The following is a 113903-nucleotide window of genomic DNA, read 5'->3' as shown; positions in this document are numbered from 1 at the left end:
GGCCTTCATCCCGGTCAGTGAAGACCTGAACATCGCCCAGGCCGCGGCCGAGGGCCACCTAACCCTGCCCAAGCTGGAGGCCCTGACCAGCGTCTGCTCCGTGGGCCTGGACATGGTCGCCCTGCCCGGCGACACCTCGGCCGAAACCCTGGCCGCGATCATCGCCGACGAGATGGCCATCGGCGTGATCAACCGCAAGACCACCGCGGCCCGGCTGATCCCGGTTCCCGGCAAAAAAGCCGGAGAAAAAGCCTTTTTCGGCGGCCTGCTGGGCGAGGCCGTGATCATCCCCGTCCCCGGCTCCGGTGGCTCGGACCGCTTCATCAACCTGGGAGGACGGGTCCCGGCTCCGTTGCAGAGCCTGGGGAACTGAGGGCGTTTTTGGGGAGGTGCTGATCCGGGCTGGAGACTGTCTCAGCTCTTTCCGCCGCAATCAGGCTTCATCCCGATCTTGTCAGGCTGTTCGCTGGAGAAGTCGTTCAGCCGCGTTGATCTCTGGAACTGCTCATAACGCTCCGAATGACTTCCATGACGAGGAATTTATCCACGGGCTTGACCAGATATCCGTCCGCGTGATGGCTCTTGCTATAGGCCGCCCGGACTGTTTCCGGGCTGTTCGAGGCCGTGACCATGATTATCCTGACCCGACTCATCGGGTTGATCCCCATGGCCTCCTCTTGTTTGCGGATTTCCTGCAATGCAGTCAGTCCATCCATGATCGGCATCATCACATCAAGAAGAATCAAGTCGTAGGGAGCGCCCTCGGCATGGGCGCGAAGAAAAGCCCGCAGTCCCTCCTCTCCGTTGGCCGCCACCTCGTTGTTCCCCAGATGCGCGATCATCTCCTGGAGCAGGAACCGCGCGGTACTGTCGTCAACGATCAAAGTTCGCATTTCCCGCCCCCCGCGCCAATCATTTTTTCAGATACTTGGTGATGGTCACGGTCGTGCCCTTGCCAGGCGTGGACCGAATGTCAAAGGCATCGCTCAGGGAGCGGGCCCCGCTCAGGCCCAAGCCCAGGGAATTGGTGGTGCTGACGCTCCGGCTCATGGCTTGGTCCACATCCTTGAAGCCCGGACCGTGGTCCGTGAATTCCAGGGTCAGGCCGCTGTTGTTGGGCGTCGGACTGAGGCGCATCCGGCCCTTGCCGGCATGGACGACGATGTTTCTGGCCAGCTCCGAAACCGCGGTGACGATCTTGGTCTGGTCGATCATCCCGAAGCCCATGCGCTGGGCCTCGGTTCGGGCGTGTTGTCGGGCGACCAGGATGTCTTCGTAGCTGCTGATGGATATTTCCAAAGTCGTGGTTGCGGCGGCCGTCATGGGTTCTCCTTGGTGTTCATCGGAGGCGGGCTGATGGTTGGTTGATGTTCCTGCTTGACTCGTCCAGGGACCCTGATCCCGGATCAGAAAAACGTCACGTCGTCCTCCGGCTCCGAAGCGGCCTGGACGGCCTTGGGCTTGGCCTTCACCTTCACCGACTTGCGCTCCGCCTTCTCCGGCTTCAAATCAAGGATGGAGTGGGCCAATGTGCGCTCCGTTTCCATGGTGTACATGGCGGACAGTCGGCCGAGAATCTCTTCGCGCAGGCCCAGATGGAGCAGTTCGGACTCCAAGACTTCTTTGCTCTGAACGCCGGCAAAGTCCTCGCTCATATCCTCCAGGGCCTTGATGACATGGCTGACCACCTGCTTGATGATGTCCTCGAACTGCAAACTGAAGATCATGGAGTTGATCCGGTCCCGGATGGACGAGGTTTCGCCGATGGTCTGGCCCATGATGCCTTCCATTTCCGTGGAAATGTCCAGCAGGGAGACGAACAGCCCCTCCATCAGGGCGCTGGTGGAGTGGACGTAGACGTTTTCCACGGAAATGGCCTCTCTCACGGCCTGGGTGGATTCCAGAATATGCGCGTGGGCCCGCTCCAGCCCTTCCCGAATGTTGTCGGCGGATCCGGCGGATTTGTGGGCCAGCTTGCGTACCTCGTCCGCAACCACGGAGAAGCCGCGTCCGGCGTCCCCGGCCCGAGCCGCCTCAATGGCCGCGTTCAAGGACAAGAGGTTGGTCTGGTCCGCGATAAAGGCGATGTCGTCGGAAAAAGGAAGCACTTCCTCCAGGATTTTTTGCATCTGATCCAGCATCCGGGCGTATTCGGCCTTGCCCTCCACGATCAGGCTCAGTTCGGACGCCACTTTCTTGATGGTTTCCAGGTAGCGGTCGCGGATAAAGGCGAAGTCTTTGTTCGTGCCGCGCTGATCCGCGGAAATGTGCTGGGCCAGCCGCTGCCTGATGTTGGTCATCAGTTGGTTGTTGGCGGTAATGCTCCGGTCCATGCTGCCCACCAACTCGTTGAGCTGCCCGAGGACCTGGACCGTGGCGGTTTCGATGCTGGAGGTGGAATGGTTGAGTTGGCCCACGGCCACGGCCAGAACCTGTTTGGCGATGTGAATCCGGCGTTGCAGGGACATCATGGTTTCGGCCAACGGTTCCATATGGGCTTGGGTCTCAGCCGCCTCAGCCTGACTGGCCTGGAGACGGACTTCCAGATCCCGACCCCGTTCCTGTTCCTGGGCCAAGCGCCGTTGCCAGCGGTCCTCCTGCTCGGCCAGCGCGGCGGCATGTTGGTCCTGGGCGCGTTGGCGGCTGGTGTTCGGCGCGAACCGCAATGACGCGGCGGCCAGGGGCAGGAGCAGGGCCGCCACAAGGCCGCCCACGGTCGCGGGGATGGTTGCAAACGGGCTTTGTCCGGCAAACCAGGTCGGGCCGTAAACCGTCAGCAGCACGGTCCAGATCGCGGCCAGGATCAGTCCCGCGGCAAGTCCGAGGAGCAACAGTCGGCGGTTGCCGGGTTCTTCAAGGCGGTCAAGTAAGGTCATACAGCAACTCGTCATGGTTATGGCGCAGGGCTTGGCCGAGAAGTTCCGGGTTGAGCACCAGCAGAACCCGGCCATCTCCAAGGATGGTCACTCCGCCCAGGAAGGAGAGTTCGGAAAACGCATCGGGAACGGGCTTCACGGCGATTTCACAGTTCCGCAGCAGCTTGTCGATGATCAATCCGTAACGGCCCCTGGCACCGTTCAGGGCCACCACCAGCAGGTCCTCGTCATCGGACCAGTTTCGTCGGCTGCCGGGGAACAGGTCGGCCAGGTGGGCCACGGGCAGCATCCCGCCCCGGTAGTGCATGCCCCGGCTTGCCCCAAGGTCATGAATCGCCGAGGCCGCGATCTTGACGGTCTCCAGGACGCCGTCCATGGGCAGGGCGTATTCCCCCGTTCCGGCGGCCACGTGCAAGGCCGTGGTCACGCCCATGCTCATGGGGATGGTCAGACTGAAGGTGGAGCCTTGCCCCAGGACGCTGTCGATGCGCACCGTTCCCCCCAGCTCGCGCAAGGTGGAGCGGACCACGTCCATGCCCACGCCCCGGCCGGAGATGTCCGACACCTCTTCCTTCATGGAAAAACCAGGCTCAAAAATGACGTCCAGAATGTCCGGATCATCGGGACCGTTCACGGGCAGGCCGTTGCGCGATGCTTTCGCGAAGACCCGCTGCCGGTCAATGCCCCGGCCGTCGTCGGTGATGGTCAGGGCCAGATTGCTGCCTTCGTGCGCGGCCTTGAGCATCAGCCCACCGCGTTCCGGCTTGCCCGCGGCGATCCGCTCCTGGGGAGGCTCCAGGCCGTGGTCGCAGGCGTTGCGGATCATGTGAATCAGCGGATCGGAAAGAATATCGGCGACCTTCTTATCGATTTCCGTATCCCCGCCTTCGATGGTCATGTCAATCAGCTTGCCCTGCTTGCTGGAGATGTCCCGGACCACCCGGCTGAATTTCTGAAAAATTCCACGGATCGGGGTCATGCGCAGGTTCATCACGCCGTACTGCAGTTCGTTGGTGATCCGGGCGAACAGGCGCAGGTTGTCCTTGAGGGCCTTGATGTCCGCGGACTCCAGACTCTGAGCCTGGTCCAGCCGGTCCACCAGAAAGTCATAGGCATTCCGGGCGATGATCAGTTCGCCCACGGTGTTGCCGAAGGCGTCGATCTTGGACTCCTCCACGCGCATCACCTTCAGCTCCCCTGGGGTGCTTGGGGCGGCGGCATCCGCGCCGCGCTCGCCGCGCTGCCTGGCCAGGGCCTGTTCCAGGTCTTCCTCGGTGATCTTGCGCTCTTCCAGCAGAATTTTGCCCAACGGCTTCCAGGTGGGCGATACCTCGGGCCGGGCTGTCCTGTCCGGACTCACGTCCGGTTCCAGTTCCGTGACGTGGATCAGCTCCGGGTCATAAGCCAGGTCACGGATTTCCGCCGCAGAGAGGTCCGTGATCACGATCAGGGCGGCCCGCAGATAGATATCCAGTGGTCGGTATTCCCGGATCCCCGGAATCAGACAGCGGCAATCCGCCAGATAAAAGGAGCAGTTTTCTTTGAGGTTGCGCAGAAAGACCAGAGGATCAAAGCCGTTGGCCAGATGCTCCGAGTCGAACATGGGCTCGATGTAATAAACATGGCGCTGGGGGTGGTCCGGATCATTGAAGGAACTCCAGAGCGCCCGGCCGTTCACCTCGTCCAGAGGCAGCCGCGGCGGGACCACCGCGGCCTCGCTGGTGGCGGCGTGTTGATCGTGCCGAGCGGTTTTGCCGCCGGCGGCCTGAATCAGCTCCGCGTAGCGCCGGACCAGTTCATCCGGCGGGATGACGGCTTCGCCGCGCAGTGTCGCGGCCATGATTTCCCGCAGGGTGTCCAGTCCCTGGAACAGCAGATCAACCAGCTCACCGGTCAGAACCATGCTTTTCCCACGCAGGCCGTTGAGCACCCCTTCCAGGTGGTGGGCGAAAGCGCCCAGTTCGTCCATGTCGAACATGGCCGAACTGCCCTTGATGGTGTGCACGCCGCGGAAGATGGAGTGCAACAACTCCAGGTTCGCGGGATCGGCTTCGGCCTTGAGCAGGCTTTCCGTGACCGTGTCCAGGATGTCGCCCACCTCGATGATGAACTGCTGGCGGTAATGGTCTTTCTTATTGTCCATGGCAGGGTCCGGGTGCGAGGGTTCGAGGGTGTTCGAGGGGGTGTCGGGGGCACGTCCCATTGATTCAGTTCGGTTTACGTTCAATTAAGGCGAAGCAGTGCATGCTCGGGGTCGCAATCGAAATCGCAATCGAAATCGAAAAAATAAATAGATCATGAAACTATTGCGATACCGATTGCGATTTCGATTGCGATTTCGATACTGACAACAACGCTAAGTTGACCCAATAGTATCTTTTTGAAAGCAAAGCTGATTCAGTTCGGTAGGACATGCTCAGCCAATAATTTTTTTGACAACGCCCAGCAGGGTGTCCGGCTTGAAGGGCTTGACGATCCAGGCCTTGGCCCCAGCTTGTTGGCCTTCCTGCTTCTTGCCGTCCTCGCTCTCCGTGGTCAGCATCACGATGGGCAAAAACTTATGCTTGGGCATGGCCTTGACGGCCTTGATCAGGCTGATGCCGTCCATGTTGGGCATGTTCAGGTCGGTCAGGATCATGTCGAACTTCTTGCCGCCGCCGAGAACATTCAGGGCCTCCTTGCCGTCCGAAGCCTCAGCGACCTCGTATCCGGCTCCGCGCAGGGTCATGGCTACCAGCCCGCGCATGGAAACCGCGTCATCAACGATCAAAACAGATTTCATGGGTGTTCTCCTTGCTCTTGAAGATTGGGGCCGTCGGCTTGGTCCTGGTCCACGGACAACCGCAGGCCGTACAACTCCTGAAGTTCCCGGAAGGCCGGGCCGACATTCTCCAGCAAACAGGGGACGTTCATGTCCCGGGCCGTCCGTTCGATGCACAGCACCAACTGATAATAAGCCGTGTCCATGGACTGAACCGCGCCCAGGTCCACGACCACCTGATTGATGCTCGCGGCGTCCCATTGGGCCTCGGCCAACAATTGGGCATGCGCTTCGACTTCGAAAATCAGGCAATCTTCCGGCAAAACAACACGCAAGGTTCCGGCGTCCGTATCTATTCGCATGGCTTCCTCGGGTTTATCGGGGGGCGGGCCGGTCTTCAGCGCTGATTTCCGGCACGCCATCCGCCGCTTTGTACTTCATTCATCCGTCTTCCGCGTCACCGCGTCCAGATCCAGAAGCAGGATCGGCTTGCCCTGATTCAAATGATCCGCGCGGTTCCGTTGATTCAACTTGGCCACGGCATGGACGAAGCCTTTGGCCGGATTGTCGCGACAGGCATCGGGCAAGGGCTCCAGGGCGGTCTGGTCCAGATCCACGGGATCGGCGATCCGATCGACGATCAGACCGTGCTTGCTCCGTCCTCCCACCACGAGAATCCGGCTTTCCTCCGTGACCTGGGCCTGGGGCAGGCCCAAGCGCAAACGCAGATCCAGGGCGGGCATGATCTCCCCGCGCAGGTTGATCAGACCGGCGTAATACGGGCGGGCCTGGGGCACGGGCGTAATCTGGCCGAGGCGGGTCACCTCGCGGACCCTGTTCATGGGTGCGGCGAACAGGGTGCCGGCCAGCTCGAAGCAGACATGACGGCGGTCATCGGACGGGTCTTCGGTCTTGGGGCCGCACTCCAATGCGTGGTCCGGGGAACACTCGCCGGATTGCGCGGGCTGGGCTGCTAAATCAGCGTGGTTCGTGGCATCGCTGCCCACAAGGCGGGAGAGGCGCAGCACGAAGACGATGCGCTTACCGTTATCCAGACGCAGCACGCCGGCGATTTCAGATTCTTCCGCGTCGTACTCGGACTGGCTGGGCGCGGCGGCTTCCGCGGCAAGGATGTCCCGGGGGGCGTGGATGGCCAGACCCAGGCGGGTCGCACCGTGCTCCAGAATCAGGATGTAGCGCCAGTCTTGAGGGTCGTCCGGGGAAGGCGCGGCGTCGGCTCCGGACCGGCCCAGCAGGCCGTTTAACTCGAATACCGCAAGGCTTTGGTCCTGGTGCGAGGTCAGGCCGAGCAGTCCAGGGACCGTGTCCGGCGGAGTGATCAAGGGTTTGCGGGAAATGATCCGCTGGACGTGCTCCATGGACACGGCATATTCCCGTCCCGCGGCGAGAAAACACAACAGCCGACCCTGGTTTTCGGGGTTCTGAGCGACGCAGCGGGACCGATCATCGGATTGTCGGGCAGTCGTGGTCATGGCCGTGGTCATGGCAGTACTCCTCGCGAGGCCGCCTGCATCAATTCCAAGGGGTCCAAGACCAACAAGGCGCGTCCATCCCCCAGGATCGAGGCTCCGGCCAGGCCGGGCAGATCGGCCAGATAACCGACCAGGGGCTTGATCACGATTTCTTCCTGACGCTGCAGCTTGTCCACGGCCACGCCGAGCAGCTCGTCGCCGTTCTGGAGGATCAGCACCGGAATGTCGTCGTCCTCGCCAGGCGTGGCGTCCACCATCCGGGGCAGCCCGTGGTCTCTGTTCATGCCCAGGATTTCAGCCAGGGTTTCCAGCCCGATCACCTCTCCACGCAAAGTCATGGCCCGCCGTTTCATCATCGGCTTGATCGCGGAGCGTTTCAACTTGACGGTTTCGCGGACCGCCTCAACCGGAATGGCGAAGGTCTCCCGACCCACCCCGACCAGCAAGGTTTCCACCACGGCCAGGGTCAGAGGCAGTTCCAGCCGGATCCGGGTTCCCTGACCCTGCTGGGAGTCGATCTTCACCGCTCCCTTGACCTTGCGGATGTTGGTCAGCACCACGTCCATGCCCACGCCCCGGCCGGAAATGGAGGACACCTCGCGGGCCGTGCTGAATCCCGGTGCAAAAATGAGCTGGACGATTTCCTCCCGGCTGATCCGGTCGGCCTGGTCCGGCTGAATCAGGCCCCGTTCCAGAGCCTTCTCCAGAACCAGGTCCGTGTCGATGCCCGCACCGTCGTCCAGAATTTCGATCACGAAGCTGTTGCCCTCTTGACCGGCCTTGATGGCCACGGTCCCGCGTTCGGGCTTGCCTCGTTCCCGACGCAGATCCGGAAGTTCAATCCCATGGTCAGCGGCGTTGCGAATGATGTGCACCAATGGATCGCTGATCTCCTCGGCAATGCCCTTGTCGATTTCCGTTTCCTCGCCGTGCAGAACCAGGTCGATCTTTTTGCCGTTCTTTTGGGTGACGTCCCGGATAATCCGGGGCAGCTTCTGGAACACGGTTTTGACCGGAACCATGCGCAAGGCCATGATGTTGCGCTGCATGGCGTCGGAAATCCGGGACACCAGTTGGCAGGCCCCCCGCAGTTCGCGCAGCCCGGGCAGGGAGGCATCGGCCTCGCGGTCCAGCCGCTTTTGGACGTGGCCCAGGACGTTGCGGGCCACGATCAGTTCGCCCACCAGATTCATGAACCCGTCCAACAGGTTCTGATCAATGCGCATGGTCCGGCCCGGAGTGGGCCCGCCCCCGTCCGGCATGGACGCACCTGCAACGGCAAAAGAGGACGTCGTCGAGTTCGGCGCGGCAAAATCCGAACCGGCGGGAGACATGACGGTGTTTTGTTTCGAGTTCTCCCCGGATTCGCGCACTACTTGTCCGAAATGCAGCGTCACCCCGGCCAGATGTTCGGCCAAGACGTTCAACAGCGGCTCGGAACAGACTATTTCGCCCTGGCGCACGGCGCACAGAACATTTTCAATCCGCTCGGCGTTCACCTCGATATCTTTAAACCCCATGTAGCAGGCGCTGCTTTTCAAGGAATGGGCGGCACGAAAAAACATATCCAAGGTGGTTTTGTCCTCGCCCTGCCCCGTGTTCATCCGTTCCAGACAGACCCGCATGCTCTCCACATGCTGACCGGCCGAATCGATAAAAATGGACGTCGGATCCACCGCGGCCAAAGGCGCGGGGGCGATGGCGCCCGATGTCAGGCCCAGAGCCGTCCGTTCCTCCTCCAGGCGACGCAGCACGCTTTGCGGCGGCTGATGATCCTCCGGCTGGTCGACCATCCGGCGCAGGGCGTCCACGGTCTCAAAGCAGGCGTCCAGCAGGGACCCCGGCATGCTGAACCCGGCCTGGTGCTTCGTGGTTTCCAGGATGGCTTCCAGGGCATGGGCCAGGTCGGAAATGGCGTGCAGTCCGACATAGGATGCCGTGCCCTTGATGGAGTGGATGCGTCGGCACAATTCCTCCAGAGCCTTCCGATCGCCGCTGTTCTGGTCGATGGCCAGCAGGGCCTGCTCGGCCTCGTCCAGGTTTTCCGACGCTTCCAGCTGGAAATCCCGCAGCAGGCGCAACTCCATATCGTCGCGTCCGGTCACGGTGTCGTGCGGCGAAGCGTTCAAAGGTTCCATCGTGCGTGAAGCGGCCACGTCTTTCTCCTGATTACGCCAGCAACATGTTGACCTTGGTCACCAGGGCCTCTGGCTGGGTCGGCTTGACCATGTAGACGTTGGCTCCGGCTTCCATGCCCCTGATCTTGTCCGCGGCCTCCCGTTCCGTGGAGATCATGATCACCGGAGTGTCCCGATACTGTTCGCTGGACCGGATACGGCGGGTCAGCTCGTAGCCGTCCATCTTGGGCATGTTCACGTCCGTGACGATGAGCTGGAATGGTTCCCGGAACAGCAGTTCCAGGGCGACATATCCGTTTTCAGCCATGGCGCAGCTGTATCCCGAGCCTTCCAGGATATAGGCGTGCATGTTCAGGACGATGTTTGAATCGTCGACGATCAGGATCTTGGGTTTCATGATGGGCTCCCTGGGCGCGGGAGGACTGCGCCCGGTTTTTTGTAGCACAGGAAGTCGCCGATCCGTTCCAGAGTGAACGACGCCGTAATCCGGCCCACGGATTCGGAATGGCCCAGAAAAACGTATCCTCCGGGCACCAGGGCGTCGTACAGGGCAGAAAGAACCTGTTTGCGGGAATCGTCGTTAAAGTAGATCAGGACGTTGCGGCAAAAAATGAAATCAAATGCCCGCTTGCGGCGCATGCCCGGGCGGTCCATCAGGTTGAGCTGTTCAAACGCCACGGGTTCCTGGATGTCCGGTTTGACCTGCCAGCCGTCCAGGGTCCGTCGAAAGTATTTCTGCTTGTAGGGAGTGGGCGTTTCCTTGATCGCCCGTTCGCCGTACAGGCCGATCCGGGCCTGGCGGAGCACCCTGCGATCGATGTCCGTGGCCAGGATATTGGTGTTCCAGCGGTCATAATCGTCGATCATTTCCCGCAGGATGATGGCCAGGGTATACGGCTCTTCGCCGGTGGAACAGGCCGCGGACCAGATGTTCAGGCTGTAGTTCCCTTTCTCGCGCTTGGCCTGGAGATAGGACGGCAGGACGTCCTCGGCAAAACCGCGCAGTTGGGGATAGTCACGAAACAGATACGTTTCATTGACGGTCACCTCTTCGATCAGAAAGGCCAGTTCCGCTTCCCGGTCCGTGAACAGCAGTTCGTTGTAGTAGTTCTGAAAGGTGGCGCAGCATTTGGCCTGCATACGTTGCTGCAATCGGCTCTTCAGAAAATAGTCCTTTTTGGCCTCGAAATAGATGCCCGTTTCCTTGTACAGCAGGGCGCGGATTCGCTCCAGATCGGCGTTGGAGATCAGTTCGGACATGAGCGCATCCTTATATTCTCGCAAGCTGTTGCAAGGCCTTGCGGTGATAAAACTGCACGTTCGGGACGAAGCCCTCGACATCCATGGCGTTCAGGGCCGCGAGGGTCTCTTCTCCGGGGATGCGGGCCATGGCGTCCAGGATGTTGCATTGCACCCAGGCCTCCCGATTCATGCGGGCCAGCAGCTCCGGCAGGATTGTCCGATCGCCCAGTCGGCCCAGGGCTTCGGCGGCCGCTCCGGCCACGTTGGCGTTGGGATCGTCCAGCAGACCGATCAGCAGGGGCGTGGCGTTGATCGTCGTAATCTCGCCGATTTTGCCCAAAATGTCCGCGGAGAACTTTCTAATGTCCGGGGAAGACGAGGCGCAGCACCCTTTCAAGACGGAAATGGCGTCCTGGCCCAGGGATTTGAGAATCTCCGGGGCCAGGTTGCGCAGGACCACGTCTTCCGAGGCCAACAGGCCCGCAACCTGTTCCGCGGTTTCCCCGCCGCCGATGGCGGCCAGGGCGTCCGCCGCGGCCTCGCGCACGGCGATGACCGGGTCGGCCAAGGTCGTGATCAGGGCCGGGACGGCACGCCGGTCGCCGAGCAGACCCAGGTCTTCGGCCGCGTAGCGCCGTTCGGTTTCGTCCTGGTCTTGCAATGCCGCGATGAGTTGGTCTTGTTGGTCCATGGCCGCCGCTTTGTGGGGTCAGAAGTGAGAAATCAGAGTCGGTAATCAGAAGTCAGATGCCGGAAGTCGGTTCATCCGCCCTTGACCAGCTTCACGATTATTTCCGCCACGCTGTACGAGGGCAGGATGAATTCCGCGCCGCCCAGCCGGGCGGCTTCCGCTGGCATGCCGTAGACCACCGCGGTTTCCTCGGATTCGGCGATGGTCCGGCCGCCGGCCTGGCGAATGGCGGCCATGGCCTTGGCCCCGTCCGCGCCCATCCCGGTCATCAACACGCCGATCACATTGGGCCCCCCGTAGCACTCCAGGATTGAAAACATGGTCACGTCCACGGACGGCTTGTGCAGGGTGTCCATGGGATAATCGGAAAGGCGGATGAGGTAGCCGGGCTTGCCGGCCCCCCGGGGGGCCAGGGTCATGTGCTTGTCTCCGGGTGCCAGATAGCCCCGCCCGGACTCGATCACGTCCGCATGGTCCGCTTCCTTGATGGACAAAAGGCAGTTGTCGTTCAGGCGTTGGGCAAAGGAGGGGGTGAAGTGGCCGGGCATGTGTTGGATGATCACCACCGGCACGCCCAGGTCCTCCGGCAGATAGGGCAGGATGTCCATGATCGTCTTGGGGCCGCCCGTTGACAGGCCGATGACCACGATTTTCTCTCCCGGCCTTGATCCGGTCGGGCCGGATTTGCGTCCCACCGTGGTCGCGGTTCGCTGGGTTGGAGTCTGGGCCGCTTTCTTGCGGCGGCGATCCAGGCCCAGCCTGGATCGGTTGGCCTTGGCCGCGGCTCGGATCGTGGCGATCAGGTCATCGCCCACCTGGCTGATGTTCCGGGAGATGGTTCCGCCGGGTTTGGCCACGAAATCCACGGCCCCCAGCTCCAGGGCTTCGTAGGTGGTCAGGGCCCCTTCCTGGGTCAGGGAACTGACCATGACCACGGGTCTGGGAGATTCCATCATGATGTACTGCAGGGCGGTCAGCCCGTCCATCACCGGCATGTTGATGTCCAGGGCCACCACGTCCGGGTCGGTTTCCTTGGTCTTATCCACGGCTTCCCGGCCGTCCCGGGCCGCGGCCACCACCTCGATGTCCCCGGCTCTTTCCAGGATTTTCTTGATTTCCCGGCGCATCAGGGCCGAGTCGTCGGCGATCAGCACGGTGATTTTTTTCATGGGCCGGTCCTCTGGAGCCTACAAGGCGACAACGTCGCCATTGGTCAGATTGATATTGATCAAGCCGCTGCGCACGTTGAAACTGACGCTGCGTCCGAACGCGCCGCCCACGGATTGGGCCGCGACGTGCAGCCCCAAAGCCTGAACCACCTGGGTCGCGCCGTGCAGCAGGTCGCGAGGGATGGCGTTCATGAAGTCGCCTTGGCCGTCGGCGAACATATTCCCTGCTCCGATGAGGCGGACGGAGAGGTTTGGCCGACACGCCCCCTCGCGTTCCATCAACCGGATCAACTCAGGCAGAGCCGTGTCCGCGAACAGTCCTGGTGCGCGAAGCGCTTCATCCGGGGTTCCCGCGACGGAACTGGGCATGGGAATATGGGCCATTCCACCCATGGTTCGGGCATGATCCCAGACGCAGACCACGACGCAGGAGCCCACGCCCCGGGTAAGCAATCGACTGTTGCCCCGGGCCACTCGAAATTCCCCTGTTTTGACCTCGACTTCTTTATACGTCGGCACTGGCGCTCCACTCTCTCCCACCGAGGCGGCCCATGCGCCGCCTCGGTGGGAGACCGCAACCCCCTGGGTCATGCTTTTTTCGGGGTCCGAACCTTCCTGGTTCGTGCCCCGTTCTGGGGCGACGTCGTCCGTGAGGGCTCCGCATCCTCTTCCTCAAGAGGCTCTTCTTCCATCGGATCTCCGGATTCTTCCGGCTCATCGTCATCAACGACCTCGATCCCGCGGTCCTCCAGGACTTCCGCTTCCCGAGACGTTTCCTCGCCGACCGCGATTCCCTGCTCTTCGGTCATGCCGCGCAGTTCGCGCTCCTCCCGGTCCGAGAGGATGGCGTCCACGTTGAGCAGGATGATGATCCGCTTGCCGTTGTCCAGCTTGCCAAGCCCTTCGATGAACCGCCGGTCCGTCTCAACGGACAGAACCATGGGCGGCGGTTCGATGTGCGTGCGGACCATACGCAGCACCTCGGATACGGAATCCACGATAATGCCGGTGGTCTTGCCCTGGATGTTGACCACCACGATCCGGTTCTGTTCCGTACGTTCATCACGGGCCAGGCCGAACCGGGTGCGCATGTCGATCACCGGTAGGACGTTGCCCCGCAGATTGACGATGCCCTCCACGAAGGTCGGGGCCTTGGGCACGCTGGTGATCTCCTCGATCCGGATGATCTCCTGAACGCGCATGATGTGGATGCCGTACTCTTCCTGGGCCACCTTGAAGCAGACCAGTTGGGTTTCATCCTCGCTCTCCTGGGTCGCGGCCTTGCGGGTTTCGCGAGCCGCGCATCCGGCCGCGGCGGCGACTTCCTTGCGCTCCTTGTCCGAAAGCAGGCGCTCCGCGTCCAGGAGCATCAGCAGCCGTTCGCCCTTGTTCAGCTTGCCCACGCCCTTCAATCGTGAAGCGTCTTCGGCTTCGATGATCGACGGCGGCTGCTCGATGCTGGACTTGGGCAGGCGCAGGACCTCGGAAACCGAGTCCACCTGCACGCCGGTCAGCACTCCTTGCAGATCCAGGACCACGATGCGCCGGGCGTCGATGTCGTCGTCATCCCCGGTTTCGACCGCGGTTTCCTGTTCCGCGGCCATGCCGAACCGGGCCCGCAGGTCCACGATGGGCAGCAGGCGGTTGCGCAGGGACATCACGCCCTTCACGAAGTGCGGCGCCTTGGGCACGCTGGTGATCTCCGTGATCCGGATGATCTCCTGAACCTGCATGATGTCGATGGCGAACTCCTCGTCGACCAGCTTGAAGGTGACGAGCAGTTCCTCTTCCTCCAGCGCCTTGGTTTCGAAGAGCGTGCTCCGGGTCCGTTCCGCGCCGGCCAGGGCCGCTTTGAGTCCCTTGGCGTGGGGAATGAGCATTTCCGCGTTCAGAATCATCACCAGCCGCTTGTCCTGTCCGATCTTTGCCACCCCCCGCAGATACTGCCCCTCGATCCCGGCCACGATGGACGGCGGCTGTTCAATGATCTCGTCGTCGATGTGCAGGACTTCGGAAACGGCGTCCACGATCACCCCCGTGGACGTGCCGCCGCAGTCCAGGACCACCACGCGGGTGGCGTCGTCGGCTTCCCGGAAGGCCAGCCCCAGGCGTTCCCGCAGATTGATCACGGGCAGGATGTTGCCCCGCAGGTTGGCGATGCCCTCCATGTAGGCCGGGGCGTTGGGCACCTTGGTCATCACCGGCGGGCGGACGATCTCCTGGACCAGGCTGATGGGAAAGGCCAACTCTTCACCTGATAAGGAAAAGGTCACCAATTGCCCGTCGCTGGATTCCATGTTTCTATTTTCCGTACTCATATGGCTCTCCCTGGTCCCCTGAGGGGTTAGGCCGTCTGCAGTTCGTCCGCGAGAGCCGAGATGTCCTCAATGGCCTGGCTGAGTTCCTGCATTCCCTTGGCCTGCTGGGTGGCGCTGGCCGAGGCCTGTTGGGCCGCGCTGGAAGACTGTTGGGCCGCGGAGGCGATCTGTTCCACGCCCTTCTGGGCCTGTTCCACGGCCACGGCGGATTCTTCGGCGCTGCGCTGGATGTTCTGGATCCCGGAATGAACCTCCGAGATATCCTTTTCAATGCGCTGCAGGTCCGCGTTGGATTTCTTGGCGTTGAGCATTTCCCGTTCGGCCAGGGCGCCCACGTCCAGGATGTCCCGGGACACCACCAGAACCTGATCCTGGATGCCGCGCACCAGATCCTTGATCTTTTCGGCGTTCTGTTCCGAATCATTGGCCAGGGTCCGGATGTCCGAGGCCACCACGGCGAAGCCCTTGCCGTATTCCCCGGCCCGGGCCGCCTCAATGGCCCCGTTCACGGCCAGCATGTTCGTCTGCATGGCCACGCTGGTAATGGCGTCCACGATTTTGTCGATCTGACGGACCCGTGTTTCCAGATTCTTCACGTTCTGGGCCGATGTGGCGCTGGCCTTGGCGCTTTCGCTGATTCCGACGATCAGTTTGTCCACGGCTTCCTTGTTGGCTTCCAGGAGCTGGACCATGCTGTTCACCTGTTCCAGGGCGTCGGCGGCCTTGGTCGCGATATCCTGGCTCTGCTTGTTGACCTGGTTGATGGCCGCGGCGGATTCCTCGGTGGCCGAACCCTGTTGTTCCGCGCCCTTGGCGATCTGGCGGATGGCGCTCATGATTTGCTGGGAAGCGGCGTTGGCCTGGGAAATGGTCGCGGAAAGCTGCTCGGCCGTCGACGCAAGCTGCTCGCTGGACTTCTCCGAATCCGTGTTCACCTTCAGGTCTTCGGCCATCTGGGCCAATTCCTCGGTGGCCATCTCGATGTCCTTCATGGCCTTCATCTGCTCGGCGGTGGAGGACGATGCCTGGGCCGCGGCGCTGGCCGACTCCTCGGCCGCGGCGGCGATGATCTCCACGCCCTTCAGAAACTGGACAATGGCCGCGGCGATGCTGGTGCTCAAATCGTTGATGCTCGAACAGCCCCCGCTCAGGGTCTGCATTTCTTTGTCGATCCGCAGCAACTGCTGGTTGATGGCCCGGCCCTTTTCCACCTCGTCCTTGCCCGTCACCCCGGCTTCTTGCACATCCTTGGCCACCACCTTCACTTCTTTCTGGATATCGGTGATCAGCTCCCGGATGGATCGGGCCGATTTTTCCGCGCCCTCGGCCAGATTGCGGACTTCGTCCGCGACCACGGCGAACCCTCGTCCGTGTTCTCCGGCTCGGGCCGCCTCAATGGCCGCGTTCAGGGCCAAAAGGTTGGTCTGGTCCGCAATCCCGGCCACGGTCCTGACCACCTGGCCGATTTCATCCGCCTGGCGCTCCAGTTCGGAGATCATCCTGGCCGACTCCATGTTCCGTTCCGCGGACAGGCCGACGTTGGTGATGATGGATTCGATGTCCGAGGAGGTCAGGCGGACCAGTTCCTGCAATGTATCGGTCTTTTCCATGGCCGACTGGGCCGTGTTGCTGGCCACTTGCGCGCCCTTGTTCAGTTGTTCGGCCGCGGCCTGGGATTCCTGCGCCGCCGCGCTGGCCTCGGTGGCCCCGGAGGAAATCTGCTCCATGGCCTTGTTCATCTGCTCGGCCGCGGCATTGGCCTGGGCGATCCCGCTGGCTAATTCCTCCGTGGCCGAAGCAATCCGCTCCGCGGCCTGCTGACGCTTGGCCACGGTGCGGCCGGTCGCGCGCTGGGCGGCCCGCTCCTTGGCGATGCGCCGTTTTTCGGCGAGTTCATTGGCCGTTCGGTCGGATTCCGTGGGGATGTACTCCCTTTGCCGGGACATGGTCGGGGGGGCTGCCAGTTTTGCCATGATCGTTCTCCAAAAAGAATGTGGTTGTGTTGATGATCCGCCAAGCCGGCGTGGATAGCCCGGATTGGACGTTTGCCGTATCAGCCGACGGCAACGGAAGCCGTGGACCGCATGGAAGCTCGCGGCGCGTTGCTCGAGCGCAAGGCTTGCTCGACCACCGTGGCCAGGGTGTCAGGGTGAAAGGGCTTGAGCAGGAAAAAGGTCGCTTTGGCCTCCCGAGCCTGCTGTTCCGTGTCTTTCGAATCGTCGCTGGTCACGATGATGGTTGGAATGCGTGACGCGCCGGAGGTCTCGGAAATGTTGGTCAATCCCAGGAGCAGATCCAGGCCGCTCATCTTGTCCATGAACACGTCCAGAATCAGCAGATCAAACGGCTCCCTGGTCAAAAGCCGCAAGGCCTCCCGACCGTCCCGGACGCTATACAATTCATGGCCCATGGACTGGATGCACCGAGAGATGATTTCCCGGTAAAAGAGATCGTCATCCGCGATCAAAACCTTTGCCATGCCTGTCTCCTTAGCGCTGGATATCGCGGAGAGAAGAGCAAACGGTGTGCCGCGGCGACTCTGTCAACGTTTCTTGTTTGATTGCAGTGTGTTGGTTGTTACTTGTCCAGCTGAAAATGGTCGTGGTGGGGGACCGATGGGAGGTGAAAATGCCTCCCGTCCCAGGCGGGCAGGCGGCCTGGAAAGGGCCTTTGGCCAGGAAGGCCGCCGCTTTCCCGGTGGAGCGAAGCCGGATGGCGGGTTTACCTCCCAGGTGGTGGGGCGACCTCCTGGCCAGGAGGATCGGAAGCGTTCCGCGAGGGGGCATGGCAGAAGAGCGCTGTTTATTAACCAATGCATATAAGCTGCCCACCCAACGGAATCGGGTTTTATCGGTTGAAATCGTTTGACTGGCACCTCGAATTCATGCATTTCGAGTTTTTATGATGGAGGAGGCCTAAATTTTAACGCACCCGAAGAGCTGAAGCGGGCGATCAGTGATTATGTGGACAGTCTGACCATGGGGTAAAGATTTCAACAAGGTCAGGATTGTGCTGGAATAGGAGCCTGGCATGGATGTCACCGAACAGCAGATAAGAGAACTGATCCGCAAGGGTGAAGGAATTGATCTTGAATTTAAAACCTGCCGAAACCAGCTCAACCGGGATGTCTACGAAACGGTTTGCGCCTTTTTGAACCGGCGTGGCGGCACCTTGCTTCTCGGTGTTCAGGATAACGGGGCTATTCAAGGCATCGAGTCGGATACGGCGGCGCAAATCCGGAAAGACTTTGTCACGGCCATCAACAATCCCCAGAAAATATCCCCGCCCACCTATCTGGCGGTCGATGAAGTCACGATTGACGGCAAACCACTGCTCCGCGTCTATGTGCCGGAAAGCTCGCAGGTGCATCGCTGCAATGGTCGCATTTACGACCGCAACGAAGACGGCGATCTGGATATCACCGATCACACCGCCCAGGTGGCACAGCTTTACCAGCGCAAGCAGGTCACCTACAGCGAGAACAAGGTGTTTCCCCATCTTGGTCTTGATGACCTGGATCGCGACCTGATAGCCAAATGCCGCAAGATCGCCACCCTGCGTTGGGAAGATCATCCATGGAAGGACCTGGACGATCTGGAACTGTTGCAAAGCGCCCAGCTATACCAGGCCGATCCCGAAAGCGGGAAGAGCGGCGTCACCCGCGCCGGTATCTTGCTTCTGGGAAAGCAGCTGCCGTTATTGCAGGCCGTGCCGCACCACCGCACCGACCTGATTCTGCGCAAGGTCAATCTCGACCGCTACGACGACCGGGATTTCGTGGATGTCAATCTGGTGGAGAGTTACGAGCGGATCATGGCCTTTATCCACAAGCACCTGTCTGATCCTTTTTATCTGGAAGGCACGACCAGCATCAGCATCAGAGATGCCATCTTCCGGGAGGTGGCATCAAACATCCTGATTCACCGGGAATACACCAACGCCTTCCCCGCCAAGCTGATCATCGAGTACGGCCAGGTCCGCACCGAAAACAGCAACCGCCCCCACGGCTTTGGCCGTCTGGACCCTGAAAACTTCACCCCTTTCCCGAAAAATCCGGTAATTGCCCGGTTTTTCCGCCAGATTGGCCGGGCTGATGAGCTGGGCTCCGGCATGCGCAAGATGATGAAGTACAGCAGGACTTACGGTGGTGCTGATCCCGAACTGGTGGAGGGAGATGTCTTCAGGATGATTATCAAGGTGCCAGAATTCAGCGAGAAGAAAGTACCAGGAGCCCAACAATCAACCCGGCAAGTCAAGGCCCATGATGAGGCCCATGATGAGGCCCATGATGAGGCCCATGACTTGTCAGAAACAGAATTGGCCATTCTGAATGCCTGCAGAAGCACACCCCAAGGCACTCCGGAATTGTTGAATACCCTGGGGTATACGAGCAGGACCGGCCATTTTAAAAAGGCGATGCTGCGCCTTGAGGAATCACTGAACTTTTTAGAAAAAACTCTGCCGGATGTACCCCGGAGTAAAAATCAGAAATACCGGCTGACGGCAAGAGGAACGAAATTGCTAGAGAAGCTTGCGAAATGAGCGCGTTCAGCGATTCGAGGAAATTGAAGCTTGGCGAAAGGCCCGAGAACGAATCAAGGAAATCTATGCATTGACCAATGACGGACCGTTTGCCCGTGACTTCGGTCTGCGCGACCAAATCCGACGGGCATCGGTTTCCATCATGTCCAACTTCGCTGAAGGATGCCTTGGACATCGGAACACACTATTCTCCGAAGGATCTGCTTGCCCCTCCGTGGAATTGGATCATACGAAGCAAGAGCGCCCCGGCTCAGGCCGCGACGCTTTTGCGATCCATGCCCAGTTCCTGGAGCTTGGTATAGAAGTTCTTCTTGTGCATCCCGGTGAGGCTCAGGGATTGATTGAGGCTGCCCTTGGACAGGGACAGGATCGAGGAGAAGTATTGCATGTCGAACTTGCGGAGAACCTGTTGTTTGGTCTCCTGGTACGTGGCGGGAGGAACGTCGTTGTCCGCGGCTTCCCAGACGCGGAGTTCCCGGGCCACGTCCGCGGCCTCGATGGGCCTTTTTTCGCACTTTTCCGACGTCAGATAAAGCAACTGGCGGAGTTGACGGGCGTTTCCGGGCCAATGGTATTGCCGCAGGCAGGACAAGGCCTGGGAGGAAATGCGTCGGGGGCGGTCCTTGCTCGGTCTCAACTCGCTCAGGAAGTGCTCGGCTAAAACCGGGATGTCCTCCGGGCGCTCGCGCAGCGGAGGTATGGTGATCACGGCCGCGGCCAGACGGAACAGCAGATCCTTGCGGAACGTTCCTTCCCGGCTCATGGCCCACAGGTCCTGGTTGGTGGAGGAGATGATCCGCGCATCGGCCTTGCGCAGGTCGGATTCGCCGACCTTGTTGTATTCGCCGGAATCCAGAAAACGCAGCAACTTGCTCTGCACCCGAACGTCCAGTTCGCCCACCTCATCGAGGAGCAGGGTTCCTCCGTCCGCCGCGCCGACAAACCCCTGGGTGCTGCGTACGGCATGGGTGAAGGCCCCGCGCGTATGACCGAACAGTTCGCTTTCGGCCAGGGAGCCCAGGGTGGCGCAGTTGACCGGCACGAAGCGGGCCTTGTGGCGCGTGCTTTGCCGGAAGAATTCCCGGGCCGCGGCTTCCTTGCCCACCCCGCTTTCCCCGGTGATGAACACCGAAATATCCGAATTGGCCAGGGTGGCAGCCTGATCTCGCAATTCGCGCATCGCGGATGAGACCCCGACGACGAGGCTCGGAGCGTTCTCTGCCTCGTCGCGGCGACACCCGGCCGCTCGTCCGGCGCTTTCCCGGAGAGCCGCCCGGACCGTACAGATCATCTGCCCGGACAGGGCCGGTTTGGTAATGAAATGACGAACGCCTCGCGTCATGGCCGCGTCCATCAGCTCGTCTGGAAAATCTTCAGCCACCATGACCACGCCGCGTTGAAAATTCACGGCGTCGAGAAAGGCCAGGGCCTTGTCGGCGTCCATGTTCGTGATGTCCAGGATGAATTGGTCGATCCCGCGAACGTCCGCGGGCTCGTCCAGGGCGTCCCTGCGCAAAAAGCGGCAATCCCACTGATAATCGCCCTGAATGGCTTCCAACAAATGTTCATCCCTGGAATAGACCACAACCGTGCTGCTCATCGCTCCCCCTTGATCCAGCCCCGCGACCGCGCTGTTCTCTTGTCCTCATGCCGGGCAGGCTTGCGCGCTACCTTTGGCTAGGGCAAAACCCATGCCGAAGGAGTGAGTTTTCTATTTCGCTGAAATCAAAGGAGTATTCGTGGAGAGGGGTAGTAGGCTTGGTGAGCGGGGGCCGCAACATTCATTGACACGGGCGCAAAAAGGGAAGGATCCAAAGTGGATAAATTCTTGTCAGCAAACGTTGACAAGTGCGACAATGTTCGTTGCGCTGTCCTTACGAAAACTATTCCGGGTCCGTGCTTTGATCGCGCATTCGTTGCAGGCGTTTGCTCAGGGCCTGGCGGGAGATGCCCAGCAGGCGGGCGGCCTTGGACTGGTTGCCGTGGGCACAACGCAGGGCTTCCTGAATCAGGTCATGCACGGCCTGTTCCAAGGTCGGCAGGGATGTTGGCGTCGTTCCCCATAGGGTCGCGATTGAGCGAGGAGGCGGGCACGGTTCGCCTGATAGCGGAGCGGAGGCTGTGGTGACCAGCTTTTCCAGGCGCTGGTGGAGAACATGCAGTCCGCCGCGGGCCACGGCATCGAAGAGCATGGCCCGCAGTTCCCGAATGTTTCCCGGGAATTCATAGGCCCGCAGGAGGTTGATCAGGCTGGGGGCAAGCGGCTCCACCGGACGGTTCAATTCCGCGCGGGCTTGTTCAAGGTAGTGCTCGGCCAGCAGCAGGACGTCGTCTCCGCGCTCGCGCAGCGGAGGCAGGTGGATATGGTAGGTGTTCAAGCGGAAAAACAGGTCGCGGCGGAATTGGCCGTCGGCTTGCCGCGCGTTGAGGTCCTGGTTGGTGGCCGCGACAAGGCGGGTCTGACTGCGGCGCGGCTGGTCCGCGCCCAGGGGATAGTAGGACCGGTCCTGGAGCACCTTGAGCAGCTTGATTTGGGAAGCCAGGGTCAAATCGCCGATCTCATCCAGGAACAGGGTGCCGTCCCTGGCCTGGCCCAGCAGCCCGCGGCGGGCTTCAGCGGCACCGGTGAAGGCCCCTTTGGCGTGACCGAACAAGGTGTCCGCGAAAATCATGTCGTCGAGTCCGGCCGCGTTCAGGCTGACGTATTCCCCCGTTCTCCGGCTGAGCTGGTGCACGGCATGGGCGATGAGGTCCTTGCCGGTCCCGGTCTCGCCGGTGATCAGCACCGGATCAGAGGCCGGGGCGATGACTTCCAGGTACTGGAACACCGCGGTCATTTTGGGGTCCATGGTCAGGATGTCCGCGAAGACCTCGGGATGATCCAGGACCCCGGAAAACAATTTCCGACGTAGGGCCAGGTTTTGGCGCAACAGCACGGCATGGTCGAGCGCCTTCTGAACCGTGGTGGCCAGACGTTCCGGCTCCACCGGTTTGAGCAGGTAGTCAAAGGCCCCGGCCCGCATGCAGCGGACCGCGGTTTCCGCGTCGTCCACGCCGGTGACGACCACCACCTGAACGTCGGGACGTTCGCTTTGCATCCATTCCAGAATTTCCAGGCCGGGCACGTCGGGCATGTTCAGATCCAGCAGGATCAAGGCGCAGTCCAGGTTCGGCAGGGCCTCCAGGGCCGCGCGTCCCCCAAGGATCTTGTGGATGTCGGTGTATCCGGCCAGGCGCAGCGAGATAAAAAAGCTCTCCAGCAATTGCTCTTCGTCGTCAATAAGGCAGATGGGCAAGGTTGGCGCGGCCATGGTCTTCAGCTCTCCGCGTTGAAGAGGACGGTTACGGTGGTGCCCGCACCGGGCAGGGAGTTCACGCTGATCCTGCCGTGGTGTTTGGTGATGATCGCGGCCACGATGGGCAAGCCCAGGCCGGTGCCGCCGTGCTTGGTCCGGGTGCTGAAGAACGGTTCCCAGATTCGTTCGACGTTTTCCGGTGCGATGCCTTCGCCATGGTCCGTGATCCGCAAGGCCACGGACCGCTGGTCCGCAAGATGGACCGTCTCCAGGCACAGGCTGCGCTGTTTGTCCGGCAAGGCCTGGCAGGCGTTGAGCAGCAGGTTGATCACCACCTGTTCCAGTTTCTGAAAGTCGCCTCGAATCATGGGCGGATCAGCGGCCAGGAACAGGCTGAGCCGGTCGGTATGCTGGGCGATGGTCCGCTGGAGGATGCCCAGGGCGGCCTGGACCACGGCATTGAGGTCCACCTTTGCGCTGATGTCCAGCGACTCCTTGCGGGAGAACCGCCCGAGTTCCTCCACGATCCGCTTGATCCGTCGGCTTCCGTCGCGAATCCCGGAAAGCATGCTCGTCACATGGGCGCGCATCTCCGGATAGGGCAGCCCGGCCAGCTCGAAGTCCGGGTCGTCCTGGGAATGGCGATCCAGGACGGACAGCGCGTCGTTCCAGGCCGTTTCCAGATGCGAGGCGTTGACCAGAATGAAGTTGTTCGGATTGTTCACCTCATGGGCCACGCTGGCCACGAGGACGCCCAACGTGGCCATCTTGTCCGTCTGCATGAGCTCTTCCTGGTGCAGCTCCCGCAGCTTTCGCTCCGTGATGTCTCTGACGAAGATAAGAGCGCCGTCGTAGCCTTCGAAGCGCAATGGAACGCCGGAGACTTCCACGTCGATGGCCGAACCGTCCAGGCGCAGGTGTTTTTGCTCAATCGGTGCCAGGGTACAGTGTTCCTCGGTCAGCAGCCGAATCCGCTCCCGGACCAGTGGATGAAAACCCGGGGAGACGATGGTCAGCACCGACTTGCCGAGCAGTTCGAAAGAGTGCCGTGCCCCGTACAGTTCCAGGCAGGCTTTGTTGACGTAGGCGAACAGCCCGTGGGCATGGATGAAAATGGCTTCCGGCGCGTTGTCCACCAGCAGGCGGAACTGCCGTTCGCTATTCTGGCGGGCCTCCTCGGCGCGTCTTCGTTCGGTGATGTCCCGGGTGATGTGCTGAAAGAACGGCTTGTCCTTGATCCGGATCAGGCGCACGCTGGATTCCACGGGAAACAATTCTCCGTCGCGTCGCCGGTTGACGGCTTCATAAATAAAACCGTTTTCCCGGTAAGCTCTTTCCTGGACCGCCTCGTAGGGCGGGCTTTGCTCCGCGACCCGAAGGGCCTGGATGTTCATGCGCAGCAGTTCCTCTCGTGAGTAGCCGTAGGCGATTTCCGCCCTCTCGTTGGCCTCGACGATCTCCCCGTTTTCGTTGATCAACAGGATGATGTCATTGGCGTGGCGGGTTAAATATTCGAAGCGCTCCAGCAAGGCCTTGCGTTCCTGTTCGTGTTCCAGTTGGCGGCGAAAAAACAGGACACGCTGGTGCCGGCGACACAGAACCAAAGCCAACAAAAAAAACAGGCTCAGCCCGATGATGACGATCCGGTCGCCGCGTTGATGCGCCGCGAGCACTTCCTGGGTTCGGACGGCGACCAGTTCCTCCAATCGCTTTTTGTAATCAAGGAGCTCCCGCTCCACCTGCCATTTGTCCGTAGCGTCATGGATGATGGACAACAGCAGGGTCCGCCGGCCGGAAGCCGCGAAGGGCGAGCTGTACACCTCCACGGTCCGGACTTCGCCCGTGGCCAGGCGATGCGGAAAAATGAAGTAATCGCGCTCTTCGGCCCGAGCCCGCCGATATTCGGCTTCCACTTCCTCGGGGACGAGCGCGTTGATCTCCTGTATGCGCATGCCGCGCAAACGCTGCAAGGGATACCCGTAAAAATCAGCGGCTGAATCGTTGGCGTCCACGATCCGCCCTGTCTCCGGGTCGATGAGCAGCACCACTGCGCCATGGGCGCGTAGTTCAGGAGTCAATTCGTACTCGGGAGGAGAGGCCTGCGGGATGCCGATTGCTGGAAAAAGCGGCACGACCAGCAGCGTCAGCAGGAGCAATGCAGGGAGACGATGCATGGTTTGCAATGGGGTGTACTCTGGAGCCGGGCGACGTGGCTCACTCCGGTAAGGCGGCCTTGGCCCGATCGGTGCCTGATCCGCCCCCCGCGCCGCGCCAAGCGTTCCAGACTTCCCGGGCCCGCTGGGCCCGGATGGCTTTGCGTTGGGCCTTTTTGCCGCGGGCTTTGAGTTCGGGCATCAGGCCGAAGTTGACGTTGGAGGGCTGGAAGTTTTTGGCCGGGGTGCGCAGGTGCCCCAGGAGCGCGCCCAGGGCGGTTTCCGGGGGTGGCGGGGGCAGAACGCGGCCCTGGAGTCTGGCGGCCAGGGCATGGCCCAGCCAGAGGCCGCAGGCCGCGGATTCCACGTAGCCTTCCACGCCGGTGATCTGGCCGGCCAGGAAGATTCCCGGGCGGGAGCGCAGCTCCAGGTCCGAGGTCAGGGCCGAGGGGGCTTCGACGTATGTGTTGCGGTGCATGCTGCCCAGGCGCAGGAATTCCGCCCGCTCCAGGCCGGGAATCAGGCGAAAGACGCGCTCCTGTTCCGGGTAGGCCAGCTTGGTCTGAAACCCGACCAGATTGAAGGCGGTCTTGTCCCGGTTTTCGGCCCGGAGCTGGACCACGGCGAAGGCCTGGGTTCCCGTGCGCGGGTCCACCAGCCCCACGGGCTTCAGCGGGCCGAAGGCCATGGTCATCTCCCCGCGCTCGGCCAGGGTCTCGATGGGCAGGCAGGCCTCGAAGTGCACGGCCTTTTCGAAGTCCCGGGCCGCGACCTTGCGCGCGGTCAGCAGTTCGGCGTGAAGCCTGCGGTACGTCTCCTCATCCATGGGGCAGTTCAAGTAGTCGTGCTCCTCGGGATTGTAGCGCGACCCCCAAAAAGCGACGTTCATATCGATGGAATCCGCCGCCACGATGGGGGCGATGGCGTCGTAGAAATAAAGATGCTCCGCCCCCACAATCCGGCGCAGGTCGTCCGCCAGTTCCTCCGCGGCCAAAGGACCGGCGGCGACGACCACGGCGTCCGCGTGCTTCAGCTTCGGATCATCCAGGGTCCGGACTTCCTCCCGAACCAGCGTGATCAACGGCTCGTCCCGGATGCGCCGGGTGATCCACTCCGCGAACAGCTCCCGGTCCACGGCCAGGGCCTTGCCCGCCGGAACCCGGGTGGCCCGGGCCGCGGCCATGACCAGGCTGTCCAGGTCGGTCATTTCCAGCTTGAGCAACCCCACCGCGGATTCCGGCTCATCGGAGCGCAGGGAGTTGGAACAGACCAGCTCGGCCAGGTCCGGGCTGGAGTGGGCCGGAGAAAAACGGTCCGGCTTCATCTCGAACAGGCGCACGGCAAAGCCCAAGCGGGCCAGTCGCCACGCGCATTCGCATCCGGCCAGCCCGCCGCCGATCACGGCCACGGTTCGCGGCTCGGCGATCACATCATTCACACCATTTGAGGTCATGAAGTACTCGTTTGTTTCGTTTCAGGGATGCTACTCATGGTGATAGCGTTCCAGTGCGCCGTCCGGGTTCACTTCCTTGCAGGTCCAGGAGCCGTGCTGGAGGCTGTAGCGCCGAATCATCCAGTTTTCGTGGTCAATGCAGTCCACATGCCCCTGGCCGCCATCCGCCAGGGCCGCGACAATCTCATCCAGGTCCGGTTCGATGTCCAGATACGGGCCTTCGTATTCCACTTCCAAACCGTCGCTTCCAGACGGAGAAAAGACGTCGGCGTTCAGCAGACCATGCAACTTAGGCAGTTTATCCGGGTCGATGCCGCGGATTTCGCCGAAAATGCGCAGGGGAAATTTCATGTTTTTTCCTCGCTTCCGTGACTTCGCGACACCGTGAAACCCTCCATTGCGTCCAACGCGCCCCGGCCTTTCCCAATGCAGGGCCACCACCGGCCCGATCGCGGAGGCGCGGTTTAAGCAGCGTCCAATAATACACCCAATTACGCCCAATGAGCCCCGATTTCAATGCCGCCTTGGACTCCGGCAAACGGGAAAAGACGTTGATTCCCGGAGTGGTCGACCGGGACACGGGTCGTCCTGCCGAGGCCGTTGACGACCCCTGGAGTGTACGGTATTTTTCCGTACAATGATCTTGCCACGGGAGGGAGAAATGACACTCGGAACCGTACGCAGCGAGCGGCTGGAGGCGCGGGTTACGCCGGAGCAAAAAAACATGTTTGTTTTGTGCGCCAGACTCCGGGGATGCTCGGTATCGGATTTTGTGGTGAGTTGCGCCCATGAGGTTGCCGCTCGGACGTTGCGGGAGCAGGAAGTCATGACCTTGGGCCAGCGGGACCGGCAGATTTTCGTGGAGGCCTTGCTTGGCGAGGCTGAGCCCGACAAAAGGCTTGAGCAGGCGGCCAAGCGGTATCTTGCCGACCGATAATCAGACATGACGCGGTGCATCGAGCCCCTGGCCAAGGGGCATGACCGATCCGGCTTTGATTGCGGCGTCGCGGAATTGAATATGTACCTGCGCACCCAGGCCGGACAGGATGCCAGGCGTTTCGTTGCCGCGACCTACGTGCTGTGCGAGCAGGGCATGAAAAGGGTCGTCGGCTTTTATACTCTGTCCTCGATGAGCATCGATATCGGCAAGTTGCCGGTTTCTCTATCGACTCGTCTTCCCAGGTATCCGGTCATCCCGGCCATCCTCATCGGGAGGCTGGCCCTGGACCGCTCCTTCCACGGGCAAGGACTGGGCGAACATCTTTTGCTGGATGCACTCCACAGATGTTCCATGCAGGCCCATATCATTGCCGCCGCTGCCGTGGTCGTCGAGGCAAAGAACCCCAAGGCGGCACACTTCTACGCCCATTACGGATTCACACCCTTCCCGGAATCTCCCCAACGGCTGTTCATGCCGATCCCATTGATCAAAAAACTCTTCCCGGAGAGTACTTGGGGCATCTGAACGCCACGACTCCATAAGTCCGGGAGGGCATTTCCAGCATTCCTCCGAGGGAACGCCCCAGAAACGCCTACCAACTCACCGGCAGCCGGACCAGTTTGCGGGCCTTGTTCTGGAACAGGACGTAGCCCTTGTCCCGTCCGTGCAGGTAAAGATCCCGGGTGATGGCTACGTCCTGGCGGCAATAGGTGATGATTTGGTCAATGCGGCCCTCTTTCCACCATTTCAGGGCATCCAGGCCGTTGCCGGATTTTTGGGCGTTCAGGGTGTGCCTGGTCAGGTGATCCAAACACAGGCGGTAGCCCAGGCGGTCGTGAACCACCTTGAGCATGTCCAGGGTGGGCAGGGAACGAAAGTCGAAGTCCAGGACACCGCGAAGCACCTTATAGTCGAAATTCAGGATATTGAAGCCCACCACCAGGTCGAATTCCCGCAGCTTTGCGGCCAGTCGGGGGATGTCCTCCTGGAGATAGTCCAGAAAGGCGTCCTCTCTGGAGTCATACAGCACGGCGCAGCTCACGCCCATCAGGTCCGTATGGCACCAGCCGCCCACCTCCTGGGCCGAATAGCGGGTCTCCACGTCCAGCACGGCGAAGTGAGGGACCGGAGCGGTTCGCGTTACTTGCTCCGGGTCGGAAAAGGGGACGTGGGTGCCTGCCCCATATTCCGCGGGCGGTTCAGCGGCCAGGGAGAGTTCTGGGCCGACGCCTAGACCTAGACCTGGGTCTGGAGCTCCGCCAGAAATTGTGATCGGCCCGGCTCCGGCCGAACCGGGTTCGCCAGTACGAGCGAGGGGTACGGATCGAGGTCCGCACGCCTCGGTCCCCCAGCCCTGCCCTGCCCGTCCGCCCAGGGCCTCCAGCACGGCCAAAGCGGCCTCTTTATCAATGGGCCGATTGCCGGAGCCGCATTTCGGGGAATGGACGCAGGCCGGGCAGCCGGTTTCGCAGGAACAGCCGTCCACGGCCTCCAGGGTGCGCTGGAGCATGGTTTCTGCTCGGGCGTAGGCCTGCCGGGTCAGGCCGATGCCGCCGGGAATCCCGTCGTAGACGAACACCGCGGCCCGTTCCAGGTCTTCGTGCAGGGGCGTGGAAATTCCGCCCAGGTCGTTGCGGTCCGTGAGAATCAACAGGGGCAAAATGCCGATGCAGGCGTGCTCCAGGGCGTGGATTCCGCCCATGAAGTGCATCTGGCGGTCTTCCAGGGAGCGGCGCACGGCCTCCGGGATGACCAGCCAGATGCCCTCGGTCTCGAAAATATTCTCCGGCAGGTCCAGGTCCACCACTTCAAGCAGTTTGTGGCCCCGCAGGGCGCGGCGCTCGAAGGCCGGGTAGCGCTGGGTGATTTCCAGTCGCCCCAGGTGGATGGTGGTGTTCCAGAGCGGCCTGGAGGCCTGGGTCTCCAGAATACGGGTGCGCTTCTCGCCCCGGACCCGGGTGAAGTAGTTCACCTTGGCCGGGAGCACGAACACCGCGCCGGTTTCCAGGTCCAGACGCTCCACCAGATAGGTCCGGCCCTGATGCAGGTAGACCGCGCCGGGGTGGGCGTCGGTGCAGACCCGGTGCCAATCCATCAGCCCGATCTGCTCGCCGGTCTCGCCGTGAAAGATCAGCAGACTCCGGCCGCTGCCGCGCAAACCGACCTCCCGGTGCGGATTTTCGTCCGGGCAGATCAGCCTGCGCCGGTCCGCTGTGCGCAGCAGTTTCCCCCGGTTGACCAGGGCGTCGACGCGCTTGCGGACGTGTTCCTCCCGCACCAGGGGTTCGTCCAAGTCCAAGGGCAGATCCGCCGCGGCGCAGAGCAGATGCTGTTCCATGATCGCCGGGTTGGCCGGGTTGAGCACCGCGGCTTCCGGCGCACTGGCGAAGAACACCTCCGGATGCCGGATGAAGAACTTGTCCAGGGGGTTTTCGTAGGCCAGCAGGGCCACCGCGGATTCCTGCCCCCCGCGCCCCACCCGCCCGGCCCGCTGCCAGGTGGCCATGATCGAGCCGGGGTAGCCCACCAACAGACACAGATCCAGATCCCCGATGTCGATGCCCAGCTCCAGGGCGCTGGTGGAGATCACCGCCAGAATCCGGCCCGAGGCCAGGTCCGCTTCGATCCGGCGGCGCTCCCTGGGCAGGAACCCGGCCCGGTACAAGCCGATCCGGTCCCGGAATTCCTTCAGCCGCTGGGCCGACCAGATGCCCAGCAGCTCGGTCATTTTCCGCGATCCGGTATAGACGATGGTTCGCAGGCCCTGAATCAAGGCCTGCTCCAGGAGCGTCAAGGCGGTTTGGGACGGCCCCTGGGCCGCGTCCAGGAAGAGCATGTGCTTGCGGCCCTGGGGCGCGGAACTGGCGGCGATCAACTCGGCATTCCGTCCGGTCAGTTCACGGGTCAGCTCCACGGGGTTGTGGATGGTGGCGGAGCAGCAGACATAGGTCGGCCTGGTCCCGTAGTGGGCGCAGATTCGTTCCAGGCGGCGAAACACCCAGGCCATGTGCGAGCCCATCACCCCCCGGTAGACGTGGACCTCGTCAATGACCACGAAACGCAGGTTCCGGAACAGATCCCGCCAGAGATGATGGTGGGCCAGCAGGCCCAGGTGGAGCATATCCGGGTTGGTAATCAGAATCCGAGGCGGCTTCCGGCGGATCCGGGCGCGGTCCTGGCTGTCCGTGTCCCCGTCGTACACGGCCAGGGTCGGCCGACGTTCCCGAGGCCAACCGCCGATCATCTCTCGTAGCCCGGCGTGTTGGTCCTGGGCCAGGGCCTTAAGCGGAAACAGGTACAAGGCCCGGGCCTCGGGGTCGCGGTACAGAGCCTCCAGCACCGGCAGGTTGTAGATCAGGCTCTTGCCGCTGGCCGTGGGCGTGGCCGCCACCACGTCCCGTCCGGCCCGTATCCGGCCCACGGCCTCGGCCTGATGGGCGTAAAGGCTGGTGATGCCCAGGGAAGCCAGGCAGTCCGAAAATCCCTCCGGCAGGTCCTCGGGCAACGGCGCGAACCGGCCCGCCCGCTCCGCCAGCACCTCATGGTGGACCAGGCAATTGGCGGGCAGCCGCTGGGCATGTTCAATGCCCTGGATGAACGTGGAAATGGGCGAGGAGGAGGTCACATCAAGGTCGGACGTTACTCGTCCGCACGACTCTCATCCAGCGGAATCGAATCGTCGTACAATGTTTCCGGAGCGATATCGATTTCACCTGGCCAGACGAGAGTGCCATAGTCGACGCGGACACGCCGGAAAACAGCCGGTGAAGCGATTCGATTCCAGGGCTTCATTGTCAGCAGCGGTCTCATGTCGAAACGGCGGCGTTCGCCGTTGCTGAACTGCAAATCGAGAATATACCCGGATCGGGGCATGACGGAGAGGACGTCAAAAAGCATGGCGAACCTCACTGCAATGGGGGGATGCGAAAAGGTTGCTCACCGCTCACGGCCAATTCCCAGTTGACCAGCAACGCTTCCTTGTGGATCTCGACCCACGCTTGAACCATTCGGAGCTGCTTGTTCGGCAAAGCGCCTTCGATAATCACGCCCTCTTCAATTGAGATAGCCGCCTCATCCCCTTGGTAGCGGACATGGACATGCGGAAGATGATGACGTCGATTGTCCCGATAGTACATCAATACCAGGATGCCGTAAAACATGCTGATCGTGGGCATAATCGCTCCTTCGTGCAAGCCGGTACACGTCACGGAATCGTGGACATCGCGGCAAACCTGGGTTCGTGCAGGGGTAGGAGGATGTCGGCCAGGCCCTTGACCCGGACCATCTGGTCATAGGCCAGGCACGGGTTGATGTTCGTGCCGGGAGGGATGACCTCCATTTCCATGGCCTTTACGGATTGGGGCGGGTTCAAGTTTTCGTCGATGACGCAAAATCCGGTGATGGCCGCCCGTCCGGATGGCGTGTCCACCAGTACGGTCAGTCCGCCCTCGGTGTGGGCCGGGGTGTGGATCACGGAAATGCCGGGCAGGATTTCCTGGTCTTCGGTGACGACCCGGAACCTGTCGGCATCCTCCATGTCCTCGATAAATTCCTCGTTGTAGCGAAAGTCCAAGGGATGCGGGTCATGGATGCGCTCCAATTCCTTGGCGTGGGCATAGAAAACGGCGTTGGCGCACTTGAAGTCGTTTTCACAGTGGTCGTTGTGCAGATGGGTGTGGATGACCACGTCCACGTCCTCCGGCTTCAGTCCGTACAGGGCCAGCCCTTCCTCAAAAGTGTGGATTTTCCCGCCGATGGCTTGTTCCCGATCCGCGGACTGGACCGGACTCATTTCCCCGGTATCCACCAGAACCCTGGGCTGGGACGAATCGTCCACGGGCTCCAGGTACCAGACGTAGATCGGGATGGTGTAGGGCTGGCCATGGGCGTGCTGATAGGTCATCATGCCTTGGTCAAAAACCTTGCTGCCCACGACGATGGGGTGAATGCGCCAGGATTGTTGGTTGCTCATACTTGCATCTCCCGTGATCTGGATAGGTTGAAAATCGCGGATTCAAAGGAAGTCGCCGCCGTCCGCGACGTTTTCAATACCCCGGAAGGCGGGGCGGGGCAAACAGGCGGAGTGCGGCAGATTCGACCTTGATCCTCGTCCGCATCTGGAATCTGAATCGGTATCGAAATCGAAATCGAAATCGAAATCGAAATCGTGATCGAAATCGAACCTCATGCCCAAGAAGATGAAGCAATCACGGAATGATGCACAGCATTTTTTAATACCGATTTCGATTTCGATCGCGATTTGGATTTTGATGAGAACAGATTATCCCTGACAGGCGGAGCATGGCCTTGCGGCGGTGGCCAAAGCGTTTATACTCTTCGGCATGCAAAAGAAAAACGCGATGCCCCCCGAACAAGAGAACGGACAGGACGCTTCGGATCGACTGTTTCGCCACGAGGAACTGGAGCGCTACGCCGACGTGCTGCTCTGGGCCGTGGAGCGCTCCCGAGGCAGGCCGCTGAAGAACTCGGAAACCGTGCTCATCGAATACGACGGCTTGGCCAGGGAGCTGGTCGAGGTGCTCTACACCCGTATTCTGGAGCGTGGCCTGGTCCCGGTGCAGCATCAGCGGGCCACCCCGGCCATGGAGCTCAGCTACCTGCGCTTCGCGAACAACAAGCGACTGAACATGGTTGCCCCCGGAGAACCGGAGCGCCAGGGCGGGGTGAACGGTTTGATCCGGATTCTGGCCCCGGAGAGCCTGACCCACCTGGAAGCCGTGACCCCGGAAATTCAGGTTCGACGGGATTCGGCCCGGGACCCGCTCCGGGAAGTACTCTATTTTCGAGAACTTGGCGGACAAATCGGGCGCACCGTGGCCATGTACCCCACCCAGGCCCTGGCCGACGCCGCGGGACTGACGCTTCAGGAGTACGCGGCCCGGGTGCGCACGGCCTGCATGCTGGGCAGCGACGACCCGGTGCGGGACTGGAAGCGGTTCGCGCGGAAGCAGGCGACGACCCTGGAGTGGTTGAATGGACTTTCCATCCGCCAGCTGCATGTCCAGTCGGCACGGGTGGATCTGCGGCTGCGCCTGGGGGAGCACCGGCTCTGGCTGGGATTGACCGGACGGAACATGCCCAGCTACGAAGTCTACACATCTCCGGATTGTCGGTTCACCGAGGGCGTGTTTCATTCCGACCAGGTGGTCCACGTGGGCGGGACTCCCGTGGAAGGCGTACGCCTGGCGTTTCAGGCGGGCAGGGTGATCAGCGTCAAGGCCCGAAGCGGCGCGGATCGGTTGCGGCGTTTTCTGGCCCTGGACGACGGGGCCTGGCGGGTCGGCGAATTTTCCCTGACCAGCCGGGAGCATTCTCGGATCCCGGAATATATGGCCAACACCCTGTTCGATGAGAACATCGGCGGCCCGGAAGGCAATTGCCATATCGCCCTGGGCTCCTGCCATCCGGACGCCTTTGCCGGAAACCCGGCGGACTTCGTGCATGCGCTGCGCCGGGAGTTGGGCTTCAACGAATCCAATCAGCACTGGGACCTGGTGAACACCGAGCAAAAACGGGTCACCGCCACCCTGGCCGACGGCGGCAGCCGCGTAATCTATGAAGACGGAGTGTTCACGGCCTGAGCCTTCTTCAACCGCTCCTCGCGAACCAGGGCCAGGGCGATGTCCAGGTCGTACAGGGCCAACGGGGACTCTCCCTTGCCCGAGTACTTGGCCGCGGCCTGCTCCACGACCTCGTAGGGCAGCCAGTCATGCTGCTCCCATACCTGGGGCCGCTCCTGGTTCCACAACCGGAACTCCACGTTTCCAGCCCGTTCGCGGACGTACATCCGCTCCTTCTTGTTGCCCGGCACCGGGTAATAGTAGAGTCCTCGCGCATCCTGCATGCTTATCGCTCCTTGGCGTTGTTCTCGTTGGTGATCTGAATGCAGCCTCGCGGCGACGGTCTTCGCCGCTCCCCGCACATTTTCCCGGTGAACCCGGCCATGCACCTATATTTGAGTGCCGTGCAATCATCAAGGCCATGTCGAAGGCGTTTTGGTTGACCGTTGATGCAAAAAGCCTGTGCTATGCCCATCGAAGGAGCCGGAAAGGCATGGATGTGACGACGTCCTTCGATGTGCCGCCATTGCAACGAGCCCGCAAATCGGGCAAAGAAAATTTGCCTGCCGTCATGACCGCCATGGTCACGGACGGGGGAACTTCTTTCCTTCCTCGCGCTGAATGAAGGTCACTTTTTTTGAACATGTTCCATCAAACCGCCATCGCCATTGATCGCTTCGGGGCCGTGTTGAACTGGGTTACGGAGCGGGTTTGCGCGCTTTTGGTGGCGGTGATGGTGGCGATCATCTGGTGGGGGGTGGTTACCCGGTACTTCATCGGCTCCGGCGGCATCTGGACCGAGGAGCTGTCCCGCTACGTGATGATCTGGGCCGCGCTGCTGGCCGTGCCCGTGGGGGCCTACCGCCGGGAGCACATCGGCCTGGACATCCTGTTCCGCTTTTTTCCGCGAAAAATGCAAAAGCCCTTCCGGGTCCTGCTGGACATGGTGGGCTTCAGCTTTTTTCTGTTCCTGACCGTCTACGGCATCGGCATGGCCCAGGCCGGGGCCTCCCAGTTCGCCACGATCTTCGGGATGACCATGTTTTTTCCCTTTGCCTCGGTCCCGGTCAGCGCGGGCTTGACCTGCGTCCAGATCGTGGTGGCCACGGTCAGGGAACTGGCTGATCTGCCGCCCCCGCTGTTTTCCATGTCCGCCCCGAACATAGCTGCGGAGGAAAAGCCATGATTCTCGTGGCCACGGTGTTTTTCGGTCTGCTCCTGCTGGGCCTGCCCATCGGCTTCACCCTCGGCATCGCCGGGGTGGTCGGGTTGCTCCAGATCGGCGGGGAGGCGTTTCTGACCATGGCGCCCAAGCGGTTCTTCGAGGGATTGGACCTGTTCACCTTCATGGCCATGCCTTTTTTCATCCTGGCCGGGGAGATCATGAACCGCTCCGGGATCACGGAGCGGCTGGCTCATTTCGCCGACGCCCTGGTGGGGTATCTGCGCGGCGGGCTGGCCCATTCCAATATGGTCGCGTCCGTGCTCTTCGCCGGGATGACCGGGGCCGCCGTTTCCGACACCGCCGCCTTCGGCAACACCCTGGTTCCGGCCATGGTCAAGAAAGGCTATACGCGGCCTTTCGCCTGCGCCGTGACCGTGGCCGGATCGATCATCGGGCCGACCATCCCGCCGTCCAATCTGATGGTCATCTACGGCTCGCTGATGGGCGTGTCCATCGCCGGGCTGTTCGCCGCCGGGATCCTGCCGGGCCTGTTGATCTGCCTGCTGTGCATGGCCCTGATCGCGGCCATGGGCAAACGCTGGAACCTGCCCAAGGGCGAGGGCGGGCCGAGTCTGTGGAACATCCTGCGAGCCTTCAAGGACAGCATCCTGGCCCTGCTCATGCCGGCCATCATCCTGGGCGGCATCCTGGGCGGGATCGTCACACCCACCGAGGCCGCGGCCATCGCCGTGTTCTACGCCCTGTTCATCGCCATCGTCGTCTACCGCACCCTGTCCCTGCAGGACATCCTGGAAATGCTCATCCGCACGGCCCGGATCACCGGCGTGGTCTTCCTGATCATCGCCTCGGCCTCGATCCTGAGCTGGTGGATGACCTTCATGCAGATCCCCCAGGCCATCGCCGCCTTCTTCCTGACCGTGTCCTCGGAGCCGTACGTGATCATCGCCATGATCCTGGGCATGCTCCTGGTCATCGGGATGTTCATGGACATCAACGCGGCCTTGATCATCCTGGCCCCGGTCCTTGTTCCACTGACCCAGGCCATCGGCATGCACCCGGTGCATGCCGGGATCATGATCATTCTGGCCTTGAACATCTCCCTGATGACCCCGCCCGTTGGAGCGTGTCTGTTCGTGCTCTCCTCGATCACCGGTGAGAAGATCGAACGGATCGCCATGGCCCTGTGGCCTTTTCTGCTCTTGCAGGTGGGGATCTTGTTCTGCGTGGCCTATTTTGAGAAGCTGACCATGTTCATTCCGCGGCTGCTCCTGGGCATGTAGGGGGAAGGGGGGGAGTCAGTATCCAGAATTCAGAAGTCAGAATTCAGAGGTCAGGAGGCGGGATCGGGGGATGAGGTCGGATGGCGGATATTGGCTGATGCTTGGTGATACGCTGGTGAGTGAGAGTTGCTGGTGAGACAACTTTAACCATATTTTAACCTGAATGGAGGAGACGAGATGAAAACGAGGACAAATTTGTTCATGGCCGTACTGGCCCCCTTCCTGGCCCTGGCGTTGATCCTGGGCGTCGCGCCCCAGGCCGAGGCCCAGAAAACCATCAAGCTGCACCACCTGAACAACGACGACCCGCTGGACAACGCCACCGGAGCCATGGCCACGGTGTTCAAGAGCCTGGTGGAGGCCGGGACCAACGGCGAGTTCACGGTCCAGACCTTCCCCAACGGCCAGTTGGGCAAGGACAACGAAGTGCTCCAACAGGTTCGCGCCGGAGTGATCGAGATGGGTATTCACTCCGTGGGCGGGTTTGCCTCCATTTACCCGATGATGGGCATCATCGACGTACCCTTCGCGTTCCCGGACATCGCCGCCACGTACGAAGTCTTCGACGGCCCCTTCGGTCAAAAGTACGCCGCGGACATGGAAGCCAAGACCGGGTTGAAGATCCTGGGCTTCGGGGACTCCGGCGGCTTTTTTCACTTCTCCAACTCCCGTCGGCCCATCACCACTCCGGCGGACATGCAGGGCCTGAAGATCCGGACCATGACCCTGGACACCCACCAGGCGCTGATCAACTCCCTGGGCGGACAGCCCGCGCCCATCGCCTGGGCCGAACTGTACACCGCCTTGCAGACCGGCGTGGCCGACGGCCAGATGAACCCCGTCCCGATCATCGCCTTTGCCAAGTTCGACGAAGTGCAGAAGTACCTCAGCCTGACCGGGCACCTCTTCGCCCCCTATGTCTGGGCCGTGAACATGAACTTCTGGAACTCCCTCTCCGAGCAGGAACAGACCATCGTCCAGAACGCCGCCACCTCCGCCATCGTGGCCGGCCGCGGCATCTCCCGGATCATCGAAGCCTCGGACCGCGGCCTGCCCGCCCTATCCAAGAAAATGGAAGTCAACGCTCTAACCCCTGAGCAGAAAGCCGAATTCCAGGCCCAGGCCATGCCCGCGGTGAAACAGATCATCGCCGACAAGCACGGTGAAGAAGGCGTGGCCATGATGAACGCTTTTCTGGAGGCTATTGAGCAGGTCGGCAAGTAGAGTCGATATCAAGCAAGCCATTAGGGTGCGCCCCATGCGGGGCGCGCCCTGTTTTTTTGGATGACTCAAAACAGAAGTTAAAGCGAGGCGGTAATGTCAATTGATCCGAAAAAAATCGTGGAACGCGCGGAATATTACAAGCCGGAGATCAGCCGGTTTTTGCGCGAGATGATCGCCATTCCCAGCGAGTCCTGCCAGGAAGAGGCCGTGTGCGCCCTGATCAAGAAGGAGATGGAGAAGGTCGGGTTCGACCGGGTGGAGATCGACCCCATGGGCAACGTCCTGGGGTTCATCGGCAACGGCCCCCGGCTCATCGCCCTGGACGCGCATGTGGACACCGTGGGGGTGGGGGACCGCTCGCAGTGGAGCCATGATCCCTTTCTCGGCCATGAGGACGAGGAGACCATCACCGGTCGCGGGGCCAGCGACCAGGAAGGCGGCATGGCCTCCATGGTTTATGCCGGAAAAATCATCAAGGATCTGGACCTGCTGCCCAAGGACGTGACCCTGATGATGGCCGGCACGGTCCAGGAAGAGGACTGCGACGGCCTGTGCTGGTTGTACATCGTCAACGAGGGCAAACTGCGTCCGGAGTTCGTGGTCTCCACCGAGCCCACGTCCTGCAACGTCTATCGCGGCCAGCGGGGTCGGATGGAGATCCAGGTGGGCACCAAAGGCGTGAGCTGCCACGGCTCGGCCCCGGAGCGCGGGGACAACGCCATTTTCAAGATGGGGCCGGTCCTCAATGAACTCCAGGCCCTGCACACCAATCTGCGCACCGACCCCTTTCTTGGCAAGGGCAGCCTGACGGTCTCCGAGATCGGTCATTGCTCGCCCTCGCGCTGCGCCGTGGCCGACGGGTGCTGGATTTCCGTGGATCGTCGTCTGACCTGGGGCGAGACCTGGGAAGAGGCTCTGCAACAGATCCGCAATCTGCCCGCGGTGCGCGCGGCCGGGGCGGAAGTGACCATGTACAACTACGATAAGCCGTCCTACACCGGCCTGGTCTATCCAACGGAATGCTATTTCCCGGCCTGGGTGCTGGAAGAGAACCACCCGGTCTGCGAAACCCTGGTGGAAACCTATACCCGGTTGTTCGGGGAAAAACCGCTGGTGGACAAGTGGACCTTTTCCACCAACGGCGTATCCATCATGGGCCGCCTGGGCATCCCGTGCGTCGGCTTCGGTCCGGGCCACGAAGACCAGGCCCACGCCCCGAACGAGAAAACCTGGAAATCCGAACTGGTCCAAGCTGCGGCTATGTACGCTTTGATTCCGGCGGTGTACGTGGAGCGGACGCAAGGTTGAAGGTTCCGAGCAAGCCTGGTTATCGTCAACTGCTGCGACATCAATAATTTCTGACTCCTGACTGAATTCTTTCCTCCAATTATCAAAAAAGGAACTCCCATCATGGACAAAACCGGCATTCGCGAAACGATTCGGCGGCTGGCTGGCCGCCGGATCGAGGGCATGTATCACAGCGACTTTCTCTTGACCTGGGAAAAGACGGCCGAGGAACTGGCCGCGGTGTTCGACGTGGCCGAAATCCTGCGGGCCATGCGGGCCATGGACGTCTCACCCAGACTCTACGACTCCGGCCTGGCCATCTCCATCTTCCGGGACAACTCCACCCGGACCCGGTTCAGCTTTGCCGCCGCGGCCAACCTTTTGGGCCTGACCGTGCAGGACATGGACGAGGAAAAATCCCAGATAGCCCACGGCGAGACGGTGCGCGAGACCGCGAACATGGTCTCCTTCATGGCCGAGGCCATCGGCATCCGGGACGACATTTTTTTGGGTCAAGGCAACGCCTACATGCGGGAAGTGGCCGCTTCCCTGGATGACGGCTTTCGCCAGGGCGTACTGCCCACCCGGCCCAGCGTGGTCAATCTGCAATGCGACCTGGACCATCCCACCCAGACCATGGCCGACGCCCTGCACCTGATCAATCACTTCGGCGGCCTGAACAAGCTCAGGGGGAAGAAGATCGCCATGACCTGGGCCTATTCGCCCTCCTACGGCAAGCCGCTGTCCGTGGCCCAGGGCGTGGTCGGCCTGATGTCCCGGCTCGGCATGGACGTGGTCCTGGGCCATCCGGAAGGCTACACCGTGCTGCCCGAGGTGGAGGAGCTGGCCCGCAAGCAGGCCGCCGAGTCCGGCGGCTCTTTCCAGGTGGTCAACTCCATGGCCGAGGCCTTCACGGGCGCGGATATCGTCTACCCCAAGAGCTGGGCCCCCTTCGCCGTGATGGAGGAACGCACCAAGCTGCTCAGTCAGCGCGACACCGAAGGTCTGAAAGATCTGGAAAAACGCTGCCTGGAGAACAACAAGCGTTTCGTGGACTGGGAATGCACCGAAGACATGATGAAGCTGACCAAGGACGCCAGTGCCCTGTACATGCATTGCCTGCCCGCGGACATCTCCGGGGTCAGTTGCGCCCAGGGCGAGGTCCAGGCTTCGGTCTTTGAGCGGTACCGGATCGACACCTACAAGGAGGCCGGCTACAAGCCCTACGTGGTGGCCGCCATGATCCTGCTCTCCCGTCTGAAACACCCCGCTGACGCCCTGATGGGCATGCTGGACGGGGAACGCAAACGCTGCGTCAGCTAAGGAAAAAGAGACCACGATTCCACTCAAGAGGCGGGCTTTCCTCGTTGCATGCAAAACGGCCGGAGCGTCCTAGGACGCTCCGGCCGTTTTGCATGCGTATTGGCCCCTCGTCGGGAGAGCGGCATGAAACCCGCAAGGGCGGAGTCAGCGTAGAAACGAAACCAGGACGTCGTCCTGGTTCACGGACAGCAAGGCCGGGACCCCGACCGTGTTTTTCAGGAATTCCTTCATGACCAAGCTCTGCTTGGCGTAGAGGGTGTAATGCTCCAGGGGATTGTCCTGATTCAGAATGCGTTGAAATGCTCGACGGGAGAGGATGGCATCCTCGGAGGCGATGCTCCGAAGGTTTTCGATATACGGTTGCAGGGTCCGCAGGACCTCTTGTTCATCCATGGCCCGAACGCGCTTGCTCATGGCCACCAGGGCGTCGGGTTCCGGCAGGTTGTCCGACTCCATCAGCCGGATCAGACTCTGGGCAAAGCGTTGACACCCGTTGCGCACGTGATTGGGGCGGACCATATTCATCCCGGACCAGCCGGCCCGGAGCCATTTGAACATGGCGTGACGGGTGCGGCCCGGATCGGCCGGGTCCGCCGACAACACGGTCACTGAAAAGGAGTCGAACATGTACGAATTGACCCACCCCAGCCCGCCGGTGGTCAGCCCCTCTTCATCCGTGTAAAAATAGTTCCAGTCCCGGTCCTCACCGATCACCACGCCCTTGCGGCCCACGCTGGACTGATCCTGCTGCTTGCTGACGGACAGCAGGTACTTCTCCCCTTCAAGGTTGACCATCACGATCATGCGATCCGTCTGGTAGGTGTAATACCCTCCGGTGTTCACATCCGGAGTGCACTCCTCGAGTTCCTGCCCTCGGACCACGACGATCCGCCCTTCTTCCAGATTTTTCCAGAGTTCGGGAATGTTCTCTCCCGGATCTTCCGACCATTTGCCGGCACGGACCACGGAAGGGTGAAACAGCGAGGACGGCAACTCGGGGTGATAGATGTACTTCACGATTCGATCCACGGGAGAGGAAACGGCGTATCCGTAGTAGCCTCCGGTGGCGTTCAACAATCCGGGAATGTCCCAATCGTCCCGGGTGAAGGCGGTGTCCCGGGCGAAGCGCAGAAGGGGAAGCAAATCCTGCGTTTCGATGGGACCACGGTCCTGGATGCGCTCGACCAGCGCGGACATGGCCGCGGTCACGGGCTCCGGAAAGTCCTGGGCGTCGCCTGCGCGAGAGGTGGACGCGGTGGCGAAAAGGATCATGGTCGTCAGGAAGAAGGCCGCTCCGGACACAAAAAGACGTGCCATCGGACGGCGGGGGGGGGGGGACATGGCGTGGCTCCGAAAAAAAAAGCTTGAGAATCTAAAAAGGGCGGGCCGTAAAGCGATGCTTTGGGATCGGTTCGCTGATGGCACGGGGTTTTTCGTTCGAAAAAAACGACGAGCGATGGATGGCCCTTACGGACGGCCCTTCGGGATCGCCTGTCGCATATTGATTCATAACAACATCTTTTGCAAAATGAAAGGTCGCGAGGTGAACAAAAACGTTCAGAAAGACGGTTTGAGAGAGGGAGACAAGGTAATTCTTTAAGAAAGAAGAGCTGATGAAACAAGATCATGGCCTCCACGAAGCCTTCCGGTGGACAAAAAGCCCTACAATATCAAGACAATACAAATTGTCGTCATTGTAGGGCTTTTTTCAGCTTTACCTTTTTTACATTTCTGTGTAGCAGAACGTCCAGTCACAATTCTGTACACTATTCATTTTTTCAAAGGGAGTCGTTGATGTCGGCAAAAGAAAAGCATTCCCGCGAGTCGCTTCCGGAGCAGGAAGCGCCGGAGGGAAAAGGTTTTGGAGATCGGTTCGAGGCGGAGATCGGCACGCAGTCCCGCGCCTTTTTCGATAAGCTCGTGGAGCATTGGCAAAAGCTCGCCGCGGCGGCCGCGGTGTTCGTGGTCTTGATTGCCGGATACGCCGGGTTCAACGCCTATCAGGAACGCCAACTGGCCAACAGTGAACAGGCCTTGAGCCACGCACTGCTGGAATACCACGGAGCGGAGCGGCTGGAAGCGTTGATGCGGCTGCGGGGCGAGATGGCCGAGCCCTTGCTTCCGCGCCACCATCTGGAAGCGGCCAAGGCGGCCCAGGATATCGGGGACTGGGCAACGGCCCTGGAGTATTGGAAGCTGTTGGTCGATGTCGGACCGGATAACTGGAAGGCCTTGGCCCGAGTGGGGCGGGCAACGGCCCTGCTGCACCTGGGCCAGACCGGTGAGGCCGTGACGGAATTGACGACCCTGCGGGCCGGGGCGTCCGAGGAGTTCCTGCCCCTCGTGCTGCTGCAACTGGCCGAGGCCGCCGAGGCCGATGGAAACTGGGAGCTGGCCCTGCGGACCTTTGAAGAGTTGCAGGCCCGGGAGGACGGCCAACAGTCGGACTATCTGGCCTTCAAGGCGAGTCAAATTCGGCAGCGCATGGCCGGAGAATCTTCATAGGAGCCGTAACGCACGGGTTTCGGATCTGATTTCGACCGCGCGGTTCGCCGCGCGGCCAACACCAACCGTTATTGATGAGGTACCACGACGTATGGACATTCTTCTTTCAGGACAAGCCGGTGAAAAACATCTGCTGTTGGGCAACGAGGCCATCGTCCGCGGAGCGCTGGAGGCCGGGGTCAGCTTCGTCTCCTGCTATCCGGGCACACCGTCGTCCGAGGTTCCGGACACTTTTTTTCGGCTTAGCGACAAGGGCGGCTACGGTTTCGAGTACTCGACCAACGAAAAAGTGGCTTTGGAAGTCGGCATCGGGGCCACCTTGGGCGGGGCGTCGACGCTGGTGACCATGAAGCACGTGGGCGTGAATGTCGCCGCGGACCCGCTGATGAGCGTAGCCTATTTCGGAGCCCCCGGAGGACTGGTGCTGCTCAGCGCGGATGATCCCGGCTGCCATTCCAGCCAGAACGAACAGGACAACCGCTACTATGCCCGGTTGGCGGGCATGCCTTGCCTGGAGCCTTCCAGCGCGCAGGAAATGAAGGATATGACCAAGGCGGCCATGGACTTGTCCCGGCAATTTGAGCAGCCGGTCATGTTGCGCACCAGCACCCGGGTCAACCACCAGCGTGGCGAAGTGGTCTTCGGCGCGATGCAGCCACCGGTGCAGGGAGCGCCTTTTGTTTCCGACCCTCGGCGCTTCGTGATCATCCCGGCCGTGGCCCGGGCCAGGCATAAAATCCTGCTGCAAAAGTTGGAAGAATTGCGGGAGGAGGCGGAAAAATCCCCGCTGAACAAAATTTCCGGCCAGGGCGATGTGGGCTGCATCAGCTCGGGCATCAGCCGGGTTTACCTCAAGGACGCCCTGACGGATCTGGACCTGCTGGACAAGGTTCGGGTGCTGGAACTGGGCTTTTCCTACCCGCTGCCGGAAAAAATGATCGAGGGCTTTTTGCGCGGGTTGTCCAAGGTGATCATCGTGGAAGAGGGCGAGCCGATCCTGGAAACCGAGATCCGCGCCCTGGCCCAGCGCCTGGGCGTCGACGTGGAAATCCACGGCAAGAGCGAGCATCTGCCCCATTTCGACGAATATTCCTCGCTGATCGTCAAGCAAGGTTTGAGCGCGGCCCTGGGATTGCCTCAAGCGACGGCAAAGCCCTGTCCCGCGCCGCAAGGCCTGCCCATGCGTCCGCCGAACATGTGTCCCGGTTGTCCGCACCGGGCCGCGTTTTACAGCGTGCGCCAGGTCTTCGGCGACGAGGCCCTCTATTCCTCGGACATCGGTTGCTACACCCTGGGCGTTCTGCCGCCGCTGCGGGCCGCGGACACCTGCGTGTGCATGGGAGCCTCCATCTCCACGGGCTCCGGGCTGGCCAAGGTCAGCGGGCGCACCGTGGTGGCCTATATCGGGGACTCCACCTTCTTCCACTCCGGAATCACCGGACTGGCCAACGCCGTCTTCAATCACCACGATCTGCTGGTGGTCATTCTGGACAACAAGACCACGGCCATGACCGGCCAGCAGCCCCATCCCGGGGTGGAACACACCTCCAAGGGGCCGAACACGGCCCGGGTGGACATTCTGGCCCTGGTCAAGGCCTGCGGAGTGGAGCATGTCCGGGTCCAGAATCCGCTGAACATGAAGGCCACTAAGGAGGTCCTGGAGGAGCTCAAGGCCCTGTCCGGGGTCCGGGTGCTCATCGCCGAGGAGCCCTGCCCGCTCTTCGCCCGCCGGGTCATGGGCCGGAAGCGTCCGGCCACGGCCGTGGTGGAAGAGGGGTGCGACGGGTGCAACGAGTGCATGGATCACCTCGCCTGTCCGGCCTTCTTCACCCAAGACGGCAAGATGGCCATCAATCCCGCCCAGTGCAACGGCTGCATGTTCTGCGTGCAAATCTGCGAACACATCAAACCCCGGAAAAGGAGCTGACCATGTCCCGTTTGCGAATTTTTTTCACCGGCGTGGGTGGACAGGGCACGGTCACGGCGACCCGCCTGCTGGCTCAGGCCGCTTTGGATGAAGGCATTCCAGTGGTTGCCGGGGAAGTTCACGGCATGGCCCAACGCGGCGGCATCGTGGAATCCACGGTACTCATGGGCGGGTACGTCAATCCCCGGATCAGCCCGGGCGAGGCCGACGTCTTGCTGGGATTCGAACCGTTGGAGACCCTGCGCGCCCTGCCCTATCTCGCCCCGGAGGGCCTGATCCTGAGCAGCAGTGAGCAGATGCCTCCAGTCAGCGTCTGTTGCGGACGGGAGCAGTCACCGCCCTTGGAGGAGATGGAGCGCATGGTCCGGGAATGCACTCCGCACGTGCACTTCCTGCCCTGCCAGCGCCTGGGCCTGGAGGCCGGGGCGTTGCCGGCCGGCAACCTGGCCTTGCTGGGAGCGCTCTGCGCCCTGAACCGCCTGCCCTTCGGCCTGGAGCGCATGGAGAAGACCATCGCGGCTTCCCTGGCCCCCAAACTGGTGGACGCCAACGTCAAGGCCCTGCGTCTCGGCGCCGCGGCCGTGGCCTGATCACCTGAAAACCTCTTGAAGGCGCGGCGGTTCGTCTCACGCGGCCGCCGCGCCTTTGTTCTTTTCATCGAAATCGACCCCTCGTCGAACAAGGACCCCATGCCTTCCCGAGCCGTTACACTGGACAATCTCTCCCTGTGCCTGGATACCCTCAAGGAAATACTGGACCAGATGCAGCCGGACGTGCACCTGGAAACCAGCCTGAAGGCCGTGCTCCAGGTTCTGTCCCACAACCTGGGGTACGTGCGCAATTTTTTGGCCATTTACGACTCCGAAACCCGCAGTCTGAAGCTAAGCCTGACCCACGGGCCCCAGAAGCCGTCCCAGGTGTCCTACGGGGAAGGCCAGGGCGTCACCGGTCAGGTGCTGGCCAAGGGGGAGGCGATCATCGTTCCGGTGATCAGCGAACACCCTGATTTTCTGAACTGGGCCTTTGGCCGGGGAAAGGAGGAGATGGATGCGCTGTCCTTTGTCTGCGTCCCGGTGGTGCAGGGGGAGCGCGAGGACAAGGGAAAGGAGATTCTCGGCGTGCTCAGCGTGGATCTGCCCACGGCGTCGATGGAGGTCCTACGGACCCACTGCCGTTTCTTGGAGGTGGTGGCCCGGATTATCGCCCACCGGGTGGCCCGACTTCAGGAGGACATGGCCAGACAACAGCATCTGATGGAACAGGGCTTGGCCGTCTACGACCCCGGTTTTTCCCCGAAGAACATCGTCCATGCCTCCAAAAGCATGCGCTTGGTCTTGCAGCAGATTTCCCAGGTGGCCCCTAGCCGGGCCACGGTCCTGCTGCGCGGCGAATCCGGCACGGGCAAGGAACTCCTGGCCGAAGCCATTCACACGGCCAGCCCTCGGGCCGGTCAGCCCTTGATCCGGCTGAACTGCGCGGCCCTGCCCGCGGAACTGGTGGAGAGCGAGCTGTTCGGCCACGAAAAGGGGGCCTTCACCGGGGCGGTGCAGAGCAAGAAGGGCCGCTTTGAACTGGCCCATCAGGGGACCCTGTTCCTGGACGAAATCGGGGAACTCAGCCTGGACGCCCAGGCCAAGGTGCTCCGGGCCATCCAGGAAAAGGAAATCCAGCGGTTGGGCAGCGAACAGACCATCATCGTGGACACCCGGTTGGTCTGCGCCACCAACCGGCCCCTGGAAGACCTGATCGCCGCTGGGCAATTCCGTGAGGACCTGTTCTACCGGATCAACGTCTTTCCCATCTACGTCCAGCCCCTGCGGGAACGCCGGGAGGACATCCTGCCCATGGCCGAACACTTCCTGCATGCCTTTGCCAAAGAATACGGCAAACAGATCAAACGCATCTCCACCCCGGCCGTGGATCTGCTGACTCAGTACCACTGGCCCGGCAACGCACGGGAGTTGCGCAACTGCCTGGAACGGGCCGTGCTGCTGTGCACCGAGGAGGTCATCCGCACCTACCACCTCCCGCCGACCCTCCAGACCGCCGAAAGTTCGGCCACGGACACGGACCTGTCCTTCGGCGAGGCCGTGGCCAAATTCGAGCAGGAAATCCTGGTCGACGCCCTGAAAAAGGCCCGGGGCAATATGCTCCAGGCGGCCCGCGAACTGCGGATCAGCTACCGGATCGTGAACTACAAGATCAAAAAATACGGCATCGACCCCAAAAAATTCGTCACCAAGGTCGCCGGCAAGTAGGGGACGGGTTTGAAACCCGGCCCTTACTTCGGCAGGATGCGCAGGTAGAGGTCGCCTTGCCAGGGGCCGATCTTGCGGCCTTTGCCCTTGAGTCGGACGGGTTGGCCGGGGATAAAGTCCGTCGGCAGGGCCACGTCCAGGGTGGTGGCGGGGCCGCGCCAGCCTTGTTGGATCTGGATGCGAACGTGTTTGCCGGGGAAAAGTTGGCGGCGGGGAAAGGAGACCGTCTGTTCGTCGTCCAGCTGGCGGCGCAGCCAGCTTCCAACGCGGTCCTTGAGGCTTCGAGAGAAGTCCAGCTCCAGCTTGCGATCCCCCCATTCCACGCGCAGCACCTTCTTGGCATGTTCCTCGGCGGACGCCGCGGTCCGTTCGCGTCCCGTTCCTCGAACCTGACTGTAGATGTCTTCATAGACTTGGCGGGCGAAGGGGTCCTTGAGCAGATCCTTAAGCAGATCCTCCCGCTGGTAGGCCGCCTGGCGACGATAGCGGGAGTGGGCCGTCTTGGCGTAGCGGGAACTGGAGGACCATTCGCTTTCCGAGGCGCCCGTCGAAGCACCTGGCGAAGCGCCGCTCGGCGTTTCTTGAGCGTCTTTGGGTCGCTTGCCGTCGGCTTGAGGACGTCCGCTTTTCGGTCCCGGAGGCGGTTGACCAGCGGCTTCGGATTGGGTTTCCAGATGGCGGGAAACCCTGATGTAGGCCTCGTTCAGTTCCTGAAAGCGGCGGGATGCGTCGGGCATGTCCGGATGCAGGTCCGGATGGTAGGCGAAGGCCAGCTTGCGGAAGGCCTTTTTGACGTCTTCCAGGGGGGCGCCGGGCGCGACGCCCAGGATTTTGAAGCTGCGATTCAAGGACATGGCTGAACCGGTCCGGAAAGAATGACTTCAGATCATGCGATCAGGGGGCGTTTTGCGCACCCTTTCCACTACGCAGGGCATTCGGGCCGACATCCGAGGACGGCTCCACCTCCAGGCTTCGCAGGTATGTCTCTCCCTGGGCGATGAATTCGAGATGGCCCGGCTCGGGATTGATGCCCGGACAGGCGTCCTGGGCCATTTCCCAACTGGTCGCGTCCACCATGTTGCCCCGAAAAAAAGGCCAGGCCCGGCAGATCGTGGGTTTGGCCGGATGCACGGTGCAGCCTTCGGCGAAGAAGATGCACCATCCTTTGACGTCGGTCCGCAACCGATTTTTGCCGCTGACCGTTTCCACATAGGCGGCGGCAAAGGCCGGGCGTTCCATGCCCAAGTGGCCGCAAAGACGAACCACGTCGGCTTCGGTGAGCACGATGCCACCTTCGCCCTGGCAGCAGCCGCCGCAGCGCAGACAGGTGAACGCGGTGTTTTCCTTTGGGTTATCCATGGTCGGCAAGGCGTTGATGTTCAATCATCAGACAAAGGTCCTCAATCACATGCACGCCGGCCGCCTGAAGCAACTCCCGGGCTTCGTGGTTGGCTATGCCGGTCTGCATCCAGAATATTCCGGGCAGAGGAGCCAGTTCCAGGCATTCCCGGGCATGATCCGCGCAGAACTGGGGAGCGCGAAAAACGTCCACGAGATCGATGGGTTCGGGAATATCCCGGAGCCGGGCATAGGTGGGCAATCCCCAGACGTCTTTGCGAACCGGGTGAACGGGGAAAATGGTGAAACCGCTGTTGATCAGGTACCGGCCGACGCGGTCCACGGGACGTCCGGGGACGTCCTTGGCCCCGAGCACGGCGATGGTCTTGACCTGAGCCAGACGGGCGGCTAGCTCAGCGAGATTGAGCATGTTCGGACTCCTTGACAGTCCGTTGAAAAACTCCCAATTGCTGCGTCGCTGCAAAAAGTTCAAACTCTCACGTATGAATAAATACGCTTCGACCTTGAACTTTTTTTGCTCCTTGCACTTGGCTGTTTTTGAACGGACTGTGGATAAGGACTTTTTCTGCACTCAGTTAGGGGGACAAGCCGCTGGGCGGCGTTGAAACGAAAGAGGTCTACCCCACGATTTTGGGCAAGTAAACAGTTACGGTTGTTGCGAATCAGCAACACAAGGGCGGGAATTGAAATGGCGGAACAACGCATCAGCGCGGCGGATGCCCTGGGACTCTGGAACGATTTGAACGTCATCGAAATCGGGGCCCTGGCCCATGCCGAAAGGGTGGCCATGCATCCCCAGGCCGTGGTCACGTATATCGTGGACAGAAACATCAACTACACCAACATCTGCGTGTCCGGATGCCGATTTTGCGCCTTCTTCCGACCGCCGGGCCATGCCGAGGGCTATGTTCTGGCGTTGGACGAACTGGGCGAGAAGGTCCGGGAAACCATGGCGCTCGGCGGGCGACAGATCCTGCTCCAGGGCGGAATGAACCCGGAATTGAGTCTGGATTTCTACCGGATCATGCTCACGTTTCTGAAGCGGGAATTTCCGGAAGTGGCCGTACACGGCTTCTCCCCCCCGGAGATCGTGTTTTTGTCCGAGTCTTCCGGCCTGAGCGTGGCCGAAGTGGTGGCCCGCCTTGCCGCGGCGGGCCTGGATTCCATTCCCGGCGGAGGGGCGGAAATTCTGGTGGACCACGTCCGCACCCGGATCTCGCCCCATAAATGCTCCGCCGCCAAGTGGCTGGAGGTCATGGAATGCGCCCACCGTCAAGGCCTGAAGACCACGGCGACCATGATGTTCGGCCACGGGGAAAGGATCGAAGATCGGTTGGAGCACCTGGAAAAGCTGCGCGACCTGCAGGACCAAACCGGCGGATTCACCGCGTTCATTCCCTGGACTTTTCAGCCCCGCAACACCCAGATCGACGTCCCAGAAGCCTCTTCCGTCGAGTACCTGAAGTTTCTGGCTCTCAGCCGTCTCTATCTGGACAACGTCCCGCACATCCAGGCTTCCTGGGTCACCCAAGGCCCTCTGGTGGGCCAGATGGCCCTGCACTGGGGCGCGGACGACATGGGATCGACCATGATCGAGGAAAACGTCGTCGCCGCCGCCGGCGTCCGCTTCCTGCTCCCCGAGGAGGACCTGCGAACCATCGTCGAAGGCGCGGGATTCACCCCCGTGCGCCGGAGGATGGATTACTCACCGGCGTAAGGCCGATCTAACGAGAGGTAAAAATGAATTTCGAAGCCTTGGAACGCATCCCGGAAGAAGAGCTGGCCCGGCGTTGGGAGCGGTGTCGGTCCTTGTTGCGGACCCAGTTGCCCGATGCGGGTGGCGTGCTCGTGTTTTCGCGGATGAATATTTATTACTTCACCGGATCCTGGACCAATGGAGTATTCTGGCTGCCGGTGGAAGGGCGGCCGATGTTGCTGGTCCGGAAGGGCATTGAGCGGGTTCGATTGGAATCCGGGGTAGAGCACGTGGCCACGTACCGTTCCTTTCGTGAGCTCTCCGACCTGGCCAAGGAGGCCGGTTCGCCCTTGTCCGAGATGGTCGGCGTGGAGATGTCCGGGTTGACCTGGGCCTTGGGGCAGGGATTGGCCAAGCATTTGAGCGGATATGACCTGCGTTCCGCCGATAGCGTGCTGCACCAGACCAGGGCCGTGAAGACCCCTTGGGAACTGGCCAAGATGCGCCTGGCGGGCGCTCGCCATGATCGCTGCCTGCGGGAGTTGCTGCCGGAGCGGATTGCCCCGGGCATGACCGAGCGGGAGATTTCGATCCGGATCTGGGAGGTGTTCTTCAGCCAGGGGCACCATGGGCTGTTGCGGATGCAGAACCACGGGGAAGAAATTTTCCTGGGCCACGTCTCCGCCGGGGACAGCGCCAATTATCCCAGCGTGTTCGACGGACCAGTGGGACTGCGCGGTCAGCATCCCGCCGTGTCCCATATGGGGTATGCCGGAACGGTCTGGAATGCCGGGGAACCGTTGACCTTGGACGTGGGTTTCGCCCTGGAAGGCTACCAGACGGACAAGACCCAGGTTTATTGGGCCGGAGCGTGCGAGGATATCCCGGAGCAGGCGCGGCGCGCCCACGACTTCTGCGTCGCGGTCCAGGGATGGCTGGCCGAGAACCTGCGGCCCGGAGCCGTTCCCAGCCGGTTGTTCCAGCATTGCTGGGACTGGGCCGAACAGGAGGGCTGGAGCCAGGGTTTCATGGCCCTGGGCGGGAACAAGGTCCGCTTTCTGGGCCACGGCATCGGCCTGGCCATTGACGAATGGCCGGCCCTGGCCAAGGGTTTCGAGACCCCGCTGGAACAGGGCATGGTTCTGGCCCTGGAGCCGAAGATCGGCCTGCCCGGGCTGGGCATGGTCGGGGTGGAGAACACCTTTGAAGTCACCTCGGACGGTGGGCGGTGTTTGACCGGGAACGATTTTTCCATGGTGTGCGTGGCCGCGGACTGAACGAATGCGCGGAACAAGGCCGTTTAGGCGGTTTCCACAGCCGGAGCCTGCTCCGGCTCCAGCCCCGGCACCGCATCTTGCGGATAAAACATGCTGATCCGAGCCCCTTGGCCGGGCGCGGAGGAGATTTCCAGCCGCCCCCCGTGGTCGCGCACGATTTTGTGCACAATGGCCAACCCCAATCCGGAACCGTCTTTGCGCGTGGTGTAGAACGGCTCCAGGGCGCGTTGTCGTTGTTGCGGGTCCATGCCCGGGCCGTTGTCCCGGACGACGATCCATATTCCTCCGTTTGCCCGTTCAGCGTCGACCTCGATCACGCCTGGTGTCGTATCCTCGCTCCCGGCGACGGCCTGGATCGCGTTCATGAGCAGGTTGAGCAGGCACTGCTTGAGCAGATCCGGATCGGCCCAGACCGCGTGTTCCTCGACGAAACGCGGACGCAGTTCAATCCCGTGCCGGTGGAGGTCGGAGCGCAGCAGGGACTCGACGCTCTCCAGCAATTCGGGCAGTCGTATCTCGCTCTTCTGAGGCGGCTTGGGCTTGGCCAGGAAGAGCAGATCCGTGATCACCCGGTTCAGGCGGTCGGCCTCGGCAACCATGGTCCGGGCGTAGGTTTCCTCAGGTTCGCGACCGGCCAGCTTGCCGGCGAAAAACTGGGCGAACCCCCGCAGAGCGCTGAGCGGATTCCGGATCTCATGGGCCACGGCCGCGGCCAGCCTGCCGATGGCCGCCAGACGTTCGGACTCCTGCAGGCTGTCTTCCAGCTTCTTGATCTCGGTTCGATCCCGGACCAGCACCAGACGTTCACCCAGCTTCCGCTGATCCGCCCGCAGGGGCACGGCCAGAATTTCCAGATGGCGATCCGCGAAGGAAAAATTCCGCCAGTACATGCCCGGAGGGCCTGACGCGGGACCTGATTCCGGTTCCGGCTCGACTCCTGGTTCCGTTCGCTGTTCGTCGAGCCGGTTCGACTGCGGGTTTGACTGTTGGTTGAGGGCGAGATCAATCCAGCGGCGACCCGGCAACGGACCGTCTCCCCCCAGCAAGGCCACGGCCGAGGGATTGGCCCCGCGGATCACGCCTTCGGCGTCCACGGTCAGCAGGCCGTCCGGCAGGTTGTCCACCAGCTTGGCCTGAAACTGCTCCAGCTCCTTGACTTTGGCGCTTTGTTCCCGGCGCTGCAACAGCTTCATCGCGCCGATCCACAGCAAAACCACCGTGGCCAGCACGTAGCCGCCCTGCCAGAGGGCGGCCCGCCGGGCGTCGTGATACATGCCCAGGTGTTCGCTCATGTCCAGGCCGAGCACGAGATAAAAGGCATGCCCGCGAACGGGATGGCCGCGATCCGGAAACTGTTCGTGCATGTGCCGGGCCACGGGCGCTCTGATCTGATGGACGTAGAGCAGGACTTCCTGATCGTTGTATTTCGTGAATTCATGCCATTGACGCTGTTCGCGCAGCACGTCCAGAGCGGTCTGGGGGACAGGCGGGAAGGCGTCGGTCTCGTCGGAGGAAAGGATCAGCCGGCCAGTGGGTCCCACGACGCCGACGAATACCAGATCCGGCGAGGTCAGCAATTCGTCCAGGAGTTGCTCCGGGGTCGGCCTCCCGCTTCCGGGCATGCCCATCCTGGGGCCACCGCGCATCCTCCAGCCCAGATTGCCTTCGATGCCCATGGCGACGGTCTTGGCCGCGAGCACCATGTGCTGCTCCACGGCCAAATGCTGCTGACGCAGGTTCTGCCAGGTGAGAAAGGTCAGGCTCATGCCGAGCAGAAAGATGGCCAGCAGAGGCAGAAGGAAGCGCTTTTCGCGGTCAATGGCCGGCAGGATGTGCATGGGAAATGTTCTGGAATGAGAGGAATGGATGGAAACAAAAATGCCGCCCGACTGGCCGGGCGGCATTTTGTTTTTGAGATGTTATTCAGCCGGTTGTGCTCCGTGTCCGGACATCATCGGGCAGTTTCCCATCCGGCCTTGCTTGCCCGACATCTTGCCGGACATCTTGCCGCGGTCCGACATGCCGTGGCCTCTGCCGCCCATGCCGCCCTGCATCAGGTGCCCGGTTTCCTCGAAAACCTTGCGTCGCAAATCGTTCCTGAGCGTCATGGCCTCGCCCTTCAGGGTGATGATTTCGGCCGTCACGGTTTCAACCTGGGCCCGCTGGAATTCCGGGGCGGCCAGGAGCACGTCCAGTTCGGCCTGCTTGGCGCGCAACTGAAGGTTGTGCTGCATCATGGCCTTGCGATGCTCCTCGAACAGCGCGACCATTGCTCCTTGCTGCTCCTCGGAAAGATTGCCGAGCACCGGATGTCCGGTCCCACGCTGGTGCTGTTGCGCCTGCCCCTCTGGCTTGCCGGGTTGATCGGCGCCGTGCTGGTGCTGCGCCAGGACGGGCACGGAAATCAGAGCCAAAACAAGAAGTACCGCACTAATGGAAAATAAACGTCGCATACATTGCCTCCTCACGTTGAGTGGTTGTGGTGAATGGATGCTTTTACTTTATACAAAGGGTGTGCCAAAGACAGAAAGCGAATGATTTCAAATGACCCGCCGAATTTTCAATCTAAACCAAAACTCACTGCGCAATTATTTGCACAACCGCGTTGCACACATGTGCAACAATTCGCGCAAAGGAGCGCCCTTCATTGCCACCTTCGGGGATATCCACGCAATGCTCATATTCCGCTGCACGAAGCGAACGGCAACGCCTATCATTTCAGCCTGTTCTGCATTGGTGCCCCTGGTTTTCATCGGGTTTCGAGACCTCTCTGGAGCAGGGCATGGTCCTGGCCCTGGACCGAAGATCGGGCTGCCCGGACTGGACATGGTCGGGTGGAAACACCTTCGAGGTCACCCCGGACGGTCGGCGGTGTTTGATCGGATGGGCTGAGTCGTTACGTAAATTTTAGAAAAAATGCCCGTTAATAAAACCCTGGGCGCGTTATTCTGGAAAAAAACATGCTGCATCGGACAAAAGAATGACCCGTGCCCGTTGCTGCGCTCTGCTGCGACGGGCACGGGGGCTGTTTGTCTTCTAGCGCCAGGAGCCGGGTTCTTCGGAGTAAACAGCGGAGAGCTGTTCACTGATCATGACGCGGATTTCCTTGTCGCTCTCCTGGAGTTCGACGTTTTGCGCCGGATCCAATCCTTGATCCAACGCCAGTTCCTCCCAATGTTTTTTGACCTTTTCCGCAGCGGCATGGATTGTTTCCATCCCGGACGAGTGCTTGATGTGCCGGAATACCGATGTGAGATGCATCATGTCATTGCCTCCTTTGGAATGAAACCATGTGCTATTCAGGGAAACGCTCCACCTTTGTCACGTCTTTGGTTACTGCATCAACCGACGCAGTTGGTCCACCACTTCCTGGAGCTTGTCCACGGCATCGCGCAGGCCCTGGTTGAAGTCCGGAAGCTGAAGCAGCGGCCTCGCCGCGTCCTCTTCCTCCACGGTCTCCACCACCGGGGCCACGGACGGGAGGTCGCCCACCAGGGCGCTGATGGAGGCGTCCAGGGTCTGATGCATGACCACCTGCCGGGAGTCTGCCAGAATGATCCGCCGCAGTTCCGGGAAATCGATGGTATCCGGAATCAGAAAAACCGGTTCGGCGTAGAGGATGGAATCCCCGATGGGGATGACCAGCAGAATGCCCCGTAAGACCTCGGAGCCGACCTGGCCCCACAGGGTGAACTGCTCGGAGATGACCGCGTCGTTGTCGATGCGCGCCTTCACCTGGCTGGGGCCGTCCACATGCCGACCCGTGGGGAAGCGGAACAGGGTCAGGTCGCCGTAGTTCTCCCCGTCGCTGCGCGCCGCCATCCAGCCCACCAGATTGTGCCGGTTGATGGGCGTGAAGGGCTGGATGAGCAGGAATTCCTCCTTCTCCTCGCCGGGCAGCCGGGCCACGATGTAGTAGGGCTTCAGGGCTTCCGTCCGACCGAAAGAGTGTTGCACGGGCACGGACCACTGGTCTTCCTTGTTGTAGAAGACCACCGGGTCTTCCATGTGGTACTGCAGGAGCATCTGGGTCTGGACCGTGAACAGATCCTGGGGATACCGGACATGGGCCCGGAGGTACTCCGGCATCTCGGTCATGGATTTGAACAACTCGGGGAACATGGCCTGGTAGGTGCGGATCAGGGGATCGCTCTCGTCGAACACGTAGTAGGTGAGGGTCCCGTGATAGGCGTCCACCACGGCCTTGACGCTGTTACGGATGTAGTTGAACCGTCGCTCCCAGGGCGTGGAATAGGGATAGCGGCTGGTGGTGGTGTAGGCATCCTGGATCCAGAACAGCCGACCATCGGCCACCACGGTGTAGGCTTCGCGGTCGCGCAGCAGGAAAGGGGTCACGGTGGAGAAGCGTTCCGGCACGGTGCGCCGGTACTGGATCCGGCTTTCGGAAGTCACCTCTCCGGAGATCAGAATATTCACGTCCTTGAATTGCCACGCGTACATCAGACGACGGAAGAAGGAACCAAGCTGGACCCCGCCGTCGCCCTGATAGTGGGTGTAGACCGGTCCTTCCTGGCCGGGATAGTTGAACTCCTGCATCCGGCTGTTCACGATCAGGTAGTCCAGGCTCTTCAGACCGTAGTAGACCTCCGGACGATCCAGGGGAATCTCTCCCCTGGGCGGCAGATCGCGGATGAAAAAGTCCGGACGCCCGCCGGCCTGGACCTCGGTCACCGGGGTCATGGCCACACCGTAGCCATGGGTGAACTGGAGGTGCCGGTTGACCCATCGCTGGGCCTCGGAGGGCAATTTTTCAGCGGACAGCTCACGGGTGGCCAACATGACCTGGCGCAGCTCGTCGCCAACCCGGTAGCGGTCCGTGTGCACGGCCAGGAAATCGTAGTACAGGCGGAAGAACTGAATCTGGTTGTAACTCTGGAGCAACGGGCCTTCATCCCAAAGCCGGATGTTCTGGATCGTGCCCTGATTGGCATCCACAGTGGCGTGGTCCACCTCGCCCAGGGCCGGGTGGGTCATGGAATGGACCCGCTCCAGCCCGAAGGCATGGCGGGTATGGCTGATGTTGTTGGCCAGGTAGGTGGTTTCCCGGGCCAGCTCGCTGGGTTCCACCACCAGGCGTTGGATCAGTCCGGGGACCAAGCTGCCCAGGACGATGTTCAGACCGAACCATGCACCCACGGACCAGACTGCCAATTCCTTGCGCCCGGTCTTGGCCGCGGCCAGGAGCGCCCCGGCCGCGATCAGAGCCACCACGGTCATGAACGCTCTGGAGGGCAGGTTGAACAAATTGTCCGTATAGCCCACCCCATAGACCGCGCCCATGGTCGAATAGAGCAGGTCGTACCTGGAGAGCCAATGACCCGCGGCAATGAGCACGAAAAGGAACGCGCCCAGAACGGCCAGATGCGAGAGGATCGGGCCCCGGAAGGCAAAGGCCTCCCCGCGCAGGATGCTGTTCATGTAATAGAAGGCCGCGACAATGATCGCCACGAGGACGGTCAGGCCCACCAGCCAGGAACGGAAGAATTCCAGGGCCGGCAGGGCGAAGATATAAAAGGAATAGTCGTTGTTGAAGATCGGGTCGGCCTCGCCGAAAGGCACCTGGTGCAGGTAGCGCAGGACGACGTTCCACTCTCCTGCCGGTCCGGAGGCCAGCAGAAATGCCCCCAGGGCCACAACACCCCCGGCTAGCCAGATCAGCACGCTTCGGGCGGAATCGTAGATCTGCGGCGGCAACCTGTGCCCGCCCCGAGGGAACATCCGCCCGGTTGTCCGCACCACCGCGACGAGATTGGGAACGGCCAGGGCCAGGAAGACGAGCACCGCTCCCAGGTACAGCCAGATTTTTGTGGTCACGACCTTCCAAAGCACACCTTGGTGGTCCAGGGAGCTGTACCAGAGCCAGTCGGTGTAAAAGCCCTGGGCCCAGTTCAGTCCGGACCACAGGATGATCACCGCCAAACCAAGCAGGCCCAACCGCAGGAAACGATGGAATTTGGAAAAGTCCATCTCTTCGACCTTGAACTGCGGAAACGGATCCCGCGGGTCGTATGGGCCTTGGGGACCGGGACCAAAAGAAAACAGCATCGAGACAACCTCCTTGACAGGGGGATGAAATTTGGGGCCAAAATCACGTATGAAAAGCCGCGAGGCTTGGAACGCGAATCCGCGAACAGCGGAAAAAATCCTTTATTCCTTCTTGTGAACAAAAGGTCAACTGTATGGATATGGAAACAGAGAATGCGCTCGTTGCTTTTTGGAGCGCTTCGAGCGAAAAGAACGTAGCGGATCGACGAACCAAATTTTGCCCACATCAAGCCCCCTATCACTGCATGCTCACCGCAATCCCTTCTGACCCGCCCCATCCCGACGGCCTTCGCTCCGAAGACGCCTATCTGGCTCTGATCGATCGCTGCTTCCCCAGTTCCCACCACCGACTGCTCCTTGGCCGGGGCGATGATTGCGCCGTGATCGACTCCCGGGAATCCCTGTGCGTGTCGTCGGATTTGTTTTTGGAGGACGCCCATTTCCGGATGGCCTACTTCGCACCGGAGGACATCGGCTACAAGGCCCTGGCCGTGAACATCAGCGACATCGCGGCCATGGGGGCCAAGCCCCTGGGGTTCGTCCTGAACCTGATGGCCCCCAAACACTTGACGCGTGGATTCTGGGAAGCCTTTTTTCGCGGCATGGCCGAACTGGCCGCAGAACACGACCTGTATTTGGCCGGTGGGGACCTTTCCGTGGCGCCGTATCTGGGCGTGGCCGTGACCATCTGGGGGGAACGGCCCGAGGGCGGCAGGTTTCTGCGCCGGGTTCAGGCCCGGCCCGGAGACGTGCTTTTCCTGGTGGGCGAAATAGGCTTGGCCAGGCTGGGCTTGGCCTTTCTCGAAGGCGGCGTGAGTCCAAAGACGTCCAAGAACGGCTCGACTCCGGCGGAGTACCCCGTCGCGGTCCAGGCTCATTTGCGACCCGTCATGCATGTCTCGACGGCCACGGCGTTGAGCCGGACGCCCGAAGTGCGTGGCATGATGGACGTCTCCGACGGCCTGGCCAGGGATTTGCCGCGCTTTCTTGGGTCGAACCTGGGGTGCGCCCTGACCCTGCCACCGGAGGCGCTGCACCCTGAATTGCTGTTGTTTACCCGGAAAAACGGAGTGGATGCGGCTGAATGGGCCGTGCTGGGGGGAGAGGATTATGCGTTATTGGGCGTGGCCGCTGCACGGGATTGGGACATGCTGCGAGAAAAAAATCCCGCCGTGCGGCGTTTGGGGGACGTGACGGAGAAACCAGGAATCCATTTGAATGGAAAACAAATGGAATCTCAAGGTTTTGATCATTTTTTCCAGTAATCGGCATTGGACCGTTTCCCGCTGAATCGCCTCTTTTGAAGGTGTACTTTCCCAAAACGATCAATTAGATAATTCTGGTTTGTCATTCATGCCCTAAATGGAGGTTTTTCCATGAAAAAACAAGTGATTGCTTTTGTAGCGACCTTGGCCCTGCTCTGCGTTTCCGGTCTTGCTCCAGCCGGACAGCCCATCAAGATCGGCGCGTTCTTCGCCCTCTCCGGACCGGCGGCGTTCATCGGAACCCCCACCAAGCTGGTGGCGGAAATGGCCGTGGACCAGATCAACCAGGCCGGGGGCATCAACGGTCGCCCTCTGGAGCTGGTCGTCGCGGATACGGAGAGCGATCCCCAGAAGGCCCTGCTGGCCGCCCGCCGACTGGTGGAGCGGGAGCGGGTCACGGCCCTGGTCGGACCGACCCGCACGGACACCGGCATGGCGGTCAAGGCCTACCTGCATCAGCGCCAAATGCCCACCGTAATGACCGTGGGCGGAGACCCGGTGATCATGGGCGGCCGTTTCGGAGACTTCGACTGGATCTTCAAAAGCCCGCAGCGCTCCTCCGTGGCCGTGAGCCGGGTTTACGAATACCTGCAAAGCCAAGGGGTGACCCGGGTCGGCCTGCTTACGGCCAGCGACGGCTTCGGCCGCGACGGGCTGACTTGGCTGACCAGCCTGGCCGAGGAGTTCGGGATCACCATCACGGCCAACGAGCAATTCGCCCCAACGGACACGGACATGACCACCCAGTTGGTCAAAATTCGGGCCACGAACCCAGAGTTCATCATCTGCTGGACCATCGGCCCGGCCGCGGCTCTGGTCAGCAAGAACGTCCAGCAGCTGGGTCTGACCGTTCCCCTGATGCATTGCCACGGGATTCCGGACCCAAAGTACCTGGAACTGGCCGGCGACGCGGCCGATGGCACCTACATGCCCTCCACCAAGCTGATGGCCGCTGACCAACTTCCGGACGACGACCCGCAGAAGGCCGTGGTCACGGAATTCATCCGGCTCTATCGCGACGTTTACGATTTTGAACGCCAGTACCCGATCAACACCCACTCCGGTTACGCCTGGGACGCGATCATGCTCATCGCCAACGCCCTGCGCGAGGTCGGGCCGGACGATCCGGCGGCCATCCGGGACGCCATTCGCCGGACCTCCGGGTTCGTCGGGGTCAGCGGCATCTTCACCCTGTCCGAGGAAGACCACAACGGCCTGGACACCGACTCCCTGATCATCGTCAAGGTGGATCAGGACCGCTGGGTGATGCAGTAACCCTGTACGGCACGGCCTCGGCTGTTCGGAGAGGTTGTCTCCTCTCCGGCTTATTCCATGACTTCCCTTATCTTAACCCGCGCCTGATCGCCGTGAAGAGCGGTGATCAGGCTTTTGCATCAGGAGACCGCTTGTGACGTCAACCTCCATTGCCGCCGGTATTGTATCGGAACCGACGACGGTTCCCGACGACCTTCCCCAACCCGTTCTGCCGCCCAACGCCGAAGTCGTTTTGAACAAGCGCTATCTGCGCAAGGGCGGCCAGGGGGAAATCCTGGAAACCCCCCAGGAACTCTATTGGCGCGTGGCCTCGGCCATTGCCGCGGAAGAGGCCAAGTACCCGGCTTCCCCGTATTCCGTGGACGAGCTGGCCCGCCGGTTCTACGAACTGATGACCACGTACCGCTTCCTGCCCAACTCCCCGACCCTGATGAACGCGGGCACGGACCTTGGTCAACTGGCAGCTTGTTTCGTGCTCCCGGTGGGCGACTCCATGGAGGAGATTTTCGACGCCATCAAGTACGCGGCCCTGATCCACAAATCCGGCGGGGGCACGGGCTTTTCCTTTTCCCGCTTGCGGCCCCAGAAAAGCCGGGTCGGCTCCACCGGCGGCATCGCTTCCGGACCGATCTCCTTTCTACGGATCTTCAACACGGCCACGGAGCAGGTCAAACAGGGCGGCACCCGTCGCGGCGCGAACATGGGCATCCTCCGGGTGGACCATCCGGACGTTCTGGATTTCATCCGGGCCAAGGAGCGGGACGGGGATCTGAACAACTTCAATCTATCCATCGGACTGACCGAGGTGTTCATGCAGGCCGTGGAAAAGGACGAGGAGTACGACCTCGTCGCACCGCACACCAAACAGGCCAAGGCCCGACTCAAGGCCCGCGAAGTCTTCGGCCTGCTGGTTCAGAAGGCCTGGGAAAGCGGGGACCCCGGGATCATCTTCCTGGACCGCATCAACCGCGACAATCCCACTCCCAAACAGGGTGAAATCGAGAGTACGAATCCCTGCGTCACCTCGGAAACCTTCGTGATGACGGACGTTGGCCCCCGTCAGGTCCACGAGTTGATTGGACGCCCGGTGAATCTCGTGGTCAATGGACAGGCCCACCCCAGCACGGACCACGGTTTTTTCGCCACAGGCCGCAAACCGGTTTTTCACCTCCAAACCAAGGAAGGGCACAGCCTTTTGCTCACCGCGGACCATCCGGTGCTTCAGGCCGCTTCGCCTTCCCGGTACGCCCTGAATCCCCAGTGGACTCGGGCCGAGGACTTGGCTCCGGACGACAAGATCGTGCTGCATGATCACCGAACCATCACCGGCTGGCCGGGTGCGTACGGCCTAGCCGAGGGTTATCTGCTAGGACTTTTGGTGGGTGACGGCACCCTGAAGACGGACAAGGCGGTGCTCTCTGTTTGGCCCCGAGCCCGAACCGTCAACGGCGAGGATGATCCATGCGGAACGCTCGGAGTCATGACCGCCGCGGAGACGTTTGCCCGTACGCTGCCCCATCGTGGAGACTTTCAAGGTTGGCAGACCATTGCCGGGCGAAACGAGTGCCGGATGTGCCTGAGCGCGGTTCGCGATTTGGCCCTGGGGTTGGGCATGGCTCCTGGGCGTAAAACCATTACCGAGCAATTGGAACAGACCTCTTCGGAGTTTTATCAAGGCTTTTTGGGTGGCCTGTTCGATGCGGACGGCTCGGTCCAGGGCAACCAGCGCAAGGGAGTCAGCATTCGACTGGCTCAGAGCGATCTTGAACGCCTTTTTGCCGTCCAGCGAATGTTGTTGCGGCTGGGTATCGCCAGCACCATTCATCAAAACAGACGTCCCGCCGGTGTAAAGGTATTGCCCGACGGCAAGGGCGGTTCCAGGGAATACCCGGTCCAGGCGCAGCACGAGTTAATCATCAGCGGGGCCAATTTGGAGCGTTTCGCTGAGGTGGTCGGGTTCCAGGACACGGCCAAGCGGGATCTTTTGGTGAGGTTGTTGGGCATGTACCGCCGGTCCCTGAACCGGGAACGCTTTCTGGCTACTGTGAAGTCCTTAGACTTTGTTGGCGAACGAGATGTTTACGACGTCACCGTTCCCGAGGTGCACGCCTTTGACGCCAACGGGTTCATGGTCCACAACTGCGGGGAACAACCGCTGCTCCCCTACGAGGCATGCAACCTGGGTTCCATCAATCTTTCCAGGTACGTCCAGAATTCCGGCAAGGATGACATCCTTTGGGACGATTTGAAGCGGGACATTCATCTTTGCGTCCGCTTTCTGGATAACGTCATCGACGCCTCGCGCTATCCGCTGGAAAAGATCACCGAGACCGTCCGGATGAACCGCAAGATCGGGCTTGGGGTGATGGGTTGGGCCGATCTGTTGTACCGGCTGCACATTCCCTACAACAGCCAGGAGGCCCTGAATCTGGCCGAAAAGATCATGCACTTCGTCCAGTTCGAGTCCCAGAGCGCTTCCAAGAAGCTGGCCGAGGAGCGCGGACCTTTTCCGGCCTTCGCGGATTCCACCTTTGCCGAACACAATCAAGGGCCGTTTCGCAACGCCACCACCACGACCATCGCGCCCACGGGCACCCTGTCCATCCTGGCCGGTTGCTCCTCCGGGGTGGAGCCGCTCTTCGCCCTGAGTTTCGTGCGCCAGGTCATGGACGGAGAACGGCTCCTGGAGGCCAATCCCTGGTTCGAGCAGGCCCTGCACGAGGCCGAATGCTTCAGCCCCAAACTGATGGAAGAAGTTGCGGCCAAGGGAACCATTCACCATATCGACTATCTGCCGGAGGATGTCCGCAAGGTCTTCGTCACGGCCCACGACATCGAGCCGATCTGGCACCTGAAGATGCAGGCCGCATTTCAGAAGTTCACGGACAACGCGGTGTCCAAGACCGTAAATCTGCCCCACGCGGCCACCCAGGAGGACATCTGGAAGATCTACTGGATGGCTTATGAAATGGGCTGCAAGGGGGTCACGGTCTACCGGGACGGCTGCAAAAGCACCCAGGTGCTTTGCACCGGCGACGGCGGCAAGCCCAAGGAGCCGGAAAAGTCCCAACGCGTGGTCCGGGATCGGCCGGACGTGGTCTACGGCTTCACCCAGAAGGTCAAGACCGGCTACGGGTTTCTGTACCTCACGGTGAACGAGGTGGATGGCCGCCCTTTCGAGGTCTTCACCACCATCGGCAAGTCCGGAAGGTCGATCACGGCCAAGGCCGAGGCCATCGGCCGCTTGGTCTCCCTTGCCCTACGATCCGGAGTGGGCGTTGAGGACATCGTCAGTCAGCTCAAGGGCATCGGCGGCGAGCATCCGGTCTTTCAGAAAAAGGACATGCTGCTGTCCATCCCGGACGCCGTGTCCTGGGTCCTGGAGAGTCGCTACCTTCAGGGACGCAAGGCGGAGATGAGCAACCAACTGGTCAAGCCGGAATGTCCGGACTGCGGCAAGGAGCTGATCTTCCAGGAAGGCTGCTTCGTCTGCCAGGGTTGCGGCTACACCAAGTGCGGATGACCCCGCGAACGTGATGATCAGCCTGCGCCACGTTTCTTACAGCTTCGGGACCCAGTGGGCTCTGAAGAACATCTCTCTGGAGGTTCGCAAGGGCGATTTCCTGTTCCTGGTGGGGCCCAGCGGCGCGGGCAAGACCACCCTGCTCCGCCTGCTCCACGGCGCGATACCGCTGAAGCGAGGCCAGGGGAGCGTGGCCGGGTTTGATCTTCATACCCTCAAGGCCCGGCGGATTCACCTCCTACGTCGAGAGGTAAGCGTTGTGTTTCAGGACTTCAAAATCCTGCCGGAACGCACCGTGTTCGCCAACGTGGCCCTGGCCCTGGAAGTGCGGAACATGCCCCGCACCCACACCGAACGGCGGGTCCGGGCGGTCCTCCGGGGCCTGGACCTGGAAAACAAGATGCACGTCCCCTGCGCCCAACTCTCCGGCGGCGAACAACAGCGGGTGGCCATCGCCCGGGCCGTGGTAGTGGGGCCGCAATTGCTCCTGGCCGACGAGCCCACCGGCAATCTGGACCGGGAACTGGCCATGCGCCTGATGAGCATCTTCCTCCAGTTTCACGCCCACGGCACGACCATCGTCCTGGCCACCCACAACCAGGAAATCCTGGCCTGCGTGCCGGACGCCAAGATTCTGCACCTTGAGGACGGGGCCGTGAACTGGACCAACTGGGACATGGACGCTCCCACATGAACCGTCCGGAGTGAACGCTGATGTTCCGTATCGTGTTCAAGCTGATGCTCCAGGGAGTGACGGATATCCGTCGTCATCCCTGGATCCAGGTACTCACCCTGGCCGCCGTGACCCTGGTCGCCTTTCTGGGCGGGCTGTTCCTGCTCGTGTTGCATAATCTGGATCTGGAACTGCAACGCGCCGGCGGGGACATCCAGTTTCAGATCTACTGGCAGCCGGAGGCCGAGCAGGAATTGGTCCGGACCCAGTGGGACGCCTTGCGGGAGCTGGAGCACCTCGCGGAGATCAAGACTTTTTCCGGAGACCAGGCCCTGGACCTGCTCATGCAGCGACTCGGCGGGACCGGGGACTTCGTCTGGCTGCAAGGCCACAATCCCCTTCCGGCCACGGCTCTGTTGACCTTCTCGGTCTTGGACGACGACCAGCAGACCTGGGCCAAGGCTACTTACCTGCACCTGGAATCTCTGGAAAGCGTGGAGAAGGTCAGCTTCAATCCTCTGCAATTGGACCTGGCCCGGGGCTGGGCCCGATTCAGCAATCAGGTGATCTGGCCGCTGATCCTCTTTCTCGGAGTGGTCCTGGCCTTGGTTGTCGGCAACACCATCAAGCTCTCCCAACTGCATCGCCGCAACGAAGTGGAAATCCTGCGCTTGGTCGGCGCGGCCCGGTGGTACATCCAACTGCCCATGCTCGTCTCCGGCGCCGTGCTCGGCCTGTTGGGCGGCATCCTGGCCCTGCTGATGCTCAAGGGCGTCCAGCTCAGCCTGCGGGACCTGCTCCACTTTCCCCCCCTCTGGCTGCGCCTGGACTACCTGCCGTCCTCCCAGACCCTGGCTTTTCTGGCCGTCCTCGTGGTCATGGGCTTTCTGAGCAGTTGGGTGGCGTTAAGAGAGAAATAGCGCCTCCCTGTGGACTTCTACCCGCTCCCCCGCGACGTGGTGTCAACTTGACAAGATTAAAACGCGGGCTCTAGGGTCCTCCACATGAAAAGCATGGCCGTTGGCGAACTCAAAACGCATTTCTCCGAAGTCATCAAGGCCGTTCAGCAGGGTGAGGAAATCGTGATTTCCTACGGGAAAAAACGGGAACATCTTGCCGTGATCATTCCCTATTCCAAATACAAGAAAAAGAACCGGATCGAACTCGGCACGTTGCGGGGAAAGGCGTCCTACACCATCAAGGACGATTTTGCCATGACCTCGGAAGAGCTTTGCGGGTCATGAACTACCTCGTGGACACCCACTACATCATCTGGAGCCTGCTCGATCCGGAGAAAATCCGGCAAGAGCACCGGCAGGTCCTGACGGACTCTGATTCGGCGAAATTCGTCAGTTCGATCAGTTTTTGGGAAATCTCCCTGAAGTATTCCCTGGGTAAGCTGGATTTGGTCGGCGTCTCGCCGGAAGAGATGTTGACCGCCGCTTGCAAAGCCGGGTTCCATCTGCTGGAATCGGACGGAGAGGACATGGCTTCGGCCTATCGACTTCCCTTTGTTGAAGCCCATAAGGACCCCTTCGATCGACTGCTGATCTGGCAATGCATCCGCAATAACATGACACTGATCACGGCCGACTCCGCCATCAAGGCATACACGGCCTTCGGCTTGAAGCTGGCTTAAATCACGCTTATCTTAAGAAAATCAACGCAACCGAGTTTATTCTCAAGGAACAACCATGCGCAGTGAAACCATGACCAAAGGCCTGGAAAAAGCCCCTCACCGCTCCCTCTTGCACGCCCTGGGCATGACCAGGGACGAAATGCGCCGCCCGCTGATCGGCGTGGTCAACTCGGCCAACGAAGTGGTTCCAGGCCACATCCATCTGCACACCATCTCTCGGGCGGTCAAGGACGGCATCCGCTCCGCCGGGGGCACGCCCATGGAGTTTCCGGTGATCGGGATCTGCGACGGCCTGGCCATGAATCATCCGGGCATGCACTACAGTCTGCCCAGCCGGGAAATCATCGCGGACTCCATCGAGGCCATGGCCATGGGCCATCCCTTCGACGCCCTGGTCTGCGTCCCCAATTGCGACAAAGTGGTTCCAGCCATGCTCATGGCCATGCTCCGGCTGAACATCCCGGCCATCCTGGTCAGCGGGGGGCCCATGCTGGCCGGAGCGTGGCAGGGCAAGGCCGTGGACCTGATTTCCGTGTTCGAGGGCGTGGGCAAGGTGCGCAAGGGTCAGATGACCCAGGAGGAGCTGGACGAGCTGGAAACGTGCGCCTGCCCGGGTTGCGGGTCCTGCTCGGGGATGTTCACGGCCAACTCCATGAACTGTCTGTCCGAGGCCATCGGCCTGGCCCTGCCCGGCAACGGGACCATTCCGGCAGTGACGGCGGCGCGGATCCGGCTGGCCAAACAGGCCGGGTCCCAGGTCATGGACCTGCTCGCCCAAAACATCCGCCCCCGGGACATCGTCACCCCGGCGGCGGTGCGCAATGCCGTGACCGCGGACATGGCCCTGGGCTGCTCCACCAACACCGTGCTCCACCTGCCGGCCATCTTTGCCGAGGCGAATCTGGACCTGAACCTGGGCATCTTTGATGAACTCAGCCGCTCCACGCCGAACCTGTGTCGACTCTCTCCCGCCGGCAGCGACCACATTGAGGATCTGCACCGGGCCGGAGGCATCCCCGCTGTCCTGGCCGAACTGGCCAAGGCCGACCTGCTGGACCTCTCGGTTCAGACCGTCACCGGCGCCAGCCTCGGGGACAACCTCCGGACCCTGGGCGCGACCGTGCTGGACGACCAGGTCATTCGCCCCATTACCGCACCCTACAGCCCCGAAGGCGGCATCGCCATCCTCAAGGGCTCCCTGGCCCCGGACGGCGCGGTGGTCAAACAATCCGCCGTGGCCCCGGAAATGCTGGTCCGCACCTCCACGGCCCGAGTCTTCGAGGGCGAGGAAGAAGCCGTGGCGGCCATTCTCGAAGGCCGGATCAACCCCGGCGACGCGCTGATCATCCGCAACGAGGGCCCCAAAGGCGGCCCCGGAATGCGCGAAATGCTCACCCCCACCTCGGCCATCGCCGGGATGGGCCTGGACAAGGACGTGGCCCTGATCACCGACGGTCGATTCAGCGGCGGCACCCGGGGCGCGGCCATCGGCCACGTCTCCCCGGAAGCGGTGGAAGGCGGTCCCATCGGGCTGGTTCAGGAAGGCGACCGCATCGAAATCAACATCCCCGGCAGAAAGCTGAACCTGCTGGTAGATGAGAAGGAACTCACGGCCCGCCGCGCGGCATGGAAACCCCGACAACGCGAAATCACCTCCCCCTTCCTCCGCCGCTACGCCCGCCTCGCGGCCAGCGCGGCCCAAGGAGCGGTGTTCACCGGATAACCCGTCACGACGCACGCCAGGAACATGCTCTGGTACGCCACGATAAATTTTCCGAAAGCACGTCGTCACTATTTGTAGAAGGGTCGTGGATTCACGACTAACGACTTTTCGACGTTTGATGCCGAATTTGCGTAATCCTCAATAAACTGCGTGAGTCGAAAGGAGCCTCCCATTACCGAGCGCATCAACAAAGAACAGGCCGTTGTTTACGACCGGTGGCATGAGACCGAGGCCGGAACCTTTGCTCTGGCCCAGGAAAAGCGGTTGTTGCAGCATTTCATGGCTCCCTGGATCAGAAGGCAACAGAAGCTGCTGGAGGTGGGATGCGGGCCGGGGCGGTTTTTGCAGTTTTTCTGGGAGAGCGGGTTCGACGTCTCCGGGCTGGATGCTTCCCCGGCCATGCTGGAGTTGGCCCGGGAACGCCTGGGGAACCGGGCCGAATTGCATCTGGGGCAGGCGGAACATTTGCCGTTTCGGGACAAGGAATTCGACGTGGTGGCTCTGCTGACCTTGTTGGAGTTCTGTCCTGATCCGGAACCGGTGCTGCAAGAGGCCCTGCGCGTGGCCCGGAAGGCCGTCCTGGTCACCTTTCTGAACAAGCACTCTCTGTACGCCCTGGCCCGACGCAGCGGCCTGCGGCGGAAAAAGAACGGGTTTCTCCGCAATGTCCGCTGGTTTTCCTGGTGGGAAATCAGGTCCCTGCTCCAGGAGCAGGCCGGGCCGCGGCCCATGATCGCGCAATCCGTGCTCATCGGACCGCAGCGGACGTGGTCGGCCAAATCTTGCTGGCGCAAGTTGAATTGCCGTCTCTGGCCGCCTTTTGTCGGCGCGTATGCCGGGGTGCGCTGCGACCTGGTGGGCGATGCACCGCTGACCCCCATCATGGCCTGGAAGGAAAAGGCCAAGCTGCGGCCCATGGAGCAGCCGGCTTCTTCCGGCGCGAACCGGAACAAAGAGAACGGATAGGTTGTTCCCGGCTCAATCCTCCATGGCCAGGAAGTCGGCCATGATGGTTTTCAGGCCGAAGCCGGTGAAATTGACGCGGTAGCGGTTGGGGGGGAGGAATTCGACGATTTTGCCGCGGCCGAAGATCTTGTGTCGGCAGTAGCCGAAGGTTTTTGGGTCTTTGGGGGCATGGAGGGGGTGAGGGAGGCTGCCGGACGGCTTGGGCGGCGGGAGCGTTTTGGGCGCGGGGGAGCGGGACGTGGGCCGACCAGCCTTGGCCGCGTCGCGGGGTTTGAGGGTTCCGAGATAGTCTTCACGCCATTCTTCATAGCATTCCAGAGGCAGTTCGCTGATGAAGATGCTCGGCATGGCCGGTTCGCTGCCGCCCATGAACCGGTTGTAGACTGAGGAGGGCACGAACAGTCCGAGATAGTCACGGGCCCGGGTGCAGGCCACGTAGAGTAGGCGGCGTTCCTCTTCCAGATCGTCGGCCTTGTCCAGGGCATGCCGGGACGGGAAGCGGCCGTTGACCAGGTCGATGATCAGCACGGACTTCCATTCCAGCCCCTTGGCCGAATGGACCGTGGACAACACCACGTAATCCTCCTGCTCGGAATCCACTTCGCCGCCTTCCTCCGGGCTTTCCAGGGTCAGTTCGGCCAGAAAGGCGTCCAGCTCCTCGAAGCCCGCTGCTATCTGCAGGAGCTGGTCCAGCCCGGCTTGGCGGCGGGGGTAGTCGTCCGGGTAGCGCTCCTGGAACAGGGGGCGGTAGAACTCCAGGATCCGTTCCAGGGCCGCGTCCGGAGCGGGCTTTTCCCGGCGCAGGTCGTTGATCAGGGCGAAGGCTGCGGCCACGTCCGGAAATTTCTTTTCCACCTGAGCGACTTTTTTCTGGTCGCCTTCCAGCAGGGCCTTGCAGAACCCGGTGCAGGTCTTGGGGCCCAGGCCCTTGACGTGGACCACGGCCCGCTGCCAGGCGGGCAGGTCCGCCGGATTGGCGATCAGGCGCAAATAGGCCAGCACGTCCTTGATGTGCGCGGCCTCGGTGAACTTCAGCCCCCCGAACTTGCGAAACCGCAGGCCGATCCTGTTCAGGAGCATCTCCACGGGATAGGATTGGAAGCCGGCCCGGAAGAGCACGGCGATGTCCCGCAGCCGGCATTCCCGGGACAATTCCAGAATCTTGTCCACCACGGCCTTGGCCTGGGTCTGGTCGCTGATGGTGTGGATCAGTTGGGGCTTGGGGCCCTCGGCGCGCCGGGAGAAGAGGTTCTTCTCGAATCTGGTGGTTGCGTTCTTGAGCAGGGCGTTGGTCAGGTCCAGAATGGGCTGGGCCGAGCGGTAGTTCTCTTCCAGGCGGACGATGGTCGTGTCCGGATAGGTCTTGGGGAAGGCGAGAATGTTGCGCACCTCGGCTCCGCGAAAGGCGTAAATGGACTGGGCGTCGTCGCCCACGACCATCATCCCCCGCCCGTCCCCGGCCAGCAGTTGGACCAGCCGGGCCTGGACCCTGTTGGTGTCCTGAAACTCGTCCACCATCACATGGCCATGGCGCATGCGCAGGAATTCGGCCAGATCCTCCCGCTCCCGAAGCAGGCGTTCCAGATTGTAAAGCAGGTCGTCGTAGTCCATCAGCCCGTGGCGCGGCTTGAACGCGGCGTAGGCCTCGGCGATGAGCTGGACGTCCCCGGCATAGGGCAGCAGATGCGGAGACTCCTGCTCCAGAAGTTGGGCGATGTCCATTTCCTTGTTCCGGGATTTGCTGATCAGCCCGAGAATGGTCGCTTTCTTGGGAAAGGCCTTGTCGCCCTTGCCCAGGTTCAGATCATTGCGGACCTGGCCGAGGACCTCGCGCATGTCCGGGGAGTCCATGATCGTGAACCGGTCCGGATAGCCCAGGGCCGGGGCGTAGCGACGCAGGACCGAGCTGGCGAAGGAGTGAAAGGTGCCTCCGGCCACGCCCCCCAGTTCCCGTTCGATCAGCCGGGCGGCCCGGTGGAGCATCTCCTGGGCCGCCTTGCGGGTGAAGGTGAGCAGCAGGATGTTCTCCGGAGCCACGCCCTGCCGGACCAGATAGGCCAGGCGGTAGGCGATGGTCCGGGTCTTTCCGCTGCCCGCGCCGGCGATGACCAACAGTGGCCCCTGGCTGGAGTGCACGGCCTGCCACTGGGCCGGATTAAGTTGCTTTTGAAAGTCGATGGTCATGGTTGGCGTCCCGTGGTCACCGGGAAAGAATCAGTTTGCGGTCCACGCCGAAGTGTTCCAGAACCAGCCTGCCCACGTCCCGGACCCGTTTGGGGCCGGAGTGGGTATCGGATTCGGCGTCGGCTGTCTCGGAATCGTAGAAAAACGCGTCGTCCGGCTTATGGCAGCCCTGGCGGTCCTCTTTGCCGAAGACGCGGGCCTGGTCGAACTTGGCCCGGAGGGAGAAGCCTCGGTGCGGGACGCAGACCAGGTCCGGAATCGCCGGATCGGATGGGGAATTTCCTCGCGCCGGCATGTCCAAAGTTCGTTCCGGAGCGCGTTCCGGATAGATATCACGCCAGGACAGGACGTCGCGGATCACCGGACGGCCCTGCCACTCCAGGCGCGTCAGTCCGGCCCTGATCCGTTCTTCCAGGCTCGCGGCCTCGTCCGGCGTGACCCGGCCACGGCCAAAGCGGGAAGTATGCAGATAAATCCGGCCAGGGTCCAGGGCAAAGGCCCGGCTTTGGGTGGAGATGATCCCGGCGTCCAGTTCGTGGCGCGGTGGGCCGTCAGTGACCAGCAGGCCTTGTTCCCGCAGCCAGGCGTTCAGGTCCACCTCCATGGTCAGGCTGGTGAAGCCGTGGTCCGCCAGGACCAGCAGCCGCTTGGGTTCCGGAAGCGCGGCAAAGCGCTCCAGCACGTCCCCCACCAGTTCGTCCCAACGGCCCAGAAAATCCAGGCTGGGCCCGTGCCAGGGGTGCGCGGGGTTTTCCAGGGCCGGAAAAAGGAAGTGGCCCAGGCGGTCGGTTTCCGTGAGCACGAAAACGAACAGATCCCAGGCCAGGTCGGGCCAGAGCAGGTTCAGGGCGGCCCGCCTGCCGCGCAGGGCGCGGTCAAGCTCTTCCAGCAGGTAGCCCGGGTCCGGTCCGCTCCGGGTGGTGTCCGCTTCCAGCACGTACCCGGAGGAGCGCAACGGGTGGGCCAGAAAGGGCGGGAAAACCGCCCGGTTCATATCGTGGGCCACGAAACCGGAGACCAGCATGCCCTTGATGGGCCGGGCCGGATAGGTATTGGGCAGGTTGACCACCCGGCTGGTCAGGCCGTGGTCGCCCAGCCGGTCGAACAGGGTCCGGGTCCGGACCTGGGAAAAATCCGCAAACCGGATGGCATAGTCCTGGGGATCAAGCGTAGTGAAGCCGAAAATGCCGTGCTCCTCCGGCCCGGCGGCGGTGAAAAAGGAGGTCCAATTCACCGGGGAGAGTTCCGGCAGTTCAGCCCGGATAGGCCTGGCTTGAGGCGTCAGGGCGATCCGGGCCAGATTGGGCAAATGTCCGGCTTGGCACAGGCGGCAGGCCGTGGAGTACGGCAGCCCGTCCAGGCCGAGGACGACCAGCCTCGGGCGATGCGGAGATCGGGATACCGGGCCGGATTTCTGGCGTGGATTGAGGGGCGTTGCTTCAGGCATCGTGGCGGCCTTCTACAGTTCTTTTCACCACCCGTCCATTCACCTTGCGTACGGTTCTCCCGCACACGGCTCCGCGGTCGGCCATCTCCTCATCGGGATTGGCTTGCCAATACACGGCTTTTTATGGTGAAAAATCCAAGCTCCGCAAAGAAGGCATTGGGTCGGCGTTTCTGAGTGTTCGGACACTCTTCCCGTTCCCGGCTCCGCACCCCCGGCTGAAGCCGATTCGTAATGCGGCTTAGCGCTCCAATCTCTCCAGCAACCGGGCCGGATCACGCACGAAGTCCTCACTTTCACGTCCGCAGTCGAAAAAGTCCTTGTTGAAGGAGGTGATCAGGTTGAGGGCTTCCCAGCGGGTCAGGTAGTACTCCAGCAAATGAGGCAGCTCGGTGAATACCGTGGCCTCGGGCTTGGGGTCGACGAAGCTGGATTCCTGGAGGCGGCGGCAGGACAGGGTCTGGGTCTGATAGAACTGTTCCATGAAGAGCAGTTCCGCGGGCATCCTGGCCTCGATGCCGATGCGGCCCATCAGGCGGATCAACAAGTGGATGATCCCCGCCCCGAAATGGGCCACGGGGTAAGGTAAAAAAAATTTCCACGGCCTCTTCACCTGGAGATAAGACTTGATGGTCAGGATCAGTTTGCTCAGCAAAACCGCGTCGGGATCCACGAAATGCCAGGTTTTCCCGCCGAACTCCTCCCGGTGACTGAGGACATGATGAACAAAGGGCGGAATTTTCGCGGCGTTGGTATAGGAATGGGCGGCCCGCCTGTTGGTGAAGAGCAGGGGCATGATCTGGTCGGCGATGGCGAACATCATCCGATGAAATCCTTGAATCTTGTGGTCATGGGCCCCGTAAACCACACCCAGGCGGATAGTGGTATAGTCCAGCCCGTATTTCCGGTGCATCTCCGCCAGGGCCAATTCCGCCAGCAGCTTTGATTTGGGGTAGTTGGGCAGCTCCGCGGTCAGTTCCAGGCGATCCGCTTCGGTGAGGTTCTCACCGGGCGGCAGGACGGCGGCGGAACTGAAATGAATATAGGGAATGCCCTGTTCCAGGGCCGCTCGGGCCAATTGCAGCGCCCCCAGGTAGTTGGTCTGGTAGGCAAGCAGGGGGTTGGAATCGAGCGCGGCGATGGCGCAGTTGATGATGAATTCAGGCCTGTGACGGCGAACATGGTGGCGGATATCCTCGGGGTTGCGCAAACTCAATTGTTTGCTGTTGGGGCCCATCAGTTCAAACCCGCCGTCCACATGGGTCTTGAAGTAATGAAGAATCCCCCCACCGATCAAGCCGGAACCACCCACCAGTAGACCATATTTTACGATATTATCCGGACAATCGTGACTTTCCTTGACCATGCCAGACTCCTGCGCTTGAGATCAACATCATATTTTCAGCCGACAATGAGCCTTCATCCGTGCTCCAAGATCAAGCAACTGTTTTTCGCTATCATCCGAAAATGGTGAGGCAACAGACGAAACGAACCGAGAACATGTCGAAAATACGGCTCCAGGCGAAGGAAATCTCATTGGACGGGAGTATTCATTCGATAAAAGTGCAATTCTGATAAAACAGCGGTCACCTGTCTTGTTGGATATACTTGCAACTACTCCGCAAAGCCAGATAAAAAACTGGGTACCCCAGGTTACCCCGGCCTGTTGCCGGAGATTTAACAGTTTGTTTTTTGTTTGGCTATTCAGCCAAATTGCAAACTTTAAAGGTGGAAGCTTACGGCCTTAATCACTGTCCCTACTGCCCCCCAGGTTCTGGCCAGTTTGCTCACGCACTCAGCACCGTCCTGAAAACTGGTACAATTACAAGCAAGATAGTTCCGCGACAGCGGCAAGGTCAATGCGTGGAGTCGCGGTCGCGGTGGCTATCGACTTCACCTTTTTTGATTTCGATCTATGCGGACTCGTCCCTGGATAACCGGATCCGTGGCTTGACAGCCATCAATTGACTTATTAAAAAAGCCATTTCGTCGTTTAGCTATATATACATTCTTGAGGCGTATGGAAAACACACTGGCTATGGCCAAGGCAATGGCCGACGGGAACAGGATGCGAGTCATTGCGGCGCTCATGGAACATGACGAACTGTGCGTCTGCCAGTTGATTGAGATGCTTGGCTTGGCCGGAGCAACAGTATCCAGGCACATGAGCATTCTGCAGGCTGCCCGTCTGGTTCAAAGCCGCAAGCAGGGGCGATGGGTTTTTTATCGTCTCTCCGATGAATTTCCTGAACTACTCCGAGCATGGCTTCGGGAATCGCTGGCCGCCTCACCTGGGGTTCTGGCGGACAGAGACAACTTGAAGGCCATCCTGGCCTGCGACCCCGATGACCTGTGCCGTCGCCAACGCGAGGGTGCGGAATGTTCCGCGTAATTGTTCAACGTGTTTCAAGGAGAGCGCAATGACCGAGTCCGTTGCCAAACAAATGTCCGTTCTGGACCGGTACCTGACCCTCTGGATCTTCCTGGCCATGCTCGTTGGCGTGGGGGCCGGGTATCTCTTCCCGGCCATCCCGGACATCCTCAATCTCTTCCAGATCGGAAATACGAACATCCCCATTGCCATCGGCCTGATCGTGATGATGTACCCGCCCCTGGCCAAGGTTCAGTACGACAAGATGCACCTGGTCTTCCGTCATACCCGGGTGCTGGTGCTGTCCCTGGTCCAGAACTGGATCATCGGGCCGATTTTGATGTTTCTGCTGGCCGTGGCCTTTCTCTCCGACCATCACGAGTACATGGTCGGCCTGATCCTGATCGGCTTGGCCCGGTGCATCGCCATGGTCATCGTCTGGAACGACCTGGCCAAGGGCGACCGGGAATACTGCGCCGGGCTGGTGGCCTTCAATTCGGTCTTTCAGATCCTGCTCTTCTCGGTCTACGCCTACCTCTTCCTGACCGTGTTTCCAAGCTGGCTGGGCATTGAGGGCGCCCTGGTGGACATCACCATGAAGGAAATCGCCGTCAGCGTGCTGATCTATCTGGGCATTCCCTTTGCCGGGGGCATCTTCTCCCGGTTGTACGGGGTACGGGCCAAGGGTGAACAATGGTACCAGGAAAAATTCATTCCCTTCATCAGTCCTTTTACCCTGATAGCCCTGCTGTTCACCATCGTGGTGATGTTTTCCCTCAAGGGCGAGTACATTGTTGAACTGCCCATGGACGTGGTCCGCGTGGCCATTCCGCTGCTGATCTACTTCGTGGTCATGTTCGTTGTTTCCTTTTTTCTGTCCATGAAATTCAAGGCCACCTATGAACAGTCCACGTCGCTGAGCTTCACCGCGGCCTCCAACAACTTCGAACTGGCCATCGCCGTGGCTATCGCCGTGTTCGGCATCCATTCCGGGGTGGCCTTTGCCGCGGTCATCGGGCCCCTGGTGGAAGTGCCGGTGCTCATCGGGCTGGTCCACGTGGCCCTGTATTTCAAGCGCAAGTACTTCCCCTTTGCAATGCAAACTCCCACCGGCGTCTGCCACGTGACCTGCAAACCGGTGGACGTCAAATAGCCCGTATCGAAAACTCAGGCTTCCGCCCAGCTCCAAGCAAGCCGGGCGGGACTATAATGACGCCTTACACCTCTCCAAGAATGTACTCGCGGGCTGGCTATTGACGCCGAGCACAAACTTGCCTATTTGGCCAAATAAACATGCAAAGGGCGGGGCATGCGGAATAAACACGAATTTCGATCCAAAATTTTCAAGGCTCTGGGCCACCCCAGCCGGATTCTGCTGGTGGACGCCCTGCTGGAAGGGGAGCGGTGCGTTTGCGAACTCCGGGAGTTGGTGGGCGCGGATGTGTCCACCGTGTCCAAGCATTTGTCCGTGCTCAGGGAAGCGGGCGTCGTGGGCTGCGAGAAGCGCGGAACCAACGTCTATTACTCACTTCGAATGGAGTGCGTGAAAGGCTTTTTATCCTGCGTGGACCGTTTCAACGCCCGGAGGGTCGAGGAGCACGCCTGTGTCTTGTGCGAAGGAGTCAGAAGTCAGGAGCCAGAAGTCAGGAGTTAGAAATCAGGAGTCAGAGCGGGAATCGGGATTGAGCAGGCAGCTGAGAATCGGCTTTATATAATCAGATGAGGAGGGTTTTATGAAAATCAAGGTATTGGGGCCAGGTTGCGCCAAGTGTTCGGAAGTGGAACGGATCGTCAGGGAAGCCGTGGCCGAGTCCGGCAAGGCCGTTGAGGTGGAAAAGATCACGGATATGCAGGAATTCATGAAGTACGGCGTGTTCAGCACCCCCGCCGTGATCGTGGACGATCAGGTCAAGGCCGTGGGCAAGGTGCCGGGCAAGAAGGACGTGCTGGCCTGGATCAACGGGTAATATGCGCCTTCCATCTCAGCCTGAGCGCTTTCAGCCGCGAATGAAAGCCGCCGATTCCGGAGCCTGGGCCTTGCGGTTCGGTCTTGCGGTTTTGCTGGTCGGTCTTGCCTTTGCCGCCTGGGCCGAGGAAACGCCCAACGACCCGCCCGAAGCCCCCGTGCCCGGCATGGTCACCGTGGCCAGTTTCGGAGCCAGAAACTGCGTTCCCTGTCGGATGATGGTTCCCATCCGGGAGGAACTGCAACGAGAGTACGAGGGCCGGGCGGCCATCGTGTTCATCGATCTGCACCGCCACTATGAATTGATCGACCAATACGCCATTCAGGTCATCCCCACGCTGATCTTCTACGACGACAACGGCAACGAGGCCAAACGCCATATCGGATTCATGGACAAAAAGTCCATTGAGGCCGAATTGGCCAAGCTCGGCGTTGAATAGCTGTCCGTTGAAAAACTCCGAATTGCTCCCTGCTTTTGGCGCTTTTGAACGAACAGCAAAATAGGGATTTTTCAGCACTCAGATAGGATCTGTATGGACCAGTTTTTCATTACCCTGAACATGTGGATCACCAGCGGAACTGGCTTTGCCATGGCCGGAAGCTTTTTATGGGGCATGGTCAGCGTGTTCTTCAGCCCTTGTCACCTGGCCTCCATTCCGCTCATCGTCGGCTACGTGGGGGGACAGAACAAGCTCATCGAAGGCCGGGCTGCCGCGGTCTACGCCGGGCTTTTCTCTTTCGGCCTGTTCGTGACCATTGCCTTGGTGGGCATTGTCACCGCGCTTTTGGGAAGGATGCTGGGCGACATCGGCCCCTGGTGGACCATCCTGGTCGGGCTGATCCTGATTTGGGTCGCTTTGGACATGCTCGGCGTATCCAGATGCTCCATGTCCTCCGGCCTGATGAGCAAGCTCAAGGTCTCCGGCAAGTCTGGAGCGTTGATTCTTGGCCTGGCCTACGGGGTGCTCTCCGGCTCCTGCACCTTCGGCTTCATCGCCCCGATCCTGGCCATCATCACCATCCAGGACCAACTGGCCAACGGTCTGATGCTGATCATCCTCTTCGGCATCGGCCACTGCATCCCCATCGTCATTGCCGGCAGCTCCACGGCCCTGGTCCGCCGGATACTGGAAAGCCGGTCCATGGCCACAGGCGGCCTGTGGTTCAAGCGCGGAGCCGGCACGCTGATCGGCCTGCTGGGATTGTACTTCATCGCCTTGCCGTTTCTGGATATCTAGCGCCACCACTTTGCAATCTCGCTTTCAACATCGCGAGCATCTCAACCAATCTCCATCCCCTTCTTCTAGGAAAGCCCCATGAATTCAAAAACCCTTATCGGCATCGTGGTCGTTCTGATCGCCGTTCTCGGGACCATCGTCTTGATCCATCAGCACCAAAGCGGGCAGCTCGACGACACGGCCGCCGTAGATTTGCAAACCTTCGGGGAATCCGCGGCCCATGTCGCCGGTAACGGCGTTGACCCGAGCCTGCTTCCCGGCATCCCTTCGGACCTGCCGCGCTTGGTGGACCTAGGCGCGGACAACTGTATTCCCTGCAAGCTGATGGCCCCGATCCTTCAGGAATTGAAGGTCGAATACGCCGAAGCCTTCACCACGCATTTCATCGACGTCTGGAAAAATCCGGAAGCGGGCCGCCAGTTCAGCGTCCGGATGATTCCCACTCAGATTTTTTTCGATGCCGAGGGCAAGGAACTCTTCCGCCACGAGGGGTTCATGTCCAAGCAGGATATTCTGATGCGGTGGAGGCAATTGGGCGTCAGCGTGGCGACGGCGGGGTAGAACGTCATTTTCACGCAGGCGGGAATCCAGTCTTTTTACGTTGATCGCAGCGTCCAATTTTGTAACTACTCAGCACAGAGGATTCTGTTGCCGGGGTCGGAATCGGAATCGGGATCGGGATCGAAAACGCTGGGGTGCGTTCTAAATTCTTCCTGTTTCGATTCCGATTCCGATAGCGACCCCGACTCCGATTGCCGGAGCAAGATCGGACACAAAATGTGCTGAGTAGATACCCAATTTTTTGAACAACAAAAGGCCCTATCATGAATTGGAAATCCGAATGGAAGCCTTTGGCCGTCATCGTGACGGTCTTTCTGGTCATGTACTACCTGCCCGTGGGCCTGCCCCGCTTCGACAACGCCATTCACGAGGCCTTGCAACTGGCCCGCTGGTACGCCCAGGAGCACGTGCTGCTTTGTCTGATCCCGGCCTTTTTCATCGCCGGGGCCATCGGCGTGTTCGTCAGCCAGAACTCCGTGCTCAAGTACCTGGGGCCGCAAGCCAACAAGGCCTGCGCCTACGGCGTGGCCTCCTGCTCCGGCTCGATCCTCGCGGTCTGTTCCTGCACCATCCTGCCCCTGTTCGCGGGCATCTACCGGATGGGCGCAGGCATCGGCCCGGCCACGGCGTTCCTGTATTCCGGCCCGGCCATCAACATCCTGGCCATCGTGCTCACGGCCAGGGTCCTGGGCCCGGAAATGGGCATTGCCCGGGCCGTGGGCGCGATCGGCTTCGCCGTGGTCATCGGTCTGATCATGCACCTGATCTATCGCCGGGAAGAGGCGGACAAGGCTGCTCAGGCCGCGCACATGCCCGAGGACGAACCCACGCGCGGACTGGGCCGGACCGGCCTGTACTTCCTGAGCATGATCGGCATTCTGGTGTTCGCCAACTGGGGCGCGCCGGAAGCGGCCGAAGGCGTCTGGCGGACGGTGGCGGAACACAAATGGATGCTGACGGCGATCTTCGCCGCTGTCCTGGCCGTGATTCTCCCGCTGTGGTTCGGCCTGCCCTGGTCGCGCATGGCCCTGGTCGCCCTGCCCACCGCGGCCCTGGCCCTGGCTTTTCCCCAGGAGCCGACCATCGCCTTCGTGGCCGGATTCATCGGCCTGTCCGCGGTGATCAGCACCCGTGAAGACGAGCTGGGGCAGTGGTTCTCATCGTCCTGGATCTTCGCCAAGCAGATTCTGCCCCTGCTGCTGATCGGCGTTTTCGTGGCCGGACTGCTCCTGGGGCGTCCAGGCAACGAAGGCCTGATTCCCTCGGAATGGGTCAGCGCGTCCGTGGGCGGCAATTCCCTGGCCGCGAACTTTTTCGCCTCATTCGTCGGCGCGTTCATGTACTTCGCCACCCTGACCGAGGTGCCCATCCTGGAAGGACTCCTGGGCAGCGGCATGGGCAAGGGCCCGGCCCTGGCCCTGCTTCTGGCCGGTCCGGCTCTGAGCCTGCCGAATATGCTGGTCATCCGGAGCATCATGGGCACCCGGAAGACCGTGGTCTTCGTCTGCCTGGTGGTGGTCATGGCCACCATCAGCGGGATGATCTACGGACACTTCTGGGGATAGCCGAACCGTAAACCAACGGAGGAAATCATGTCCAAGGTCAAGATTCTCTTTCTCTGCACCGGCAATTCCTGTCGCAGCCAGATGGCCGAAGGCTGGACCAAGCACCTCAAGGGCGACGTGGTCGATGCCTTTTCCGCGGGCATCGAGAAGCACGGGCTCAATCCGCACGCCGTGCGGGTCATGGCCGAGGCCGGGGTGGATATCAGCGGATTTCGTTCCAAGACCGTGGACGAACTGCCGGAACAGGAATTCGACTCCGTGATCACCCTGTGCGGCCACGCCCAGGAAACCTGCCCCTTTATCCCCGCCAAGACGAGGCGACTCCACGTCGGCTTCGACGACCCTCCCAAACTCGCGGAGACCGCCCAATCTGAGGAAGAGGCCCTGGACCACTACCGCCGGGTGCGCGACGAAATCCGGGACTACGTGCGGACTTTGCCGGAAGCGCTTGGCGAGCGGCCCTGACTCTGCCTGTATTAGGCCCAGACCCAACATTGACCAAGGGCCCTTGGTGGATACGCTCAAAGGCTCAACCTTCCCGAATATGAAGGAACTGCGTTTCGATTGGGAAAATGGAGTTTGGCGAATTGCCTTTGCTTTCGATCCGCAACGCAAAGCCGTTCTGCTGGTAGGAGCAGACAAGCGCGGGGCGAACCAGAAACGTTTTTACAAAGACCTCATCCAGGTGGCGGATCAACGTTACCAGCAACATTTGGGCAAATTGGAGGACAGTCATGTCAAAAACTCTTGAAGAAATTTTAGCGGAATTCTCCCCCGAGGCGCAAAAAAGGATCGAAGCTCACGCCGCGAAACTTATAGCCGAGGAGCGGGCACGTCAGGAGCGACGTGTCCGGCAAGTTCGGTCGAAGCCTGCATCCCCTTCTGTTCACTCCAACACGTTGCCCCAGGCCCCAGCCCACGGGTAGGTAGTGAATGACGGCTCCCTTGGCATCTGGCTTGGAGCCATCTGTCTAAAGCCCCTTGAATCTTGACGGACGAGAGGGGCTTTTTTGCGCCCAAATATTCTACCCAGGAACGAACTATCGTCCCATGGGGGGACCATGGGCAAGGCGTGGCTGTTTTCAAGGCGGATAGCACTCGCCTATTGCGAAAAACACGGTACGCAACCGTCGCCGGTGGCCGTGCTCATGATGGCCCGCAGTTTGCCGTAGATGAAGACGTGGCTTTCCTCCAGTTCCATGAGCGTGGCTCGGCCGCGTTCCAGGCGGTTTTCGAAGAAGAGGGTGACGATGGTCAGCAGCTTGGCGTAGAAGTCCTGGTAGGATTTCTCCAGGGCCGCCGCGTCCGGGAAAGCGGCCTTGATCTGGTCCAGCAGGTCGAAGACCTCCAGGGAGACTTGGGCCGCCATGACGAGGTAGGCCGAGTCATCGGTCAGGATTCCGCTTTTGACGGCCTGCTGGACCTGGATGACTTTGCGCTCGAACTGCAGGAGCATGGCCAACTGTTCCTGGTCCAGCTTCTCCTGCTCCGCGCCGTCTTGTTGGGTGCAGCCGGCCCCGAGCAGGGTCATGGCGAGCAGGAGCGCCGACAAGGATGCAAATATTCCACGCCCAACACCGCTCGCTTTCCGATATACTTTGGCTGTACGGGTAACGTTTCGCATATTTCCGGCCCTCCCTAATCGACGAGAAGGTATCTGAACTCCCGGACCACTTCCCGACCGCGCGGACCGAGACAGAAGTCCAGAAACGCCCTCACGTCCGGCTCGTTGCTTTTCAGATAGACCAGGTTCAGTTCCCGGACGATGGGATATCCGTTGGAGATGACGTTTCCCGTGGTCGGGTCATGGCCGTTCAGGACGAGAATCTTGATGGGCATGCCCTTGTCCAGCAGATAGAGCGACGTGCCCAGGGACATGTAGCCCACGGCTCCGGGAATCCCACCCACCAGGGTGGCTCCGTCCAGGTTGGAGGCGATTTCATAGGCTTGCGGCGCGACCCGTCCGTTGGGGCCCTCCGTGGGGCTGTCCCGGTGGTGGACACCGCTGTACTCTTCAAAGAGTTCCAAAGTGCTGCGGCCCATTTCCTTGTTCACCAGGACCACTTCACGATCCCATGCCGTCAGCTCGCTCCAGTTCGTGATCCGGCCCGTGAACAGGTCGATCACGGTTTGCTTGTCCACCTCACGCAGCGGATTGCGGCTGTTGACGATGACCACCAGGACGTCCAAGCCGATGGTCACGTACTCCAATCGCTCCTTTTCCTCTTCCGACAAAGCCCGCGAAACCATGCCGATCTTGGACGTTCCTTCCATGGCGTCCACAACCCCGGTCAGACTGCCGCCTCCCTGGACCCTGACCGTCCGTCCGGTGCCCTCCCGGAACTCCTCGGCCAATTGCTCCACCAAGGGCTGGATCGTTGTCGCTCCGGAGATGCGCAATTCCTCGCTGTTCTGGCTGAATGCCGGTGTTGCCGCGACAAACAGCAGCCAGACCAGCGCCCAAACCAAATGTTTTCCCGCCAAACATTTTCCTATTCGGGACATCGCGTGTACATAAAGTCCGCGTCTCATAAATCCATGGCTCCTCGCAGGCACAGGGTCAGTTCGTCGTCGTCAATGGGCCGGGCGATCACGGCCCGAAGATGTGAGCGCAAGGCCTGCTCCAGTTCAGGGTGATAGGGTCGCCTGGAAATGCCGATGATTTGGACCTGATCACAGGCCTTGCTCACGCGGCGCAGCAGCTCGTTGTCCACCCCGTTGATCTCCAGGTTGAGCAGCACCAAGCATTCCCGGCAGGTCGTCAGAAGTTGCTCCAGTTCACCGACCTGTTCGCAGCGCAACAAACGCAGGCGATGACCGGCCAACAAGCGCTCCACCCGGGAGACATCCTTGGCGTCGTCATGCAGCATAACGGCTGTACGACTCATCTCTCCTCCGTATGTGTCGCCCGCGTCATATCGTAAACGCCAAGTAGGCTCCGCCCAGAATCAGCAGCGCTCCGCAAATCTTCTTCAGCACGGAAGCGCTCAGGGAGCGCTCGTTCCAGCGCAGGAAAAACTGGATGAATCGCGGCGACATGCCGGCCAGCATCAGGAACAGGCAATGGCCCGCCGCGAAAAGCAGGAGCAGCAGCAGGCCGTAGAACAGGTCCGTGGCGGCCATGGCCATGGTCAAGCCCAGGATGGGGGCCATGTACACGAAGGTGCACGGCCCCAGGCCGATGCCCAGGATCAATCCCAGGGCCAAAGCCCCTCTTTTCCGGGGCATGTCGGAGAGCAGCTTCTCCGGAACCAGGCACCCCATGGGCACCAGTCCGGTCAGGTTCAGTCCGAAAAGGATGAACACCCCGCTCAAAATATAGTAGGGCAACGGGCCCAGATCGCCCAGCAGCCGACCGGCCGCGGCCGTGACGATTCCCACCACCACGATGCTCCCCAGAATGCCCAAGCCGAAAAGCAGGGACAAGGACATGGCCCGGCCGGAGGTCTCGACCTTTCGACCGTTGATGTAGCCGACGATCAGGGGGATGCCCGCCAGGTGACAGGGGCTGAGCACGATGCTCAACACGCCCCAGAAAAACGCGGCCAGCATGGCCGTGGGCGCGGCCCCCCGGACCGCCAAAGTCAACGAGGACAGCATGTTCTCGAAGGAGAGTCGGTCCCGGATCGAAGCTACTCTTCCGACGGGTTGGACGACCACTCCCAACTCGCGCCACTGTTCCAAAATATGGTGTTTGGACAGAAAGCCCTCGTTGCGGTGCAGTTCGGTCCCGTCCGCGGCATAGAATATCTGGGTCGGCACGGTCGGGGATTGAAATAGCGTCAGGGCCCGCGGTTCTTTCTGGGTATCGTAGTAGAAGGTCAGAAAAACATGGCCGTAGTCGCGGTGCAGTTCCAGCAGCGAAGAGGCCATGCGCTGGCAGGGCGGACAGGATTCGATGCCGGTATTTACCAGCACGGGCAGGTCTTGCGTTCCGGAAAGAATGTCGGAGGGCGCCGGTTTGGGCAGTGAGATTATCCGCTGATAATCGGACAGGGCGGCATGGGCCGGCGTGACGACGGTGCGGGGAAGAAGCGACAGCGCCGCGATCATCCAGATGCTTCCCAGCAGGATCAGAGCGCTCCTCGGGATGGTGTCCGACATTGTTCCTCCTTCGGAGGTTGACGCTTTATCCGGGCATGCTCGTTTTATCCGGGCATGCTCGGTTTATCCGGGCATGCTCGGTGCAGCCATGACTCCCGTCGACCTCCCGACCCGTTCCGCCTCCACTGCGCCGGTCGTCAGGAGGAACTCCGTCTTCAAAATATCCCTGGCGACAAGCCCCAGATGTTTGTAAAACGGCGATTGCGCGAAGGATATCACCCGGTCGGCGAACAGCGGCCCCCAGGCTCCCAGATGGATGGGGAAGAAGTCCGTCCTGCGATCCCGCCATTCTCGGGCGACCGTAACATCGTCCCGGCACAGGGCGGCGTGTTCCTGAAACAGAAGGTAGTACATGAACTCCAGTTCCGCGGTGATTTGATCCGGCGGGTTCCCGCCGTCCGGAGCGCTGGTCACCCCGGCTTCCCGGTAGCGCTCCGCCGCGTCGTCGATGCTTTCGTGGGAGAGCATCTTGTTCACATGGAAATAGACCGACCCAAAGGGCGGAGCCAGGACTTCAAAAGGCCCGAAAAATAGCTTGGCATGCTCCACTCCGAGTGCCTCGCGGCCCTGCTCGTCGCCGGGCAGACTTTCCAGCATGGTCAGGGCCGAATCCTGAATTTCCGGGACCCAGGTCGGTGCATGAGCCGCCAGATTTTCCACGTTTTGCGGCAAGTGGTCGTCCGGGGGAAAGAAGCACCCGGCCAAGGCTTTATAGGTCTCCAACCGGGCGATGATGTTCGGGTCGGGCATGAATGGTCTCCGTGGGTGCTTTTTTTACAACAGATATGTTCTCGATCCTCTCAGCTATTGTGGATCGGCATCGAAATCGAAACAAGCCTTTTGAAGACCGATTTCGATGTCGATGTCGATTGATGCTGTCATCCCTTGTAATCCAGGTCTTTCCGGGCTCTTTGCTGGGATTGAAGGAATTGCCGTCCAATCCTGAAAAACACGGCTCGCGCCCGAACCCGATGTCCGGGCGCGGGCCGTGCCCAGGAGGAGCCTACTCCGGGGTGGCTTCGAGGTTCCAGTATTTGACTCCGATGGAATAGATCAACATGGACAGGGAGAATGCCAGGATGATGATCCCGAATTCGTACATGCTCGGAAAGTAGGAGACAAATTCCGGCCTGTTTTCCGCCAATACGCCGATGGGTTTGACCTGGGCCGAGAGAAGCATCACCAGTCGGCCGAAGAACATGCCCACCAGGACCATGGCCGAGGCCAGGATTCTGCCTGCCGTGGAGGCCCGGATCGCGGGGATGAGCATCAGCAGCAGCGGAATGAGCAGGCCGACCCACAATTCGATCTGATAGATGGCCGTTGAGGCGATGTGCCGGAACCCGTCAAAGGCTTCCTGCAGGGATGTGTAACCGATCACGGCGCGCAGGATGAAGACGAACAGGGACACCGCCAACAGGACGGTGAACAGCTTGATGATGTTGTTGAAAAGCGGCTCCTGCTCCTTGGGCATGCCGCCGGTAACGGCGAAATGCACGAAAGTGGCCAGGACGATCACGGCCATGCCGCAGGTCACGGCGGTCACCGCGAAGTACAGGGCCGTAAAATGCCCGAAAAAGGCCGGCCGGGCGTCCGCGGTCCCGAAGACGATGCTCAGGGCGGTGTAGGACATGAACATCAACAGCAGGGCCAACAACCCGGCGGTCTTGCCGCCCGTGGAATGCCATCGGCCTTTGTGAATGGTGAAGAACTTCAAGGCCACGATGGCGATGTAGATTCCGTAGAGCACGGCCATCCACCAGACGGGCGAATACAGGTTGGGGGACAATGCCAGGTACACGGTGTTCAGCAGCGTGGACAGCGGGCCCAGATCCAGACCCTTGCACATCACGCCAACCACCAGGGCCGCCCCGGCCAGCAGCGAGGCCCGCTTGGCAATGGGGTAGTACTGCTTCATCCCGAACACCGAGGGCAGGGAAGACAGAAACGTCAATCCGGCCGCAGTCAGGGCGAAGAACAGATACCCGGACATGGGCAGGACCCAGAAGGTCACGTCGTTGGCGTTGTAGACCCCCAGCCCACGGGAGACCACGGTCAGGGCGCTGAACAGGCCGAACAGCAAACCGACGCCCAACAGACCAAACCATACCTTACTCATATTTCACCTCCGCGTGGATTATGCGATTGCGTTTTGGACGTCAGCCTGGACCATGCCCTTGCCCGGTTCGTAAGCGCAGGGACAGAACTCTCGGATGTAGTAGACCCGGGGCCGGGTGCCCAATTCCTCGCGCAGTCGCTCGGCCCGAAACATGCCCAGGAGTTGGTTGACCTTGCTTCGGGGGTCGTCCAGGTCGCCAAAAATTCGGGCATTGGCCGGACAGGCCTCCACGCAATAAGGCAACTCGCCGTTGACCACCCGGTGGTGGCAAAAAGTGCATTTCTCCACCACGCCGGTGGGCCGGATCGAGGCGTAGGTTGCGTCGGGGTCCGGATTCTGAATCGGCCAGCCCTTGGCCCCGGCCCGACGGACCGTTTCCACGGGGGTCGACGTGCCGCCGGGAATTACGGACGTATTGTCTTCCCACTCGGCATGCGGCTTGCGCCAGTTGTAATGGATCACCCCGTAGGGGCAGTTGACCATGCAGTACCGGCAGCCGATGCACTTGTTGGGATCATGAGCCGTAATGCCGCCTTCGGCCTTGTGCAGGGCCTTGGTCGGGCAGCCGCGTACGCACGGCGCGTTCTCGCAGTGATTGCACAGCGTTGGCCGGTAGTGGTAGCGGACAAAAGGATATCTGCCCAAGGTCTCGGTCATCTTCCCGGACCAACGCACCCCCTCGGGCAGGTTGTTCTCGTTCATGCAGGCGATGATGCACCCGCCGCAACCCGTACACTGCTGCAAATCTATGACCATAGCATATCGTGCCATTTATCTATCCTCCTAGACCTTTTCGACTTTCAGCCGGATGTGGCCGTAGTAGGCCGTGGAACCGCTCAACCGGTCATAGTCCACCGGGATGATGTCGTTGTTGTTCGCTCCCAGGGCCTCCTTGCCGAAGACCTTGGCCGCGTAGCGACCATAGGCCCAGTGTCCCTGACCGAAACATTTGGCCACGGTGCCGGGTTTGGCGCCTTCCCAGAGGGAGGCGGTGCAGACGATGCTGCCCGTGGGCGTGGTCAGTCGGATCTTGTCCCCGGACTTGATGCCCAGGCGTTCGCCGTCAATGGGATTCAGCTTGGCCACGTCCTCGTAGGACTTGTCCCCAGGGTCCAGGTCCTTGAGCTGGAGATACCAGGGGCAATTGGAACTCCGACCTTCCCGGTTCAGGCGGGCCTTGTAATCCACGAACTTGAAGGGATATTCACCTGAGTCGCCCCATTCGTAGGGTTCCTCATGGTGGGGGATGAAGGCCATTTCGCCCCGGGCCTCGTAGTTGCAAACCTCCAGAACGTGGTCCACGGTGGTGTTGTGCCGCTCGGCGTGCTTCTCCAACGAATCCTTCAGGGTTTCGCTGTAGAATTCGAACTTCCCGGTTTTGGTGCCCATGTTGCTCCACCGGGCCCGATACGCATAGGGATCGGAGTTCCAGACCCCGACTTCCACGAACTCTTCCCAGCCGGAGAATTTGTCGCCCCCCTTGCTCTGGGCCGGGTCCCAGAAATGCTGCATCCGGTGCTTGATGGCGTACAGTTCGAATTCCTTTTCATTGGTGGGCGCTTTACCGGTTTCCGGGTCCACGACGGCTTGATAGTAGCGCAACAGGTTGTCGAACCCGCGCTGGGCCAATTTCTCGCCCAGCAGCCAGGGAATTTCCGTTTCCATGCTCTTGGTGTCCCAGAGCCGCGCAATGGCCGGCTGCATCAGGCTCACGGACCGATACCCGTTGCTGGAATTGTCCAAAGTTCCCCAAGACTCGAACATGCAATGGTTCACCGGCAACACGATATCCGCGTAGAAACTCATTTCCGAAGCATGGGTGGTCATGTGGGCGAAAAAGTCGATCTTGGACAGGGCTTGATCCCAGCGTCCGGTGCCTGGGCAGGAAAAGGCAAAATTATTGAAATAGCCCATGGCCACTTTGATCTCGTTGGGGTCCTCGTTGATGATCGCGTCAGCCACGTTGTTGGTGTTCACCCCACCTCCGGACCGTCCACTGGCCAGATTGGGCCATTCCAAACGACCACGCTGGTCGATCTTTTCTTTCTTTGAATTGGTTTGGGCCATTTCGTCCATGAAATCGTTAGGTGAGGGAAACCCTTGGTAACTGCGGGAATTGTAGGTAAGGACACCGCCCAGGTTGTCGCAGCCGCCCACAAGGCCGTTCAAGGCATTGGCCGCCAGACAGCCGTACGTTCCACGGGGTTGCATGGCCGGACCGCCGCCGACCCAGGAAATGCAGTTCGGAGCCGCCGCGGCGAAGCCCAGAGCCACGCGCCTGATCTGGTCCGCTGGAATGCCGCAGAGCGGCTCGGCCCATTCCGGGGTGGCGTCTTTGAGGTACAGGTTCCACCACTTCGCCAAGCCGTGGGTATGTTCCTCCAGAAAGGTGAACTCATTGATCTCCTGTCCGGGGATGAACTTGTTCTCGCCGTCGAAGAAGTCGCCGACAAAAGGTTTGTACCACATTCCCTCCACCAGGATGGTATGAGCCATGGCCGAGGCCAGAGCGCCGTCGTAGCCCGGCTTGACCGGCAACCATTCGTCGCATTTGCTGCCCGTGCCGGAGAGTCGCGGTTCCACCGAGGCGATCCTCGCGTTGTCCAGGGCCCGGCCCCAACTGTTCAGGTACGAGGAGACCCCGCGGTTGGCCACCAGCGGGTCCGCGCCCCAGATCAGCACGTAGCGGGTGTTGGGGATGTCGTACTGCATGTAGGCCCACTGCCCTTCCTGGAAGTAGCGCATCTTCTCGGCCTCGGCGCAGATGGAGCTGTGAGAGATGTTGTTCGGAGAACCGATGATTTTCGGCAACCGATCGTAGAAGAGGTCGTTCAGCGCGGTGTACCGCCCGCGCATGAGCATGAACTTGTGGGTTTCGTCGTTGGCCCGCAGTTCCATGATCTTGTCCGCCAACATGTCCAGGGCCTCGTCCCAGGAGATGGGCACGAAACCGGGATCTTCATGCCGACCTTTTTTGGGATTGGTCCGCTTCATGGGCGTCTTGACCCGGTCCGGGTCGTAAACCTGCTGCAGGGCCAGGTGGGCCCGAGGGCAGGAGTTGATGCCGTTGGTCTTGGAATGCGGGTTGCCGCGAATCTTCACGGCCCGCCCGTTGATCACGTAAACTTGCTTGGAACACCAGGACGTACAGCCCACGCAACAGCTGCTGACCCATTTGCCCTCGGCCAAAGCGCCTCTGGCATGGGCCGTGTCCGGGACCAGGGCGCGCAGCGCGGGCCCGCCCGCGGCCAACCCGGCGCACGCCGCGGCGGCGCCCTTGACGAACGATCGCCTGCTGACCGCGGCTCCGCCTTTGCCGTCCATTCCGTCAATCTCCAATTGTCTCATGGCTCCTCCTTGAGGTTCTCGGATGGGGGTCATCCTCAAATTGCCGGAGCGTGGGCTTCCTGGAGTCGCGTCTGGTCACGGTCCGGCGAACACTTTGCAATGTATTGTTCATGCAGTTTTCACGGCAACACCATATTATCCGGCAAGATATGGCAATTCCCATGCCATGCGATGAGCAAAGCCCCGGACTGCACCCAAGAATCTGAAAATATGAACTAAATATTATCAGTACATCGGGATGCTCCAGTTTTTTTAGAAATTCCGACTTAAAAACTATGATTTTGTGTCCCGTATTTGGACACATTCAAGATGGCACCCAGAAAATTAAACGATTCCAAAATACTATCGTGATCTGTTTCTGGACTGCATGGCGAGAAAGAGTCCTGGACTGGCTGAGTTTCGCAGCTTCCGCACGGGTCGCAACCTGGCGCTCGGTGTGGAGATACCCTCGAAATTTCCAGAGGAATGCTTTCCGGCAAAACCAAAACGTCATCCTTGGAGCGAATGCTCGTTTTTGAGCCCCAAGCCACTCACAGGCCGCCCTTCATCGACCATGGGCGGCCAAGGCTTGCCGCCGTGATGAATACGGGTATGAAGTTTGCTAGTACTATTATGGTTCCGACATTCCTGGAATTCATCTGATTAATGAAGTGCTGGCTACTATACGGTATCCTCACTCATTCACGTATCCAGTCCCGCCGGAAGCCCCTCCATTCCGCGAAGAAGCGATCCACTGCCCGCGTCCGACCTTATCGCCGCCGCGGCCAGCTTTTCCCTATCACCCTCAACCACCAAGGAGAGGTGCGCTCATGCGGAAAATCGTCATTCTCGGAGCCGGGACCGCCGGCACAATGATGGCCAATCGGTTGTGCGAAAACCTGCGCACGGAAATCGATCAGAACAAGATCAGCGTAACCATCGTGGATGAGGACCGCGTCCACCTCTATCAGCCCGGTCTGCTGTTCCTTCCCTTCAGCATGTACCGGTCCAAGGAGGACGTGCTCAAGCCCCGGGACGTGTTCCTGCCCTCTGAGGTCAAATTCATCGTCTCCAAGATCGAGAAGGTCGATCCTGATGCCAGGAAGGTGGTGATGAAGAAGGGAACCATTGACTACGACCTGCTGATCATCGCCAGCGGTTCGCGCTGCGATCCCACGGAAAACGAGGGTCTGCTGGGGCCGAACTGGCAAAAGTCCATCTTCGACTTTTACACCCTGGACGGAGCCCTGAAGCTGCAACAGGCCATGCGCTCCTTCAAGGGCGGCAGACTCGTGCTCAACGTGGCAGAAATGCCGGTGAAATGTCCGGTGGCTCCGCCGGAATTCGTGATGCTTTCGGACTGGTACTTCCATGAGCGAGGCATCCGGGACAAGGTGGAAATCGTCTTCGCCACCCCGCTCAGCGGCCCCTTCACCAAGCCCCTGGCTTCCCAGACCCTGAAGTACGTCTGTGAGGAGAAAAACATCAAGATCATGCCGGATTTCGCCCTGAGCCACGTGGACAACGAGAACAAGCGCATCGTGTCCCACGACAAGCGGGAAATCGACTTCGATCTGCTGGTGTCCATCCCGACCATGAAGGGCGCCCAGTTCATCATCGATTCAGATATGGGCGATCCCCTGGGCTGGGTGCCCACGGACAATCACACCCTGCAAAGCAAGAACTTCCAGGACATCTTCGTCATCGGCGACGCCACCAACGTGCCCACGTCCAAGGCCGGTTCCGTGGCCCACTTTGAAAGCGAAATCCTGATCGAGAACATCCTGCGTCATCTGGACGGCTTGGAGCCGCTGCCCAAGTTCGACGGACATTCCAACTGCTTCATCGAGTCCGGATTCGGCAAGGCCCTGCTCATTGACTTCAACTACACCCAGGAGCCGCTGCCCGGAAAGTTTCCCCTGCCCGGAGCCGGGCCCTTCACCCTGCTCAAGGAGACCAAGATGAACCACTACGGCAAGATGATGTTTCGCTGGGCCTACTGGCATCTTTTGCTCAAGGGCAAGGACCTTCCGGTTTCCCCGTTCATGACCATGGCCGGCAAGGAAATGCCCGGCTCCATCACGGCCTAGAGGAGGTGGACCATGACCATGGAACAACACGTGGAAACACTGGCGTCTTTAGAGCGGAAGCTGGACGATGTCTCCAGGATGGCCAGGGAGATGATGCTGCGCAACGAGATGACCCAGGATCTGGCCCGGGATCTGAACATCGTGGGCAATGCCGCGATGTTCTCCCTGCAGGAAGAGCTGGAATTGGAAAACGTGAAGGTGGACGGCCGAGAACTGCGCCAGATGCTGATCCTGTTTCTGAAGAACATCCACAACATCAACTACGCCATGCGTCAGCTGGAGGCAGTGGCCGAGTTGGGCAAGGAATCCTACGACACGCTGCGCGGCTTGATGATGGACTACATTGAAAAAGCCACGGAATGGGAACAAAAGGGCTATTTCCGATCCGCCCAGCAGTCCGCGGACATTATGGCCAAGATGTACGAGACCATGCCCAAGGATACTCTGGATCGCCTGGAAAAATCCGCCCCGGAGATCGTCGGTCTGCTCGCGGACCTGGCCGACCCCGAAATGATCAAACAAACCCGCCAACTGATCCGCTTCCAAAAAATCCTCATCCCCGCCCTCGCGGTAGCCTGGATCGTGCCAGTAGGCATGTTGTTGCTGCTGCTCCTGAAATGATCGACCGGCCCCCCCCGTGCTCTCCCCGGCGCGCGAAGCGCCGGCGGGGGCACGGGAGTAGGCTGCAACGCACTGAAACACCTTGGAATCATGGCAGTTGCCCTCGTATTCGCGATAGAAAAACGGCAGCCCGGTATCCCTGGCCACCAGCAAGGCAAGCCCGACTTGGCGAATCCACTAGGGGCCCTCTTAGCTTTTACCCGTCGCGCAATCCGCGGGGTGATGCGTGGTTTGCCTTTGGCGAGGGCTCGCACTGGAACCGTAAACTGTACCGTTCCGAATGCCGTCAGCGACCGTCTGCCAGATGGTGCGCCACGTGGAGCGGGGGATGCTTGATGAAGGTTTCGTCGCGCAGATCCTGGAACGCCTGTTCCAGTTCCTGCCTGGTGTTCATGACGATAGGGCCGCGCCAGGCAATGGGTTCGTCCAGGGGCCTGCCCGTCAGAAGGAGCATCCGCAGGGGCTCTTCCCCGGCGACCACCGCCAGTTCGTCCCCGTCGCCGAACAGCACCACCTGCCGGTTGGCCACGGACGTGCCGTTCACGGTGCCCGCTCCGCCGATCACGTAGATGAAGGCCGTGAAGCCGCGCCGGGTGGGATGGACGAATTCCGTGTTCGGCGGGATGGTGCAGTCCAGGTATTCCGGGGCCACCACCACGTCGTCCACCGGGCCGGAAACAGCGCCCACGGTTCCGGCGATGATCTTGATCCGCACGCCGTTTTCGGTTTCAACCTCCGGGATGTCCGCGGCCGTGATATCCCTGTATTGCGGCTCGATCATCTTTTGATCCGCCGGAAGGTTGGCCCAGAGCTGGAATCCGTGCATGGAACCGTGGGCGTCGCCCTTGGGCATTTCCTGGTGAATGATCCCGCTTCCGGCGGTCATCCACTGGACGTCTCCCGAAGAGGTGATTCCGGTGTTGCCCAGGCTGTCGCCATGTTCCACATCGCCCTTGAGCACGTAGGTGATGGTTTCGATTCCCCGGTGCGGATGCCAGGGAAAGCCTTTCAGGTAGTCCTCGGGCCGGTCTGAACGGAAGTCGTCCAGCATCAGAAACGGATCGAACAACTCCGCCTCGTAGTACCCAAAAGCGCGGTGCAGCTTCACGCCCGCCCCTTCGGTGATCGGCTCTCCGAAAAATACCTGCTCGATGGATCTGCGCATTTTTGAACCTCCTGGAATGACGGTGGGATGGCCTTTCAAGTCCTTACCCCCAAGAATATAAAATGGGCACTCTCACCCTGGGTGGCAAGTCTTGAATCAGGTTCCCGTCAGTTCAAGGCTATCAACCCCACTCCGGCGACCATTAGGGCCGCGCAGAGAAGTTTGCGGGTGAGGTCTTTTTCGCCGAACATGACGTGACCGAAAAGAACCCCGAAGACCACGCTCATCCGTTTGATGGAAACCACGTAGGCCGCCAGGGTCAGGGTCAAGGCCCACATCTGGAGCACCAGGGCCAGGGAGCCGAACAGCCCGACCAGGAAAAGCGCCCGAAAGTTCCGCCGTAATTGGCGGAGTGGACGCCGGGACTTGATCAGGACCACCGGCGAAAGGCCAAGACTCATGGCCATGAAAAAGCAGAACAGCCAGAACGCCGGCGAGGAGTTGATCACGCCGACCTTGTCGATGTTGGCGGTGAAGCTCCAGATGAAGGCCACCAGGAGCATGACACGGGGGCCGGGATCGTTCCACAGAGCCCGAAAAGGGGCCAGCAAACTTATCCCGCTGTTGGCTCCGAGGCTTGCAGAGGTTGGTCTGAGGTTCAACAGGTAGGCCCCGGAAATGATCAGGAGCATGCCCAGTCCGCCCCAGCGATCAGGAAATTCGCCCAGGATCAGCGGCGAGGTGATCAGCATGAACAGCGGGGTGAAGGTGAGCATGGGCAGGGTCAGGGACAACTCCGAAGCCTTGATCGCCCGCATGTAGAGGGTCACGGCGACCAGGTTCAGGGCAACCCCGGCCGCAAGGGCCCAGCCGAAGTCGCTTCCGATGGCCGGAATACCCTCCCACCAGAGGTACGCCCCGGTTAGGGGCAGGGCGAAAACGCAGTAGGACCACGCCAGAAGATATTCGTCTCCCAGGATCAGCTGCCCCTTGCTCAGCGCGTCCTTGATCGCCTCGAAAAAGGCCGTGCCCAATGCCAGTACGGCCCAGAGCATCGCAATCGCGGGTCAGCGGAAAAAGCCGAGCAGGCCGATGAAGCCCAAAAATCCCAGGTAGCCCATATAGCGTAGCGGACCTGGCGCTCCCCAGGCCCCGAACGCGGCGAAGGCGGCAAAGGCGCTGAACATGGGCTTGAAGAAGCCAAGCAGTCCGAGCACGCCGAGGACGCCTGAAAGATGAATCATCCTGTTGAGTTCCATGTCATCCTCCTTGTTTTCGTCTGAAAGCTGGTATCTCCTCAGCACATCTTGTGTCCCTTCTTGCTCCGGCAAATCGGGGTCGGGGTCGCTATCGGTATCGGTATCGGAACGGAATAAAATAGAACGCACCCCACCCTTTTCGATCCCGATCCCGACTCCGACTCCGATTCTGATCCCGGCAACGGCACTACTTCGTACTGAGCAGTTACGACGGCTGTAGATTGTTGGGAAGTCGCGCCTGCTGGTCCGAGCCGTCGTTGGCCACACCGCCGATGCAGTGTCCGTCCCAGGAGGCGTCGTCCTCCACGGGCTCCACGTGAATGGTCAGACTGGTGTTGTTCAGCCGCGACTCGACCAGGTGTTCGATCCTGTCGCACAGTTCATGCGCTTCCTGGACGCTGCACTCTCCGGGCAGCAGCAGGTGCACGTCGATGAACCGCCGGGAGCCGGACTTGCGGGAGCGCAGACCGTGGAACGGAGCGTCCGGGGCCTGGGCTTGCAGGGCCTCGGTGATGATTTGGATTTCCTCGGCCGGCAAGGTTTGATCCATCAACCCGTTCCAGGAGCGGCGCAGCAGGTCCACGCCGGCGCGCAAAATGTTCACGGCCACGGCCATGGCGATCAGGGGATCGAGAAAGAGCCATTCCTCCGGGGCGAGGATGATCACTCCGATACCCACGACCACGGCCAGCGAGGTCCAGACGTCGGTCATCAGATGCTTGGCGTCGGCCTCCAGGGTGATGCTGTCGTGCTTGCGCGCGCCGTGCATCAGAACCCTGGCCGCGCCCAGGTTGATGGCCGCGGCCAGGACCAGAACCGCAATGCCCCAGCCCAGGCTGTCCAGGGGGACCGGGGCGAACAGGCGCTGGACCGAGGTGATGAAGATGGTCGCCGCGGCCACGAGGATCAGGGTCCCCTCGACACCGCTGGCAAAGTACTCCACCTTGTCGTGGCCGTAGGTGTGCTGCTTGTCCGCCGGACGGGCCGCGATGAGCAGCGCGATGAAGGCGATCAGCCCGGCCACGAGGTTGATCACGGACTCCGCGGCATCGGAAAAGATGCTCACCGAGCCGGTCATCCAGAAGGCCCCGAACTTGAGGGCCATGGTCACCAGGGAGGCGGCCACGGACACCAGGGCGTAGCGGGCGGGGGTTTGCAGCAGGGACATGCGAGGTCTTTACAGGACGAGCGCGGGTGCTGTCTAATGGACACCGTTCAGAGGGCAGGACGGAGTTGTTCTCGGGCCTCGGGGCTGCCCCAATCGGTATCGCTATCGAAATCGCTATCGAAATCGATTTCTGATGAATTTCCGATTTCGATCACGATTTCGATTTCGATTGATGCGGGTACTCCCTCTGGAGACGAGCCTTTCCGCTCATTCCCAAGCTCCAGCTTGGGAACCAGTGAAAGAGTATCAGCGACAAGCCAAGGAAGGGTGAACATCATGCACGAACTGCACGGAAAAACCTTGCTGCTCACCGGCGCGTCCATGGGCATCGGGCGGGCCTTGGCCGTGGCCCTGGCCAAGGAAGGGGTGAATCTGGTGATCAACGCCCGGAGCACGGACCCGCTGCGGGAGACGCGGGAATTGTGCGCCGGACGGGGCGGGGAGTCCAAGGCCGTGGTGGAGGTCGTGGCCGGCGACGCCTCCAAGGCCGAAACCGTTGCCGCCATGGTGGGAGCGGCTCGAAAAATTGGCTATTTCCAGGGGTTCATCCACGCTGCCGGCATTCTGCATCCGGGACCGTACGTCTGGGAGTTGTCGGACACGGACTTTCTGACCGTGTTCCAGGCCAACGTCATGGCCGCCCATCAACTGATTCGCGGCTGCCTGCCGCTTCTTCTGAAACAAGGCGAGGGGCTGGCGGTTTTCTTCGGCTCCGGCGCCGCGGAAAAGACCCAGCCGGGCATCGCGGCCTATTGCGCGGCCAAGGCCGCGGAAGAGCATCTGGCCCGCCAGCTGGCCGCCGAGGCCCCGACAATCACCACTTTTGTCTACCGGCCGGGGATCGTGGAAACCCGGATGCAGGCTCAGGCCCGGGAATCCGAGGGCGGCGCGGCGAGCCAGCTCCAGTCCGTGTTCCGACCCTGGAAGGAGGAGGGGCGATTGATGACCCCGGAACAGTCCGCCGCCGGGTTGGTCCGATTGCTTGCCGGGAACCCGCGCCGCCTGCACGGCAGGACCTGGGACGTGCGGGACCTGTAAGTCCGCAGACGCGGGAACGAAAGGCGGCGGTTATGCGTTTGGCGGTGCTCTCGGACATCCATGCCAACCAGGAGGCCTTGCTGGCGGTCCTGGCAGATCTGCGAACCCAATGCCCGGACGCCGTGATCAATCTCGGCGACGCCGTGGGCTATGGACCGGACCCCAATGCCGTGGTCCATCTGCTGCGCCGGGAAGGCATTTCCTGCATTCAGGGCAACCACGAACAAGGAGTGCTGTTCCCGGAAAAACGCGACTGGTTCAATCCCACGACCCGAAAATCCCTGGAGATCACCCTGGGACTGCTCAGTCCGAAAACCATCACGGTGCTGGGCACATGGCCCATGGCCATCCAGCGGGAAACGTTTCTCGCTGTGCACGGTTGCCCTCCGGACGATCCTTTCGACTATCTTTTCGAATACGAACCAGAGACCCTGCCCGAGCTGTTTGCCGCCTTTTCTCAGAAGGTCTGCTTCGTGGGCCACACCCACATGCTCCATCTGGCATCTTGGGACGGCCATGAAGCCACGCTGGACGAAATCGAACCCGGGACATTCCGCCTGGACGAGGGACGACGCTTCATCATCAACGTGGGCAGCGTGGGGCAGCCCCGGGACGGAACCCTCGCGGCCAAGTACGTGCTCTGGGACTCCGACCGGGCGTTGCTGGACGTGCGCGCCGTGCCGTATGACGCCGCGTTGACCATTGCCAAGATCGAGGCCCTGGAGTTTCCGGAAGTCAACGCGCGGCGTTTGCGGGAGTAAGCATGCGTTTCATGGACGGCCACGAGATTCTGGGTCTGTTGGGCCAGGGCGGGATGAGCCGGGTGCTCAAGGTCCGGTCCGCGCTGGACGGCCGGATTTGCGCCTTGAAGCTGCTGCGCCCCCATCCGCACCTGGCGGACCTGCTGGGCTTGGAGGAAATCCAGCGGCGGTTCCAATTTGAAGCCGGGGTCCTGGCCCGCACGGACCATCCCCACGTGGTCCGGCTGCTGGGACAACGACTTGAGGGCGCGCGGTGGTATATGCTTTTGGAGTACCACTGCCGCACGGTGGGCGAGTGGATCGGCGAAAGCCCGCTGGTGGAGGAGCCGAGCCGTCCCCTGCGCCCGGACCTGGCCCTGGAGGTGGCCCGACAAACGGCGTCGGCCCTGGAGGCCCTGCATGGCCAAGGTCTTGTGCATCGGGACGTGAAACCGGCGAATCTGCTCCTGGACGGCCGGAAACGGGTCAAATTGGCGGACTTCGGCCTGTCCAAGCTGCGCGGCGAAAGGGAGGTCCGCCCGAGCCAGCTGATGGTCGGCAGCCCGTTCTACGCTCCGCCGGAGCAGGAGCGTGATCCGGAGAGCGTGGACCAGCGCGCCGACTGGTACGCCTTGGGCGTGGTCCTGTACCGGATGATTTCCGGAGGGCTGCCCGGGGAAAATTGGGATTGGTCGCCGATAATCCGGGAATTCGGCGCGAAAGGGGGCGGATTTCTGGGCCGCATGCTGGCCTCGAAACCGGCCGAGCGCCCTGCCGGTGCCGCTGAGGTCCTGGAGGGCTTGGACGCCATGGCGCGGTACTGGAGAATACACCGGGAGGCCGTCTGTCGAATGCGCTGGGAGGAACATGCCCGGACGGCTCGCCGGGGCGCGCGCGATGAAAAACCGCGCGAGCAACCGCGCAAGGTCGGCGGGCACGACGCCCGGGAGATGTTCATGGTGGACGCCTTGTGGCGGCCGGTCCGCCCAAAGGCGAAGCGATACGTGGTCGAGCGGGAGACGGTTTCCGATCCGGACGCGGGCCGACTTTGGCAGCGGTCCGGGTCCGCGGAGCCCCTGGAGTGGGGCGCGGCGCGGGAACACGTCCGTCGGCTCAACCGGGAGCGCTGGGCCGGGCGGTCCACCTGGCGGCTGCCCACGGTAGACGAACTGCTCACCTTGCTGGAACCGGACGCCCCGTTGGACGACTTCTGTCTGCAACCCCTGTTCGATCGCCGCCAGCTCCGGCTTTGGAGCGCGGACCGGCGAACCTTCATCGCGGCCTGGATCGTGGATGTGGAGTCCGGCTACCTGGGCTGGCAGGATTTTACCTGTCCGGCCTTTGTCCGGGCGGTCAGCACGGTTCCGGACTGACCATCGCTTTTGATCTCCTCCGAGCTATTCCAGCAACGGCAGAGGGTCCACCCACATGCCCAGGACGCTTAGTCCGAAATGCAGATGCGGCCCGGTGACCCGTCCCGTGGCCCCCACCTTGCCGATGACCTGCCCGGCAATGACGGTGTCCCCCTCCTGAACCAGGATTTCAGACAGATGGATGTACTGGGTGACCACGCCCAGGCCGTGGTCGATATAGATGGAGCGGCCCGCGAAATAGTGATCGCCCGCCAAAACCACCTCGCCGTTGCTGAAGGCCCGTACCGACGTGCCCTCCGCGCCGCGCAGGTCCACCCCGCGATGCGGGGCCCGGGACTGGTCGTTGAAAAATCGGCGCAGGCCAAAGGCGCTGGACACGCTGCCCTGGACCGGTCGGACAAAGGGCTGTTCCCAATATCGCATGGGCGTGACCCGCTCCAAAGCGGCCCGAACGGCCCCACGTTCCTGCTCGATCCGGGGCATCAGCGAGGCATCCGGAGAGACCATCTCCCGGGATACCCGCAGTCGCTGTTCTGGAAATTCCCGGGCATGGACCAGAACGTCATGGGCAAACACGTGCTGCCCTCCAGCCGTGGAAACGGTCCCGGTAAGTCGGTGCGTTCCCGGCGGAGTCTCCAGATCGACGCCCAGCAAGGCTACCGCTATCCGGCCCTGTTCGCCTTTCGTGGCGACGAGGCCAAGGTCGTTGTCCAGCCAGCGCAGGCTTGCACTTTGAAAATCCTCCGGCCCGGAAAACCGGACCAAAAACGGCATGCCCACGCCCACCTGGTCCGGGGCCTGAATGTGGACCTGGGATTGGACGTGTCCGTGCGCATGGGCCGTGACCGCCGTCAGAGCGAACAACAGCATTCCAAGGGCCACCACCCAACCCGCACCCCAACGCTTGATTCCGAACCGTTGCATTATTCTCCTCGTTCCGTGTTCAAAAGACAGGCAGGGCAGGCACGGGGACCTGCCCCTACGGGTCCATTGTTTCCACCCGCGCGACGATGGTCCCGGATCGGGGTACGATCCGCAACAGATCGCCCTGGCCCACGTCACGGGCGTCCCGAACGTAGTTTCCGGTCCGTTCCGACTGGACCAGACAAAATCCCTTTTCCAAAGGCCGCTCCGGATTCAGACCGCTCATGACGGTTTCCAGCTTGGCCAACTCGTGATCCCGGACACGAACGGCTTCCCGGCCCGCGGCCAGAAGCTCGTGCAGGCGCTGGTCCAGCACCGCTTGCCTGGCGGCCCAAGACCGGGCGTCCATGGTTCTGGTCAGGTCCGAAGCCGCCTGGGCCAGGGCGGACCGGCGCTCCCGGAGCATGGCCCGGCCGCTGCGAAGCAGATCGCGCTCCAGCCCGGCCAATCGCTCCAGGGCCCGCAACACCCGCACCCTGGGAGAAAGCCAGGACAGGGCCTTTTCCTGCCCGACCAGCAGGGCCTCCTTGCGGCGCAGCAGCTCCCGGGCCGCGGTTTGCAGTCGGTTTTCCAGCTCGTCCACGGTCTGGGCCAGTTCCCGCCGCTCCGGCCACAGGAGTTGGGCCGCATGGCTGGGCGTGGCGGCGCGGACGTCCGCGGTCAGATCCGCGATGGTCGTGTCCACCTCGTGGCCGATGCCCGCAAGCACCGGGATTTCGGAGATGAAGACCGCCCTGGCCAGGTCCTCGTTGTTGAAGGCCCACAGGTCTTCCAGGGAGCCGCCGCCCCGGATCAGCACGATCACTTCGGCCCAGCCCTGGATATTGGCCTCTTGCAAGGCCTGGATAATCTGACCGGGAGCCTGGTCGCCCTGGACCAGGACCGGATGCACGCGGATGGACGCGCCGAAGCCGCGTTCGTCGGCCAGGCACAGAAAGTCCCGCAAGGCCGCGCCGCCAAGGGCCGTGATCACCGCGATCCGCCGGGGATGCGACGGCAAAGGGCGCTTGCGGGCCGGATCAAAATATCCTTCCGAGGCCAGCCGCTTCTTCAAGGCCTCGAAGGCCACGTACAGCGTTCCCAAACCCTGATCCTGAACCATCTCCACCACGAGCTGGTAGGCACCCCGCGGCGCGTACACGGTCAACCGCCCGACGCAAATCATCTCCTGACCATCGGCCAGGACATCCCGGACCGCCGCGGGCTGCCACTGTTGGGACTTGAACCAGACCGCGGCCAGCGTCGCCTCGCCGTCCTTCAGGGTGAAATAGACGTGCCCGGACCCCGGTCGAGCCAGGTTGGAGACCTGCCCCCGCACCCAAACCAACGGAAACTCCCCCTCCAGCGTGGCCTTCACGGCCAGGGTCAGTTCACGGACGGAGAAAATGTGGGCCATGGGTCAGATGTCTCGCTGCAGCGCATTTGGAATCGGCTGATCCAGCCTGTCAGGGTTGGCGTGAATCCATTGCAACAAGGCGTCCAAGAGCAGCTCCACGTCGTCAATATGATCCCGACAAATCCGAAACAGCTCCTCGTCGTCGATTTCACTGTAAAAATGCGTCAGCCTGTTTCTGTAACCGGCCAGGATGCGGAGCAGGTCGCGATGCGGCACTGAAAGAACGCCTCGCTCTCCCAAGATGACCGCGATCTGTTTGTATTCCAGGCTGGGTTGGGCAAAGGTTTTGGCCGTGATGTGCCGCCCAAGATCGAACAGCGCCTCCAGAGCCCGGCGCAGATTGGATTCCGCGGCCGCGGCATTGCGAGGATCTTGGAAAAATAGCTCCCTGGATTGCAGCGGCAATTCCCGAATCCGGGAGAGCATCCTTCGGACCCACTCAACACGGGAGAGCACGACGGAGGAGCGCATCTTATCCGGCGACATGGCCAGCCTCCGGGTGAAGTACTTGTTGGATGCGCTCCCTTTGAAACGGCAGCAGATCACCGGCCCGAGCCAAAACATAGAGTTCCGTCTCCGCCTCCTGGTCCTCGTCCCGGCAATAGACCCGTTCCCCCTGAATGATCTCCACGGCCAGGAACGGATCACAACGCCAAACATCCACCACGTCGACCCGATCCACGTCCAGAATATCCTCCAGGGCCATGCCCAAGCGAATCATGCCCCGCAAATCCGGATGTGCGCCGCCTCGAAAGGTCACGCCCACATCCACGTCGGATCCCGGATGCTCGACCACGGCTTGCCCGCCTCGCAACCTGAAGGCCATTTCCTTGGCACGGCTGCCGAAAAAATAGACCGCGTTCACACCGTAACGCTCGGCCAGTGCGGACAAGGCTTCTGTAAGCATGGTCGTCACTCCAATTGCCGCCCATTCCAGGACGGAATGATTTATTCGAGGTCCAGCCCCCAATCTTCAAGAATCCCCCGCCACCACAACCGGACCTGATTATCCAGGTCGTCCAGAGCCAGTTCGGTGCGTTCTCCGGTCTTGCGGTTCTTGGCTTCCAGGACGCCCCGGGCCGCGCCTTTTTCGCCCAGGATGAGCTGGCCGGGGATGCCGATGAGGTCGGCGTCCTTGAATTTTACACCGGGCCGTTCATCCCGGTCGTCCAGAAGCACCTCGAAGCCCAGGGCCTCCAGGCGGTCATGCAGGTCTCCGGCCTGTTGCACCAGTTCCGGGTTCTTGCCGCCCAGGAGGATCAGCTCGATTTGAAAGGGCGCGATGGGCGGCGGGAACAGGGCGCCGTTGTCGTCGTGGTTCTGCTCCAGGCAGGCGGCCATGATCCGGCTGACGCCGATGCCGTAGCAACCCATGATGATCAGCTGTTCCTTGCCGTTCTCGTCCAGGTACCGCGCGCCCATGGCCTCGCTGTACTTGGTGCCCAGCTTGAACACGTGGCCCACTTCGATGCCCTTGGGCAGTTCCAGGGCCGCGCCGCAGCGCGGGCAGGGGTCCTGGGCCGTGACCTGGCGCAGATCCACGTACCCGGCAATGGCGGCGTCCCGGGTCAGGTCCACATGCCGCAAGTGCGCGTCGGCCTTGTTGGCCCCGACGATCCAGTCCCGACGCAAGCCCACTTCCCGGTCCGCCCAGATGGCGTCCACATGCAGATCCACCGGCCCGGCAAAGCCCACCGGCGCACCGGTCCAGGCCTGGACCTGCTCCGGCGTGGCCAGGTTCAGTTCATTGGCGTTCAGGACGTTCTTCAACTTGATTTCGTTCAGCTCCCGGTCCCCGCGCACCAGGGCGGCCACGGGGCGGCCGTCGGCCTCGTAAAGCAGGGTCTTCAGAATGGCCTGGGGGCCGACCCCCAGAAACGCCGTGACCTCCTCCACGGTGTGCTTGCCCGGCGTGGAAACCGGTTCCGTAGGCGGGCATTCCCCGTCATCGCCTTCGCCCCGGACCACGGCCTCGGCCTTTTCCAGGTTCGCGGCAAACTCGCAGGCCGTGCACACGGCGATGGTGTCCTCCCCGGTGTTGGCCAGGACCATGAATTCGTGGGAAAAGCTCCCGCCGATGGCCCCGGAGTCCGCCTCCACGGCCCGGAAGGTCATTCCGAAGCGGGTGAAGATGCGCATGTAGGCCTCGTACATGGCCCGGTAGCTCTTGTCCGCGCCCGCGTCGTCCCGGTCAAAGGAATAGGCGTCCTTCATGATGAATTCCCGTCCACGCATCAGCCCGAACCGGGGTCGGATCTCGTCCCGGTACTTGGTCTGGATCTGGTACAGGTTCACGGGCAACTGCCGATAGGAGCGAATTTCCCCGCGAATCAGATCCGTGATGACCTCTTCATGGGTCGGCCCCAGGCAGTAGTCCCGGCCATGCCGGTCCTGAATGCGCAGCAACTCCTTGCCGTACACAACCCAGCGTCCCGACTCCTTCCAGAGGTCCGCCGGCTGGACCATGGGCATGAACACCTCCAGTGCCCCGGCCCGGTTCATCTCCTCGCGCACGATCCGGGCCACCTTGTCCAGGCAGCGCAGCCCCAGGGGCAGGTAGGTGTAGATCCCGGAGGTCAGCTTGCGGATCATGCCCGCGCGCATCAACAAACGATGACTGACCACCTCGGCCTCGGCCGGGTGTTCCTTCAGGGTCGGCAGGTAGTAGTTGTTCCAACGCATGATGAGATTCCTTTTCAAGGTTCAGGATTCAGGGTTCGAGTCGCCCTCCGCTCCGCCAAAAACGCATCCAGCTCGCGCAGGAATTCCGGCAGCAGTTCGTCCCGGCCGCGGACCTTGCGCAGGATTTCGCCGCGGCGGAAGATCAGGCCGCAATCCCGGCCGCCAGCTAGGCCGATGTCCGCCTCCCTGGCTTCGCCGGGTCCGTTGACCACGCAGCCCATGACGGCCACGGTGAAGACCTCGGTCACGCCGTCCAGGCGGCGTTCCACCTCTTCGGCCAGGTCCTGGAGGTCGATTTCGGTCCGGCCGCAGGTGGGGCAGGAGATGATTTCCGGACCGCGCTGGCGCAGGCCCAGGCTGCGCAGGATTTCCCAGGCCGCGCGGACTTCCAGGACCGGGTCCGCGGTCAGGGAGACCCGCAGGGTGTCGCCCAGGCCTTCCCAGAGCAGGATGCCCAGGCCGACGCCGGATTTCACCGCGCCCCGGAGCAGGGTTCCGGCCTCGGTGATCCCGATGTGCAGCGGGCAGTCCAGCTTTTCAGCCAGAAGGCGATAAGCGGCCACGGTCCGGGGGACAGAGGAGGATTTCAGGGAGATCTTGAAATTGTCGAAGCCGCGCTGCTCCAGCAGGGCCGCGTGGCCCAGGGCGCTGGCAACCATGGCCTCGGGCGTGGCCCCGCCGTATTGGCGCAGCAGCTCCTTTTCCAGGGAGCCGCCGTTGACGCCGATCCGGATGCAGGCTCCGTGAGCCTTGGCCGCGTCCACCACCCGGTCCACGTTGGCCTTGGCGCCGATGTTCCCGGGGTTGATGCGCAGCCCCTGCAGCCCGGCTTCCAAGGCCCTCAGGGCCAGACGGTGGTCGAAGTGGATGTCCGCGATCAGCGGCACCGGGGCGGCGGCCTGGATTTGCGGCAAAACCGCGGCGGACGTCTCGTCCGGCACGGCCAGACGCACGAACTCGCACCCGGCCTCGGCCAGCCGGGCGACCTGGGCCAAGGTCGCTTCCGCGTTCCGGGTGTCCGTGTTGGTCATGCTCTGGACCCGGACCGGATGCGCGCCGCCCATGGCCACTTTGCCCAGAGAGATGGTCCGGGTGGAACGACGGCGGGGGGTGAGATCAGAGGGCGAGGAGGTCATCGTGGGGGGAAACTCCCTGGATTGTCGGTTGCTGTCCGACCAGTGTACCGTCATGCTTGGCGAAAACCGTTTATCTACGCGGAGTTCGCCCGGAGGTAAACCTCCGCTCTTCATCTTTGACTGCCACCCTGAGACGCCTGTTCAGGCACCGGTTGCCAATCGGTGAAGAGCACCAATCGAAATCGAAATCGCTATCGAAATCGATATTATTTTCAAAATAGGCTGTCGTTCCAACGCCTGAGGCGGGTGTTGACATTTCCAGGCATGTTTGCTTGCCTTCGCAACCTCATGAAAGGTGAACCTTGATGTCCCTTGGGCGTTGTCCGGGAGAAGTCCATGCTCAACAAACCACGGCTTGACTTTATGATGCGATACTGCCTGCTCCTTGTGGCGTTTATCCTGGTCCTCGGCTGCGAGCGCGGCGAGGATGTCCGGTCCGTGGACTTCACCAAGACCGTGACCGTTGCTTCCCCGCCGGATCAGCCGCCGGATCGTCCGGTATTGCGCATGGCCGTGGGGGCCATGATCTCGCCCAAGGAGACCCATGAAATCTACCTCCAACTCCTGGCCTACATCAGCACGAAGCTGGACATGGAGCTGGAGTTCGTCCAGCGCAAAACCTACGCCGAGGTGAACGAGCTTCTGGGACTTCAGGAACTGGACCTGGCCTTTATTTGCTCCGGCCCTTACGCCCTGGGCCGGGACGAGCACGGGTTCGACCTCCTGGCCACCCCGATCGTCCAGGGGGACCACCATTACTATTCCTACCTGATCGTCAACCGGGACAGCCCGTTTCAGTCCCTGGAGGACCTGCGCGGCAAGACCTTCGCCTTTACGGACCCGGACTCCAATACCGGTCGGCTGGTCCCGACGTATTGGCTGGCCCTGATGAGCGAACGGCCGGAGACGTTTTTTCGGGACGTGATCTATACCTACAGCCATGACAATTCCATCCAGGCCGTGGCCCAGAGGCTGGTGGACGGCGCCGCGGTGGATAACCTGATCTGGGACTACTACGCCCGGAAAAACCCCGTCCACACGTCCCAAACCCGGATCATCAAGCGTTCCGAGCCCTTCGGCATTCCCCCCGTGGTGGTGGCCAAGTCCATGTCCGAAGACCTGGCCCGGCGCATCCGGGAACTGCTCCTGACCATGCACCAGGACCCCGAAGGCGCGGTCATTTTGGATGAACTGCTCATCGAACGGTTCGTCCGCGCCGATGACGCCTGGTACGCATCCATCCAGGAACTGCATGACACGGTGCGCACGGCACGGGAGCCGGAAAACCCATGAAGCCCCGCTCCCTCAAGGGAACGCTGTTGGTCGCCGTGACCGGACTCATGGCGTTGAGCACGCTGTTGGTGGCCTTGCTGGCTTCGCACCGCTACGCTCAGAGCCTGGAGCAGACCCTGGCCGCCCAGGCCGAAAACGTGGGCCGCGCCTTGGCCGCGGAAGCGGCCGACCTGGTCCTGGTCAACGACCTGGTCAGCCTGCGCAACATGCTGGAACGCCATCGCGTCGCCCACCCTTCCCTGACCTACCTGTTCGTCGTCCGCGAAGGCCGGGTATTGGCCTCGACCTTTGGTTCGGAAGTTCCCGAGGATCTCCTGGCCTTCAACCTCCCGGAGCAGCTTTCCGGAGAGGAAACGGCCCTGCAACGCATCGTCTCCGAAACCGGGCGACGGCATCTGGACATGGCCCTGCCCATCTTCGACGGTCATGCCGGGATATTGCGCTTGGGCGTTTCCGAGGAGCATCTGCGCGGCGAGGTGCGTGATCTCTGGGCGTCCATCGGCATCCTGGCCTTGCTGACCCTTGTGCCGGCCCTGGCCGGGGGGATGTTGTTCCTGAACCGGATGACCCGGCCCTTGCTGGCCTTGGTCCAGGCGGCCCAGGCGTATGCGCCGGGCCGGAGTCAGCCGCCGCTGCCCATCAAAGGGCAAAAGGAAATCGCGGTCCTGGCCGAGGCCTTCAACACCATGACCAGCCGGATCGACGAATACACCCGGCGTTTGGAGGATCAGGCGGCCAAGCTGGAACAGGCCCAAAGTCAACTCCGGGCTTCCTGCGAGATCGTACGGAACGTCTCGGCCCTGGCTTCCCTGCCGGAGGTCGCGGGGTATCTGATCCGGCGGACACAGGAGATTCTCCACTGCAAGGAAGCCAACGTCCTGGTCTTCAGCCCGGACAGGGAGATGTTCTTCATGCTTACCACGGAGGAAGCGCGCAAGGTGACGGACCCGGAGGCCGCCGCGGCGGCCGTGGCCCTGCTTCAGGGCATGGAACCGATCCACCAGCCCGAGACTCCGGTGTTCCGACCGCCGATGATTTCCGAGGCCCAGGCAAGGCTTCCGGGCCAGTCCATTCTGCCCCTGCATCACGAGGACAGCCTGTGCGGGGCGATGATCGTGGGCTGCGTGAAGAAGTGCGCCTGCAGGCCCCGGGACCTGGAATTGGTCAGCCTTGTCCTGTCCCAGGCCGCGGGAACCTTGCGCCGTGCCGCGCAACAGGAAGTGGAGGCGGAGAAATTCCAGGTTCGGCAGGACGCACGGGCCGGATTCATGGGCATCATCGGCCGCGACCCCAAGTTGACCCTGATTTTCCGGCTGATCGAGGACGTGGCGGCCACGGACGCCACGGTCCTGATCCAGGGAGAGTCCGGCACGGGCAAGGAGTTGGTGGCCAGGGCGATCCACGACCTCAGTCCGCGCCGGGACAAGCCCTTCGTGGTCATCAACTGTTCGGCCTATCCGGCCACTCTGCTGGAAAGCGAGCTGTTCGGCCATGAACGAGGCGCGTTCACCGGGGCCCTGAAGCAGCGTCCGGGGCGGTTCGAGCAGGCCGACGGCGGGACCGTGTTTCTGGACGAGGTCGGCGAAATCAGCGCCTCGGCCCAGGTCAAGCTGCTGCGCGTACTCCAGACGCAACGCTTCGAACGGGTCGGCGGGGACCGGACCGTGACCGTGGACGTGCGCATTGTCGCGGCCACGAACAAGAATTTGCTGGAGGAGGTCAAGGCCGGGCGGTTTCGGGAGGATCTCTATTACCGCTTGGACGTGATCCCCATTCAGCTTCCGCCCCTGCGGGAACGCGGCAACGACGTGGCCCTGCTGGCCGCTCATTTCCTGCGCCGTTTCAGCGCGGAGCAGCACAAGGAGATCACCGAGATCAGCCCCAGGGCCATGCGTCTGCTGCTGGACTATCCCTGGCCGGGCAATGTCCGGGAACTGGAAAACGTGGTGGAGCAGGCCACGGTTCTGGCCAAGTCCAGGGTCATCACCCCGGAGGAATTGCCGACCCGGCTCAAGGCCGGCCCGGAGCCGTTCCAAAGCGCCGCGCCCACGCTGGAGGAACAGGAGCGGGCGATCATCCTGCAAGCCCTGGAATCCTGCTCCTGGAACAAAAAGCTGGCCGCCCAACGCCTGGCCATCGGCCGCAGTACGCTCTACGCCAAGATGAAAAGGCTGGGGATTACCGTTCCGGAAGGGGCGTAACCTTGACGGAGCCGGTGAACTAGGCCGGTGAACCAGGTCGGTTAACCCGGATCGGCGTCGAGGAGCGAATCCCGCAGCACCTCCACCGGATGGCTGACCGGGATGTCGTCCATGTGTTGGAATTGCAGGCGGCAGCTCAGGCATTCGGTGAGGATGGCTTCGGGCCGGTGGGCCCGGATTTTGTCCATCAGCGGCGCGCCCAGTTGCAGGCTGGGCTGGTGGAACGGCTTTTTGTAGCCCATGATTCCGGCCATGCCGCAGCAGTTCAGGGTTCCGGTGAGCGGGGCGACGTCGAGTCCGGGCACGTTGCGCAGCAGTTCCAGAAAAGGATACCCGATCTTCTGTTCCCGAAGGTGGCAGGGCGGGTAGTAGACCGCCCGCCTGGAGACGGCCCGGGTCATCGCCGGAAAGCGGCCCTCTCCGTACAGGGACGCCAGATATTCTCCAAGATCAAAGGCGTGCTCGCCCACCGCGATGCGCTGGAGCGGATCGAGACTCGAAAATTGGCCCTTGTCCTGGAGAATCGATCCGTAGGTGGCCCGGCGCAGAACCACCATGTTCCCCTCCCGGGGACCGCTGACACCCATACCCACGGGGATGCGCAGCGATTGCCCGTCACCGCCCGCTTTGTCCTGATAGGCGTCCGAGTAGTAGGCTCCTTCGCGCAGGAGCTGCTTGAAAAAATAGCCGCAGGTCGGGCAGGAGCAGACCAGATCGAATCCAGCGGCCACATGCTCGGCCATCCAGCGCAGATTGCGCGAGACCAGCCCCAGGGCCATGTCCCGGTCTCCTTCCAACAGCGGGGGCATGCCGCAGCACGCCCCGTCCGGGTCGTTCACGGCCGAAAGCACTTCCACGCCGCAGCCTTCCAGAACCTCCACCGCGGCCCGGGCCACCTCCGGGAACAGATAGCGGGCCGTGCAGCCCGGAAAGTAGACCGCCTTGCGCACGGCGTGGCCCGGTTTGTGTTTTGGAGGGACCTGTCGACGGCGGACCCAGGCGTCGAAATTCTCCCGAGGCACGGCGGGCAGGGGCCGATCCGGGTGAATATCCAAGGCGCGCTTGATCAGGGCCGAGGTCGCCGGAAGGGAGGTCGCCAGGCCGCTCAAGCGTGGAAACGCGCCGCACAGCTTCCCGATCCGACCCACGTCCTGCAGCATCCGCGTTCCGAAGGGCAGCCCGTCCCGCTGGCCATACGCAGCCTTGGCCGCCATGATCTCCCGCCGGATATCCACGCAGGGACACAGCCCGCAAAGGTTGCACAAATCAGCCAGACGCCGCGCCTCGGCAGCGGTGATGCCTCCTCCCTGCTCGCGCTTGCGGTCGTGCAGACGAAACAGTTCCGGCAGAAACAAGCAGGCGTCCTCGATGAAATGCCGACAATCCTCACAGGAGCCGCAGGCCGTGATGACGTTCTGGATCAGCTTTTCCGGTACGTCCCGGGACATGAGTGTACTTTTTTCCTATGTATGTACAATTAGTTTAGAATCGCCACGGTCTGATCGGCATCACCCGTCGTCACCCTCCCTCCCGTGTTTCCCTTCCGAAACTTTCGGCTCGCGCGGCTTATTGAGGGCTAGACCTCACCGCTCGGACACCGCCAACTGCGCTCCAAGCCCGGCGAACGCCGCCGCGAAGCCACGACGCAGCCAGGCCTGGACGCGCGGCGATTCGATGACCGTGCGGCGAAACGCATGAGCCAGCAGCCCGTACACCACGAAAACCCCGAAGGTCATCGCCATGAACACGGCGCTGAGGCCGAACAACTGCAAAAGGGGCGCGCCGGCTTCGGCGGTGATGAACTGCGGCAGAAACGCCAGGAAGAAGATGGTCAACTTGGGGTTGAGGATATTCAGGAGAAACGCCTTGACGACCAGGCCCAGCGATCCGCCCTTTGCTCCAACGGGCTGCGCGGCCAGGTCCGATCGGTCGCGCCATGTGGCCACGGCAAGGTACAGCAGGTAGGCGACTCCGGCGTACTTGAGCACCTGGAACGCCAACGCACTGGTATGCATGACCGCGGCCAGGCCGAACACGGTTGCCAGCAGGTGAGGCACGATGCCCAGGGTACAACCCACCGAGGCGAAGAAAGCGGCCCGGCCCCCGTGCGCAAGCCCCGTGGAGACCGTGAATACGACGCCGGTTCCGGGGATGAGGATGACGATCAGCGATGTGATGAGGAATTCAGTGGTGAACATGCGAAGTAGTGTCCTTGAGGTCTACCGACCTGGATTACCGGGAACCTTGGAGGTAGCAAAAATGTTGTCCGGCGCCACGCCTTGATGATGCCCTCTACAAAGGCGGCAAGCCAAGCTCCCTCAGGTACCGGTTATGGGTCTCGGCGGCTTGGGCAATGCGCTTGTCGATGTCGGTCAGTTGCGCGTGAACGGCGGCCAGGTCGATTTCCGGCTCGGCTTCGGCCGATGGGTAATGCGGGCAACACTCGATAAAGCTCTTTCCTGCCACCCCCCTGCATCTCGAAACTCAGGAAACCGCAAGCCAAGCACCAGCTCTATCTTTTTCTGATTCTCTTGTTCACTCATCGCCAGGCAGCCTGTCCGGGTTTTGCAGGGTCTTCTTTTCCGCCGAGGCCAGTCGGCGCTCCACCTTTTTCACGTCCTCGGCAGGCGGCAGGCTTTCCGGGCGGATGCCGCGGCTGAGCAGAGTCTGGCGCACGGCCTCGTTGTTGGTAACGTGTTCGTGGGAAATGGCGGGCTCGTTGATCATTTGGTGCGCGCGGGCGTTGTGGATGGTGATTTCGGTGGCAAAGTCCTTGGCCTTGAGGATAATGGTGGGCGCGAAGTCGGCCAGGGGACGGTTGTCCGGTACCCGCCATTGCGCCTTCATCGCCTTGGTGTTTTTGCCGAACAGTGCGGTGTCGCCCTTGCTGCGGATCAGGGCGAAGTCCTGGTTGCCCCCGGTCTGCTCGAAGATGACCTGAGAGAGATCCTTTTCAGTGTCCGACAGTTTGCGGCGGGCCTGTACCCGTTCCGCCTCCAGCAGCCGCTGCTCGATCAACTCGGCTTTGCGGGTCTGTATGGCGAAGTAGGTCTGGGCAAAGGCAATTTCCGGCTTCCTCGGGTCGCCGTTCTGGGCGACGAGGTAGCAGGCGTAGCGGGTGAGCATTACGTCGCTGATCTCGCGTCGACTACCTGAACCCAGATCGACCATTTTCCCGACGTCGGCAAAATGGTCCCCGATGGCATGACCAGATATCTCGCAGGCGGTCTTGGCCTTGGAGATCACGCTCTGGAAATTGTCCCATTTGCCGTAGCCCAAGAGGTGTTGCAGGTCACGGGCCAGCCAGTACTCCACGCAGGTATCCGTCTCTTGGGCGTGCCCCTCGAAACTCTCGGTCATGGCGTGGATCAGGTCATTTTTCATTCGCCGCCCTCCTTTGTCACTCATACGCCTTCAACCCCGAAATCTCCCGCCCGCCTACTTTTTCAGGAGCGACGCCAGCATCACCAGCCGGTGTGGAGCCGCAGCGTAACACCGGTCTGAGTGCATGCAGTTGTTTAATGCATTTTTAATCGAAATAGGTTTCTTCGCATCTTTCTGTTATCTCGCTACGCATTTTTCCATCTTCTGGATCTCTTTCTTTTTTTATAAGCCCCATTTCTTGCAGCTTACTTGTCCTTTTTCCTACCATCTGATGCGTTGTATCAATAAGTGCGGATATTTCCCCAGCTCTCATTTTTCTTTTTTCTTCGTTAAGCGTCGTGACGATATCCAACTCTACTGGATCCAACATAATGTCTTTATTTAATTTTTCGACTTCTTCTTTGAAGTCATCTGACAGGTTGATAATTGTACATGTGCCCTCCATGCATTCTGGGCATCGCCACTTAAAAAGCTCAATACTTTCTTTTTTTTCTATAGGGTGGCAAAATCCACACAGGCCACATTTTATTGTTTGATTTTGCGAAAGGTATAAATGAATTGCTCTTGTATATTCAAAGCAGCGCTGAACAAAATAGTTTCTATATTCACGGCCTTCAGGATATCCCCAGTTCATCCTTTCACTTTCGCACAATCCAAGAAAAAGAGCGTAAACAATTACGTCTCTCCCTTCTTTATCACGCGTTGATTTATATCTTGACAAGAAAAAGTTTGATTCTAAGGAAGATAATATATACACTAAATCAGGATTTACGATGAAATGACTGGTCTGAGGATTTCCACCAAGTGCTTCGAAATACTTTCCACCAACTTCTTTATCAATTATTCTTTTCCTTACACTCCTGGCTTCGTCAATAATACATTTTAGAAGTTGTTGCTGATTGTGTCGATCTAGTTTGTTCTCAAAAGGCTCTAATGCATAACGATTGAGCCTATCAAAATATTTAGATATTGTATTTTCATAATACTTTCTAGAGGCTAATCTAATTGATGAAACTGTAATTTTGTCTCCCCTTGAAATTTTATCAAGAAAACAAATATGAAGAATGTGCCCCATTATTCTTGGAACGTTAAATGATGATTTAAATATCATTGTCATGTGGTCTTCGATAGAAACAGATGATGTAATATCAAAGTAGCTACCTAATGATTCTCCAAATACAGAAAATCTTGTTGAAAGTAACCTATGTGCATATTCAGAAGCTGCCCGCTCCATTTCCTGAACTTCAGTAGTCTCATATAATTCTGAAAAGTCTAGACTGATGGTATCCGTCTTGCTTGGATCAATTTTTCCGTAATAGACGCGACCTGGATAACCTGCCACCTTCAACTTGATCGTTTCATTACTTGAGTTGTTTAACGGTGACAGTACAACATCAACAAAAAGCCTTTGATCGACCAACCCTATCTCAGAAAAATCATCAAAAAATGCAACCAACCTTAATAATCCTGATTCTGAAATTAAAGTTTTTATTTCATCTAAAATCTCACTAAACGGGAATGATTTTAGTACGACATCTGAATATTCGTTATAGATATCACTATCATCTAGAGTTTTATCAAAGTCTGATAAAGAACCTGATGTTTCAGCATTTAACTCCAATTGATCGGGCGATATTTTTACACCAGCTTTTACGCCAACAGAGGTAGCACTTGATGATTCCTGCTGTTGCTTAATTCTCAACTGATTAGTGATTTTTTGAAGCACTGGTATTTCGTGCTTTTCCAGTCTGGCCTTTTTTACACGGACCCCAATTTCAGAAAGTGAACTTTTTAATTCGTCATACTGTTTTTTAAGCCCTCTCCATCGTTCAAGAAGTGTTAGCTTATCACAAGATTCTCCGATTTCTTTTAGAAGTTCAGCAATTATTTTTCCGAGCATAATTTTACGCAACATATGGGACCTATATGCTGTGTTTGATATGCCGATTTTGTCCAACTCTTCTTCAGGGATGTTAACCGCTTCGAGAACATCATAAATCGACTTTACATCGATATAAATTGTTATGACGTCTTTGCGTTTTCTCAATTCTGATTGAGCTTTAGCAAAAACTGTACTTTTCCCGGTACCCTTGCGACCAAGTAAAAAGGTAGTGTTGCTTGAAAGAACGGCCTGCAAAATAGCGCCGCCCGGCAAGGCATCTACATATAGGGCTCTTCCGCAGAATTTATGGGTTTGGCTTTGCGATGATTTTTCTATTTGAGCACATAGTCGAGGGCTGGCGTGGCGCTTGCGAGCGAGACCCCAAAAGTCTCGCGGCTGCAGGCGCCATGACAGCCCGGATTGTTGCACCTTTTGCAGGGACTTGAAAAAATGCATCCCGTACCTATTCCTGACTTGAAAAGTGTTCGAGGCTCATCAAGCAGGAAGGAGGAAACGGGATGCAGATCAAGACGGTTCTTCGACGTTGGACGTGGAAATGCTATGGAACGAGTAGTTCCCTGATGGGTGCTCCGATCAGGTAGATCACAGTGATGAATGTCATCTCGT

General features: G+C 61.0%; 104 protein-coding genes and 1 pseudogene (1 of these 105 running past the window's edge). 44 read left to right on the top strand and 61 right to left on the bottom strand.

Annotated features, from left to right (window positions below):
* Positions 1-373, top strand: the 3' end of a protein-coding gene (locus AC559A_RS04190; RefSeq protein ID WP_498816421.1) for a PFL family protein. It extends 1001 nt beyond the left edge of the window; only the last 373 of its 1374 coding nucleotides appear in the window; the start codon falls outside the window, past its left edge; it ends in the stop codon at positions 371-373.
* A gap of 106 nt (positions 374-479) precedes the next feature.
* On the opposite strand, the gene AC559A_RS04185 is transcribed toward AC559A_RS04190, so the two are convergent.
* The 16 genes from AC559A_RS04185 to AC559A_RS04110 form a co-directional block, all read right to left on the bottom strand.
* Positions 480-893, bottom strand: coding sequence for a response regulator (locus AC559A_RS04185; RefSeq protein WP_498816420.1), 414 nt, complete (start codon positions 891-893; stop codon positions 480-482).
* Positions 894-912: 19 nt separating this feature from the next.
* Positions 913-1323, bottom strand: a complete 411-nt coding sequence (locus AC559A_RS04180) for an anti-sigma regulatory factor (RefSeq protein WP_498816418.1) — start codon at positions 1321-1323, stop codon at positions 913-915.
* Between the two features lie 83 nt (positions 1324-1406).
* The gene (locus AC559A_RS04175) at positions 1407-2876 is read right to left on the bottom strand and encodes a methyl-accepting chemotaxis protein (protein WP_498816416.1); all 1470 of its coding nucleotides are present in this window, start codon (positions 2874-2876) and stop codon (positions 1407-1409) included.
* A complete protein-coding gene (locus tag AC559A_RS04170) occupies positions 2863-5019 on the bottom strand; it encodes a chemotaxis protein CheA (RefSeq protein ID WP_498816415.1) in 2157 nt (718 codons plus the stop codon). The genes AC559A_RS04175 and AC559A_RS04170 overlap by 14 nt, the downstream gene beginning before the upstream one ends.
* A 273-nt stretch (positions 5020-5292) precedes the next feature.
* Positions 5293-5658, bottom strand: coding sequence for a response regulator (locus tag AC559A_RS04165; RefSeq protein WP_498816414.1), 366 nt, complete (start codon positions 5656-5658; stop codon positions 5293-5295).
* The gene (locus AC559A_RS04160; RefSeq protein ID WP_169732629.1) at positions 5655-5999 is read right to left on the bottom strand and encodes an STAS domain-containing protein; all 345 of its coding nucleotides are present in this window, start codon (positions 5997-5999) and stop codon (positions 5655-5657) included. The genes AC559A_RS04165 and AC559A_RS04160 overlap by 4 nt, the downstream gene beginning before the upstream one ends.
* 75 nt (positions 6000-6074) lie before the next feature.
* Positions 6075-7142, bottom strand: a complete 1068-nt coding sequence (locus tag AC559A_RS04155; protein ID WP_498816412.1) for a chemotaxis protein CheW — start codon at positions 7140-7142, stop codon at positions 6075-6077.
* A complete protein-coding gene (locus AC559A_RS04150) occupies positions 7139-9286 on the bottom strand; it encodes an Hpt domain-containing protein (RefSeq protein WP_498816411.1) in 2148 nt (715 codons plus the stop codon). Before AC559A_RS04150 ends, AC559A_RS04155 begins: the two co-directional genes overlap by 4 nt.
* Before the next feature lie 13 nt (positions 9287-9299).
* Complete coding sequence (locus AC559A_RS04145) at positions 9300-9665, bottom strand: response regulator (RefSeq protein WP_028572704.1); 366 nt, start codon at positions 9663-9665, stop codon at positions 9300-9302.
* The gene (locus tag AC559A_RS04140; protein ID WP_498816410.1) at positions 9662-10528 is read right to left on the bottom strand and encodes a CheR family methyltransferase; all 867 of its coding nucleotides are present in this window, start codon (positions 10526-10528) and stop codon (positions 9662-9664) included. Before AC559A_RS04140 ends, AC559A_RS04145 begins: the two co-directional genes overlap by 4 nt.
* 10 nt (positions 10529-10538) lie before the next feature.
* Positions 10539-11201 carry a HEAT repeat domain-containing protein gene (locus AC559A_RS04135; RefSeq protein ID WP_498816409.1) on the bottom strand — a complete coding sequence of 221 codons (663 nt, stop codon included), beginning with the start codon at positions 11199-11201 and terminating at the stop codon, positions 10539-10541.
* Between the two features lie 71 nt (positions 11202-11272).
* Positions 11273-12370, bottom strand: coding sequence for a protein-glutamate methylesterase/protein-glutamine glutaminase (locus AC559A_RS04130; protein ID WP_498816407.1), 1098 nt, complete (start codon positions 12368-12370; stop codon positions 11273-11275).
* Positions 12371-12388: 18 nt separating this feature from the next.
* Complete coding sequence (locus AC559A_RS04125; RefSeq protein ID WP_498816405.1) at positions 12389-12961, bottom strand: chemotaxis protein CheD; 573 nt, start codon at positions 12959-12961, stop codon at positions 12389-12391.
* A complete protein-coding gene (locus AC559A_RS04120) occupies positions 12958-14688 on the bottom strand; it encodes a chemotaxis protein CheW (protein WP_498816404.1) in 1731 nt (576 codons plus the stop codon). The genes AC559A_RS04125 and AC559A_RS04120 overlap by 4 nt, the downstream gene beginning before the upstream one ends.
* A gap of 26 nt (positions 14689-14714) precedes the next feature.
* A complete protein-coding gene (locus tag AC559A_RS04115; protein ID WP_498816403.1) occupies positions 14715-16661 on the bottom strand; it encodes a methyl-accepting chemotaxis protein in 1947 nt (648 codons plus the stop codon).
* Positions 16662-16741: 80 nt separating this feature from the next.
* Positions 16742-17167 (bottom strand): response regulator, encoded by a 426-nt coding sequence (locus tag AC559A_RS04110; RefSeq protein WP_028572699.1) that lies wholly within the window; start codon positions 17165-17167, stop codon positions 16742-16744.
* A gap of 551 nt (positions 17168-17718) precedes the next feature.
* On the opposite strand from AC559A_RS04110, the gene AC559A_RS04105 reads away from it, so the two are divergent.
* Both AC559A_RS04105 and AC559A_RS04100 read left to right on the top strand, forming a co-directional pair.
* Positions 17719-19230, top strand: a complete 1512-nt coding sequence (locus tag AC559A_RS04105; RefSeq protein ID WP_498816402.1) for an RNA/DNA-binding domain-containing protein — start codon at positions 17719-17721, stop codon at positions 19228-19230.
* A pseudogene (locus AC559A_RS04100) lies at positions 19220-19396 on the top strand (four helix bundle protein); the annotation flags it as partial. The gene AC559A_RS04105 and the pseudogene AC559A_RS04100, both read left to right, overlap by 11 nt.
* Before the next feature lie 84 nt (positions 19397-19480).
* Here the strand turns inward: AC559A_RS04100 and AC559A_RS04095 are convergent.
* The 5 genes from AC559A_RS04095 to AC559A_RS04075 all read right to left on the bottom strand — a co-directional run bounded on the left by AC559A_RS04095 (position 19481) and on the right by AC559A_RS04075 (position 26483).
* The gene (locus tag AC559A_RS04095) at positions 19481-20830 is read right to left on the bottom strand and encodes a sigma-54-dependent transcriptional regulator (RefSeq protein WP_498816400.1); all 1350 of its coding nucleotides are present in this window, start codon (positions 20828-20830) and stop codon (positions 19481-19483) included.
* 283 nt (positions 20831-21113) lie between these two features.
* On the bottom strand, positions 21114-22541 hold the full coding sequence (locus AC559A_RS04090; RefSeq protein WP_498816399.1) for a sigma-54-dependent transcriptional regulator: 1428 nt from the start codon (positions 22539-22541) through the stop codon (positions 21114-21116).
* A 5-nt stretch (positions 22542-22546) separates the two neighbouring features.
* Positions 22547-24700 carry a PAS domain S-box protein gene (locus AC559A_RS04085; protein WP_498816398.1) on the bottom strand — a complete coding sequence of 718 codons (2154 nt, stop codon included), beginning with the start codon at positions 24698-24700 and terminating at the stop codon, positions 22547-22549.
* A gap of 40 nt (positions 24701-24740) precedes the next feature.
* Positions 24741-26132: a methylenetetrahydrofolate--tRNA-(uracil(54)-C(5))-methyltransferase (FADH(2)-oxidizing) TrmFO gene (gene trmFO, locus AC559A_RS04080; RefSeq protein WP_498816397.1), complete on the bottom strand. Its 1392-nt coding sequence runs from the start codon at positions 26130-26132 to the stop codon at positions 24741-24743.
* Positions 26133-26162: 30 nt separating this feature from the next.
* Positions 26163-26483 carry a hypothetical protein gene (locus AC559A_RS04075; protein WP_498816396.1) on the bottom strand — a complete coding sequence of 107 codons (321 nt, stop codon included), beginning with the start codon at positions 26481-26483 and terminating at the stop codon, positions 26163-26165.
* Between the two features lie 310 nt (positions 26484-26793).
* Here AC559A_RS04075 and AC559A_RS04070 point away from each other — a divergent pair, with 310 nt between their 5' ends.
* Together AC559A_RS04070 and AC559A_RS04065 are read left to right on the top strand one after the other, a co-directional pair.
* The gene (locus AC559A_RS04070) at positions 26794-27069 is read left to right on the top strand and encodes a type II toxin-antitoxin system TacA family antitoxin (RefSeq protein WP_498816394.1); all 276 of its coding nucleotides are present in this window, start codon (positions 26794-26796) and stop codon (positions 27067-27069) included.
* 6 nt (positions 27070-27075) lie between these two features.
* Positions 27076-27597, top strand: coding sequence for a GNAT family N-acetyltransferase (locus tag AC559A_RS04065; protein ID WP_498816393.1), 522 nt, complete (start codon positions 27076-27078; stop codon positions 27595-27597).
* 67 nt (positions 27598-27664) lie between these two features.
* Here AC559A_RS04065 and AC559A_RS04060 read toward each other — a convergent pair whose 3' ends face one another.
* Genes AC559A_RS04060 through AC559A_RS04045 form a run of 4 tightly spaced genes read right to left on the bottom strand, consistent with a single transcriptional unit; the run spans position 27665 to position 32044 of the window.
* Positions 27665-30697 carry a DEAD/DEAH box helicase gene (locus tag AC559A_RS04060; protein ID WP_498816392.1) on the bottom strand — a complete coding sequence of 1011 codons (3033 nt, stop codon included), beginning with the start codon at positions 30695-30697 and terminating at the stop codon, positions 27665-27667.
* Positions 30698-30711: 14 nt separating this feature from the next.
* On the bottom strand, positions 30712-30969 hold the full coding sequence (locus AC559A_RS04055; RefSeq protein ID WP_028572695.1) for a DUF2442 domain-containing protein: 258 nt from the start codon (positions 30967-30969) through the stop codon (positions 30712-30714).
* An 8-nt stretch (positions 30970-30977) separates the two neighbouring features.
* Positions 30978-31247, bottom strand: a complete 270-nt coding sequence (locus AC559A_RS04050) for a DUF4160 domain-containing protein (RefSeq protein ID WP_498816390.1) — start codon at positions 31245-31247, stop codon at positions 30978-30980.
* 29 nt (positions 31248-31276) lie between these two features.
* Positions 31277-32044, bottom strand: a complete 768-nt coding sequence (locus AC559A_RS04045; RefSeq protein WP_028572693.1) for an N-acyl homoserine lactonase family protein — start codon at positions 32042-32044, stop codon at positions 31277-31279.
* Positions 32045-32432: 388 nt separating this feature from the next.
* Here AC559A_RS04045 and AC559A_RS04040 point away from each other — a divergent pair, with 388 nt between their 5' ends.
* Entirely contained in the window at positions 32433-33674 is a 1242-nt protein-coding gene (locus AC559A_RS04040; RefSeq protein ID WP_498816389.1) for an aminopeptidase, read from the top strand.
* Here the strand turns inward: AC559A_RS04040 and AC559A_RS04035 are convergent.
* Positions 33647-33937 carry a hypothetical protein gene (locus tag AC559A_RS04035; protein WP_498816388.1) on the bottom strand — a complete coding sequence of 97 codons (291 nt, stop codon included), beginning with the start codon at positions 33935-33937 and terminating at the stop codon, positions 33647-33649. The two genes, AC559A_RS04040 and AC559A_RS04035, sit on opposite strands and share 28 nt — an antisense overlap.
* 209 nt (positions 33938-34146) lie before the next feature.
* On the opposite strand from AC559A_RS04035, the gene AC559A_RS04030 reads away from it, so the two are divergent.
* From AC559A_RS04030 to ygeW, 6 genes are all read left to right on the top strand, one after another.
* Positions 34147-34278 carry a hypothetical protein gene (locus tag AC559A_RS04030; protein ID WP_498816386.1) on the top strand — a complete coding sequence of 44 codons (132 nt, stop codon included), beginning with the start codon at positions 34147-34149 and terminating at the stop codon, positions 34276-34278.
* Positions 34279-34296: 18 nt separating this feature from the next.
* Positions 34297-34839 (top strand): TRAP transporter small permease, encoded by a 543-nt coding sequence (locus AC559A_RS04025; RefSeq protein WP_051434642.1) that lies wholly within the window; start codon positions 34297-34299, stop codon positions 34837-34839.
* Complete coding sequence (locus AC559A_RS04020) at positions 34836-36119, top strand: TRAP transporter large permease (protein WP_211239054.1); 1284 nt, start codon at positions 34836-34838, stop codon at positions 36117-36119. Before AC559A_RS04025 ends, AC559A_RS04020 begins: the two co-directional genes overlap by 4 nt.
* A gap of 177 nt (positions 36120-36296) precedes the next feature.
* The gene (locus AC559A_RS04015) at positions 36297-37343 is read left to right on the top strand and encodes a TRAP transporter substrate-binding protein (protein WP_498816385.1); all 1047 of its coding nucleotides are present in this window, start codon (positions 36297-36299) and stop codon (positions 37341-37343) included.
* Between the two features lie 93 nt (positions 37344-37436).
* Positions 37437-38651: a YgeY family selenium metabolism-linked hydrolase gene (locus AC559A_RS04010; protein ID WP_498816384.1), complete on the top strand. Its 1215-nt coding sequence runs from the start codon at positions 37437-37439 to the stop codon at positions 38649-38651.
* A 102-nt stretch (positions 38652-38753) separates the two neighbouring features.
* A complete protein-coding gene (ygeW, locus tag AC559A_RS04005) occupies positions 38754-39953 on the top strand; it encodes a knotted carbamoyltransferase YgeW (RefSeq protein ID WP_498816382.1) in 1200 nt (399 codons plus the stop codon).
* Between the two features lie 144 nt (positions 39954-40097).
* On the opposite strand, the gene AC559A_RS04000 is transcribed toward ygeW, so the two are convergent.
* The gene (locus tag AC559A_RS04000; protein WP_498816381.1) at positions 40098-41294 is read right to left on the bottom strand and encodes a hypothetical protein; all 1197 of its coding nucleotides are present in this window, start codon (positions 41292-41294) and stop codon (positions 40098-40100) included.
* A 453-nt stretch (positions 41295-41747) separates the two neighbouring features.
* Here AC559A_RS04000 and AC559A_RS03995 point away from each other — a divergent pair, with 453 nt between their 5' ends.
* The 4 genes from AC559A_RS03995 to AC559A_RS03980 all read left to right on the top strand — a co-directional run bounded on the left by AC559A_RS03995 (position 41748) and on the right by AC559A_RS03980 (position 46643).
* Positions 41748-42458 (top strand): tetratricopeptide repeat protein, encoded by a 711-nt coding sequence (locus tag AC559A_RS03995; protein WP_498816379.1) that lies wholly within the window; start codon positions 41748-41750, stop codon positions 42456-42458.
* Positions 42459-42549: 91 nt separating this feature from the next.
* Positions 42550-44385 (top strand): indolepyruvate ferredoxin oxidoreductase subunit alpha, encoded by a 1836-nt coding sequence (gene iorA, locus AC559A_RS03990; protein ID WP_498816378.1) that lies wholly within the window; start codon positions 42550-42552, stop codon positions 44383-44385.
* 2 nt (positions 44386-44387) lie between these two features.
* A complete protein-coding gene (locus tag AC559A_RS03985; protein ID WP_028572683.1) occupies positions 44388-44975 on the top strand; it encodes an indolepyruvate oxidoreductase subunit beta in 588 nt (195 codons plus the stop codon).
* Positions 44976-45074: 99 nt separating this feature from the next.
* Positions 45075-46643 (top strand): sigma-54-dependent Fis family transcriptional regulator, encoded by a 1569-nt coding sequence (locus AC559A_RS03980; RefSeq protein ID WP_028572682.1) that lies wholly within the window; start codon positions 45075-45077, stop codon positions 46641-46643.
* 23 nt (positions 46644-46666) lie between these two features.
* On the opposite strand, the gene AC559A_RS03975 is transcribed toward AC559A_RS03980, so the two are convergent.
* The 3 genes from AC559A_RS03975 to AC559A_RS03965 are packed head-to-tail and all read right to left on the bottom strand — an operon-like array spanning position 46667 to position 48411.
* Positions 46667-47497: a J domain-containing protein gene (locus tag AC559A_RS03975; RefSeq protein ID WP_028572681.1), complete on the bottom strand. Its 831-nt coding sequence runs from the start codon at positions 47495-47497 to the stop codon at positions 46667-46669.
* A gap of 40 nt (positions 47498-47537) precedes the next feature.
* Entirely contained in the window at positions 47538-48002 is a 465-nt protein-coding gene (locus AC559A_RS03970; RefSeq protein WP_028572680.1) for a YkgJ family cysteine cluster protein, read from the bottom strand.
* Entirely contained in the window at positions 47995-48411 is a 417-nt protein-coding gene (locus tag AC559A_RS03965) for a CoA-binding protein (protein ID WP_028572679.1), read from the bottom strand. The genes AC559A_RS03970 and AC559A_RS03965 overlap by 8 nt, the downstream gene beginning before the upstream one ends.
* Before the next feature lie 279 nt (positions 48412-48690).
* Between AC559A_RS03965 and mqnC the strand changes: the two genes are divergently transcribed.
* Both mqnC and AC559A_RS03955 read left to right on the top strand, forming a co-directional pair.
* The gene (gene mqnC, locus AC559A_RS03960) at positions 48691-49719 is read left to right on the top strand and encodes a cyclic dehypoxanthinyl futalosine synthase (protein WP_498816375.1); all 1029 of its coding nucleotides are present in this window, start codon (positions 48691-48693) and stop codon (positions 49717-49719) included.
* 23 nt (positions 49720-49742) lie between these two features.
* Positions 49743-50975, top strand: a complete 1233-nt coding sequence (locus AC559A_RS03955) for a M24 family metallopeptidase (protein ID WP_028572677.1) — start codon at positions 49743-49745, stop codon at positions 50973-50975.
* A gap of 23 nt (positions 50976-50998) precedes the next feature.
* Here the strand turns inward: AC559A_RS03955 and AC559A_RS03950 are convergent, their stop codons facing one another.
* The 4 genes from AC559A_RS03950 to AC559A_RS03935 form a co-directional block, all read right to left on the bottom strand.
* Positions 50999-52813, bottom strand: a complete 1815-nt coding sequence (locus AC559A_RS03950; protein ID WP_498816373.1) for a two-component system sensor histidine kinase NtrB — start codon at positions 52811-52813, stop codon at positions 50999-51001.
* A gap of 81 nt (positions 52814-52894) precedes the next feature.
* Complete coding sequence (locus tag AC559A_RS03945) at positions 52895-53428, bottom strand: Spy/CpxP family protein refolding chaperone (RefSeq protein ID WP_498816371.1); 534 nt, start codon at positions 53426-53428, stop codon at positions 52895-52897.
* A 583-nt stretch (positions 53429-54011) separates the two neighbouring features.
* Positions 54012-54239 carry a hypothetical protein gene (locus AC559A_RS03940; protein WP_245590056.1) on the bottom strand — a complete coding sequence of 76 codons (228 nt, stop codon included), beginning with the start codon at positions 54237-54239 and terminating at the stop codon, positions 54012-54014.
* Between the two features lie 69 nt (positions 54240-54308).
* Positions 54309-57041, bottom strand: a complete 2733-nt coding sequence (locus AC559A_RS03935) for a UPF0182 family membrane protein (RefSeq protein ID WP_051434640.1) — start codon at positions 57039-57041, stop codon at positions 54309-54311.
* Positions 57042-57286: 245 nt separating this feature from the next.
* Between AC559A_RS03935 and thiL the strand changes: the two genes are divergently transcribed.
* The 9 genes from thiL (at position 57287) to AC559A_RS03890 (ending at position 68105) form a co-directional block, all read left to right on the top strand.
* Complete coding sequence (gene thiL / locus AC559A_RS03930) at positions 57287-58306, top strand: thiamine-phosphate kinase (RefSeq protein WP_498816369.1); 1020 nt, start codon at positions 57287-57289, stop codon at positions 58304-58306.
* A 111-nt stretch (positions 58307-58417) separates the two neighbouring features.
* Positions 58418-59581 carry an ABC transporter substrate-binding protein gene (locus tag AC559A_RS03925; RefSeq protein WP_498816367.1) on the top strand — a complete coding sequence of 388 codons (1164 nt, stop codon included), beginning with the start codon at positions 58418-58420 and terminating at the stop codon, positions 59579-59581.
* 160 nt (positions 59582-59741) lie between these two features.
* On the top strand, positions 59742-63104 hold the full coding sequence (locus AC559A_RS03920; RefSeq protein WP_498816537.1) for a ribonucleotide reductase barrel domain-containing protein: 3363 nt from the start codon (positions 59742-59744) through the stop codon (positions 63102-63104).
* Positions 63105-63117: 13 nt separating this feature from the next.
* Positions 63118-63798: a cell division ATP-binding protein FtsE gene (ftsE, locus tag AC559A_RS03915; protein WP_498816365.1), complete on the top strand. Its 681-nt coding sequence runs from the start codon at positions 63118-63120 to the stop codon at positions 63796-63798.
* 20 nt (positions 63799-63818) lie between these two features.
* Positions 63819-64697 (top strand): cell division protein FtsX, encoded by an 879-nt coding sequence (locus AC559A_RS03910; protein WP_498816363.1) that lies wholly within the window; start codon positions 63819-63821, stop codon positions 64695-64697.
* Between the two features lie 84 nt (positions 64698-64781).
* On the top strand, positions 64782-65021 hold the full coding sequence (locus AC559A_RS03905) for a type II toxin-antitoxin system Phd/YefM family antitoxin (protein WP_028572669.1): 240 nt from the start codon (positions 64782-64784) through the stop codon (positions 65019-65021).
* On the top strand, positions 65018-65416 hold the full coding sequence (locus AC559A_RS03900; protein WP_028572668.1) for a type II toxin-antitoxin system VapC family toxin: 399 nt from the start codon (positions 65018-65020) through the stop codon (positions 65414-65416). The genes AC559A_RS03905 and AC559A_RS03900 overlap by 4 nt, the downstream gene beginning before the upstream one ends.
* A 55-nt stretch (positions 65417-65471) precedes the next feature.
* Positions 65472-67139 (top strand): dihydroxy-acid dehydratase, encoded by a 1668-nt coding sequence (ilvD, locus tag AC559A_RS03895; RefSeq protein ID WP_498816361.1) that lies wholly within the window; start codon positions 65472-65474, stop codon positions 67137-67139.
* A 150-nt stretch (positions 67140-67289) separates the two neighbouring features.
* On the top strand, positions 67290-68105 hold the full coding sequence (locus AC559A_RS03890; protein ID WP_498816359.1) for a class I SAM-dependent methyltransferase: 816 nt from the start codon (positions 67290-67292) through the stop codon (positions 68103-68105).
* A gap of 12 nt (positions 68106-68117) precedes the next feature.
* Here the strand turns inward: AC559A_RS03890 and AC559A_RS03885 are convergent, their stop codons facing one another.
* The 3 genes from AC559A_RS03885 to AC559A_RS03875 all read right to left on the bottom strand — a co-directional run bounded on the left by AC559A_RS03885 (position 68118) and on the right by AC559A_RS03875 (position 73099).
* Complete coding sequence (locus AC559A_RS03885; protein WP_498816357.1) at positions 68118-70289, bottom strand: ATP-dependent helicase; 2172 nt, start codon at positions 70287-70289, stop codon at positions 68118-68120.
* Positions 70290-70305: 16 nt separating this feature from the next.
* On the bottom strand, positions 70306-71736 hold the full coding sequence (locus AC559A_RS03880) for an alkaline phosphatase family protein (protein ID WP_498816356.1): 1431 nt from the start codon (positions 71734-71736) through the stop codon (positions 70306-70308).
* A gap of 238 nt (positions 71737-71974) precedes the next feature.
* Positions 71975-73099: an NAD-dependent epimerase/dehydratase family protein gene (locus AC559A_RS03875; protein ID WP_498816355.1), complete on the bottom strand. Its 1125-nt coding sequence runs from the start codon at positions 73097-73099 to the stop codon at positions 71975-71977.
* A gap of 654 nt (positions 73100-73753) precedes the next feature.
* Between AC559A_RS03875 and AC559A_RS03870 the strand changes: the two genes are divergently transcribed.
* The 10 genes from AC559A_RS03870 to AC559A_RS03825 all read left to right on the top strand — a co-directional run bounded on the left by AC559A_RS03870 (position 73754) and on the right by AC559A_RS03825 (position 80185).
* On the top strand, positions 73754-74125 hold the full coding sequence (locus AC559A_RS03870; protein WP_028572665.1) for an ArsR/SmtB family transcription factor: 372 nt from the start codon (positions 73754-73756) through the stop codon (positions 74123-74125).
* Between the two features lie 28 nt (positions 74126-74153).
* Positions 74154-75257 carry an ACR3 family arsenite efflux transporter gene (gene arsB / locus AC559A_RS03865; protein WP_028572664.1) on the top strand — a complete coding sequence of 368 codons (1104 nt, stop codon included), beginning with the start codon at positions 74154-74156 and terminating at the stop codon, positions 75255-75257.
* A 156-nt stretch (positions 75258-75413) separates the two neighbouring features.
* The gene (locus AC559A_RS03860) at positions 75414-75758 is read left to right on the top strand and encodes an ArsR/SmtB family transcription factor (protein ID WP_028572663.1); all 345 of its coding nucleotides are present in this window, start codon (positions 75414-75416) and stop codon (positions 75756-75758) included.
* Positions 75759-75837: 79 nt separating this feature from the next.
* Entirely contained in the window at positions 75838-76071 is a 234-nt protein-coding gene (locus AC559A_RS03855; protein WP_028572662.1) for a thioredoxin family protein, read from the top strand.
* Between the two features lies 1 nt (position 76072).
* On the top strand, positions 76073-76510 hold the full coding sequence (locus AC559A_RS03850; RefSeq protein WP_498816353.1) for a thioredoxin family protein: 438 nt from the start codon (positions 76073-76075) through the stop codon (positions 76508-76510).
* 93 nt (positions 76511-76603) lie between these two features.
* Positions 76604-77308, top strand: a complete 705-nt coding sequence (locus tag AC559A_RS03845; RefSeq protein WP_498816351.1) for a cytochrome c biogenesis CcdA family protein — start codon at positions 76604-76606, stop codon at positions 77306-77308.
* Between the two features lie 78 nt (positions 77309-77386).
* Positions 77387-77869: a thioredoxin family protein gene (locus tag AC559A_RS03840; RefSeq protein WP_498816349.1), complete on the top strand. Its 483-nt coding sequence runs from the start codon at positions 77387-77389 to the stop codon at positions 77867-77869.
* 263 nt (positions 77870-78132) lie between these two features.
* Positions 78133-79434, top strand: coding sequence for a permease (locus tag AC559A_RS03835; RefSeq protein ID WP_498816347.1), 1302 nt, complete (start codon positions 78133-78135; stop codon positions 79432-79434).
* 27 nt (positions 79435-79461) lie between these two features.
* Positions 79462-79899 carry an arsenate reductase ArsC gene (locus tag AC559A_RS03830; protein WP_498816345.1) on the top strand — a complete coding sequence of 146 codons (438 nt, stop codon included), beginning with the start codon at positions 79462-79464 and terminating at the stop codon, positions 79897-79899.
* Positions 79883-80185 carry a type II toxin-antitoxin system RelE/ParE family toxin gene (locus tag AC559A_RS03825; protein ID WP_498816344.1) on the top strand — a complete coding sequence of 101 codons (303 nt, stop codon included), beginning with the start codon at positions 79883-79885 and terminating at the stop codon, positions 80183-80185. Before AC559A_RS03830 ends, AC559A_RS03825 begins: the two co-directional genes overlap by 17 nt.
* Positions 80186-80536: 351 nt before the next feature.
* On the opposite strand, the gene AC559A_RS03820 is transcribed toward AC559A_RS03825, so the two are convergent.
* The 8 genes from AC559A_RS03820 to AC559A_RS03785 form a co-directional block, all read right to left on the bottom strand.
* Entirely contained in the window at positions 80537-80986 is a 450-nt protein-coding gene (locus AC559A_RS03820) for a hypothetical protein (protein WP_028572656.1), read from the bottom strand.
* Positions 80987-81072: 86 nt separating this feature from the next.
* Entirely contained in the window at positions 81073-81918 is an 846-nt protein-coding gene (locus AC559A_RS03815) for a phosphate ABC transporter substrate-binding protein (protein ID WP_498816342.1), read from the bottom strand.
* 44 nt (positions 81919-81962) lie between these two features.
* On the bottom strand, positions 81963-82322 hold the full coding sequence (locus AC559A_RS03810) for a hypothetical protein (RefSeq protein ID WP_498816340.1): 360 nt from the start codon (positions 82320-82322) through the stop codon (positions 81963-81965).
* Between the two features lie 25 nt (positions 82323-82347).
* Entirely contained in the window at positions 82348-83538 is a 1191-nt protein-coding gene (locus tag AC559A_RS03805; RefSeq protein WP_498816339.1) for a cytochrome c biogenesis protein CcdA, read from the bottom strand.
* A 63-nt stretch (positions 83539-83601) separates the two neighbouring features.
* The gene (locus tag AC559A_RS03800; RefSeq protein WP_498816337.1) at positions 83602-84288 is read right to left on the bottom strand and encodes a TorD/DmsD family molecular chaperone; all 687 of its coding nucleotides are present in this window, start codon (positions 84286-84288) and stop codon (positions 83602-83604) included.
* Between the two features lie 253 nt (positions 84289-84541).
* The gene (gene nrfD, locus AC559A_RS03795) at positions 84542-85657 is read right to left on the bottom strand and encodes an NrfD/PsrC family molybdoenzyme membrane anchor subunit (protein ID WP_028572651.1); all 1116 of its coding nucleotides are present in this window, start codon (positions 85655-85657) and stop codon (positions 84542-84544) included.
* 18 nt (positions 85658-85675) lie between these two features.
* Entirely contained in the window at positions 85676-86428 is a 753-nt protein-coding gene (locus AC559A_RS03790; protein ID WP_498816335.1) for a 4Fe-4S dicluster domain-containing protein, read from the bottom strand.
* Between the two features lie 12 nt (positions 86429-86440).
* A complete protein-coding gene (locus AC559A_RS03785; RefSeq protein ID WP_498816333.1) occupies positions 86441-89005 on the bottom strand; it encodes a molybdopterin-dependent oxidoreductase in 2565 nt (854 codons plus the stop codon).
* A gap of 809 nt (positions 89006-89814) precedes the next feature.
* Here AC559A_RS03785 and sqr point away from each other — a divergent pair.
* Both sqr and AC559A_RS03775 read left to right on the top strand, forming a co-directional pair.
* Entirely contained in the window at positions 89815-91074 is a 1260-nt protein-coding gene (sqr, locus tag AC559A_RS03780; RefSeq protein ID WP_028572648.1) for a type III sulfide quinone reductase, selenoprotein subtype, read from the top strand.
* A 12-nt stretch (positions 91075-91086) separates the two neighbouring features.
* Entirely contained in the window at positions 91087-91695 is a 609-nt protein-coding gene (locus AC559A_RS03775; RefSeq protein WP_028572647.1) for a hypothetical protein, read from the top strand.
* A gap of 286 nt (positions 91696-91981) precedes the next feature.
* On the opposite strand, the gene AC559A_RS03770 is transcribed toward AC559A_RS03775, so the two are convergent.
* From AC559A_RS03770 to AC559A_RS03750, 5 genes are all read right to left on the bottom strand, one after another.
* Complete coding sequence (locus AC559A_RS03770; protein WP_498816331.1) at positions 91982-92860, bottom strand: pirin family protein; 879 nt, start codon at positions 92858-92860, stop codon at positions 91982-91984.
* Between the two features lie 107 nt (positions 92861-92967).
* Positions 92968-93855 (bottom strand): EamA family transporter, encoded by an 888-nt coding sequence (locus AC559A_RS03765; protein ID WP_498816329.1) that lies wholly within the window; start codon positions 93853-93855, stop codon positions 92968-92970.
* Between the two features lie 12 nt (positions 93856-93867).
* The gene (locus tag AC559A_RS03760) at positions 93868-94059 is read right to left on the bottom strand and encodes a hypothetical protein (protein ID WP_035261782.1); all 192 of its coding nucleotides are present in this window, start codon (positions 94057-94059) and stop codon (positions 93868-93870) included.
* Positions 94060-94264: 205 nt separating this feature from the next.
* Positions 94265-95227 carry a cation diffusion facilitator family transporter gene (locus AC559A_RS03755; protein WP_035261779.1) on the bottom strand — a complete coding sequence of 321 codons (963 nt, stop codon included), beginning with the start codon at positions 95225-95227 and terminating at the stop codon, positions 94265-94267.
* A gap of 47 nt (positions 95228-95274) precedes the next feature.
* On the bottom strand, positions 95275-95505 hold the full coding sequence (locus AC559A_RS03750) for a hypothetical protein (RefSeq protein ID WP_498816327.1): 231 nt from the start codon (positions 95503-95505) through the stop codon (positions 95275-95277).
* Here AC559A_RS03750 and AC559A_RS03745 point away from each other — a divergent pair.
* From AC559A_RS03745 to AC559A_RS03735, 3 genes are read left to right on the top strand one after another with little or no spacing between them, the layout of a single operon-like run.
* Positions 95504-96265, top strand: a complete 762-nt coding sequence (locus AC559A_RS03745; RefSeq protein ID WP_498816325.1) for an SDR family NAD(P)-dependent oxidoreductase — start codon at positions 95504-95506, stop codon at positions 96263-96265. The genes AC559A_RS03750 and AC559A_RS03745 overlap by 2 nt on opposite strands.
* 32 nt (positions 96266-96297) lie before the next feature.
* Positions 96298-97026: a metallophosphoesterase family protein gene (locus tag AC559A_RS03740; protein WP_498816323.1), complete on the top strand. Its 729-nt coding sequence runs from the start codon at positions 96298-96300 to the stop codon at positions 97024-97026.
* 2 nt (positions 97027-97028) lie between these two features.
* Entirely contained in the window at positions 97029-98378 is a 1350-nt protein-coding gene (locus AC559A_RS03735) for a protein kinase domain-containing protein (RefSeq protein WP_498816321.1), read from the top strand.
* Between the two features lie 24 nt (positions 98379-98402).
* Here the strand turns inward: AC559A_RS03735 and AC559A_RS03730 are convergent, their stop codons facing one another.
* From AC559A_RS03730 to ispG, 6 genes are read right to left on the bottom strand one after another with little or no spacing between them, the layout of a single operon-like run.
* Positions 98403-99302, bottom strand: a complete 900-nt coding sequence (locus AC559A_RS03730) for a M23 family metallopeptidase (RefSeq protein ID WP_498816320.1) — start codon at positions 99300-99302, stop codon at positions 98403-98405.
* Positions 99303-99357: 55 nt separating this feature from the next.
* The gene (gene xseA, locus AC559A_RS03725; RefSeq protein WP_498816319.1) at positions 99358-100698 is read right to left on the bottom strand and encodes an exodeoxyribonuclease VII large subunit; all 1341 of its coding nucleotides are present in this window, start codon (positions 100696-100698) and stop codon (positions 99358-99360) included.
* Between the two features lie 3 nt (positions 100699-100701).
* Complete coding sequence (gene hepT / locus AC559A_RS03720; protein ID WP_498816317.1) at positions 100702-101184, bottom strand: type VII toxin-antitoxin system HepT family RNase toxin; 483 nt, start codon at positions 101182-101184, stop codon at positions 100702-100704.
* Positions 101171-101605 carry a nucleotidyltransferase family protein gene (locus AC559A_RS03715; protein ID WP_498816316.1) on the bottom strand — a complete coding sequence of 145 codons (435 nt, stop codon included), beginning with the start codon at positions 101603-101605 and terminating at the stop codon, positions 101171-101173. Before AC559A_RS03715 ends, hepT begins: the two co-directional genes overlap by 14 nt.
* 41 nt (positions 101606-101646) lie before the next feature.
* On the bottom strand, positions 101647-103380 hold the full coding sequence (locus AC559A_RS03710) for a proline--tRNA ligase (protein WP_498816315.1): 1734 nt from the start codon (positions 103378-103380) through the stop codon (positions 101647-101649).
* 14 nt (positions 103381-103394) lie between these two features.
* Complete coding sequence (gene ispG, locus AC559A_RS03705) at positions 103395-104516, bottom strand: flavodoxin-dependent (E)-4-hydroxy-3-methylbut-2-enyl-diphosphate synthase (protein WP_498816536.1); 1122 nt, start codon at positions 104514-104516, stop codon at positions 103395-103397.
* Positions 104517-104852: 336 nt separating this feature from the next.
* Between ispG and AC559A_RS03700 the strand changes: the two genes are divergently transcribed.
* Complete coding sequence (locus AC559A_RS03700) at positions 104853-105809, top strand: substrate-binding domain-containing protein (RefSeq protein ID WP_498816313.1); 957 nt, start codon at positions 104853-104855, stop codon at positions 105807-105809.
* Complete coding sequence (locus AC559A_RS03695; protein ID WP_498816311.1) at positions 105806-108010, top strand: sigma 54-interacting transcriptional regulator; 2205 nt, start codon at positions 105806-105808, stop codon at positions 108008-108010. The genes AC559A_RS03700 and AC559A_RS03695 overlap by 4 nt, the downstream gene beginning before the upstream one ends.
* Before the next feature lie 41 nt (positions 108011-108051).
* Here the strand turns inward: AC559A_RS03695 and AC559A_RS03690 are convergent, their stop codons facing one another.
* From AC559A_RS03690 to AC559A_RS03670, 5 genes are all read right to left on the bottom strand, one after another.
* Positions 108052-109458 (bottom strand): heterodisulfide reductase-related iron-sulfur binding cluster, encoded by a 1407-nt coding sequence (locus AC559A_RS03690; RefSeq protein ID WP_498816309.1) that lies wholly within the window; start codon positions 109456-109458, stop codon positions 108052-108054.
* A 135-nt stretch (positions 109459-109593) separates the two neighbouring features.
* Entirely contained in the window at positions 109594-110208 is a 615-nt protein-coding gene (locus tag AC559A_RS03685; RefSeq protein ID WP_028572634.1) for a LysE family translocator, read from the bottom strand.
* Positions 110209-110302: 94 nt separating this feature from the next.
* The gene (locus tag AC559A_RS03680) at positions 110303-110476 is read right to left on the bottom strand and encodes a hypothetical protein (protein WP_498816308.1); all 174 of its coding nucleotides are present in this window, start codon (positions 110474-110476) and stop codon (positions 110303-110305) included.
* A 69-nt stretch (positions 110477-110545) separates the two neighbouring features.
* Positions 110546-111394 (bottom strand): DNA damage-inducible protein D, encoded by an 849-nt coding sequence (dinD, locus tag AC559A_RS03675; RefSeq protein ID WP_498816306.1) that lies wholly within the window; start codon positions 111392-111394, stop codon positions 110546-110548.
* A 145-nt stretch (positions 111395-111539) separates the two neighbouring features.
* Complete coding sequence (locus AC559A_RS03670; RefSeq protein WP_498816305.1) at positions 111540-113732, bottom strand: hypothetical protein; 2193 nt, start codon at positions 113730-113732, stop codon at positions 111540-111542.
* Positions 113733-113903: the final 171 nt, after the last annotated feature.

This window comes from Desulfonatronum zhilinae (assembly GCF_900182865.1).
Taxonomy (GTDB): Bacteria; Desulfobacterota; Desulfovibrionia; order Desulfovibrionales; family Desulfonatronaceae; genus Desulfonatronum; species Desulfonatronum lacustre.
Note: the sequence above shows the minus strand (reverse complement) of the source record. Positions and strands in the feature narration are given on the sequence as shown.

What these genes read in the sequence shown, in the direction of transcription:
- AC559A_RS04185 (WP_498816420.1), bottom strand. Translation starts at nt 893, where the DNA reads ATGCGAACTTTGATCGTTGACGACAGTACCGCGCGGTTCCTGCTCCAG.
- AC559A_RS04180 (WP_498816418.1), bottom strand. Translation starts at nt 1,323, where the DNA reads ATGACGGCCGCCGCAACCACGACTTTGGAAATATCCATCAGCAGCTAC.
- AC559A_RS04175 (WP_498816416.1), bottom strand. Translation starts at nt 2,876, where the DNA reads ATGACCTTACTTGACCGCCTTGAAGAACCCGGCAACCGCCGACTGTTG.
- AC559A_RS04170 (WP_498816415.1), bottom strand. Translation starts at nt 5,019, where the DNA reads ATGGACAATAAGAAAGACCATTACCGCCAGCAGTTCATCATCGAGGTG.
- AC559A_RS04165 (WP_498816414.1), bottom strand. Translation starts at nt 5,658, where the DNA reads ATGAAATCTGTTTTGATCGTTGATGACGCGGTTTCCATGCGCGGGCTG.
- AC559A_RS04160 (WP_169732629.1), bottom strand. Translation starts at nt 5,999, where the DNA reads ATGCGAATAGATACGGACGCCGGAACCTTGCGTGTTGTTTTGCCGGAA.
- AC559A_RS04155 (WP_498816412.1), bottom strand. Translation starts at nt 7,142, where the DNA reads ATGACCACGGCCATGACCACGACTGCCCGACAATCCGATGATCGGTCC.
- AC559A_RS04145 (WP_028572704.1), bottom strand. Translation starts at nt 9,665, where the DNA reads ATGAAACCCAAGATCCTGATCGTCGACGATTCAAACATCGTCCTGAAC.
- AC559A_RS04140 (WP_498816410.1), bottom strand. Translation starts at nt 10,528, where the DNA reads ATGTCCGAACTGATCTCCAACGCCGATCTGGAGCGAATCCGCGCCCTG.
- AC559A_RS04135 (WP_498816409.1), bottom strand. Translation starts at nt 11,201, where the DNA reads ATGGACCAACAAGACCAACTCATCGCGGCATTGCAAGACCAGGACGAA.
- AC559A_RS04130 (WP_498816407.1), bottom strand. Translation starts at nt 12,370, where the DNA reads ATGAAAAAAATCACCGTGCTGATCGCCGACGACTCGGCCCTGATGCGC.
- AC559A_RS04125 (WP_498816405.1), bottom strand. Translation starts at nt 12,961, where the DNA reads ATGACCCAGGGGGTTGCGGTCTCCCACCGAGGCGGCGCATGGGCCGCC.
- AC559A_RS04120 (WP_498816404.1), bottom strand. Translation starts at nt 14,688, where the DNA reads ATGAGTACGGAAAATAGAAACATGGAATCCAGCGACGGGCAATTGGTG.
- AC559A_RS04115 (WP_498816403.1), bottom strand. Translation starts at nt 16,661, where the DNA reads ATGGCAAAACTGGCAGCCCCCCCGACCATGTCCCGGCAAAGGGAGTAC.
- AC559A_RS04110 (WP_028572699.1), bottom strand. Translation starts at nt 17,167, where the DNA reads ATGGCAAAGGTTTTGATCGCGGATGACGATCTCTTTTACCGGGAAATC.
- AC559A_RS04105 (WP_498816402.1), top strand. Translation starts at nt 17,719, where the DNA reads ATGGATGTCACCGAACAGCAGATAAGAGAACTGATCCGCAAGGGTGAA.
- AC559A_RS04095 (WP_498816400.1), bottom strand. Translation starts at nt 20,830, where the DNA reads ATGAGCAGCACGGTTGTGGTCTATTCCAGGGATGAACATTTGTTGGAA.
- AC559A_RS04090 (WP_498816399.1), bottom strand. Translation starts at nt 22,541, where the DNA reads ATGGCCGCGCCAACCTTGCCCATCTGCCTTATTGACGACGAAGAGCAA.
- AC559A_RS04085 (WP_498816398.1), bottom strand. Translation starts at nt 24,700, where the DNA reads ATGCATCGTCTCCCTGCATTGCTCCTGCTGACGCTGCTGGTCGTGCCG.
- trmFO (WP_498816397.1), bottom strand. Translation starts at nt 26,132, where the DNA reads ATGACCTCAAATGGTGTGAATGATGTGATCGCCGAGCCGCGAACCGTG.
- AC559A_RS04075 (WP_498816396.1), bottom strand. Translation starts at nt 26,483, where the DNA reads ATGAAATTTCCCCTGCGCATTTTCGGCGAAATCCGCGGCATCGACCCG.
- AC559A_RS04070 (WP_498816394.1), top strand. Translation starts at nt 26,794, where the DNA reads ATGACACTCGGAACCGTACGCAGCGAGCGGCTGGAGGCGCGGGTTACG.
- AC559A_RS04065 (WP_498816393.1), top strand. Translation starts at nt 27,076, where the DNA reads ATGACGCGGTGCATCGAGCCCCTGGCCAAGGGGCATGACCGATCCGGC.
- AC559A_RS04055 (WP_028572695.1), bottom strand. Translation starts at nt 30,969, where the DNA reads ATGCTTTTTGACGTCCTCTCCGTCATGCCCCGATCCGGGTATATTCTC.
- AC559A_RS04050 (WP_498816390.1), bottom strand. Translation starts at nt 31,247, where the DNA reads ATGCCCACGATCAGCATGTTTTACGGCATCCTGGTATTGATGTACTAT.
- AC559A_RS04045 (WP_028572693.1), bottom strand. Translation starts at nt 32,044, where the DNA reads ATGAGCAACCAACAATCCTGGCGCATTCACCCCATCGTCGTGGGCAGC.
- AC559A_RS04040 (WP_498816389.1), top strand. Translation starts at nt 32,433, where the DNA reads ATGCCCCCCGAACAAGAGAACGGACAGGACGCTTCGGATCGACTGTTT.
- AC559A_RS04035 (WP_498816388.1), bottom strand. Translation starts at nt 33,937, where the DNA reads ATGCAGGATGCGCGAGGACTCTACTATTACCCGGTGCCGGGCAACAAG.
- AC559A_RS04030 (WP_498816386.1), top strand. Translation starts at nt 34,147, where the DNA reads ATGGATGTGACGACGTCCTTCGATGTGCCGCCATTGCAACGAGCCCGC.
- AC559A_RS04025 (WP_051434642.1), top strand. Translation starts at nt 34,297, where the DNA reads ATGTTCCATCAAACCGCCATCGCCATTGATCGCTTCGGGGCCGTGTTG.
- AC559A_RS04020 (WP_211239054.1), top strand. Translation starts at nt 34,836, where the DNA reads ATGATTCTCGTGGCCACGGTGTTTTTCGGTCTGCTCCTGCTGGGCCTG.
- AC559A_RS04015 (WP_498816385.1), top strand. Translation starts at nt 36,297, where the DNA reads ATGAAAACGAGGACAAATTTGTTCATGGCCGTACTGGCCCCCTTCCTG.
- AC559A_RS04010 (WP_498816384.1), top strand. Translation starts at nt 37,437, where the DNA reads ATGTCAATTGATCCGAAAAAAATCGTGGAACGCGCGGAATATTACAAG.
- ygeW (WP_498816382.1), top strand. Translation starts at nt 38,754, where the DNA reads ATGGACAAAACCGGCATTCGCGAAACGATTCGGCGGCTGGCTGGCCGC.
- AC559A_RS04000 (WP_498816381.1), bottom strand. Translation starts at nt 41,294, where the DNA reads ATGTCCCCCCCCCCCCGCCGTCCGATGGCACGTCTTTTTGTGTCCGGA.
- AC559A_RS03995 (WP_498816379.1), top strand. Translation starts at nt 41,748, where the DNA reads ATGTCGGCAAAAGAAAAGCATTCCCGCGAGTCGCTTCCGGAGCAGGAA.
- iorA (WP_498816378.1), top strand. Translation starts at nt 42,550, where the DNA reads ATGGACATTCTTCTTTCAGGACAAGCCGGTGAAAAACATCTGCTGTTG.
- AC559A_RS03985 (WP_028572683.1), top strand. Translation starts at nt 44,388, where the DNA reads ATGTCCCGTTTGCGAATTTTTTTCACCGGCGTGGGTGGACAGGGCACG.
- AC559A_RS03980 (WP_028572682.1), top strand. Translation starts at nt 45,075, where the DNA reads ATGCCTTCCCGAGCCGTTACACTGGACAATCTCTCCCTGTGCCTGGAT.
- AC559A_RS03975 (WP_028572681.1), bottom strand. Translation starts at nt 47,497, where the DNA reads ATGTCCTTGAATCGCAGCTTCAAAATCCTGGGCGTCGCGCCCGGCGCC.
- AC559A_RS03970 (WP_028572680.1), bottom strand. Translation starts at nt 48,002, where the DNA reads ATGGATAACCCAAAGGAAAACACCGCGTTCACCTGTCTGCGCTGCGGC.
- AC559A_RS03965 (WP_028572679.1), bottom strand. Translation starts at nt 48,411, where the DNA reads ATGCTCAATCTCGCTGAGCTAGCCGCCCGTCTGGCTCAGGTCAAGACC.
- mqnC (WP_498816375.1), top strand. Translation starts at nt 48,691, where the DNA reads ATGGCGGAACAACGCATCAGCGCGGCGGATGCCCTGGGACTCTGGAAC.
- AC559A_RS03955 (WP_028572677.1), top strand. Translation starts at nt 49,743, where the DNA reads ATGAATTTCGAAGCCTTGGAACGCATCCCGGAAGAAGAGCTGGCCCGG.
- AC559A_RS03950 (WP_498816373.1), bottom strand. Translation starts at nt 52,813, where the DNA reads ATGCACATCCTGCCGGCCATTGACCGCGAAAAGCGCTTCCTTCTGCCT.
- AC559A_RS03945 (WP_498816371.1), bottom strand. Translation starts at nt 53,428, where the DNA reads ATGCGACGTTTATTTTCCATTAGTGCGGTACTTCTTGTTTTGGCTCTG.
- AC559A_RS03940 (WP_245590056.1), bottom strand. Translation starts at nt 54,239, where the DNA reads ATGATGCATCTCACATCGGTATTCCGGCACATCAAGCACTCGTCCGGG.
- AC559A_RS03935 (WP_051434640.1), bottom strand. Translation starts at nt 57,041, where the DNA reads ATGCTGTTTTCTTTTGGTCCCGGTCCCCAAGGCCCATACGACCCGCGG.
- thiL (WP_498816369.1), top strand. Translation starts at nt 57,287, where the DNA reads ATGCTCACCGCAATCCCTTCTGACCCGCCCCATCCCGACGGCCTTCGC.
- AC559A_RS03925 (WP_498816367.1), top strand. Translation starts at nt 58,418, where the DNA reads ATGAAAAAACAAGTGATTGCTTTTGTAGCGACCTTGGCCCTGCTCTGC.
- ftsE (WP_498816365.1), top strand. Translation starts at nt 63,118, where the DNA reads ATGATCAGCCTGCGCCACGTTTCTTACAGCTTCGGGACCCAGTGGGCT.
- AC559A_RS03910 (WP_498816363.1), top strand. Translation starts at nt 63,819, where the DNA reads ATGTTCCGTATCGTGTTCAAGCTGATGCTCCAGGGAGTGACGGATATC.
- AC559A_RS03905 (WP_028572669.1), top strand. Translation starts at nt 64,782, where the DNA reads ATGAAAAGCATGGCCGTTGGCGAACTCAAAACGCATTTCTCCGAAGTC.
- AC559A_RS03900 (WP_028572668.1), top strand. Translation starts at nt 65,018, where the DNA reads ATGAACTACCTCGTGGACACCCACTACATCATCTGGAGCCTGCTCGAT.
- ilvD (WP_498816361.1), top strand. Translation starts at nt 65,472, where the DNA reads ATGCGCAGTGAAACCATGACCAAAGGCCTGGAAAAAGCCCCTCACCGC.
- AC559A_RS03885 (WP_498816357.1), bottom strand. Translation starts at nt 70,289, where the DNA reads ATGACCATCGACTTTCAAAAGCAACTTAATCCGGCCCAGTGGCAGGCC.
- AC559A_RS03880 (WP_498816356.1), bottom strand. Translation starts at nt 71,736, where the DNA reads ATGCCTGAAGCAACGCCCCTCAATCCACGCCAGAAATCCGGCCCGGTA.
- AC559A_RS03875 (WP_498816355.1), bottom strand. Translation starts at nt 73,099, where the DNA reads ATGGTCAAGGAAAGTCACGATTGTCCGGATAATATCGTAAAATATGGT.
- AC559A_RS03870 (WP_028572665.1), top strand. Translation starts at nt 73,754, where the DNA reads ATGGAAAACACACTGGCTATGGCCAAGGCAATGGCCGACGGGAACAGG.
- arsB (WP_028572664.1), top strand. Translation starts at nt 74,154, where the DNA reads ATGACCGAGTCCGTTGCCAAACAAATGTCCGTTCTGGACCGGTACCTG.
- AC559A_RS03860 (WP_028572663.1), top strand. Translation starts at nt 75,414, where the DNA reads ATGCGGAATAAACACGAATTTCGATCCAAAATTTTCAAGGCTCTGGGC.
- AC559A_RS03855 (WP_028572662.1), top strand. Translation starts at nt 75,838, where the DNA reads ATGAAAATCAAGGTATTGGGGCCAGGTTGCGCCAAGTGTTCGGAAGTG.
- AC559A_RS03850 (WP_498816353.1), top strand. Translation starts at nt 76,073, where the DNA reads ATGCGCCTTCCATCTCAGCCTGAGCGCTTTCAGCCGCGAATGAAAGCC.
- AC559A_RS03845 (WP_498816351.1), top strand. Translation starts at nt 76,604, where the DNA reads ATGGACCAGTTTTTCATTACCCTGAACATGTGGATCACCAGCGGAACT.
- AC559A_RS03840 (WP_498816349.1), top strand. Translation starts at nt 77,387, where the DNA reads ATGAATTCAAAAACCCTTATCGGCATCGTGGTCGTTCTGATCGCCGTT.
- AC559A_RS03835 (WP_498816347.1), top strand. Translation starts at nt 78,133, where the DNA reads ATGAATTGGAAATCCGAATGGAAGCCTTTGGCCGTCATCGTGACGGTC.
- AC559A_RS03830 (WP_498816345.1), top strand. Translation starts at nt 79,462, where the DNA reads ATGTCCAAGGTCAAGATTCTCTTTCTCTGCACCGGCAATTCCTGTCGC.
- AC559A_RS03810 (WP_498816340.1), bottom strand. Translation starts at nt 82,322, where the DNA reads ATGAGTCGTACAGCCGTTATGCTGCATGACGACGCCAAGGATGTCTCC.
- AC559A_RS03805 (WP_498816339.1), bottom strand. Translation starts at nt 83,538, where the DNA reads ATGTCGGACACCATCCCGAGGAGCGCTCTGATCCTGCTGGGAAGCATC.
- AC559A_RS03800 (WP_498816337.1), bottom strand. Translation starts at nt 84,288, where the DNA reads ATGCCCGACCCGAACATCATCGCCCGGTTGGAGACCTATAAAGCCTTG.
- nrfD (WP_028572651.1), bottom strand. Translation starts at nt 85,657, where the DNA reads ATGAGTAAGGTATGGTTTGGTCTGTTGGGCGTCGGTTTGCTGTTCGGC.
- AC559A_RS03790 (WP_498816335.1), bottom strand. Translation starts at nt 86,428, where the DNA reads ATGGCACGATATGCTATGGTCATAGATTTGCAGCAGTGTACGGGTTGC.
- AC559A_RS03785 (WP_498816333.1), bottom strand. Translation starts at nt 89,005, where the DNA reads ATGAGACAATTGGAGATTGACGGAATGGACGGCAAAGGCGGAGCCGCG.
- sqr (WP_028572648.1), top strand. Translation starts at nt 89,815, where the DNA reads ATGCGGAAAATCGTCATTCTCGGAGCCGGGACCGCCGGCACAATGATG.
- AC559A_RS03775 (WP_028572647.1), top strand. Translation starts at nt 91,087, where the DNA reads ATGACCATGGAACAACACGTGGAAACACTGGCGTCTTTAGAGCGGAAG.
- AC559A_RS03770 (WP_498816331.1), bottom strand. Translation starts at nt 92,860, where the DNA reads ATGCGCAGATCCATCGAGCAGGTATTTTTCGGAGAGCCGATCACCGAA.
- AC559A_RS03765 (WP_498816329.1), bottom strand. Translation starts at nt 93,855, where the DNA reads ATGCTCTGGGCCGTACTGGCATTGGGCACGGCCTTTTTCGAGGCGATC.
- AC559A_RS03760 (WP_035261782.1), bottom strand. Translation starts at nt 94,059, where the DNA reads ATGGAACTCAACAGGATGATTCATCTTTCAGGCGTCCTCGGCGTGCTC.
- AC559A_RS03755 (WP_035261779.1), bottom strand. Translation starts at nt 95,227, where the DNA reads ATGTCCCTGCTGCAAACCCCCGCCCGCTACGCCCTGGTGTCCGTGGCC.
- AC559A_RS03745 (WP_498816325.1), top strand. Translation starts at nt 95,504, where the DNA reads ATGCACGAACTGCACGGAAAAACCTTGCTGCTCACCGGCGCGTCCATG.
- AC559A_RS03750 (WP_498816327.1), bottom strand. Translation starts at nt 95,505, where the DNA reads ATGATGTTCACCCTTCCTTGGCTTGTCGCTGATACTCTTTCACTGGTT.
- AC559A_RS03740 (WP_498816323.1), top strand. Translation starts at nt 96,298, where the DNA reads ATGCGTTTGGCGGTGCTCTCGGACATCCATGCCAACCAGGAGGCCTTG.
- AC559A_RS03735 (WP_498816321.1), top strand. Translation starts at nt 97,029, where the DNA reads ATGCGTTTCATGGACGGCCACGAGATTCTGGGTCTGTTGGGCCAGGGC.
- AC559A_RS03730 (WP_498816320.1), bottom strand. Translation starts at nt 99,302, where the DNA reads ATGCAACGGTTCGGAATCAAGCGTTGGGGTGCGGGTTGGGTGGTGGCC.
- xseA (WP_498816319.1), bottom strand. Translation starts at nt 100,698, where the DNA reads ATGGCCCACATTTTCTCCGTCCGTGAACTGACCCTGGCCGTGAAGGCC.
- hepT (WP_498816317.1), bottom strand. Translation starts at nt 101,184, where the DNA reads ATGTCGCCGGATAAGATGCGCTCCTCCGTCGTGCTCTCCCGTGTTGAG.
- AC559A_RS03715 (WP_498816316.1), bottom strand. Translation starts at nt 101,605, where the DNA reads ATGCTTACAGAAGCCTTGTCCGCACTGGCCGAGCGTTACGGTGTGAAC.
- AC559A_RS03710 (WP_498816315.1), bottom strand. Translation starts at nt 103,380, where the DNA reads ATGCGTTGGAACAACTACTACCTGCCGACCCTGAAGGAACACCCGGCC.
- ispG (WP_498816536.1), bottom strand. Translation starts at nt 104,516, where the DNA reads ATGACCTCCTCGCCCTCTGATCTCACCCCCCGCCGTCGTTCCACCCGG.
- AC559A_RS03700 (WP_498816313.1), top strand. Translation starts at nt 104,853, where the DNA reads ATGCTCAACAAACCACGGCTTGACTTTATGATGCGATACTGCCTGCTC.
- AC559A_RS03695 (WP_498816311.1), top strand. Translation starts at nt 105,806, where the DNA reads ATGAAGCCCCGCTCCCTCAAGGGAACGCTGTTGGTCGCCGTGACCGGA.
- AC559A_RS03690 (WP_498816309.1), bottom strand. Translation starts at nt 109,458, where the DNA reads ATGTCCCGGGACGTACCGGAAAAGCTGATCCAGAACGTCATCACGGCC.
- AC559A_RS03685 (WP_028572634.1), bottom strand. Translation starts at nt 110,208, where the DNA reads ATGTTCACCACTGAATTCCTCATCACATCGCTGATCGTCATCCTCATC.
- dinD (WP_498816306.1), bottom strand. Translation starts at nt 111,394, where the DNA reads ATGAAAAATGACCTGATCCACGCCATGACCGAGAGTTTCGAGGGGCAC.
- AC559A_RS03670 (WP_498816305.1), bottom strand. Translation starts at nt 113,732, where the DNA reads ATGCATTTTTTCAAGTCCCTGCAAAAGGTGCAACAATCCGGGCTGTCA.